This window comes from uncultured Dechloromonas sp. (assembly GCF_945957265.1).
GTDB lineage: Bacteria > Pseudomonadota > Gammaproteobacteria > Burkholderiales > Rhodocyclaceae > Azonexus.
The window spans coordinates 1-105,287 of the sequence record NZ_CAMFKO010000012.1 but is presented as its reverse complement, the minus strand read 5'-3'; the positions used below and the strand labels follow the sequence as shown (position 1 = coordinate 105,287).

Below are 105,287 nucleotides of genomic sequence, written 5' to 3'. Positions count from 1 at the left end.
GCCCGAGAAATACGACCTTGATGCCCAAGGCCAGTGCGATGTTCTGCCAGAGCACGGCGTGTGTCTGACGGGACAAACGGATCGTTTCTGGTATGCGCCGCAGGTCGTCGTTCATGATCACTACGTCGGCCGCTTCCATGGCTGTGTCCGTCCCGGCCGCGCCCATGGCGACGCCGATGTCGGCCCGGGCCAAGGCGGGCGCGTCGTTGATGCCGTCGCCGGTCATCGCGGTCGGTCCAAAGCGGCCTTGTAGTTCTTCAATAGCTGTCAATTTGTCCTCAGGCAGCAGGTTGCCTCGGGCATCGTCGATTCCTGCCTGTCGGGCGATACTGACGGCAGTTGCTGCATTGTCGCCGGTGAGCATGACCGACGTGACACCAAGACGATGCAGATCGGTAATCGCTTCACGCGAGCTTTCCTTGATGGTGTCGGCCACAGCGAAGATGGCCAGGACCCGATCCTCGGTAGCCAGCAGGGTCGCAGTTCGCCCCTGATTTTCATGAACGCTGAGATGTGCCTCGATCTCGGGGCTGCACAATCCGCGATCCTCAATCAACCGATGGTTGCCTAGTATCAAGGTATGTCCATCCAGGCGCGCTTCGATGCCGCGCCCCGGAAGCGCGGTGAAGTCGGTGAGAACGTTTTCCGGGAGATTCAGTCCCTTGGCAATTGCTTTCGAAACGGGGTGGTCTGAATGGCCGGCCAGGCTGGCGGCCCAGGAAAGAACCTTTGCTTCTGAATCGGAGGGGGACAGCACCTCTGTGGCTACCAGTCGAGGCTTGCCTTCCGTGATGGTGCCGGTCTTGTCGAGAGCAATAGCACGTAGTTTTCGAGCTTCCTCAAGATAAACCCCGCCCTTGATCAGGATACCGCGGCGGGCGGCCGCGCCCAGCCCGCTGACCACCGTGACCGGCGTGGCGATGACCAACGCGCAGGGACAGGCGATCACCAGGAGAACCAGCGCCTTGTAGAGTGCCTGTGTCCACGTCCAGTCGAACAGCCAGGGACCACCGACAGCCACTATCACGGCAATCGCAAAAACTGCCGGCGTGTAGATGGCTGCAAAGCGGTCTACGAAACGCTGCGTGGGCGCTCGCGTGCCTTGGGCTGCCTCCACGGCATGAATGATGCGGGCCAGGGTCGTATTGTTGGCGGCAGCCGTCACCTCGAATTCCAGCGTGCCGGTCTCGTTGATGGTGCCGGCGAAAACAGGATCGCCGGTCATCTTGTCGACCGGAATGCTCTCACCGGTGACTGGCGCTTGATTGACCGCGCTGCTGCCCGATACCACCCGCCCATCCAAAGGGATGCGAGCACCGGGTTTGACCCGAGCCAGTGCACCGATGGCAACCTTGTCGGCCGGTGTCTCCAGCCAGGTGCCATCGCTCTGACGAATCTCTGCGGTTTCCGGGGTCAAGGCAAGCAGCCCCTTGATGGCGTTGCGTGCCCGGTCGACGGACCGGGCTTCGATCAGTTCGGCAATGGCGTAGAGCGCCATGACCATGGCAGCCTCCGGCCATTGACCGATCAGGAAAGCCCCGGTTACGGCGACGCCCATCAGGGCATTCATGTTCAACTGGCCGCGCCGCAATGCTGCGAGTCCCTTGCGATAGGTGGAGAATCCGGAGAAAGCGATGGCAGCCGCTGCCAACGCCATGCCCAGCCCCTTGAACGGCAGGGTATCGGGCGCGAAGAAATCCAGTGCTTCGGCCCCAATGGCCAATGCCAGGGCGATCAATGCCTTACTGATCTCGCTGAGACCTGATGGGGTTTCGGTTTTCTCATGCTCGATGGGCCGCACTTCGAAACCGAGCTGGCGGACGGCCTGTAGCGCGCTTTCCTGGGCAGACTGCTCGCCGTCGATGGTCAGGGTCCGGGACGCCAGTTCGAAGCGTAGTGACCGAATCCCCTCGATGCCAGCGAGCACCTTGCGAATATCGTTTTCTTCGCTCGGGCAGTCCATGGCGGGAATCCGGAAAACGTTCGAATTCCCTGGGGAGCCAGGTACGGCGACACGCGGCGCATCCTGAATGGAGGTATCAGTCGCGCAGCCACCTGAACACGCGCAACGCTCAGGCTCATTGGATCGGTGCTTCTCGGCAAGGGGGGGCATGGCAATCTCCTGTTCGTTGATGCCATTAAAAACCCTTGAGTCGCTACAAGGTCAAGCGGCTACAATGAAAATATTCAAGGAGAAAAGCATGTTGGAGTTCCTGAAGATATTGGGTCTCTTCATCGTCACCGCGCTGGCCGAAATCATCGGTTGCTATTTGCCCTGGCTGGTGCTGACGCAGGGTCGCCCGCGCTGGCTACTGATCCCGGCTGCCGTGTCACTGGCACTGTTTGCCTGGCTGCTTACGTTGCATCCGGGCGCCGCCGGTCGTATCTACGCTGCTTATGGCGGTGTCTATGTTGCGATCGCTTTGTTGTGGCTATGGCAGGTAGATGGAATTCCCCTGACCCGTTGGGATTTGCTGGGCAGTGCCGTATGTCTCGGTGGCATGGCCATCATCGCGTTGCAGCCTGGACGGACGTGATGAGCGAACCAGGGAGACAGAAATGAAAATCGGCGAACTGGCGCGTTTGGCGGGAAGTAATGTGGAAACGATCCGCTACTACGAGCGGGAAGGACTGTTGCCGAAACCTGGGCGGAGCGAGGGAAATTACCGCATCTATGGGCCAATGCACCTGGAGCGACTGACCTTCATTCGGCACTGTCGTAGCTTGGACATGACACTCGACGAGATTCGGACGCTATTGCGCTTCAAGGAATCGCCGGAGGAAAACTGCGGGGAGGTCAACCGCTTGCTGGATGAACACATCGGGCATGTCGTCCGTCGCATCGGTGAACTCCAAGCGCTGGAGAAACAACTTCTTGAGTTGCGCGGTCGTTGTCCTGATGACCGTCGAGCCTCGACTTGCGGGATTCTTGAAGGCTTGTCGCAGTCGGGCATCAACGACAAGCCGATGGAAAATCACATCCCAGGCGTGCACGGCAGCGCATTAAAATCCCCCAAAGAACCAGAATGAGCCAGGTCGATCTCTACCTCGATGCGGCCGAACGGGCCAACACCCGACGCAGCTATGCGTCAGCCATCCAGCACTTCGAGATCGAGTGGGGAGGCTTGTTGCCGGCAACCATCGATTCAATTGCCCGCTACCTGGCTGCCTACGCCGAATCCTTGTCGCTGAACACCCTCAAGCACCGCCTCGCCGCGCTGTCGCGCTGGCACCAGGATCATGGTTTTCCGGACCCGACGAAAGCCCCGAAGATTCGGCAATTGTTGAAAGGTATCCGAACCCTGCATCCGGCCCAGGAGAAACGGGCCAAGCCGCTGGAACTGGAAATCCTGCGCGGTGTTGCCGACTGGCTCACGTCGGCCACGGTAGCAGCGGTTAGCCGGGGGGATTCGGCCAGCGCCCTGCGACATACCCGTGATCGAGCCCTTGTGCTCCTCGGTTTCTGGCGCGGGTTCCGTTCCGACGAACTGGCTAACCTACGCATCGAATTCATCGAGATCAAGCCCGGCGAGGGGCTGACCTGTTTCTTGCCCCGCAGCAAGGGGGATCGCAACCTGGAAGGCCGCAGCTACGCCTGCCCGGCGCTGTCCCGGCTGTGCCCGGTCGAGGCAGTCGAAGACTGGTTGGCCTTGTCCAAACTGAAGGCGGGACCGCTATTCCGCAAGATTGACCGTTGGGGGCATCTGTCCGAGGCCGAACTGACCCCGAGCAGCATCATTCCCATGCTACGAAAGTTGCTGAGCCAGGCCGGCGTGACCGATGCCGAAGCCTTCAGCAGCCACTCGCTACGCCGGGGTTTTGCTCAGTGGGCAGGCATGAGCGGCTGGGATATCCGGGAGTTGATGAGTTACGTGGGCTGGCGTGATGTGAAGGCTGCCATGCGCTATCTGGATGGGGTCAGCACCGACCAGAAGGCGCGTTTCGAGCAGGGACTGGATCGGGCGCTGCCAGAAACAGCAACAGCCTCGACCCCACAGTTGCCCAGTCTGCCCGAGGTCCCACTCGCAATGATCGAGGTTTCCATCGATTTGTCTGCCTTCAATGGCGGCCGACGCGGTGTCGCCAATGCCTTGCGGGACATGACGAACACTTGCCTTGCCCAGTTCCAGGCACAACCGTTGGATCAGGATGGCCGTCGATATCAAATTTCCGTCCCGACGCCTTCAACCGACACCCTGGACGAGCACCTCTACACCTTGCTCGACGAACTCCATCGTATTGCCGATGCCCGTGAGTGCTTCCTGGAGGCGGTCTGCCGTGACCCGGCCACCGGCAGGCATTGGGATTGATCCCGCATGACCCAGCTTCACGAGACCGCGTATCCCCGCCTGAAAGCGGACCCATCGGCACAGGATCTCGACGAGATTTATACCCTGACGCCTGATGAAATCAGATTCATCGATAAGACTGTAAAGCGTCCCATTGCTCGCTCGGCTGCATTCATCTACCTGAAGCTGTTTCAGCGCCTTGGCTACTTCGTCCATATCAGGGATGTGCCAGCGGTGATCCGTCAGCACATTGTGGCCCAAACTGGGTACCGACAGGCAAGGCTTGAAGAACTCCGGCAGTTCGACCGGACAACGACGCGCACAACCTTGATTGCTGCGCTACGACGCTACCTGAATGTTCGTCCGCTGGACGATCAAGGTCGGGCCTGGTTGCAGCACGTGGCTGAAACGGCAGCGGATAGCCGTCATGTCGTGGCCGACATCATCAACGTGATGCTTGAAGAACTGGTGCATCATCGCTACGAGTTACCCGGTTTCTCCACGCTCGACCGGTTGGCCATTCAGGCCCGGGAAAAAATCCATGATGTCCATTTTGCAAGTATTGCCGATCAACTCGATGTCAAGGTGAAAGCGCTGATTGACAACCTGTTCAAGGTCAAATCGGGCGAGACCGGCAGCACCTGGAATCTGCTCAAGCGCGAACCGAAGAAACCGACCAACAAGGAAACCCGTTCCTATCTTCAGCATATCCGTCGGCTCCAGTTGCTGGTCGACCAACTGCCCAAACCTGATATTCCTGTTCCGAAACTCAAGCAGTACCGCTATATCGCCCGGTCATTGGATGCGAGCGAGATGGCGGAAATGAAGCCCCAGAAGCGCTATGCGCTGGCAGTCATCTACATCCGCTCGCAATTCGCCCAGACGCTCGACGATGCGGCCGACCTTTTTGTACGCATGCTCCAGAACCTGGACAATCAAGCGCGCAACAAATTAGGCGAGTACCAACAGGAACACCTCCAGCGGACCGATCGTCTGATCGGCCAGTTGAAAGAGATGTTACTGGCCTATCGGATCGACGGCACGGATCACCAACGGGTCGAGGCCATCGGTGGCAGCCTGATTGCTGATGTCGATGACCTAGTGGCCATTTGCGACGAGCACATGGCCTACGCCGGGCGCAATCACTTGCCGTTCCTCATCCAGCCCTATAAGGTCGTCCGTGCCCAGTTGCTGAACTGCATCGAAATCATCAATCCGCAGAGTAGCAGCGAGGACGATACCTTGACCCGGATGATGAAAGCGCTGCAGGCGCTACGTGGCACTCGGCATGAAGTCGTTCCGCTATCGTGGGTCGGGCTGGATGCCGAAGAGGATTTTCTGTGGCTGCCCACGGCCTGGAGAAAACTAGTCGTCTCCGAACGTGCCGACGGCCAAGTCATTGCCATTAACCGCCGTTACTTCGAGTTGGCAGTCCTATATGCAATCCGCGATGAACTGAAATCGGGCGATCTGTTCATCCAGCACGGTGAGCGTTACGACGACTACCGGGAGCAACTGGTTGATGACGACACCCTGAATCGGGAATTGGCGCAGTATGGCGAGGTTACCGGTGTCGAAACGGATTCCAGGGCATTTACCGAGTCCTTGAAGGCTGCTTTACTGGAGACGGCTGAGGCGGTTGATGCCGAATTTCCCGAAAATGCCTATGCCGAAATCGTCGATGGAAGGCTGATCCTGAAGAAACCGCCAGCCAGCGAACCGCCGCCCGGCATCAGGGCAATCGACCAGTTGATCACCGAGCACATGGAGAACATCAGTATCGTCGACGTACTGATCGATACGGAGCGCTGGTTGCAATTGCACAAGTTGTTTCGGCCTTTGATGGGAACCGAAAGCCGGATCGAGGAATTGCGGCCACGAGTGATCAGCACCTTGTTCTGTTATGGCTGCAACCTCGGGCCGACCCAGACGGCGCGCTCAATTCGGGGCATGAGCCGCAAGCAGATCGCCTGGCTCAACATCAAGTACGTGACGGAAGATGTGCTGGAAAAAGCCATCGTCAAGGTCATCAATGCCTACAACAAATTCGAATTGCCTGGCTACTGGGGATCAGGCAAGCATGCCTCGGCCGACGGCACGAAATGGAACCTCTACGAGCAGAATCTGATTTCCGAACATCACATCCGCTACGGCGGCTATGGCGGGATCGGCTACTACCATGTTTCCGACAAGTTCATCGCGCTGTTCAGCCACTTCATTTCCTGCGGCACCTACGAGGGCACCCACATCCTCGACGGGCTGATGACCAACACCTCGGATATCCGGCCGGACACCATCCATGGCGACACCCAGGCCCAGAGCTACACGGTGTTTGCGCTTTCCCACCTCTTGGGCATCAAACTGATGCCGCGCATCCGTGGCATCAAGGATCTGGTGTTCCATCGGCCCGACAGCAACAAGAAATTTGCGCATATCGACCGGCTTTTCAGCGACGACATCAACTGGCAGATGATCGAGACTCATCTGCCGGACATGCTGCGCGTGGCAGTTTCCATCAAGCTCGGGAAAATTTCAGCATCGGCTATCCTGCGCCGCTTGGGTACTTACAGCCGAAAGAACAAGCTGTATTTCGCCTTCAAGGAACTCGGCAAAGTAGTCCGAACCATGTTCTTGCTGAAATACGTTGGCGACGTCGAACTGCGCCGGCTCATTCACGCCGAGACCAACAAGTCGGAACAATTCAATGGCTTTGCGAAAAAGCTCTTTTTCGGCGGGGAAGGCGAGATCGCCGAAAACCTACGCCACGAGCAACGCAAGGTCATCAAATACAACCATCTCATCGCCAACATGGTCATCTTGCACAACGTGGTAGGGATGAGCCGAGTTCTAAAGCAACTCCAGGCCGAGGGGGCTGTAATCAACCAGGAAGTCCTGGCTGGGCTGGCGCCATATCGGCTGGAACACATCAATCGATTCGGCGATTACGTACTGGATTTCCGACGCAAGGTCGAGGCGCTGGATGAGGGGTTCCGGATTTTGGAGGCCAAATCAACAGGCCAAGGCCAATGACTATTGAATTTCCCTGGGGAAATCCCAATATCATGGATTGCCATGCGCGTGCGTGGTCACTTTAGGGAGATGTACATGAGCAAGACACTGACCGGCAATGGCTCCATCACGATGAAAAATCTGAATGGAACCTCTGACAAGAATTGCAGTTGTGGCTCCTGGCTGGGCCATTGGAAGAAGTTTGCAAAAACTTCCACGACACCGAAATGCCATGTGCAGGGATGTGAATCCCAAGCCGAGGTAGGGGCGCACGTCATTTTGCCGAACATGAAGAACGAATCGCTACGGAAACTCAACTACATTGCGCCGATGTGCAAGTCACACAACGGCCAGCCAGACACCGAGTTCAAATCCAAGCCTGACAGCTTTTTTGTCAGCGCAAACAAGGCGCTGACCTGCGGAGCCTAGCCTCAATTGAGGAGGGCAGGCCGGTGAAAACCGGCCCTTGCTTCATTTTTTCTTTCAGAACAATCAGCTAAGTTATTTTTCCGAGGTTTTCGCACGATTCCCGGCCGACCCTCAGCTTGACGTCCTTCTCCGACAACCTGGCGGAAGACAAGCCCTGCAACAGCGTCTGATGCGCGCTGGAGGCCTCGACATAGGCAATGCGCTTGCCGGCCAGCGCACCGACCTGCGCCCCGCCGCGTGCCACGATCGCCGTCGGCGACTGCTTGACCAGGCCGACGATCAGGACATTGCCGGAAGCGGCGGCCAGCAAGGTCGGCATGTCGCCCAGCAAGGCGGCATCGAGGCGGCCTTCGGCCAGCGCCGGCAACATGTCCGCCCCGCGCTGGAAAGGATAGGCCAGCAGGGGATTGCCCATGCCCTTGAGCTTCTCGAGCAGAATCCGGTCGCGCTGCATGATCGAACTGAGGACGCCGGAAGGCACGCCAAGCGGCTGCACCCCCATCTCGATGGCCGGCGAATTCCGGTTCAGGCCATATTTATCGACATAGGACTCGACGGCCTGCGCGCATGGTGAAAACAGCACAATCACCATGATCGCGACCAAGCACCGACCACCGCCAAAAACGCTCATGCCCGCCCCCTCTGGAATTTTCAGCAGACTACAAGCATGCAAGGCATTGAACAAGCGATAACAACAAGCGAATGGCATATACACGCCTCGACCCAGCCGGCAAAGCGCCGTCTCGCCCGGGCGGAATGCCGAAAAGGCACGCCGAAAAGCAAAAAGCCCAACCAAATTGGCTGGGCTTTTCGCTTGAATCTTTGGCTCCTCGACCTGGGCTCGAACCAGGGACCTACGGATTAACAGTCCGGCGCTCTACCGACTGAGCTATCGAGGAATCGGTACAGTCGGCAATTGCTGCCGACAGGGCGCGCATTATATACAAAACTTTCGAGATGTAGCAATGGCAAGCATCTTCAAATTCGATTCAGGCGAAATTCACTCCGCTTCAGGCTCCACCGGGGCGGGGTTGGCCAGCGACTCGGCGCGCCGGGCGCGCAAGGCCGGGGTTTCCAGGCTGATGCGGCCCAAGGCGCCGCTGCGATAGTCGGTGAGCAGGATGCCCGAAGCCTTTTCCAGATCGAGCTCGCCGCCCCGCCCCTTGATGATGCAGCCGCGCTTCTTGGCCACGCCTTCCAGCACGGCCACGGCGTCCATGTCCTCGATGGCAAACCCGTAGCGCGCCTTGAGCAGGGCGGGATACTGTTCGAGCAGGTAGCCGGCCAGCCAGGTCGCGACATCCTCGCCGATGTAGGCGTTGACGCCCACGGCATGGCTGGCGGCCATCATCAGGCCGTCGATGGGGTGGTCGATCTTCGGCCACAGCATGCCCGGGGTGTCGTACAGGGTCAGCCGGTTGCTGATGTCGATGCGCTGCTGGCTCTTGGTCACCGCCGGCTGGTCGCCGACGGCGGCCACCTTCTTCTTGACCAGGGCGTTCATCAGCGTCGATTTGCCGACGTTGGGGATGCCCATGATCATCAGGCGCAGCGGCTTGACGGCGTCGTTGCGGTGCGGCGCCAGCTTCTGGGCGAGCGACGGAATCTTCGCGACGTCGCCTGCCTTCTTGCACGAGATGGCGACCGCCTTGACGTTGGGCTGGGCGTCGAAATAGGCCAGCCAGGCCTTGGTCGCTTCCGGGTCGGCCAGATCGGCCTTGTTGAGCAGCTTGAGGCAGGGTCGCTGACGGAAGTTGCGCAGCTCGTGGATCATCGGGTTGCTGCTCGCCTGCGGCAGGCGGGCGTCGAGCACCTCGACCACGACATCGGCCACGGCCAGCGTTTCGCCGGCCTTTTTGCGGGCCGAGGTCATGTGCCCCGGATACCATTGGATGGACATGCGGAATTCCTTGGTTAACCGCCGGTGACCGGCGGGAAGAAAGCGATTTCGTCGCCGTCCTGGATGGCTGCATCGAGTTTGGCCATGTCCTGATTGACGGCGCAGCGCAGGTTCCTGGCGCTGCCCAGGGCGGCGCGCCCCTGCCCGACCAGCCAGTCGCGCAAGGCGCCGACGGTAGTCACGCCGGCCGGCAGCTCGATGCTCTCGGCCGACAAGCCGAGCTTTTCCTTGAGGCCGGCGAAATAGAGAATCTTCACGCTCATGCCAGCAACTCCGCGAAGGAAACGAAGCGCACGCTGTCGCCCGCCGCGATGGCATTGCCCGGCGGATTGAGCACGAGGCCGTCGCTGGCGCACAGCGAGGTGACCACGCCCGACCCCTGGTTGCGATACAGGTCGACGGCGCCGGCATCGTTGATGCGGGCGCGCAGGAACTCCAGGCGCGCACCGTCGGCCTTGCCCCACGCCGAAGCGCACGGCAGGTTCAGGATGCGCGGCGCAACGTGGGCAACGCCTTGCAGACGCAGCACGAAGGGCCGTACCATCGTCAGGCAGGTGACGAAGGCGGCCACCGGATTCCCCGGCAGGCCGAGGAACCAGGCGTGCCCGCCCTCTTTCCGAACCTTGCCGAAGGCCAGCGGCTTGCCGGGCTTGATGGCGATCTTCCACATGTCGAGCTCGCCTTCGGCTTCGACGGCCGGCTTGACATGGTCTTCCTCGCCGACGGAAACGCCGCCGCTGGTGATCACCAGGTCGTTGTCGGCGGCCGCCCGGCGCAGCGCGTCGCGGGTGGCGGCCAGCGTATCCTCGACGGCGCCCAGGTCGCGCACTTCGCAGCCCATGCCTTCGAGCAGGGTGCGCAGCGCATAGCGGTTGGAGTTGTAGATGGCGCCCGGCGGCAGCGGCTCGCCCGGCTGCACCAGCTCGTCGCCGGTGAAGAACATGCCGACCCGCAAGCGGCGATACACCGGCAGTTCCGGCAGCCCCGCCGAAGCGCCCAGGGCGATGTCCTGCGGACGCAGCTTGAGGCCGGCGGCCAGGATTTCGGCACCGACGGCAATATCCTCGCCGGCCCGGCGGATGTTCTCGCCGGATGCCGGCACATGGTTGACGACCACCCCGCCCTCGCCCGGCGCGCAGCGCTCCTGCATGACCACGGCGTCGGCCCCGGCCGGAATCGGCGCGCCGGTGAAGATGCGGGCCGCCGTTCCCGGCTGCAGCGCGACGCCGACCGTACCGGCCGGGATGCGCTGGCTGACCGGCAGGCAGACGCCGGCGGCCGTCACGTCGGCGGCGCGCACGGCATAGCCGTCCATCGCCGAGTTGTCGAGCGGCGGCACGGCAACGGTCGAATGCTGGGCGACAGCCAGCACGCGGCCGGCGGCGGCGAGCAGCGGCACGCGGCGCACCTCCTCGACGGGCCGGGCGGCGGCCAGGAGTTTTTCCAGGGCTTGTTCGTAGGTCAGCATGGGCGTTCCTGCAGTTGCATGATGTTCATGACGAAATCGGCGATGGCCGCATAGTCGCTCAGGGGCAGTGTCGGCAGGTCGGTGGCGAGATCGGCATCGGTCGCGATGGCGACGATATCCGTGCGCTCGGAAAAGAGCGGCGGCTTGCCGTTTTCCGGCCGATAGACCTCGAGCTTGGGCACCGGTTCCTGCTTGAAGCCTTCGATCAGCACCAGGTCGCAGGGCGACAGGTGGCCGAGCAGTTCGTTGAGCGTCGGCTCCGGCTCCTCGCGCCGCTCGTGCATCAGCGCCCAGCGGTCGCCGCAGGAGAGCAGCACCTCGCTGGCGCCGGCTTCGCGGTGGCGATAGGAGTCCTTGCCCGGCCGGTCGATGTCGAAGCCGTGGTGGGCGTGCTTGATCACCGACACCTTGAGGCCGCGGGCGGTGAGCTGGGGAATGAGTTTTTCCAGCAAGGTCGTCTTGCCGGAGCCGGAATAACCGGCGATGCCAAAAACTTTCATGGCGGGATTTTACTCGTTCAAACGGTAAAGACCGGGGCGAATCCGCCGCCCGGCGTCCGAAAATTGGTGGTTTGCCCCTGGTACAGGCGGGCGGCGACCAGCTGGATACGGCCGTTGTAGACGTAGCAGCGGATGTCGGCCTTCATCGTCGCCTCGCCGACAGCATGCTCGGAGGGCGGCGCGATTTCCTGCGCGATGTAGCCGCCGTGCAGGACTTCCTCGAACACGCGGCGGGTCAGCTTGTCGCCGCGATAAGCGGCGCGGCTGCCAAAGCCGGCCGGCGGCTTGAAGAACCAGCGCTTGCGCCCGGACCAGAAGGCTTCTCCCTGCTCCGGCGTCACCGCCACGGTTTGCGGAATGCCGGCCAGCAGGGTCTGGCGGGTGGGTGCATCGACGCCGAGCGCAAGCAGGGCCGCCTCGTCCGACAACTGCATCAGGTTGCGCTTGTCGGCGTACAAGGCATGGTGGCGCGGGTTCGGGGTCACCACGACCTTGCCCTGCTCGAAAGCCGTGCGGATGACGGCATTTTCCGTCGCATCGAAAGCGAAATCGGTCAGGCGGTTGTAGATCAGGTCGACCGCCTGGCCGTCGTGACGGAGCACTTCGCCGTCGAAAGCCAGTTCGGCCGGGTCGCAGACCACGGCGGCAATGCCGTGCGCTTCGAACAACTCCTTGAACAGTGTGAATTCCGGCGCCAGGAACTGCCCGGCCGGGTTTTCATCGACGATGGCGATGCGGCACAGCGGTACGTCGCCGCGCTCCAGGCGCCACTCCTCGCGGAACATGGCAACGTATTCGTCGCGCACCCGCGCGCCCTCCTCCGCCTTGCCGTGCTCGGCCAGCAGGTAGGCATTGAGCAGGCCGCCGCCGGCATTGGTGTTGATCTCGATCAGCCTGGGGCCGGCCTCGGTGAGATGCACGTCGTAACCCATGAAGGCGCCGCGCGTCCGGGTCGGCAGGCGGGCGATGGCCGGCGCCTGGGCCAGCGCGTGCGCCTGGTAGGCGGGCAATGCGATGACCGATTCGATGGCCGCGACGAGGTCGGCCATCGCCTGCAAGGTCGCGGCGGGAAGGGCGATGGCCGCGCCGGAGAAGAATTGCGGCTGGCGCTCGCGCAGCTGGTCGAAAGTGGTTTTCATGGCCTCAGCGATGGGCGAAGAAATCGAGCACGACCTGCAGTTCGCGGGTGCGCTTCATCGGCGGCAGACTTTGCCAGACCTTGCGGCCATAGGGCTTTGATATGAGTCGGGGATCGCAGATCATCAGCACGCCCTTGTCGTTCTCGTCGCGGATCAGCCGGCCGGCGCCCTGCTTGACGTTGATGACGGCGCGCGGCAGCTGGTACTCGATGAAGGCGTTGCGGCCTTCGCGCTTCATCTGCTCGATGCGCGCCGAGAGCACCGGGTCGTCGGGCGGGGCGAAGGGAATCTTGTCGATGACGACCAGCGACAGCGCCTCGCCGCGCACGTCCACGCCCTCCCAGAAGCTCTGGCTGCCGACCAGTATGGACGCGCCGTGGTTGCGGAAGCGTTGCAGCAGGTCGTTCTTGCTGCCCTCGCCCTGCACCAGCAGCGGGATGTCCAGCCCCTCGTCCTCGATTTTCGCCTTGAGCAGCTCGTGCGTGCGGCGCATGGCGCGCAGGCTGGTGCACAGGAAGAAGGCGCCGCCCTTGGCCGCCTTGACCGCCGGCCAGGCCGCCTCGACCACGGTGTCGGTGTAGTTCCAGGCGTTCGGGTCGGGCATGCCGAGCGGCACGTAGAGCACGGCCTGCTCGCCGTAGTCGAAGGGGCTGTGCCAGCAGGCGGAATCGGGGTCGCCAAGGCCGAGCTCGGCGCAGTAATGGTGGAACTTGCCCTGCACGGCGAGGGTCGCCGAGGTGAAGATCCAGGCGCGGGGATGGCCGCCCATCTGCTTGCGGAAGATGTCGGCGACCTTGAGCGGCGTCGAGTTCAGCTGCAGCGATTGCGTGAAGGCCTCGCCCCAGCGCACATAGCCGAGGTCGGCCAGGTTCTGCCACTGCGCCAGGCGCTGCTGCAGCTCGACCGCGCGCTGCCAGCATTTCTCGATGCCCTCGGCGCGCTGCGCCTGGGTTTCGAGGATGGCGGCGAACTTGGCGACTTCCTCGTCGAGCAGCTTCAGCGCGGGGGCGAATTCCGGCCGCTCCTGCAACTGGTCGTAGGAAAAGCGCCCGGCATCGACGCCGACCGACAGGCGCAGGTCGCGCGCCGCCTTCTCGATGGCCTTGGCGCCGCTCTGGATGTCGAGGCAATCGCGGGCGCTGGTCAGGCCCTCGGCCTTGGCGTCGCGCGCCAGGTCGACGACCTGCGCGGTCGACACGCTGTCGCCGAAGAACAGGGTCGCCACTTCCGGCAACTGGTGCGCCTCGTCGAAGATCACCGTGTTGCAGGCCGGGAGCAGTTCGGCCATGCCTTCGTCGCGGAGCATCACGTCGGCGAAGAACAGGTGGTGGTTGACCACCACCAGGTCGGCCGCCATCGCCTCCTTGCGCGCCTGCATGACGAAGCATTCCTTGTAGTCCGGGCAATCCTGGCCCAGGCAGTTGTCGCGCGTCGAGGTGGCGCTGTTCCACACCGGGGAGTTTTCGTTGACCTCGATGCACTCGGCCTTGTCGCCGGTCTGCGTGGTCTTGGCGAAGACCGAGATGCGGCGGGCGTCGGCGGCGTCCTCGCGGGTCAGGAAACGGCCGTCGGCCAGCGAACGCTGCAGGTGGTAGGGGCAGACGTAATTGGCCCGCCCCTTGAGCAAGGCGATCTTGACCGGCGCCTTGAGGATGTCGCGGACCATCGGCAGGTCCTTGTTGAACAGCTGGTCCTGCAGGGTCTTGGTGCCGGTGGACACGATGACCTTGCCGTTCGACTGCAGGGCCGGCACCAGGTAGGCGAAGGTCTTGCCCGTGCCGGTGCCCGCCTCGGCGATGAAGACCGAGTTGCCATGGATGGCGGCGGCGATGCGCTCGGCCATGTCGACCTGCTGCTGGCGGATGCGATAGCCGCCGATGGCGCGGGCGAACGGCCCGTCGGGCGAGAAGATTTCGGGAACGGAGGACAAGGAAAAAGACCGGAAAAATCAGGCGCAATTCTAGCAGATGCCCCCCGGCCGGCATGGCGTTTCCCCCGCCCCGTCGATTCACCGACGAAATATCGCCGGTGATTCCCCGTATGCCGACACGGCGCGCATTTGCTACCCTGCCGTTTTGCCTCGCCTGCCCCTTCGTGGATTCAATCGCCCTGCTCCTCGTCGTCACCGGCGCCTTGTGCCACGCCGCCTGGAACCTGCTCGCCAAGAAGGCGGCCGGCGGCCTGCCCTTCGTCTGGCTGTTCGGGCTGGTCAGCAGCGCGGCGGCCCTGCCCTTCGCCGCCTGGGCCTGGCACGCCAACCCGGCGCCGCTGACGGCGCTCGCCTGGGCGGCCATCGCCGGCAGCGCACTGATGCATGCGGTCTATTCGCTGGTACTGCAGCAGGGGTATCGGAAGAGCGATTTCTCGGTGGTCTATCCGCTGGCGCGCGGCACCGGCCCGCTCTTCTCGGTCACGGCGGCCATCGTCCTGCTCGGCGAAATGCCCAACCGGGCCGGCTGGATCGGCATCCTGGCGCTGCTGGCGGGCATTTTCCTGGTATCCGGCGCCCACCGCATCCACCGGGCCGCCACGGCCCGCGCCCGCGCCGGCCTGCTCTGGGGCTCGCTGACCGGCCTGTGCATCGCCGCCTACACGGTGCTCGACGGCTGGGCGATCAAGGTGCTCGGCCTGTCACCCCTCCTTTTCTACGTGCTGTGCCTCGGCCTGCGCACGCTGATCCTGACGCCGCAGGCGCTGCGCGACATGCCTGCGGTGCGCGCCGAATGGGGACGCAACCGGCCGGCCATCGTCGCCGTCGGCATCCTGTCGCCGCTCGCCTACCTGCTGGTGCTGTTCGCCATCCAGCGGGCGCCGCTCAGCTATGTCGCGCCGCTGCGCGAATTGTCGATGCTCATCGGCGTCTATCTCGGCGCCCGGGTGCTGCGCGAAACCCTGGTTCCGTCGCGACTGATCGGCACCGTCTTCATGATCGCCGGGGTCGTCGCGCTGGCGCTGTTCAGCCAGCCATCGCCCTAGCTCAGTTCCGGAAAGAGCACGTCGGTAAAGCCGAAACGCGAGAAATCGCGCACGCGCATCGGGTAGAGAATGCCGTGGAGGTGGTCGCATTCGTGCTGCACGACGCGGGCGTGAAAGCCTTCCACCTCGCGCTCGATGCGATTCCCCCGCGGGTCGTAGCCGCTGTAGCGGATGCGCTCGGGCCGGGCGACTTCGCCGCGCAGGCCGGGCACCGACAGACAGCCTTCCCAGGCCGCGACTTCCTCGCTGCCGAGCGGTTCGATGCGCGGGTTGATCAGCACGGTCAGCGGCACGGCCGGGGCATCCGGGTAGCGCACGCTGCGCTCGAAACCGAAAATCACCACCTGCCGGCCGACGCCGATCTGCGGGGCGGCCAGGCCGACACCGCCGGCGACCGCCATCGTCTCCATCATGTCGGCGATCAGGGCATGCAATTCCGGGGTATCGAAGGCGGCGACCGGTTCGGCCGGTATCAGCAGGCGCGGATCGCCCATGCGCAGGATGTCGCGAACAGCCATTGGTCCTTCCTCGTCAGCGGATTCAAGCGCCGATTGTAGCGACGAGCGGCCCGTTCCGCCTACGTCGCCTTGGCCAGGCGCCGCACCGTCGCCGACATGGCGATCGTCCCCTGCCCGGCGAAGGCCTCGAGGTTGGTCTCGATTTCTTCCGGACTGTACAGGTAATTGACCATCAGGCCGAAGGATTGCCGGAAGCCCTTGGCGGAACTGTCGCCCAGGTAATTCAGGCGTTCGATGCGGGCGCCGTTGCCGAGGTGGAAGCGCGACACCGGGTCGAGCGGCGGCCCGCTTTCGGCGCCGCCCTGCTTGGCGGCCGCCAGATAGCGCGCGCCGAGCCGGCCGAGCGGATCGCGCAGGCTGCGCACCTGCTTCTTGTCCTGCGCCCAGGCGCCGTTCGACAACTCGTCGAGCGAGCGTTCGATCCCGACGTCGGCCAGCACCTGAGGGTTCCGGCGCACCCAGGCCGCCAGGCCGGGCATCGGCGACAGCGTGGCGAAGTGGGCCAGCTTGGGGAAATCGCGCTTGAGGTCGTCGATCACCCGCTTGAGCAGGAAATTGCCGAAGGACACGCCGCGCAGCCCGATCTGGGTATTGGAAATCGAATAGAAGATCGCCGTATCGGCCTTGCGGTTGTCGAAGACCGGCGCGTTCTCGTCGAGCAGCGCCTGGACGTTGTCGGCCAGGTGGTCGGTCAGCGCCACCTCGACGAAGATCAGCGGCTCGGCCGGCATGCGCGGGTGGAAGAAGGCGTACAGGCGGCGGTCGGAATCGAGGCGGTTCTTCAGGTCGGTCCAGGAGCGAATCTCGTGCACCGCTTCGTACTCGATCAGCTTTTCCAGCAAGGCGGCCGGCGAGTTCCAGGTGATGCGCTGCAATTCGAGGAAGCCGACGTCGAACCAGGCCGACAGGCGCGACTCCAGCTCGCGGTCGAGCACCGCCAGCTCCTTGTCGTTTTCCAGGTAGCGCAGCAGATCGGCGCGCAGGTCGACGAGGAACTTGACGCCCTGCGGCATGGCGTTGAACTGGGTCAGGATGCGGATGCGCGACGAGCGCATGGCGCCGCGCAGGGCAGCCTCGGCCTTCCATTGCTCGGGCGTGCCGACCGCCTTCTGGTAATCCTTGTGGGCGTTCGCCACCTTGGCCGGATCGGGGCCGAATTCGAGGGCGATCAGTTTCAGGAAGCGCTGCCGCCCCTCGTCGTTGAGGCGCAGGTAGGTTTCCGCCAGGCGCGCCGCCCGGCTCCGCGCCGACACCTCGCCGCCCAGGCTTTCGGCGCATTCGCGCAACTGCGCGCGCAATTGCTCGACGCCCCGCGCGGTCAGGGCGATGCGTTCGGCGCCGCCGCCCATCAGCGAGCGCAGCTTGTCGACCAGGTTTCCAGCCACCATGATTCACCTCCTTGCGGCCATTCTGCCCGAAGCGACGCGGAAAATCAGCGCCGGACAAGGATCAGCGCGCAGCCCTCAGGAAATCCAGGCCGCCGGCCGGCGCCGCATCGTGCCAGCGCCAGTCGCCCGATGCCAGTTCGTAATCGGCGAGACAAGCGAGCCGCCCGCCGATTTCGGCCGGCGCATAAGCCATCAGCGACAACCGCGCCACCGGGAAAACCAGGCTGTCGCGCCGCTCGCCGAGCAGACGCTCCCGGACCTCGGAAAAGACGAGGGATCGGGCATACAGGCCGATCGTCACATGCGGCACATAATCCCCGAGCAAGCGGTGCGCGCCGTCGATCGCCAGGCATCGGCGCAGCGCGGCGATGCCGCCTTGCGTATCCCGCACTCTCAGGTAGGGTGCCGAGAGGAAGCTGTCCGCCGCGCCGATCGCTATCGCAAACGGCCCCGGCCTGGCCAGGCGCAAGGCGGCCAGCTGGCGGGCCAGCAGTTCGGGGCCGAACTCGTCGCCATCGGCCGGCCGGGGGGACGGAAAGCCGCACACGTCGAGCGTGACATGCGGCTGGCGGCGGTAGCCTTCGAGCAGGCCGTCCGCCAGCAGGCGGGCATGGCGGGCCACGCTGTCGGCGACGGCCGGCGTATCGACATCGAGCGCCCAGAACACGTAGGGCTGCCGCCCGCGATGCCATTCGACGAAGTCACGGCGGATGCTCGGCTGCGTCCGCGCCTCGGGCATCAGGATTCTTTCCGCCCGGCGTTCGAGCGCTCGAAGAGCAGCGGCATGATGTTGTCGGCCAGCAGCAGCCCCACGGCCAGCACGGCGCCGGTGACGACCATCTCGGTGATCAGGCCGATGCCGGCGACGCTGTCCTGCTGCATCAGCGCGTGCAAGCCGCGAAAGCCCATGCTGCCGGGGACCAGCGTGATCAGGCCCGGTATCTGGACGAGCGCCGCCGGCCGCTGGCCGAGGTGTTCGTAGACGTGCCCGGCACAGGCCACGACCAGGGCGGCGGCGAAGGCGGCGACCACGCTGCCCAGGCGGGCGTCGAGCAAGGAAAAGACGGCCCAGGCCAGCAGGCAGCTGCCGACCGAAACCAGCACCGCCGAGGCCGGCGCCTGCAGCACGCCGAGCAGCGACACCCCGAGCGTGGCGATGGCCAGCCAGACCACCCATGGCGCGACCGGCAAGGGCGCCCCCTGCGCCTGCCCAGGCAGGCAGGCCAGCGCCACCTGGGTGCCGATGGCCAGTCCGGCGCCGAGCAGGAAGAGCAGCACGAAAGCGCCGGTCAGCCGGCCTGTGCCGGCCAGGTAGTTCTGGGTCGCCAGCTCCGACATGGCCACGGTCAGCATGAACCCCGGGAGCAGGAAGACTATGCCGGCCACCGCCGACACGAAGGGCACCTGCTGCGGGAAAGCCAGGGCCAGCGCCTGCGCCAGGAAGGCCGCCAGGGCGCTGAGGATGACCGGCACGGCGGGCGCCAGGCGCGGGTAGCGCGAGAAGCCGATGTAGCCGCCGACGAACAGCACGCCGATGAAGCCGCCGCACAGCATCTCCACCCAGCCGCCGCGCAGCAGCAGGGCGACTGCCCCGGAGAGCAGGAAGCCCATCGCCGCCATGGCCCAGCCCGACCAGGGCGACGGCTGGCGCATGATGTCGGCGAGGCGGGCCGTGTAGTCGTCGATCGCTTCCGCCGATGCGATGTCGCGGCTCAGGGACTGCAAGGCGATCAGGCGCGCCATGTTGAAGTCGTAGGGCGGCAAGCGGAGCATCTCGACCCGTCGCGTGCCGTCGCCGGCGACCACGGTCAGCGCCAGGAAGGTGAGCACGGCGAAGCCCTCGACCCGCATGCCGAGACGTGCGCCCGTCGTGTTCAGGCTGCGTTCCAGATCATGTGCCGGCGCGCCGCTGACATGCAGCGCCAGCCCCAGGTCGCGGAGAAAAGCGGACAGCCGGGCAAGGGATTGATCGTCGAACGAAGGCATGGTCGGGCATGAAGGGGGGCGGATCGGGGCCACACTCTAACCGATTCCCCGTCGTCGGCACGACGGGGGATACCCAGCCGGCCTCCGGACGTGTTAAAACGTGCGTCCGCACCAACCATGGAGTCGCCCATGCCCCGCCCATTTCGCCAGTCTTGCCGCTACGGCTGGCTCCTCGCCGCCGCCCTCGCGCTGCCGCTGCACGCGGCCCCGCCGGCCGGCCACCCGACGCCGGCCCAGGCCAGCGACCTGCTCGTGCCGGAAAAACCGCCGCGTGCCGCCGACCTGCCGAACGAAGGCAAGGTACTCGAGGTGATCCACGCCAACGAATTCAGCTATCTCGAAATCGCCCGCAAGGGCAGCAAGGAGAAGCAGTGGGTCGCCATCCAGAAGACCGAAATCAAGGTCGGCAGCACCGTGCGCTATGAAGACGGCGCAAGCATGAGCAATTTCTACAGCAAGCTGCTGAAACGGACATTTCCGAGCGTGATGTTCGTCGATCATCTTGCCGTCACCGCCAAACCCTGACCCTGTCGCAAAGGAACCCCATGAAACCGACCCTGAATACCCTGGCCATCGGCAGCCTGATCGCCCTCTCCGCCTGTTCCGCCCTCGCCGGCTCCGCCGAGCGCACGCCCAGCGGCCTGGTGTACGAGTCGCTGAAGGACGGCGCCGGTGCCCAACCGACCGCCCAGTCCAACGTCCAGGTCCACTACCGCGGCACGCTGGCCGATGGCCGCGAGTTCGACAGCTCCTACAAGCGCGGCGAACCAGCGACCTTCCCGCTCAACCGGGTGATTCCGTGCTGGACCGAAGGCGTCGCCAAGATGCGCGAAGGCGGCAAGGCCAAGCTCACCTGCCCGCCGGAAATCGCCTACGGCAGCCGCGGCGCCGGTTCGGCCGTGCCGCCGAACGCAACGCTGACCTTCGAGGTCGAATTGCTGAAGGTCGTGCGCTGATCGCATTGCCGGACGAAGACAAGCCAGGCCCCCGATGAAGACCCTGCTCATCGTTTACCACACGCATACCGGCGGCACGCTGCAGATGGCCCGTGCCGCCGCCGATGCCGCCGGCGCGGAAGCCGGCGTCGCCGTGCGCCTGCTCAAGGCGGCGGAAGCGGGGGCGGACGATGTGCTGGCGGCCGACGGATTCATCTTCGCGACGCCGGAAAACCTGGCCAGCATGGCCGGCATGCTCAAGGATTTCTTCGACCGGACCTACTACGCGGCGCTCGACCGCGTGAACGGCCGCCCCTACGCCACGCTGATCTGCGCCGGCAGCGACGGGGCCGGCGCCGCCCGGCAGATCGAGCGCATCGCCACCGGCTGGCGCCTCAAGCCGGTGGCGCCGCCGCTCATCGTGTGCACCCACGCCCAGACGCCGCAGGCCATCCTCGCCCCCAAGACCATCGCCGTCGACGAGCTGGCGCGTTGCGCCGAACTCGGCGGCGCCATCGCCGCCGGCCTGGCGCTGGGGGTTTTCTAGCCCCCGACGCCCGCCTCGAGCGCGGACTGGCGATTTCCCGCATAGGCAGGACAAGACGAATCGGCTAAGCTCGCGCGGTCATTTTTCCGCCCGGGAACAGCCATGCCCGTCATCGAACTGCAGCACCCCCTCGTCAAACACAAGATCGGCCTGATGCGCGAAGGCGACATCAGCACCAAGAAATTCCGCGAACTGACCGCCGAAGTCGCCCGCCTGCTCAGCTACGAAGCCTGCGCCGACTTCGAGCTGGAAAAGACCACCATCGCCGGCTGGGCCGGCCCGGTGGAGATCGACCAGATCAAGGGCAAGAAAGTCACCGTCGTGCCCATCCTGCGCGCCGGCCTCGGCATGCTCGACGGCGTGCTCGACCTGATCCCGAATGCCAAGGTGAGCGTCGTCGGCATCGCCCGCAACCACGACACGCTGATGCCCGAGCCGTATTTCGAGCGCTTCGTCGGCCAGCTCGACGAGCGCCTGGCGATGATCATCGACCCGATGCTGGCCACAGGCGGCTCGCTGATCGCCACCATCGACATGCTCAAGCGCAACGGCTGCCGGCACATCAAGGCGCTGGTCCTGGTCGCCGCGCCGGAGGGCATCAAGGCGCTCGAGGCCGCCCACCCCGACGTGCAGCTGTACACCGCCGCCATCGACAGCTATCTCAACGACGTCGGCTACATCATCCCCGGCCTCGGCGACGCCGGCGACAAGATCTTCGGCACCAAGGAAGCCTGATGAACGCCTACGCCACCGAGCCGACCTGGCGCACCGCGCTGTCCGGCGCCCAGATCCTGTTCGTCGCCTTCGGCGCCACCGTGCTGGTGCCGCTGCTCACCGGCCTCAACCCCAGCCTGGCGCTGCTCGGCGCCGGCGTCGGCACGCTGATCTTCCAGCTGTGCACCAAACGCCAGGTGCCGATCTACCTCGGTTCCAGCTTCGCCTTCATCGCGCCGGTGATCTACTCGGTGCAGACCTGGGGCATGCCGGCGACGATCGGTGCGCTGGCCGCCGCCAGCTTTTTCTACTACGTCGCCGCCGGGCTGGTGAAATGGCGCGGCGTCGACTTCATCCACCGCCTGCTGCCGCCGGTGGTCATCGGCCCGGTGGTCATGGTCATCGGCCTCGGCCTGGCCCAGGTGGCGATCGGCATGGCGACCGGCAAGGCGGGCGAGGCGCAGGTCGTGCCCTACGAAACGGCGCTCGCCATTGCCGCGATATCGCTGCTCGCCACCATGCTCACCGCCATCCGTGCCAAAGGCCTGCTCAAGCTGGTGCCGATCCTGGTCGGCGTCGCCGTCGGCTACGCCGTCTCGCTGTTCGCCGGCATCGTCGATTTCGGCAAGGTCGCCGCCGCGGCCTGGATCGCCGTGCCCGAATTCGGCAAGCCGGAATTCAACCTGGCCGCCATCCTGTTCATGATCCCGGTCGCCATCGCGCCCATCGTCGAGCACGTCGGCGGCATCCTCGCCATCGGCTCGGTGTCGGGCAAGGACTACACCGAGAGCCCCGGCCTGCACCGCACGCTGCTCGGAGACGGCCTGGCGGTCAATATCGTCGGCCTGTTCGGCGGCCCGCCGGTGACCACCTACGGCGAAGTCACCGGCGCCGTGATGCTGACCAAGAACTACAACCCGGCGATCATGACCTGGGCCGCCGGCTTCGCCATCCTGATGGCCTTCGTCGGCAAGTTCGGCGCGCTGCTGCAGACCATCCCGCTGCCGGTGATGGGTGGCATCATGGTCCTGCTCTTCGGTTCCATCGCCGGCATCGGCCTGAAGACGCTGATGGACGCCAAGGTCGACCTGGCCAGCCCGCGCAACCTGTGCATCGTCTCGGTGACGCTGGTCACCGGCATCGGCGGGCTGGGCGTGCATATCGGCAGCTTCGCGCTGCAGGGCATCAGCCTGTGCGGCGTGCTGGCGGTGGCGTTGAACTTCCTGCTGCCCAGGCCGTCTGATGCGCACTGACTTTTTGCCACCCCGCTCTTGAACACCCAACCTGTCCGCCATGCAGTCTTCCGATTTTGAGCGCCGCGGCTTCGCGGCCGGCGTGCGCGAAGGCTTCGTCGCCTTCCTGCCGGTCTCGGTCGGGCTGATTCCATGGGCGCTGGTGGTCGGCATGGCGATGACCAGCGCCGGCTTCACCCCCCTCGAGGCGATGGGCATGAACATCATCGTCTTCGCCGGCACCGCCCAGCTCGGCACCCTGCCGCTGATCGCCGATCACGCCCCGCTGTGGCTGATCCTCGCCACCGGGCTGGCGCTCAACCTGCGCTTCCTGATCTTCAGCGCCGGCATCGCCCCCGGGTTTCGCGGCATCGGCACGGGCTGGCGCTGGCTGTGCGGGCACTTGCTGACCGACGGCAGCTTCGCCGTCTGCTACGACAAGCTGATGCAGGTCGACGACCCGCGCTGGCGCCTCGGCTTCTATCTGGTTACCGGCGTCTGGTCCTGGCTGTTGTGGCAGAGCTTCGCGCTGGCCGGCATCTTCGCCGCCGGCGTCATCCCGAAAAGCTGGTCGCTGGAATTCATGGCGACCATCGCGCTGATCGTGCTGCTGGTGCCGATGGCGAAGTCGCGCCCGATGCTCGTTGCCGCCCTGGTCGGCGGCGGCAGCGCCGTGCTGCTGCGCGGCATGCCGCTGCGTCTGGGCGTCGTCACCGCGATCTGCCTCGGCATCGCCGCCGGCTTTGCCGCCGAACACTGGCAGGAGAAAAAGAACGCATGAACGACCCCACGCTGTGGCTGATCTTCGTCCTGCTCGGGCTGGCCACCACCCTGCCCCGCGCCAGCTTCATCGTCCTCGGCAACCGCTTCAGCCTGCCGCCGACGCTGCAACGCGCGCTGCGCTACGCCCCGGCCGCGGCGCTGGCCGCCATCGTCGTGCCCGACGTGCTGACGGTCGGCGGCCACATCGCGCCGCTCAATCCCAAGCTCGCCGCCGCCGGCGCCGCCATCCTGGTCGCCGCCCGCTGGCGCAACCCCTGGCTGCCGTTCATTGCCGGCATGTCGGTGCTGCTCGGGCTGAAGGCGCTGCTGCCCGGTTGAGGATGCCTAGCGGCGCTGCTTCTTCTTGCCGCTATTATTGACCTGCGCCGGCGGCGCCACCTGATCCTGGCTGGCAAAGAAATGAGCCACGGCATCAAGATCTTCCAAGCTTTGCCCCTTGAACGCGTCGTCCTGCAAAAAACCAAATTTGCGTTTCCCGCCCACAAAAAGCCTGATTTGCTTCAACAAGTGCTGCAGGTCCTGGCCTGCCATGAGCGGCGCATCCTTGTCGGCCTCCCGGCCGTTGTCGCCGTGGCAATCGTTGCAGCGATTGCGAAACACGATCTCGCCCCGCGCCACTTTCTCCGGGTCCGCCTCCTGGATCGGACGCGTTGCCTTGATGGCTTGGTAGTAATGAGCGATGGCTGCCAGCTCGCTTTCCGGAAGCGACTCCGGTACGTGATTCGCCACCTCGGTCGGTAACCGCCCCTTCTGCAATTTCTTCATCGAAGCGAGCAGGTAACTGTCGAGTTGGCCGTTGAGATGGGGCATCGCCGGCTGTTTTGCGATGCCGTCCAGCCCGTGACAACGTGCACAATTGTTTTGTACGGTGGCCGGAACATCCTGAGCCAGTAGATTTCCGGAAAGGCAATACGCCAGACAGGCCAGCAAGCAACGAGCGCTTTTCATACACTCCCCCTTTTTAGGTGATCATTGATGGGCTATGCGAATAATAGCGATAATGCGAAAAATGCACAGCTAACGAGGTATTCGACAATGCTCCTTCGTAAAATATTCGCCCGATCGCTCATCGTGTCGGCCCTGCTAGCCTTCTCGGCGAGTCTCTGGGCAGAAGTTTCCCGCTACGAAGAGCCGATCCGCTACCGACGCGCCGTGATGACCATGGTCAAGCGACACTATGAGCAGGTATCCGCGATGGCCAAGGGAAAGATCCCGATGAATCGCGACGAACTGAATCGCCACGCGAATTATCTGGAGATGTTGTCGCGGGCCAGCATCGATGGCTTCGTCGCCGGATCGCACGAAGGCGACACCAAGGCAAAACCGGAAATCTGGCAGGATTGGCCGCATTTTCGGTCACAGGTGGAGAAATTCCAGGCCGACGCGACGCGCTTGAAGGAAGTGGCCCGCAGCGGCAACCCGGATAGCCTGAAAGGCGCCCTGGCCGACATGACGCGAACCTGCAAGAACTGCCACGACGATTTCAAGGCATCGTCGCTGGAGCGCTGACTTGGCTTGATACCCGTTGGCGGACTCGGGCCGAGATTTGCCCCCCCCAGCATGCCCGGCGACATGCACGTTTGTCGAATTTTCTTACACTCGACGCTCGCCAAAAAAATTTGCAAAAAACAATCCATTAAATTCAACAAATTACGAACATGGTGGAATATTTGCTTGTTTTTACTCACCTGCAACCAAGAAATTATTTGAACGGTGAGTGCCATGAAAAACCTTCTGCATAAAACCATCGCGATGACTGCACTGGCGCTGGCCTCACAAGCAGCCTTCGCCATCAACCTGCCGACCGGCCCCTGCAATGGCCAGAACTGCCTGCAGTTCACCGACTTCCAGGTCTATTCCCTGACGCTGCTGAATGGCGGCTCCTCCAACTCCGGCCCTTACGCGGTTTCCGCGACACCGGGCAGCATCAAGGACTATGTTGTCGTTGGAGTCAATAACGGCGGGCAGGCCCAAACAAACATTGCAGGCGTCGACAATGCTTACAACACGCCGTCGGCCAACAACATCAACACCTTCACCAACATGACCACGGATACCACCAATGGCCCGACCAGCGGTGACGGGAACAGTTGGCAGGCCAGCATCAACACCCTGGCCTCGCAGTTTGTTGGGAGCAAATTCGTCGGCTTCTTCGCCTTCAACGAAACGGGCACGCAGGGCGGAAGCTCCGCGACCAACCTGCTGGACGGCGGCCCCGATCTGCTCGTCTGGGCCAAGATAACCCTGGTTGATATCCAGAACACCCTCAACAACAAGTCGTTCTATCTCCAGCCGACAGGGTCCACGCTCAGCAACGACCCGCTGGCCAATCCGCTGCCGCCGTCCACGGCGACCGGTTTTGGCGATACCGGCCCCTGGGCTTACGTTCATGGCTCGATCTGCATGAACGGGTCTGTCTTTACCGGCTTCCCGGACGCCAACGGGGTTTGCACGCTCGGCCAACCGAAGGCCCAGACCAACACCGGTCAGAACAACGCCGCATTCGCGATCTACAACCAGGAAATCGACGACGAGATTCACAACAAGAATACGATTTTCGATGTCCTGCAAATCGACTGGCAGATGGCTTACATCAACGGCGGCGGCGAAACCGCCTGGGTGCAGCCATTTGGCACGCGCAACGACAACAACGCCCCCGAACCTGGCACGTTGGCACTGCTCGCCCTGGCGCTCATTGGACTCGGCGCTCGCGACAATCGGAAGAGCTGAAGCGTCTCCAGTCCGAATGCAAAAAGGCCGGGAAACTTCCCGGCCTTTTTTACGCCCCGGTCAGCGACCGGGGTCAGCAACGCGATCCTCAGGCCTTCTTGTGGCCTGCCAGACGCGTCCAGGTGTCGACCACGGTATCCGGGTTCAGCGAGATGCTGCTGATACCCTGATCCATCAACCATTCGGCCAGATCCGGGTGGTCGGACGGGCCCTGGCCGCAGATGCCGATGTACTTGCCGGCCTTGTTGGCAGCCGAGATGGCCATGGCGAGCAGCATCTTGACTGCCGGATCGCGCTCATCGAAGAGGTTGGCGACCAGGCCGGAGTCGCGGTCGAGGCCGAGGGTGAGCTGGGTCAGGTCGTTGGAACCGATCGAGAAGCCGTCGAAGACTTCCAGGAACTGCTCGGCGAGCAGCGCGTTGGACGGGATTTCGCACATCATGATCAGCTTCAGGTCGTTTTCGCCCTGCTTCAGGCCGTGGTCGGCCAGCAGCTCGACGACGGCCTTGCCTTCGCCGACGGTACGCACGAAGGGCACCATCAGTTGCACGTTGGTCAGGCCCATTTCTTCACGGACGCGCTTCATGGCGCGGCATTCCATTTCGAAGCAGTCTTCGAAGGTGTGCGCGATGTAGCGGGAAGCGCCGCGGAAGCCGAGCATCGGGTTTTCTTCTTCCGGCTCGTACAGCTCGCCGCCGAGCAGCTTGCGGTATTCGTTGGACTTGAAGTCGGAGAGGCGGACGATGACCGGGTTCGGCCAGAAGGCGGCGGCGATGGTGGACACGCCTTCGACCAGCTTCTCGACGAAGAAGTCCTTCGGCGAAGCGTAGCCGCGGGCACGGCGCTTGATTTCCTCGCGCTTCGAAGCCGGCAGGCGCTCGACGTCGAGGATGGCCTTCGGGTGGATGCCGATGACGTTGTTGATGATGAACTCGACGCGGGCCAGACCGACGCCGGCGTTCGGCAGCTGGGCGAATTCGAAGGCCAGTTCCGGGTTACCGACGTTCATCATGACCTTGACCGGGACGTCCGGCATGGCCGAGATGTCGCGGGTGGTGACTTCGAAATCGAGGCTGCCACGATAGACGTGGCCGGTATCGCCTTCGGTACAGCTAACCGTCACGACTTCGCCTTCGGTCAGGGTTTCGGTGGCGTCGCCGCAACCGACGATGGCCGGGATGCCCAGTTCGCGGGCGATGATCGCGGCGTGGCAGGTACGGCCGCCACGGTTGGTGACGATGGCGGAAGCGCGCTTCATCACCGGTTCCCAGTTCGGGTCGGTCATGTCGGCGACGAGCACGTCACCCGGCTTGACCTGGTCCATTTCCTTCGGGTCCTTGACGACGCGGACCGGGCCGACGCCGATCTTCTGGCCGATGGCGCGGCCGGAGGCGAGCACCTTGGAGAAGGACTTCAGCTTGAATTTTTCCTGCTTGCCGGCGGCGGCTTGCGACTGCACGGTTTCCGGACGGGCCTGGAGGATGTACAGCTTGCCGTCGACGCCGTCCTTGCCCCACTCGATGTCCATCGGGCGGCCGTAGTGCTTTTCGATGATCTGGGCGTAGCGGGCCAGTTCCATGACTTCCTCGTCATTGATCGAGAACTGGTGACGCAGGCTTTCCTCGACATCCTCGGTGATCGTGGACTTGCCGGCGACCTTCTCGGCGGCGAAGGTCATCTTGATCATCTTGGAACCGAGGTTGCGGCGCACGACGGCCTTCTTGCCGGCGTCGAGCATCGGCTTGTGCACGTAGAACTCGTCCGGGTTCACCGCGCCCTGGACGACGGTTTCGCCCAGGCCGTAGGAGGAAGTGACGAACACGGCATCGCGGAAGCCGGATTCGGTATCGAGCGTGAACATCACGCCGGCCGCGCCCTTGTCGGAGCGGACCATGCGCTGGATACCGGCGGACAGGGCGACGTCGGCGTGCAGGAAGCCCTTGTGCACGCGGTAGGAAATGGCGCGGTCGTTGTACAGGGAAGCGAAGACTTCCTTGATCGCGTGCATGATGTTTTCCAGGCCGACGATGTTCAGGAAGGTTTCCTGCTGGCCGGCGAAGGAAGCGTCCGGCAGGTCTTCGGCGGTGGCGGAAGAGCGCACGGCGAAGGACATGTCGGCGTTGGACTCGGCGACCAGGCGCTGGTACTGCTCGGTGATGGCGATGGTCAGGTCCATCGGGAACGGCGTGTCGATCACCCACTGGCGGATCTCGGCGCCGGTCTTGACCAGGGCGTTGACGTCCTCGACATCCAGCGCGTCGAGCGCGGCATTGATCTTGGCATCGAGGCCGGACTGGGCCAGGAACACGCGGTAGGCGTGGGCCGTGGTGGCAAAGCCGCCCGGCACGCGCACGCCGGTATCGGCCAGTTGCGAGATCATTTCGCCAAGCGACGAATTCTTGCCGCCGACTTGCTCGACGTCATTCATGCGCAGTTTTTCAAAGGGGATGACAAGCTGTTCCATGCAGAGGTCCTTTCGGGGTCGAATCTAGAAAATGAAAATCAGGAAGGGGTGAATTCGGTATTCAGGCGGCGCTCGGCCGTCTCGCGGCGGGCGACGGAACGCAGGGTCTGGGCCAGCGTCTCGCGCACGAAGTCGATGTGCGTCTCGGCGGCGGAACGTGCGGCCTGCGGCCGGTTCTCGCGAATGCCCTTGTAGATCGCCTCATGCTGGCTCATCAGCAGGCGGTTGGCGGCCGGCACGCTCTTCAGTTCGCCGAGGTTGAGGCGGATGTTGTCGTGCATCAGGCTGAGCAAGGCACCGGACAGATGGCCGATCAGCACATTGTGGGCGGCATCGCCGATAGCCTGGTGGAAGGCAATGTCGGCCTCCGAACGCTTCTGCGCATCATCGGACTCGAAAGCGCCCATCAGGGTGTTGAAAGTCTGGTCGAGGCGCTGCAGGTCGGCCTCGGTGGCCCGCTCGGCAGCCCATTCGGCAGCCTGGCCTTCGAGCATGCGACGGAATTCGAGCATGTCCTCGCGCAGGTTCGGGTGCTTGCCCATCATGTCCTGCCACGGGTCGGAAAAACTCGACTCCAGCACATCGGTTACATAGGTCCCGCCACCCTGGCGACTGGTCACCATGCCCTTCGAGGCCAGCTTCTGGATCGCTTCGCGCAGACTCGGCCGCGACACCCCCAGGTCGACCGCCAGTTCACGCTCCGGCGGCAGGCGGTCGCCGGGCTTCAGCGAGCCTTCGAGGATGCGCCGCTCCAGCGTGGAAGCGATGGCATCGGAAATGCGTGGAACCTGCAGCTTGCTCGGCATTGGTAAGACCACATTGATTGGTAAGACCAGCACATTCTAATCATCGATACGACAAAGTGCAAGCCTAGGGATTTCCCTATTCAGGATTGACTAAGTGCCGGTATTCACGCAAAATTTCGCCAAGACCAACAACTGGTCTTACCATTTGACCGGTAAAAAATTAACGGAGACAAGATGCATAGCCGATCTGCATATCCCACTGACGTCTATTTTTTCGCGACCTGCGTCGTAGACCAGTTCTTTCCCGGTGCCGGCATGGATGCAATCACCCTGCTCGAGCGCCAGGGCATCCGCGTGCATTTTCCGGAAGAGCAAACCTGCTGCGGCCAGCCGGCCTACACCAGCGGCTTCCCCGACGAAGCGCGCAAGGTGGCGGCGCTGCAGCTCACCCTGTTCCCCAACGACTGGCCGGTCGTCGTTCCCTCCGGCTCCTGCGCCGGCATGATGAAGCACCATTACCCCACGCTGTTCGCCGCCGACCCGGCGCGCAAGGCGGCGGCCGAGCACCTTTCGGCCCGCGTTTACGAACTGACCCAGTTCCTGGTCGAGGTGCTCAATTTCAAGCCAGAGGACTGCGGCGGCGACTGCACCGTCGTGCTGCACACCTCCTGTTCGGCACGCCGGGAAATGGGCGTTCACATCACCGGCAAAAAGCTGCTCGGCGATCTGGCCAAGGTCACCGTGGCGCAACAGGATCACGAATCCGAGTGCTGCGGCTTCGGCGGCACCTTCTCGGTCAAGCAGCCGGAAATCTCGGCCGCCATGGTCGAGGACAAGGTCAAGTCGCTCAAGGCGACCGGCGCCGAGCGCGTGGTCAGCGCCGACTGCGGCTGCCTGATGAACATTCTCGGCCACGCCGCCTGGAAGGACCAGCAGGCAGGCCTCTCGAAGCCCAGCCTGCCCGGCGAGCACATCGCCACCTTCCTGTTACGCCGCACCGCGAAGGAGTCCGCACAATGAGCGCCCGCGACCGTATCCTGGCCAAGCTGAAGGCCACCGCCCCGGCAACGGCCGGCGACCTGCCCGACGTGGCGGGCTGGTATGCCACGCACCGCGGCGAGGAAAGCACCGCCGACAAGGCCCGGCGCTTCCGCCACTTCATCGAACTGGCCCACGCCGAGGTCTATGCCGTGTCGCGCGGCGGCTGGTTGCAGAAGCTGTATGAAGTGCTCAGCGCCAAACAGATCGACAAGCTGCTGGTCGCCCCGGGCACGCCGCACGGCGCCCGCGCCCAGGGCGAACTGCCGGCGCTCGGCATCGCCTGCCCGAGTTACGACAAGCCCATCGAAAGCTGGAAAGCGGCGATGTTCAACGAAACGCCGGCCAGCTTCACCGCCGCCCGCGGCGCCATCGCCGAAACCGGCACGCTGATCCTGTGGCCGACACCCGACGAGCCGCGCCTGATGTCGCTGGTGCCGCCGGTCCACATCGTGCTGCTCGACGCCGCAAGCATCCACAACACCTTTTACGAAGCGATGCAGGCGGAAGGCTGGAAAGACGGCCTGCCGACCAACTCCCTGCTCATTTCCGGCCCCTCGAAAACCGCCGACATCCAGCAGACGCTGGCCTACGGCGCGCACGGCCCGAAGGAACTGATCGTGCTGATGATCGGAGACGAACAATGAACGCCCCGCAAACCCCGCACGCCCTGCACTTCATGCCTTCCGAGGGCTTCCGCGCCCGGGCCAAGGATGTCGTCGAGAACCCCTTCCTGCGCCAGAGCTTCCGCGGCGCCATGGATTTCCTGATGAGCAAGCGCGCCGCCCAGTTCCCCGACCCGGAGGAACTGGAAAGCCTGCGCCGCCTGGGCGAGCGCATCCGCCAGTACAACCTGGCCAAGCTGCCCGAACTGCTGGAAAAGCTCGAAGCCAACCTGACCCGCAACGGCATCAACGTGCACTGGGCCGAAACGCCGGAGGAGGCCAACGCCATCATCCTCGGCATCTGCCAGAAGCACTCGGCCAAGCTGATGGTCAAGGGCAAATCCATGGTCAGCGAGGAAATCGAACTGAACCATGCCGCCGAAGCGGCCGGCATCGGCGCGCTGGAGTCCGACATGGGCGAGTACATCGTCCAGCTGGCGCATGAAAAGCCGTCGCACATCATCATGCCGGCCATCCACAAGACCAAGGAGCAGATCGCCAAGCTGTTCCACGAGAACGTGCCGGGCGTCGAATACACCGACAACGTCGATGCGCTGATCCAGATCGGCCGCCAGGTCCTGCGCGAGAAATTCGAGATCGCCGACATCGGCCTGTCCGGCGTCAATTTCGCCGTCGCCGAGACCGGCACCCTGTGCCTGGTCGAGAACGAAGGCAACGGCCGCATGTGCACCACGGCGCCGCCGGTGCATATCGCCATCACCGGCATCGAGAAGATCGTCGAGAAGCTCGAACACGTGCCGCCGCTGCTCTCGCTGCTGACCCGCTCGGCCACCGGCCAGAACATCTCGACCTATTTCAACATGATCTCCAGCCCGCGCAAGCCGGGCGAGAAGGACGGCCCGGGCGAAGTGCACCTGGTGCTGCTCGACAACGGCCGCAGCCAGGCCTACGCCGACGAACAACTGCGCAAGACGCTGCAATGCATCCGCTGCGGCGCCTGCATGAACCACTGCCCGGTCTACACCCGCATCGGCGGCCACGCCTACGGCACCACCTATCCCGGCCCGATCGGCAAGATCATCTCGCCGCACATGCTGGGGCTGGAAGCGACGGCGACGATGGCCACCGCCTCGTCGCTGTGCGGCGCCTGCGGCGAAGTCTGCCCGGTGAAAATCCCCATTCCCGAACTGCTCATCCGCCTGCGCGAGGAATCCTTCACCGCCCCGCACGCCAACCCGGCGATGCGCGGCCAGGGCGCCGGCTACAGCGCGCGGATCTCGGCCGTCTGGCGCGCCTGGGGGGCTATCTACGGATCGCCCGCGCTGTACCGTGCCGCCTCCTGGCTGGCCAGCCGTTTCCGCTGGCTGACGCCGCGCAAGCAGGCCGGCTGGACGTCGGTCCGCACGCCCTTGCAGCCGGCACCCAAGCGCCTGCGCGACCTGATCAAGGAACGAAAACCCTAATCCCTCTTACCCGGAGCGCCGGTACCACCGGTCTCCGGGATTTTTTTGCCCGCTTTCGATGCCGCTCGCCACCGCAACTCCTCTATAAGACAGAAGAGAAATGAATGCTCTGATCCAAGCCCTTCAAGCCGCCCTGCCCGACCGCCAGGTGGTGACCGACGATCTCCGCCGTCTCGCCTACGGCACCGACGCCAGCTTCTACCGCCTGATCCCGCAGGTCGTCGCCATCATCGAGAACGAGGACGAGGCGCGCAGCGTGCTCGCCGCCGCCCGCCGGCACAACACGCCGGTGACCTTCCGCGCGGCCGGCACCAGCCTGTCCGGGCAGGCCCTGTCGGACGGCGTGCTGGCCCTCATCGGCGAAGGCTTCGCCACCTTCGCGCTGTCCGACGATGCCAGCCAGGTGCGCGTCGGCCCGGGCATGGTCGGCGGCGAGGTCAATCGCCGGCTGGCGCCGCTCGGCAAGAAGATCGGCCCCGACCCGGCCTCCATCGGCGCCGCCAAGATCGGCGGCATCGCCGCCAACAACGCCTCCGGCATGTGCTGCGGCACGGCGCAGAACAGCTACAAGACGCTGGCCGGCCTGCGCGTCATGCTCGCCGACGGCACCCTGCTCGATAGCGAAGACCCATCCAGCGTCGCCGCCTTCAAGCAGTCGCACGCCGCCCTGCTCGGCGAACTCGACATGATCGGCAAGGAGACGCGGGCCAACCCGACGCTGGCCAACCGCATCCGCCACAAGTTCAAGATCAAGAACACGACCGGCTACAGCCTCAACGCCCTGGTCGATTTCGAAGACCCGATCGACATCCTGGCCCACCTGATGATCGGCTCCGAGGGCACGCTCGGCTTCATGACGCGCATCACCTACCAGACCGTCGTCGAAGACCCGTGCAAGGCCTCGGCCCTGGTTTTCTTCCCGGACATCCGCTCGGCCTGCGAAGCGGTGATCCGCCTCAAGCCGCAGCCGGTCGCCGCCGTCGAACTGCTCGACCGCCCGGCCATCCATTCCGTCGAGAACAAGCCCGGCCTGCCGGCCATCATGCGCGAGCTGGGCGAAGAAGCCGCCGCGCTGCTCATCGAAGTCCGCTCGCCGAACCCGGCCGGCCTGCAGGAAAAGATCGCCGCCGTGCTCGCCGCCATGGACGGCATCGCCACCGTCGAGCCGGTGCAGTTCTCGACCGACCCGGCCACCTGCGACATGTACTGGAAGGTACGCAAGGGCACCTTCCCGGCTGTCGGCGCCATGCGCCGCACCGGCACCACGGTGCTGATCGAGGACGTCGCCTTCCCCATCGAATCGCTGGCCGACGCCACGCTCGACCTGCAGGCCCTGCTCCGCCACCACGGCTACCACGAAGGCATCATTTTCGGCCACGCGCTGGAAGGCAACCTGCACTTCGTGATCACCCAGGACTTCGGCGACAAGGCCGAAATCGACCGCTACGCCCGCTTCATGGACGACCTGTGCAAGCTGGTGGTCGACAAGTACGACGGCTCGCTGAAGGCCGAACACGGCACCGGCCGCAACATGGCGCCCTTCGTCGAGATGGAATGGGGCAAGGAAGCGACCGACCTGATGCGCCGCATCAAGGCCCTGTTCGACCCGCAAGGCCGCCTCAACCCGGGCGTCATCATCAACGACAACCCGCATGCCCACCTCGAGAACCTGAAGCCGATGCCGGCCGCCGAGGACATCGTGGACCGCTGCATCGAGTGCGGCTTCTGCGAACCGCTGTGCCCGTCGCACCGCCTGACGCTGTCGCCCCGCCAGCGCATCACCAGCGTCCGCGAACTGTCGCGCCGCGCCGCGGCCGGCGAGCACGCCGGAGAAGTCGGCGCCGCCTACGCCTACATGGGCCTCGACACCTGCGCCGGCTGCGGCATGTGCTCGACGGCCTGCCCGGTCGGCATCGACACCGGCGACCTGACCCGCCGCCTGCGCGGCCGCCAGCTGGGCGACACCGCCCGCAGCCTGCACCAATGGAGCGGCGAGCACTTCGGCACCTTTGCCGGCCTCACCCGGGCCGGCCTGGCAATCGGCCATGCCGTCTCCGGCGTGCTCGGCGACAAGCTGGTCAGCCGCGCCACCGGCGGCGCCTGGCGCAAGGACATGCCGCCGGCCGCCAAGGCGCCCACGCCGCGCACCGCCAAGGGCGACCCGGTGGTCTACTTCCCGACTTGCGGCGGCCGCATCTTCGGGCCGGCCGACAGCGCCGACAAGCAACTCGGCGACGTCGTCCAGGAAGTGCTGGTCCGCGCCGGCTACGCGCCCATCCTGCCGGAAGGCTTCGACAAGCTGTGCTGCGGCCAGATGCTGGCCAGCAAGGGCATGCTCGAGGAAGCAGAGGACATGTCGAACGTCCTGGAAGCCGCGCTGCTGAAGGCTTCCGACAACGGCCGCATCCCGGTCATCATGGATGCCAGCGCCTGCTCGACGCGCATGCAGAAGCACCTGGCCGGCCGCATCAAGCTCTACGACTTCCACGAATTCGCCCACGACGCCCTGCTGCCGCGCCTGATGATCACCAAGCAGCCCGGCCCGGTCGCCCTGCACGTCAATTGCAGCGTCAAGCGCACCGGCGCCGACGGCAAGCTGCGCGCCCTGCTCAAGGCCTGCGTCGAGGAAATCGTCGAACCATCCAGCACCACCTGCTGCGGCTTCGGCGGCGACCGCGGCTTCGCCGTGCCGGAACTGAACCGGCACGCCCTGCGCCACATTCACGACGAACTGCCGGCCAGCTGCGCCTGCGGCGTTTCCACCAACCGCACCTGCGAAATCGGCCTGACGGCCGAAACCGGCCGGACCTATCGTTCGGTGGCCTACCTGCTCGAAGCGTGCTCGCGCAAGGAGGACGCCATGGCCTGTTGAGGAGGGGGCAGCAAAAGAAATCCGGCCCCGAGCTGCGAACTCGGGGCCGGAAGAAGATGTGACAACTCTCGGTCGCCGCCAGGGATCGGCAAATCTTGCTGACGGCAACCTGACCATTTTTGTTATGAGGTGTATTGTATGACTTGGCAAATGAATGTCGACCCGCTCGGCAATATCGGCCTGTCCGCGCTGGTCGCGGCCATTCCCATCCTTTTCCTGTTCTGGGCGCTGGCCATCAAGCACATGAAGGGCCACTTCGCTGCCCTCGGCGGTACCGGCCTGGCCCTGCTGATCGCCGTTTTCGTCTATGGCATGCCGATGGAGCTGGCCGGCCTGGCCACCCTGTACGGTGGCGCCTTCGGCCTCTTCCCGGTGTGCTGGATCGTCATCACCGCCCTGTTCATCTACAACATGTCGGTGAAGACCGGCCAGTTCGAGGTCATCAAGAACTCGCTGGCCTCGATCTCCGATGACCGCCGCCTGCAGGCGCTGCTGATCGCCTTCTCCTTCGGCGCCTTCATCGAAGGCGCGGCCGGTTTCGGCACCCCGGTGGCGATTACCTCGGCGATGCTCGCCGGCCTCGGCTTCAACCCGCTGTACGCCGCCTCGCTCTGCCTGCTGGCCAATACCGCGCCGGTCGCCTGGGGCGCCATCGGCATCCCCATCGTCGTCGGCGGCCAGGTTGCCGGCATCCCCGACCTGGCACTGAGCCAGATGGTCGGCCGCACGCTGCCCATCCTGTCGGTTTTCGTGCCGCTCTACCTGGTCGTCCTGATGGCCGGCTGGAAGAAGGGCCTGGAAGTCTGGCCGGCCTGCCTGGTTTCCGGCGGCTCCTTCGCCATCGCCCAGTACTTCTCCGCCAACTCGCCGCTCACCGCCCCGCTGCTGCCGGACCTGATCGCCTCCATCGCTTCCATCGTCTGTACAGTCCTCTTCCTGAAGATCTGGCATCCGAAGGAAAGCTGGCACTTCGAGCACGAGCCGAAGCGTGAAGGCAAGGCCAAGCTGATGTACACCGGCGGCCAGGTCTTCCGCGCCTGGGCACCGTTCATCATCCTGTCGCTGTTCGTCTGCGCCTGGGGCATCAAGCCGGTCAACCAGGCCCTGGACCAGATCACCAAGACCGTCTTCGACTTCACCTTCCCGATCGCCGGCCTCGACAAGATGGTCATCGACCAGGTCGGCAAGGCCAAGCCGGCCGCCTACAAGTTCAACGTGCTGTCCGCTGCCGGCACCGCCATCCTGTTCGCCTGGTTCTTCTCCATCATCGTCATGGGCGCTTCGCTGAAGACCGCCGGCGGCGTTGCCCGCGACACCCTGAAGACCCTGAAGTGGCCGATCGTCACCATCGCCACCATCCTCGGCTTCGCCTACATCATGAACTTCTCCGGCATGGCGATCACGCTGGGTTACGCCGTCGCCACCACCGGCGTCGCCTTCCCCTTCTTTGCCGCGCTGCTCGGCTGGCTGGGCGTGTTCATGACCGGTTCCGACACCTCGACCAACGCGCTGTTCGGCAAGCTGCAGGCAGTCACCGCCGAAAAGCTGGGCATCGACCCGGTCATCGCGATGTCCGCCAACACCTGCGGCGGCGTGTGCGGCAAGATGATCTCGCCGCAGTCGATCTCGGTCGCCACCGGCTCGACCGGCATGGTCGGCCGTGAGTCGGAAATCTTCCGCTTCACCTTCAAGCACTCGATCGCCATGGCCTGTATCGTCGGCGTGCTGCACCTGCTGTGGGCCTACGTCTTCCCGGGCATCGTGCCGGCCTACGTCAAGCCGGTCGCCGCCGCTGCCGCTGCAGTCGCCGCCGGCGCCAAGGCCGCGATCAATCCGGACGGCCTGATGTGGCTGGGCATCTTCGTCGCCATCATCACCTGCGTCACGCTGCTGGCGCGCCGTCTCGGCGCCGATCTCGAAGCGCCGGTCGAAGGGCACGACGAAGTGCATTTCCACTAAGCGGAAAATATCGGTTCGGGGCCCGCCGGCCTCGAACCGATCCGCCGACCTGAGGATTTCCCTAACTGCGCCCAAGAGTCCGTCTTGGTACCTTTAGCCTGTTAAACATCTTTCCTAGGAGTATCGCCATGTACAAGAACATTATGGTCGCCATTGACGATAGCGAAACCTCGCGTTGCGCGCTGGCCGAAGCCAAGCACATTGCCAAGACCAGCCAGGCCAAGCTTTATATTGTCCATGTGGTCGATGAAGTCCTCCTCAGCATGCACGGCCACGCGATGATCGACATGGGCGAAGCCGACTCGGCCATCTCCAACCTGCGCCGCGCCGGGCAGTCGCTGCTCGACAGCGCCATGAAGGACGCCGGCGACATCAACGCCGAGGCGCTCCTGCTCGAAGCGCAAAAACGCCGCATCTCCGAAACCCTGGCCGACAAAGGCAAGGAACTGAACATCGACCTGATCGTCATCGGCCGCCACGGCCAGCGCGGCCTGGCCACGCTGATTCTCGGCTCGGTTGCCGAACAACTGGCTAAAATCTCGGATGCCTCCGTACTCCTCGTCAGGAAACACTAATGCCCCAGAACACGCTCGACACCAATAAGGACGAACCCCTTCGCCAAGATATCCGCCTGCTCGGCCGCATCCTCGGCGATACGGTACGCGAACAGGAAGGCGAAACAGTTTTTGACATTGTCGAGCGTGTCCGCCAGACGGCGGTGCGCTTCGCCCGCGACAACGATCCGGCCGCCCGCGCCGAACTCGCCGCCCTGCTCGACCCGCTGCCGCGCGACACCACGCAATCCGTCGTCCGCGCCTTTTCCTACTTCCTGCAACTGGCCAACATCGCCGAGGACGAGCACCACATCCGCCGGCGTCGCGCCCACGACCTGGCCGGCTCGCCACCGCGCGAAGGCAGCCTGGTCCACGCCCTCGACGCGCTGGCCGGCGCCAACGTGTCGCCGGACACCATCGCCGATTTCTTCGCCCACGCCCTGGTCGCCCCGGTGCTCACCGCGCACCCGACCGAAGTCCAGCGCCAGAGCCTGATCCGCAACCATCGCGACGTCGCCCGCCTGCTCGACCAGCGCGAGCGCCTGCAGATGACGCCGGACGAGGAAGCCGACAACGACCTCGCCCTGGCCAACGCCATCCTCACCCTGTGGCAGTCGCGCATGCTGCGCCCGGTCCGCCTCAAGGTCATCGACGAGGTGAAGAACGGCATCACCTACTTCAAGGAAACCTTCTTCACCGAGCTGCCGCGCCTCTACATCCAGGCCACGCAGCAGTTGCAGAAGCGCTATCCGGAAAAAACCTGGGCGCTGCCGCCCTTCTTCCGCGTCGGCTCCTGGATCGGCGGCGACCGCGACGGCAACCCCTTCGTGACCGCCGGCATCCTGCGCGAAGCCTTGCGCCTGCAATCGGCCGCCACGCTGAACCACTACCTCGAGGAAGTACATGAACTGGGCGGCGAACTGCCGCTCTCCGACCTGCTGGTCAAGGTCACGCCGGAACTGCTGGCCCTGGCCGAGCACTCGACCGATCATTCGCCGCAGCGTTCGGACGAACCCTACCGTCGCGCCCTGTCCGGCATCTACGCCCGCCTGGCCGCCACCGCCCGCTTCCTCGACGGCGTCGAGCCGGTCCGCCACGAAATCGGCAGCGCCGAACCCTACGTCACGCCGGATGCGCTGCGCGCCGATCTCAAGGTGCTCAACATCTCGCTCAAGCTGAACGGCAGCACCTCGCTGGCCGGCGGCCGCCTGCGCCGCCTGCTGCGCGCCGTGCAGGTCTTCGGCTTCCACCTGGCGCCGATCGACCTGCGCCAGAACTCCGACGTGCATGCCCGCTCGGTCGCCGAGCTGCTGGCCAAGGCCGGCCGTTGCGCCGACTACGAGGCGCTGCCCGAAGAGCGGCGCATCGCGCTGCTGATCGAGGAAATCGCCACCCCGCGCCCGCTCTATTCGCCGTACATCGCCTACAGCGAGGAAACCCGCGGCGAACTCGACATCTTCTTCGCCGCCCACGAACTGCGCGGCAAGTACGGCGCCGCCGCGCTGCCCAACTGCATCATCTCGAAGACCGACGGCGTCTCCGACCTGCTCGAACTCGCCCTGCTGCTCAAGGAATCGGGCCTCCTGCTGCCGGGCAGAAACCCCCGCCTCGACGTCAATATCATCCCGCTCTTCGAAACCATCGAGGACTTGCAGAAGAGCGCCGCCACCATGGACGGCATCTTCCAGCTGCCGGCCTACCGCGAACTGATCGCCGGGCGCGGCAACGAGCACGAAGTCATGCTCGGCTATTCCGACTCCAACAAGGACGGCGGCTTCCTGACCTCGGGCTGGGAACTGTACAAGGCCGAGATCGAGCTGACCCGCGTCTTCCAGCAGCACGGCGTCCGCCTGCGCCTGTTCCACGGCCGCGGCGGCTCGGTCGGTCGCGGCGGCGGCCCGACCTACCATGCCATCCTCGCCCAGCCGGCCGGTGCCGTGTCCGGACAGATCCGCCTGACCGAACAGGGCGAGGTGATCTCGACCAAGTACGGCAACCCGGACACCGGCCGCCGCAACCTCGAAGTGCTGCTCGCCGCCACGCTGGAAGCCAGCCTGACCGACCACGAGAACCAGATCGAGCCGGCCCAGCCCTTCCATGCCGTGATGGACGAACTGTCGTCGCGCGCCTTCAACGCCTATCGCGGCCTGGTCTATGAAACCCCCGGCTTCACCACCTACTTCCGCCAGTCGACCGTCGTTTCCGAGATCGCCTCGCTGAACATCGGCAGCCGCCCGGCCTCGCGCAAGGCCTCCGACCGCATCGAGGACCTGCGCGCCATCCCCTGGGTCTTCAGCTGGGCGCAGTGCCGCCTGATGCTGCCCGGCTGGTTCGGCTTCGGCTCGGCCGTCGACGGCTACCTGCAGGCCAATCCAGACGGCCTGGCGACCCTGCGCCGGATGCTCAAGTCGTGGCCCTTCTTCCGCACCCTGCTGTCGAACATGGACATGGTGCTGGCCAAGACCGACCTCGCCATCGCCTCGCGCTATGCCGAGCTGGTGGCCGATGCCGAATTGCGCGAGCGCATCTTCAGCCGCATCAAGGCGGAATGGGAGCTGACCTGCAGGCACCTGCTGGCCATCGAGGAGCAGGACGAACTGCTCGCCGACAACCCGATGCTGCGCAACTCGCTCAAGCTGCGCGCCCCGTACATGGACCCGCTGAACCACCTGCAGGTCGAGTTGCTCAAGCGCTACCGCGCCGGCGAAACCGACGAGCGCGTGGCCCGCGGCATCCACCTCGCCATCAACGGCATCGCCTCCGGGTTGCGCAACAGCGGTTAAAATCCCAGACCATGCCTACCCCCATCAAACGCACCGTATTTTTCGTCTCGGACGGCACCGGCCTGACCGTCGAAGCCCTGGGCCACAGCCTGATGACGCAGTTCGAGGATGTCGAATTCAAGCAGATTCGCATCCCCTTTCTCGACAACGTCGAAAAGGCGCAGGAAGCCGTGTCCCGGATCAACGCCCAGGGCGAAGCCGACGGCATGCGCCCGATCGTGTTCACGACGCTGGTCAATCCCGACCTGTCCGGCATCGTGCACCAGGCCGACGCCTTCTGCCTGTCCTACTTCGACTCCTTCCTGGCGCCGCTGGAGGCCGAACTGGGCCGGCAGTCGAACCACACCGTCGGCCGCTCGCACGGCTCGGCGGAAAGCTCCGAGTACAAGCAGCGCATCGAGTCGATCAACTACACGCTGGCCCACGACGACGGCATCACCGACCGCGACCTGGAAGAGGCCGATGTCATCCTGGTCGCCGTTTCGCGCTGCGGCAAGACGCCGACCTCGCTGTACCTGGCCATGCAGTTCGGCCTGAAGGCGGCCAATTTCCCGCTGATCCCGGAGGATTTCGACCGCGGCCGCCTGCCCGGCACGCTGGAAAAGCACCGCAGCAAGCTGTTCGGCCTGACCATCCAGCCGGAACGCCTGACCCAGATCCGCGAGGAACGGCGCGCCGGCAGCAAGTACGCCTCGCTGGCCAACTGCCGCTTCGAGGTCGCCGAAGCCGAGAAGATGATGCGCCGCGAAGGCATCCGCTGGCTCGACTCCTCCACCAAGTCGATCGAGGAAATCGCGACGACCATCCTGCAGGAACTGAAGCTGCGCTGAGCGAGCCAAGGCTGGCTGGCAGCAGGCCAAACGGCGCCATCACCGGCGCCGTTTTTTCGTGCGCGAAACCGTGGCGAGGCGATCAGAACAGCGTCGTCACGCGTACCCAGGCATCGGGCAGCATGGCCAGTACCCGGGCTTCCAGCCATTTGTCGGCGCCGCTCAGGATAGCCACGCCGGTGGCCAGGATCAACAGCCCGAAGGCCTTCTTGATGCCGTCGATCCGCTTCAGCACCCAGCCCCTCGCCGCATTGAACCCCTGCCGCGAGGCGTAGGCGACGGCAACCAGCGGGATGGCCGCCCCAATCCCGAACAGCCCGAGCACGATGCCGCCGCGCGCCGCGCCGCCTTCGCTGGCAACCAGCGTCAGCGCCGAAGCCAGGAGCGGCCCGGAACAAGGGCTCCAGACCAGGCCGAGAGCCGCGCCAAGCAGCAGCGCGCTACCCGGCGAGCCGCCGTCCAGCCTGGCCGAGACGCCGTGGGCACGCGAGGCGATGGGCGCCAGCCACTGCGTGAAGCGTTCATTGAGAACGGGAACGAGCATCGCCAGGCCGAAAACGATCAACATCCAGGCTCCGGCCAGGCGCACGCTCTCCGCATCGATATCGAGCGCCGGTCCCAGCGCGCCAAGGAAAATACCGATCAGGGCGAACGAGACGGCCATGCCCAGGCCCATGGCCAGCGGCGCCAGACGGTTGTTCTGCACCGCCCCGCCGACCACCAGCGGCAACAACGGAAAGATGCAGGGCGACAAGGTGGTCAGGCTGCCAGCCAGCACGCTGAGTCCCAGATGGCCGAAGGAAATATCCATGGCCCGCTACCGGGCGCTGCCGAGCGCGCCGGCCAGCGCCCTGGGATCGGTATCGCCGGCCAGTCGCGCCGTTTCGGCCTTGCCCTTGAAGACGATCAGGGTGGACTGGCTGCGCACGCCCAGGCGCTTCCTCAACTCGCGCTCGTTGTCGTAATTGACGACCAGCAAGGTGCCGGGCACCGCCGGATCGCCTTTCCAGCCATTGAAGACCTTTTCCTGCGCACGGCAGGTAGGACACCAGTCGGCGTGGAAATGCAGGGCCACCGCTTGGCCTGCCTCCTGCAGGTCGGCCAGGGCCAGCGCCGAATAGGGTTTTATTTCCAGGGCCGCGGCCAGATTGGCCGATGCCAGCAGCGCGACCGCCAGCAGGGATTTGAAGAGGGTCATCAGGATTCTCCGCAAGAAAAGACACAGCGTCGACCATCAGTCGCTGGCGGCGCGGATTTCTTACAGTCGCGTCGGGTCGGGCTTGCTCAGGCCCGGCGGCCGGCGCCTTCCTCGTCCGGCGTCCGGGACAGCGCCCGGGAAAGGGCCGACGAACTGGCGTACCCGGATTCCCGGGCGGCCCTCTTCAAGCCGTGCCCGGCGGCCACGGCGGATCGCGCGATGGCCAGGCGCAACATCCCGAGATACTTGCCGGGCGTCTGATTCATGGCATCCCGAAATGCGTTGGCAAAGGCCGTGCGGGACATGCCGGCCTCGGCCGCCATCCGCTCCAGCGTCCACGCCTCCTGCGGCACGCTGTGCAGGGCCACCAGCGATCGCGCAATGCGCGGGTCGGCCAGTCCGTTGAACAGGCCGCGGCCGGTGGCGGGATGGGCGACGAGGTGGCGCAGAAGGCCGATGAACAGAATGTCGCCGGCCCGGTTGAGCAGCGCCGGCTGACCGCAACGCGGCATCGCCAGTTCGGACGAAATCAGCGCGACGGCCTGGCTCAGGGCCGTGTCGGTCTGCGCCAGGGAGAGGACGACCGCTTCGGCGAATTCGTTGAAGAGCAGCACGCCGGCCGGGCCTTCGACAAACACCTTGGCACGCACCAGGTGCCCAAGCCCCTCTTCGCCGACAGCGGACAGGTGATGCGCGAGGTCCGAACGGCAAACGACGAGCGACGGGGCAGCAATGCGGCGCGCGGCGTTCGGCCCGGTCAACACGGCGTCGCCCCGGGTCAGCAGGTAGAGCTCCAGGCAGCGCGTCGCCGAGGCGGTGGGCTCCGGGCATTCGGCCCGGATCAGTTCAACCCGTGGCGCCAGGGCTTCAAGCAAGGCGGACAGGCGGTCAAGGCGGGAGGAAACAGACATGTTTGTACGATCTGCAAATAATTCTGAACAAAATACAACCAGTAGTCCATCACACTGCACCATGAAGGTCAAGAAGCCGGATTGCTCATCGCCTCGCGACCCCTTCATTCACCGCCACCACCCCAAGGAAATCCGATGAACGCACAAGCCCTCATGCCCCGCACGCCCGTTCCGGCCCTCAACGTCCCGCTCACCACCGGGGGACGTTTCGTCCTCGGCGCCAAGCCCGGGGAACGCTTCGACCTGATCGTGTTTTATCGCGGCCTGCATTGCCCGATCTGCGCCAAATACCTGCTGGAGCTGGAAAGGCTGACCCCGGAATTCAACAAGCGCGGGGTCCAGGTCCTCGCCGTCAGCAGCGACAACCAGGAGCGCGCCGTGGCGATGGCGGAAAAGGTCCATGCCACGGCCCTGGCGTTCGGATATGGCCTGACGCTGCACAGCGCCCGCCAGTGGGGGCTCTATATCAGCGCATCGCGCGGAAAGACCTCGATCGGGCTGGAGGAGCCCGCCTTGTTCAGCGAACCCGGGGTCTTCCTTGTCCGGCCGGACGGGACGCTGTACTACGGCGCGGTGCAGACCATGCCCTTCGCCCGCCCGCAATTCGCGGACCTTCTCGGCGCCATCGATTTCGTCGTCGCCAACGATTATCCGGCGCGCGGCGAGTACGCCAACAGCCTGTGATTCCGGGCGGCAGCGCCGGCCCGACAGCAATTCAGGCCAGGCGTCGGCGCACCGCCTCGAACAGGCAGACCGCTGCGGCGGCGGCGACGTTGAGCGACTCCACGGCACCCGGCATCGGTATCCGAATGCGCAAGCGGGCGGCTTCGATCAAGGGCTGGCTGACCCCCTGCCCCTCGGCGCCGAACACCCAGGCGACAGGCCCGGACCAGGCAGCCGCGTAGAGCGAGGTGGCGCCATCGAGGCAGGTGACCGCGGTGGTTCCGGCATAGCCGGCCATCGTCGCCAGGAGATCGACATCCTCGTGGATGTCCAGCGCGAAGTGGGCGCCCTGCCCGGCGCGCAGCACCTTGGGCGCCCAGGCCGAGGCACAGCCAGGGGAGAGCACGGCCTGTCGGATGCCGGCGGCAGCGGCCGTGCGCAGCAAGGTACCGAGATTGCCCGGGTCCTGCACGCCGTCGAGCAGGATGGCGTCGCGATCCGGGCGAAAACCTTCCCTGGCGGCCGGTATCGGCGCCATCGCCAGCAGGCCGCTCGGCGTATCGACCAGGCCCAGGTCGCGCATCAGGGCATCCGCCAGCACGACAACTTCCCGGCCGGCGGCATAGTCGGCCACCTCGCCGCTGGCCGCCGATTCGGCGACGATCAGGGTGTCCAGGCGACCGAAGGCATCCTCGTAGGCCTGGACGAGATGCACGCCATCGAGCAGCGTCAGGCCCGCCTTGCGCCGCTCGCGCCCGGATTCAGCCAGCTTCCTGAGCTGCTTGAACAAGGCGTTGTCGCGCGACTGTATGAATTTCACAGCAGGGAAAGTTGCCGCGCCACCGGCCCGAAGCTCGTGCGATGCACCGGCGACGCGCCATGCGCCTCCAGCGCGGCAACGTGCGCGGCCGTGGGATAGCCCATGTGGCGGTCGAAACCGTATTGCGGATAGGTCGCATGCAAGGCCAGCATGCCGGCATCGCGAACGGTCTTGGCCAGGATGGAGGCGGCGGCGATCGACGCAATCTTGCCGTCGCCCTTGACCACGGCTTCGGCCGGGATATCGAGACGGGGACAACGATTGCCGTCGACCAGCGCGCGCTCAGCCTTGGGCGCCAGGCCGGCCACCGCGCGCTGCATGGCCAGCATCGTCGCATGCAGGATGTTGAGGCGGTCGATCTCCTCGACCGTCGCCTCGGCAACGCACCAGGCCAGCGCGTTTTCGCGGATCAGCACGGCCAGCGCGTCGCGCCTTTTTTCGCTCAGCTTCTTGGAGTCGTTCAGGCCGGCGATGGGGCGGGCCGGATCGAGAATGACGGCGGCGGCCACCACGGGGCCGGCCAGCGGCCCCCGCCCGGCTTCGTCAATGCCGCAGACGAGTCCCTCGGGAACGATCAGTTCAGGCATGCGACAACCGCCCGCGCAGCCTTGTCGGCCGTGTTCTGGCGCAGTTGCAGATGGATGTCGGTAAACGCCTCTTCGACGGCTTCGGCGTTTTCCTTGTCGCCATACAGCTTGACCAGCGCTTCGGCGAGATTCTCCGGCGTCGCCTCGTCCTGAATGATTTCGGGCACGACAAAACGCCCGGCCAGCACGTTGGGCAGGCCGACATACGGCAGGTAGGCCATCCGCTTCATCAGCCAGTACGAGAACCGGGCGATCTTGTAGGTGATGACCATCGGGCGCTTGATCAGCGCCGCCTCCAGCGTCGCAGTGCCGCTGGCGACCAGCGACACGTCGGCCGCGCCGAGAGCATCCTGGGCATGGCCGAAAAGCAGGCGGAACGGCACGTCGCCAGCCTGTTGCCGATAGATGGCGGCCTCGAACTGCAGCCGCGTCTCGCGGGTGGCCAGCGGCACGACGAAGATGGCGTGCGGCAGATGGCGCTCGCGGATGATCCTGGCCGTCTGCACGAAGGTGTCGGCCATCATCTCCAGTTCGCCGCGACGGCTGCCCGGCAGCATGCCAAAGACCGGGTAGTCCCTGGGCAGCGAGAGCTTTTCGCGGACGGCGACCTTGCTCGTTTCCAGCGGAATGATGTCGGCCAGCGGATGCCCGACGTAAGTCACCGGAATCCGCTCCTTCTCGTAGAGCGGCGGTTCCATCGGGAACAGCGCCAGCACGCGGTTGACGGCACGGGCGATTTTCTTGATGCGCCCGCCGCGCCACGCCCAGATCGACGGGCTGACGTAGTGGATGGTGGGCACGCCGGCCGCCTTGAGGTCGGTTTCCAGCCCCAGGTTGAAATCCGGCGCATCGACGCCGATGAACACGTCCGGGCGCAGTTCGAGCAGACGCTTCTTCAGCTGGCGGCGAATACCGGCGATTTCCCGGTAATGCTTCAGGGCATCCCAGTAACCCATGACCGACAGCTTGTCCATCGGCCACCAGGCATCGAACCCTTGCGCCTGCATCTTGGGCCCGCCGATGCCGTAGAAGACGGCATCCGGCAAATGCTGTTTCAGGGCCGCGATCAGGTGGCTGGCCAGGAGATCCCCGGAGGCCTCCCCGGCCACCACGGCAATTCTGACTGCTTTACCCATGTCAACGAATGATGCCGCGCTTGGAGACCTCGAGGAAATCGACGAAACGCTGAACATCCGGCTGGGTCTTGGCGTCTTCGACCAGCTTGGCCTTGGCCTCTTCGAGCAGCAGCCCCGATTTGTAGAGGGTCCGGTAGGCGCGCTTGAGCGAGGTGATCGCGTCGGCGTTGAAACCGCGTCGCTTCAGGCCCTCGACGTTGATGCCGTAGGGCTGGGCCGTATTGCCGGCCGCCATCAGATAGGGCGGGACGTCCTGGAGAATGACGGTGCTGACCGCCGTCATGACGTGCGCGCCGATGCGGCAGAACTGGTGAACGCCGGTAAAACCGCCGAGAATCGCCCAGTCGTCGACCACGACATGCCCCGCCAGCGAGGCGTTGTTGGCAAAGGTGACCTTGTTGCCGACCTGGCAATCGTGGGCGATATGCACATAGGCCATGATCCAGTTGTCGTCGCCGATCGAGGTCACGCCCCGATCCTGAACGGTGCCCAGATTGAAGGTGCAGAATTCGCGGATGGTGTTGCGGTCGCCGATTTCCAGGCGGGTCGGTTCGCCGGCGTATTTCTTGTCCTGCGGCACCTCGCCGAGCGAACAGAACTGGAAGATGCGATTGTCGCGACCGATCCGCGTATGGCCGCGAATCACGCAATGCGGGCCGATGACGGTGTTGTCGCCGATCTCGACATGGGGACCGACGATCGTATAGGGGCCGATCTCGACGTTGGCACCGATCCTGGCGCCCGGATCGACAATGGCAGTGGGATGGATCATGTCACAGGTCCCGCTTGGCGCACATCAGGCGGGCCTCGGCCGCCAGTTGGCCATCGACCCGGGCTTCGCCCTTGAACTTCCAGATGCCGCGCATCTGGCGCTCGATCTCGACATGCAGATGCAGCTGGTCGCCCGGCATCACAGGCCGCTTGAAGCGGGCATCGTCGATACCGGCAAAGTAGAAGACATCGCTTTCGGTCGGCTTCTTGCCTTCGGTCTTGAACGACAGGATGCCGGCCGCCTGGGCCAGCGCTTCCATGATCAGCACGCCCGGCATGACCGGGTGATGCGGGAAATGGCCGACAAAGAAGGGCTCGTTGATGGTCACGTTCTTGTAGGCGTGAATCGACTTGCCGGGAACAACTTCCACCACGCGGTCGATCAGCAGGAACGGGTAGCGATGCGGCAAATGATCAAGAATCTCATGGATATCCATTTATCAACCCTCTATGTCTTTTTGTTTAAGTTGCTTCTCGAGATCGGCAATGCGATCCGCGAGCTTTGACAGGCGGCGAAGATGCGACGCATTGCGCAACCAGTCCTCGTGCGTATCGATCGGGAAAACGCTGGTATAGACACCGGGCTTGGCGATGCTCTTCATCAGCGTCGACCCACCCGAAATCGTCGTTCCCGATGCAATGTTCAGATGCCCGGAAATCATCCCGGCACCGCCGACGATGCAATGCTCGCCGAACACCGTGCTGCCGGCAACACCCACGCAGCCGGCCAGTACCGAGTTCCGCCCGATGACGCAGTTGTGTCCGAGATGGACCAGATTATCGAGCTTGCAGCCGTCATCGATCACCGTATCGTCGATGGCGCCGCGGTCGATGGTGGTATTGGCGCCGATCTCGACATCGTTGCCGATCCGCACGCGACCGATCTGGGGAATCTTCACCCAGTCCTGGCCGTCGGGAGCAAAGCCGAAGCCATCGGAGCCGATCACCGCACCGGAATGAACGATGCAGCGTGCGCCGACCTGGCAACCGTAATAGACAGTCACCCGGGGATGGAACACGGTTCCGTCGCCAATGCTCGCCCCGTCGCCGACGACACATCCCGCGCCGAGCACGACGTTCTCGCCCAAGGTCACGCCCTTGCCGATCACGACATTCGGACCCAGCGAGGCGCTCGGGGGAACGGGCGATTCGGCAAACGCCGAGGGATGGATGCCCGAAAAACCCGCCTGGCAGGGATTCAGCAGGGTCGCCACCCGCGCGTAGTAGGCGTAGGGATTGGCGGTCACGATGCGCGCACCGTCGAAATCGTCGACCGCATCGGCGCGCAGGATGACGGCCGACGCCCGGCAGGCGGCCAACTGGCTCCTGAACTTCGGATTGGCCAGGAAGGTGATATCGCCTGTCGCGGCATTACCGACCGAAGCGACCTGGCTGATGCGTGTTTGCGCATCTCCAAGCACATCGCCGCCCAAACGGGCGGCGATCTCGGCAAGCGTGAACGAAGCTCCGTTCACGCTCATTACTTGGCTTCCGACAGTGCCTTGATAACGCGCTCGGTAATGTCCAGACGCGGGCTGACCCAGACCACGTCCTGCAGGATCAGGTCGAACTTGTCGGCTTCGGCAATCTGCTTGATGGCCTTGTTGGCCTTTTCGATGACCGCAGCGTTTTCTTCGTTCTGGCGCAGGTTCAGGTCTTCGCGGAATTCACGCTGGCGACGCTGGAATTCGCGGGAAAGCTCGCCGAACTCCTTTTCCTTGGAACGACGCTCGCTCTCGGCCATGGTCACCGAATTCTTTTCCAGATTTTCCTGCAGGCCCTGCAGCTGCTTGGCCATGCGCTGCAAATCCTGATCGCGCTTGGCAAATTCACCTTCCAGCTTCTTGGCGGCCTTCTGGGCAGCCGGCGCGTCGCGGAAGATACGCTGCGTGTTCACATAACCCACTTTCAGTTCGGCGGCGTAGGCGCCCGTCACGAACAATGCGGACATCAGCGAGGCGAGGACAACGGATTTGACTTTCAACTTGATACTCCTGAATTAAAACGTAGTGCCCATCTGGAACTGGAAGACTTCGGTCTTGTCGGTATCCTTCTTGTTCAACGGCCTGCCGATACTGAACTTGAGCGGGCCAATCGGCGAAATCCAGGCCGCGGACAAACCGGTCGAATAGCGCAAATCGGCAAAGTCGACCTTCTCATCGCTGCCATATACCTGGCCGCCGTCAACAAACCATCCCATTCTGAACGACTTGTCCATGCCGGGCAAACTCCACAGCAACTCGGCATTGCCGACGACACGGCGATTGCCGCCGAGACGGTATTGCGTCGTCGTCGACGGATCGGTATAGATCGGGCCGAGGGAGGAGGCCTTGTAGCCGCGCACCGAGGTCACGCCGCCCGCATAGTAGTTCTTGAAGAAGGGCAGGCCGGAGGCGCCGTAGCCATTGGCCATGCCGTATTCGCCATTGACCATCAGGGTGAACTTCGAGTTGAGCGGCACGAAATGCTGGAGCTGGTAACTGGCACGGTAGTACGTCAGGTCGCCGCCCGGCAGCGCAACCTCGAGCGAGGCGCGCTGGAAGGTGCCCTTGGTCGGGAAGAAATAGCTGTCCTTGCCGTCGCTGGCCCAGCTCAGCGTGAGCGGTACTGACAGGTTGGTTTCGCCGAACTTGGTGACGTAATCCTTGTAGTACTGCGGCGTTTGCGTATAGGTCTTGATGCTGGTCGAGTCGAGACCGAGGCCGACACCGATCGATTCCTTCTCGCCGATCGGGAAACCGAAACGGATCGCCCCCCCCGTGGACGACGACGAATAATAGGCCAGCGTCGTCGAGGTTGTATTGAAGGTGCGGTGGTAAACGTCGAAGCCCTGGCTGACCCCATCCTGCGTGAAGTAAGGATTGGTGTAGGAGAAGACGTAAGTGCGGTAGGTCTTGGCCGAATTGACCTGGATCGCGACGTTGTTGCCGCTGCCCATGAAGTTGTTCTGGGCAATCGAGCCGGAGAGGATGACCTTGTCGGTGCTGGACGTACCCAGGCCCAGCATCAGGTTCCCGGTCGGCTTTTCGGTCACGTTGAGATTGACGTCGAGCTGGTCCGAGGTACCACTGACGGCAGGCGTTTCCACGGCCACTTCGGAGAAGAAACCCAGCTTGTCCACGCGCTGCTTGGATGCCGTCACCTTGTCCGCATCGTACCAACCGCCTTCCATCTGGCGTACTTCGCGGCGGATCACCTCGTCGCGCGTCTTGGTGTTGCCGGTCACATTGACGCGACGCACATAAACCCGCTTGCCCGGATCGACAAAAATCGTGAAGGCAACCTTGTTCTTTTCCTTGTCGATCTCCGGCGCCGCGTTGACGTTGGCAAAGGCATAGCCTTCCTTGCCCAGCCGGTCGCTGATGGCCTTGGTGGATTCGTTCAACTTTTCGCGCGAGAAGACGTCACCCGTCTTGATCTTGAGCAGCTTTTTCAGCTCATCCTCGGACAGCGAGAAATCGCCGGCGACCTTGACCGATGAAACCTGATAGCGCTCGCCTTCGACAATGTTCGCGGTGATGTAGACATCCTGCTTGTCGGGAGAGATCGACACCTGGGTCGATTCGACGGCGAACTCCAGGTAGCCCTGGTTCATGTAGAAGGACTTGAGCTTCTCGAGATCTGCCGAAAGCTTCTGCCGCGAATACTGGTCGTTCTTGGTGTACCACGTCAGCAAGCCCGGCGTGGTCAATTCGAACTGGCCAAGCAGTTCCTTCTCGCGGAAGGCCTTGGCGCCGATGATGTTGATCTGCTTGATCTTGGCCGCGGAACCTTCTTCGACATTGAAGTTGATGCCGACGCGGTTGCGTTCCAGCGGCGTAACGGTGGTCGTTATGTTTGCCGCGTACTTGCCGCGCGTCAGATACTGCCGCTTCAATTCCTGCTCGGCCTTCTCGAGCAATGCCCGGTCGAAGATCCGCCCTTCGGCGATACCGGTTTCCTTGAGGGCCTTGATAATGACATCCTTGTCGAATTCCTTCAGACCGACAAAGTTGATGGTCGCGACAGCCGGTCGTTCCTGGACGACGACGACCATGACATCCTTTTCGACCTCGACCCTGACGTCCTTGAAAAAACCGGTGGCGAACAAGGCCTTGATCGACTGCGCCGCCTTTTCGTCGCTCAGCGTCTCGCCGACCTTGACGGGCAGGTAGCCGAAGACGGTACCCGCTTCGGTGCGCTGGATGCCCTCAACCCGGATGTCCTTGACCGTAAAGGGTTCGAATGCCAGCACCGGCGAGGCAAATACGCTGGCAATCATGACGGACAACAGGGTTTTCTTCATTATTCAGCCGTTGAGCAGGCGAGAGATATCGTTAAAAAAGGCGAAAGCCATCAGGGCGAAGAGAATGGACATGCCAATCTGCTGGCCGATTTCCATTGCACGCTCGGAGAGCGGCCTGCGCCTGACGACTTCTAGCATATGATACAACAAATGCCCACCGTCCAGAACCGGGATGGGCAGCAGATTCAGGACGCCCAGGCTGATGCTCACCAGCGCCATGAACTTGAGATAGTAATCGAGTCCCAGGCGTGCCGATTGCCCCGCATAGTCGGCAATCGTGACCGGTCCCGAGAGGTTCTTCCAGGACACCTCCCCGGTGAGCATCTTGCCCATCATGACCAGACTGAATACCGACTTGTCCCAGGTCTCGATCAGCGCAAGGCGGCCCGACTCTAAGAAATCATGACGAACAAAAGTTCGCAGTTCGCGCCGGCTTCCCGCATCCGTCCTGACCGCGACACCGACCTTGCCGACCGTCCGCCCCTTTTCGGCTACCGGATCGGGAATCAGGTCAACGACGAGCAGTTCATCGCCCCGCAGCACTTCCAGCTGAACGGACCGGCCGGCCGACTCGCGGACGACGGCGACAAAGTCGAGCCACAAGGCGATTTCGCGACCGTCGATGCGCAACACCCGGTCCGCGGACTTAAGTCCGGCACGCGCGGCCGGCCCGCCGGGCACGACCTCGCCGAATACCGGCGGCGTATCCGGGCGATAAAAACGGACGCCCAGCCTCTCCAGCGCATCGCCCTCCCAGCCCTGCTCGGCCACGGCCCGCAAGTCGAGGCGACGGTATGAAATCTCATCCCTGGCGTTGATCACCTCGAGATCGACGCTCGGCTGATCGGCTGCCTTTTGCAGCAGCAGCCAGCGGAAATCGTTCCAGGTGGCGACCGGCTGCCCATCGACCCGGCGAACCTGCTCTCCGTTATGGATGGCCGCGATTGCCGCCGGCGAGCCGTCGGGGGGCGAGCCCAGGACGGGCAACAATTCGTCGCTGCCGTGCATGAACACAGCCCAATAGAGCAGGATGGCCAACGCAAAATTGGCGAGCGGCCCGGCCGCCACGATCAGGCTGCGCTTGCCCACGCCCTGGCGATTGAACGCCCGATGCACCTCGTCGGCGGGTACGCTGCCCACCCTTTCGTCGAGCATCTTGACATAGCCGCCCAACGGAAAAATGCTCACCGCCCATTCCGTGCGATCCTTGCCCAGGCGCTTCTGCCACAGGATACGCCCGAAGCCGACCGAGAAACGCAGCACCTTGACGCCGCACCATCGGGCCACGAGGTAATGACCCAACTCGTGGACAACGATCAGCACACCCAGGACAACCGCAAACGCGGCCAAATAGAACGGAACGTCGTTCACGCGAAGCTGCGTTCCCGGATCAGGCGCACGGCGAGGCGGCGCGCCTCGGCATCGGCAGCGATCACGTCGGCCAGGCTCCCTTCCGGACCAGCCGGCAGAGACTGCAGCACCTGATCGTTCAGGCGGGCAATACCGCGGAAGGACAGCTTCCCCGCCAAAAACTCCGCCACCGCCACCTCGTTGGCCGCGTTCAGAATAGCCGGCGCCGTACCGCCTGCGTGCAACGCATCGTACGCCAGCTGCAGACAACGGAAGCGCTCGAAATCCGGCGCCTCGAAATCGAGACGGGCGATCCGGAATAGATCCAGCGGCTCGACGCCGGCGGTGATTCGCTCAGGCCACGCCATGGCGTAGGCAATCGGCGTCCGCATGTCCGGATTGCCCAACTGCGCCAACACCGATCCGTCCTCATACTGGACGGCAGAGTGGATGACGCTTTGCGGGTGCACGACGACCTGGATCATCTCCGGCGGCGCATCGAAGAGCCAGCGCGCCTCGATGACCTCCAGCCCCTTGTTCATCATGGTCGCCGAATCGACCGAAATCTTCCGCCCCATGACCCAGTTCGGATGGGCGCAGGCCTGCTCGGGCGTGACATGCTCGAGGTCGGCCAGGGCCACCTTCCTGAAGGGCCCTCCGGAAGCCGTCAGCAGGATCTTCTGGACGCCGCACGCCTTCAAGCCACGGGAAAAATCCGCCGGCAAGGACTGGAAGATGGCGTTGTGCTCGCTATCGACCGGCAGCAGGCGGGCGCCATGCTCGCGCACCGCGTGCATGAACAGCTCGCCAGCCATGACCAGGACTTCCTTGTTGGCCAGCATGACCCGCTTGCCGGCCCTGGCTGCGGCCAGCGTCGGCTCAAGGCCGGCGGCGCCGACAATGGCCGCCATGACCGAATCGACCTCGGGCAGCGCAGACAACTCGACCAGCGACTCCACGCCGTGACGAACCTCAGTCGGCACCCCGGCGGCACGGCAGCGCTCCGCCAGTTGCGCGGCCAGCGAGGCATCGCGCAAAACGGCAAAACGCGGGTGGAACTCGAGGCATTGCTCGAACAGCTTGTCGACCTGGCTATGCGCGCACAGGGCAAACGCCCGGTAGCGATCGGGATGCCGGCGTATGACGTCGAGCGTGCTGACACCGATCGATCCCGTCGAACCGAGGACGGTGATGTTCCGGACTGTCATGCCGAACGCTGGACCAGCAGCAGGAAGAGCGCGACGACCGGCAGCGTGGAGGTCAGGCTGTCGATACGATCCAGCACCCCGCCATGCCCCGGCAGGATATTGCTGCTGTCCTTGATGCCCGCCTTGCGCTTGAGCAGCGACTCGAACAGGTCACCGACGATGCTGACACCGGTAACGACAAAAAGGACGACCACCCAGAGCGGCAGCGACAGCAGCTGAATGTCGAAAACCTGCCGAATCACCAGGCCATAGACGACTACGCCGACGCCGGCACCGATGGCGCCCTCCCAGGTCTTTCCCGGGCTGATCGTGGGCGCCAGCTTGTGCTTGCCGAAGGCCCGCCCCGAAAAATAGGCGGCGATATCGGCCATCCAGACCACGGCAAAGATGCCGAGCAGGGCCGCGGCACCCAGCGCCCGCAATTGAACCATGGCCAGCCAGGTCGGAATCAGGACGACGGCGCCGACCAACAATCCGCTAGCACCGCCGATGGCCCACTTGCTCCTCAGCCAGAAGGGCATGAGGATGAGCCAGAAGGCCGCGGACAGTCCGTAGGCCGCGGCCGCCCAGGTCGATCCCAGGCGGAATTCCAGAGTGGCCGGATCGAGCAGGGAAAGCCCGGCGCAGAGCGCCCCGACCAGCACGCCGAGGGCGACCCGGGATTGGGACTTCCAGCCCAGCAATGCGCCCCACTCCCAGGCGGCAATACCAATGAAGACCGCCACCAGCAGAGCCCAGGCCGATTGCGACAGCCAGAACATGCTGGGCAACAGGAGCGACACCAAGACCAGCGCGGTGATGACGCGCGTCTTAAGCATTCGGCTTCACCAGTTGCTCGCTGGTCCTGCCAAAACGGCGTTCGCGCTGCTGGAAGGAAGCGATGGCCTTGGCGAATTCCTCGGTGTCGAAATCCGGCCACAACGTGGGGGTGAAATACAATTCGGTATAGGCCAGCTGCCAGAGCAGGAAGTTGCTGATCCGCTCCTCGCCGCCGGTCCTGATGAACAGATCGGGCTCGGGTGCGAAGTTCATCGACAGATAGGGGTCGAGGTCGGCTTCCTGCCAGCCTTCGCGCTGCTCGGGCCGGGCCGCCAGCATGCGGTTGACTGCCTGCATGATGTCCCAGCGGCCGCCGTAATTGGCGGCGATGGTCAGATCAAGGCGGGTATTGCCGGCCGTTTGCTCTTCGGCCTTGCGGATCAAACCCTGCAGGCGCGGCTCGAAGCGGGAAAGATCGCCGATCACGCGCAAACGGACGCCATTGCGGTCGAGCTTTTCGACTTCCTGCTCGAGCGCCTTGACGAAGAGCTGCATGAGCAGCGTCACTTCATCCTGCGGGCGCCGCCAGTTCTCGGAGGAAAAGGCGAACAGGGTCAAATACTGGATGCCCTGCTCGAGACAGGCGCGCACCATCTCGCGGACCAGCTCGACGCCCTTGACGTGCCCCGCCACGCGCGGCAGAAAGCGTTTTTTCGCCCAGCGGCCGTTGCCGTCCATGATGACGGCGACGTGCCGAGGCATCGCAGCCTCCTGCGGGACGTCTCGCGTCGAACTCGAAAAAAGGGCCATGCAGCCGGCTGTCTGGGCTGAAACCGCTTAAACCTGCATCAGCTCGGCCTCTTTCGTGGCGAGCATCTTGTCGACTTCGACGATGAACTTGTCGGTCAGCTTCTGGATATCGTCCTGCGCCTTGCGCTCGTCGTCTTCCGGAATCTCGCCCTTCTTCAGCGCATCCTTGAGATGGGTGTTGGCATCGCGGCGCAGGTTGCGGATGGCCACCTTGGCGCCCTCGCCTTCGTTCTTGACGACCTTGATCATTTCCTTGCGCCGCTCTTCGGTCAGCGCCGGCATCGGCACGCGGATCAGTTCGCCCTGCGAGGCCGGGTTCAGGCCGAGGTCGGAATCGCGAATGGCCTTCTCGACCTTTTGCAGCATGTTCTTTTCCCACGGCTGGACGCCGATGGTACGGGCATCGACCAGGGTAATGTTGGCGACCTGGTTAACCGGCACCATGGAACCGTAGTAGTCGACCTGGACGTGGTCGAGCAGGCCGGTATGGGCACGGCCGGTACGCACCTTCAGGAGGTCGTTCTTCAACGCCTCCAGGGTTCTCTGCATCTTGTGCTCTGCGTTTTTCTTGGTATCTGCAATCATCTGTCTCTCCTCAGCAATAGACCAGCGTACCCTCGTCCTCTCCGCAGACCACGCGCTTCAGCGCGCCGGCCTTGAAGATCGAGAACACGTTGATCGGCAATTTCTGATCGCGGCACAGCGCAAAGGCAGTCGCGTCCATGACCGCGAGATTCCTGGAGATCGCTTCGTTGAAGCTGATCTTGTCGTAGCGCGTCGCCAAAGGATCCTTCTTGGGATCTGCCGTGTAGATGCCGTCGACCTTGGTCGCCTTGAGCACGATTTCCGCGCCGATTTCCGAACCGCGCAGCGCTGCGGCGGTATCGGTGGTGAAGAAGGGGTTGCCGGTACCGGCACCGAAGATCACGATCTTGCCTTCTTCCAGATAGCGGATGGCCTTGCCGCGGATGTACGGCTCGATCACCTGCTCGATATTCAGGGCCGACTGCACACGGGCATTCAGGCCGCATTGACGCATTGCGTCGGACAGCGCCATGGCGTTCATCACCGTGGCCAGCATGCCCATGTAATCCGCCGTGGCGCGATCCATTCCGGTGGCCGTGCCGGCCATCCCGCGGAAGATGTTGCCACCGCCGATCACGACGCCGATTTCCACGCCCATGTCGGCGACCGCCTTGATCTCTCCGCAAATCCCCGCAATCACTTGCGGGTTGATGCCGTAGGCGTCGTTGCCCATCAGGGCCTCGCCGGAGAGTTTCAGGAGGATGCGCTTGTATTTGGGTGTGGTCATCGGCGTTCCTTTCAATTACTTCTTGGCAGCGGCGGCGGCAGCTTGAGCGGCAACTTCGGCAGCGAAGTCGTCGACCTTCTTCTCGATACCTTCGCCAACCATGTACAGCGTGAAGCCGGCGACGGATGCGCCCTTGGCCTTCAGCAACTGCTCGATGGTCTGCTTGCCGTCTTCGGCCTTGACGAAGACTTGCGCCAACAGGGTGACGTCCTTCAGGTACTTCTGGACGGTGCCTTCGGCGATCTTCTCCAGCATGGCTTCCGGCTTGTTGTCGGCCCGTGCCTTCTCGATGGCGACGCGACGCTCGGTATCGAGCAGTTCGGCGGAAACGCCCGAGGCATCCAGCGCCTTCGGCTTGGAAGCGGCGATGTGCATGGCCAGGTCCTTGCCCAGCTGCTCGTCGCCACCGATCACGTCGACCACGACGCCAACCTTGGCACCGCCGTGGATGTACGGAACCAGCTTGCCCTTGGCTTCGAAGCGGGTAAAGCGACGGATGGACATGTTCTCGCCGATCTTGCCGACCAGGGCGGAACGGGTCGATTCGACAGTACCCTCGCCCATCGGCAGCGCGGACAGCGCGGCGACGTCGGCCGGATTCTGGTTGGCAACCAGGGCGGCGGAGCCATTGGCCAGCGCGATGAATTCGTCGTTCTTGGCGACGAAGTCGGTTTCGGAGTTCACTTCGATGATCGCGCCGGTCTTGCCGTCGGCGGAGATGCTGACTGCGACGATACCTTCGGCAGCGATACGGGCCGCGGCCTTGGAGGCCTTGTTACCCAGCTTGACGCGAAGAATCTCTTCAGCCTTGGCCATGTCGCCGTCGGCTTCGGTCAGCGCCTTCTTGCATTCCATCATCGGTGCGTCGGTCTTGCCGCGCAGCTCTGCAACCATACCTGCGGTAATTGCCGCCATATTTCTTTCTCCTGAGCTTATAAAACTGGCGGAGCTTGAAGCTCCGCCGTTACATCTTTATTTATTCAGCCGCTTCTTCGACTTCGACGAATTCGTCGTCGCCGCCGGCCGCCACGATGTCGGCAACCACCTGGCTGCGACCTTCGAGGATGGAATCGGCCACGCCGCGGGCGTAGAGCTGGATGGCGCGGGAAGAGTCGTCGTTACCCGGGATGACGTAGGAAACGCCTTCCGGAGAGTGGTTGGTGTCGACCACGCCGATGACCGGGATGCCCAGCTTTTCGGCTTCGGTGATGGCAATCTTGTGGTAGCCGACGTCGACGACAAAGATGGCGTCCGGCAGGCCGGCCATGTCCTTGATGCCGCCGATGGACTTCTGCAGCTTTTCCAGTTCGCGACGGAAGGTCAGCGCTTCCTTCTTCGGCATGCGCTCGAGTTCGCCGGCCTCGACGGCCAGTTCCATGTCCTTCAGACGCTTGATGGAGGTCTTGACGGTCTTGAAGTTGGTCAGCATGCCGCCCAGCCAGCGCTGGTCAACGTACGGGGCGCCGGCGCGCAGCGCTTCTTCACCGATGATTTCGCGGGCTTGACGCTTGGTGCCAACGAACAGGATGGTGCCGCGGTTGGAGGCCAGCTTCTTCACGAAAGCCATGGCTTCGTTGTACTTAACCAGGGTCTTTTCGAGGTTGACGATGTGAATCTTGTTGCGGGCGCCGAAGATGTACGGGGCCATCTTGGGGGACCAGAAACGGGTCTGGTGGCCGAAGTGGACACCGGCTTCCAGCATTTCGCGCATGGTAACGGACATAGCAATTTCCTTTTAAGGGTTGAACCGCCACCCGCCGGAAACGCCCGTCATTATTGAGTTTTGACGGACACCCTTAATCGGCGGATGTGTGGATTTTGGTTGCCTGCACCATGCAGACAACCGTTTCTCTCAGTCGAAACGACCGAGAAAAACCTGCGGATTATAGCAGCAGAACAGCGAAGCCAAAAGCCTCAATAACCATTTTGCTTCAAGGCCAGCAACTGCAGCATGCGCTCCAGATAGGGCTGCCAGTCGGGCATCTGCAGCCCGAAGTCGCTTTCCAGGCGGCGACAGTCGAGCCGGGAATTCATCGGGCGACGGGCCGGTGTCGGATAGTCGACGGAGGGAATGGCCGCGATCGCCTCCGGCCTCAAGCGCAGGTCGAAGCCCGGCGCCTGGCCGGCCAGGCCGACGATGGTCCTGGCAAAGCCGCACCAGCTGACCGGCCGGGCCGCCGCCAGGTGGTACAGGCGACTCTCGCCCGGCTCGAGTGCCGCCCCGTGGCGCAGCATGGCCAGGCCGACGCCGGTGACCGTGGCGATCATCGCGGCGGGCGTCGGCGAACCGACCTGATCGTCGACCACGTTCAGGCTATCTTTTTCGCGCGCCAGGCGCAGGATGGTTTTGACGAAATTGTTGCCGCGCGCGCCGAACACCCAGCTGGTACGAAAAATCACCGACTTTCCACCCGCCGCGCGAACGGCCTCCTCGCCCTCCAGCTTGGTACGCCCATAGACACCGAGCGGGCCGGTCGGGTCGCCCTCGACATAAGGCCCTTCCTTCCCGCCATCGAAAACGTAGTCCGTCGAATAATGGATCAGCAAAGCCCCCGAGCGCGCCGCCTCCGCGGCCAGCACCTCCGGCGCCACGGCATTGATCCGGTGCGCCAGCACGGGCTCCGACTCGGCCTGGTCGACCGCCGTATACGCACCCGCATTGACGATGATGGCGGGGCGCACGTCGCGAACGATGGAACGAATACGATCCGGATCGGCCAAATCACACTGCGCACGCCCGCAAGCGACAACCTCGCCGTGCGGCGCCAGGGAACGCTGCAACTGCCAGCCGACCTGGCCATCCTTACCGAGCAGAAGAATCCTCACCATCACCCCGACGAGCCGAAAACCCGCACAGTATGCCATCTCCACGGGCTCGCGCTTTGCGAAACCAGCCCCATCATTTATCCTTCTTTATCCCTAACGCACCGAAAAAAGCTATGAGCATCACCATCAAGACCCCGGAAGAAATCGAAAAAATGCGCGTTGCCGGGCGTCTCGCCGGAGAGGTCCTCGATTACATCGAACCCTTCGTCAAGGCCGGCATCACCACCGACGAACTCGACAAGCTCTGTCACGACTACATGGTCGATGTCCAGGGCTGCATCCCCGCCCCGCTCAACTACGCCCCGTCGGGCTACGACCCCTACCCGAAGTCGATCTGCACCTCGGTCAACCAGCAGGTTTGCCACGGCGTCCCCGGCGAGCGCATCCTGAAGAACGGCGACATCATCAACCTCGACATCACGACGATCAAGGACGGTTACCACGGCGACACCAGCCGCATGTTCGTGGTCGGCGAAGGTTCGATCCAGGCCAACCGGCTGTGCGAGATCACCTTCGAGTGCATGTGGCTGGGCATTTCGGTGGTCAAGGCCGGCGCCTACCTCGGCGATATCGGCGCGATCATCCAGAAGCATGCCGAGAAGAACGGCTACTCCATCGTCCGCGAATTCTGCGGGCACGGCATCGGCAAGAAATTCCACGAAGACCCGCAAGTCCTGCACTACGGCAAGGCGGGGACCGGGCCGCGCCTGGAGCCGGGCATGATCTTCACCATCGAACCGATGGTCAATGCCGGCAAGGCGGCCATCCGCGAAATGGCCGACGGCTGGACCATCGTCACCAAGGACCGCAGCCTGTCGGCGCAGTGGGAACACACCATCCTGGTCACCGAGACCGGGTACGAGGTGCTGACGCTGTCGGCCGCTTGCCGCGCCAAGCCCGGCTGGATCGCCTGATGAGCTGCGACGTCGCGACCCTGCGCGCGGAAGTCAAGGCCAACCAGCAGCAGCTTCAGCAAGCTTACGAACTCACCCACGACGCACGCGCCCTGCTTCGCGACCGCTGCGCCCAGGTCGACGCCGTCCTCGAGAAGCTCTGGCACTCCTTCGACTTCCCCGCCTCGATGACCCTGGCTGCCGTCGGCGGCTACGGCCGGGGAGAGCTTTTCCCCGCCTCCGACATCGACTTGCTGATCCTCCTGCCCCAGGAAGTCAGCAAGGCCACCCAGGAAAAACTCGAACGACTGGTCGGACACTTCTGGGATATCGGGCTGGAAATCGGCCACAGCGTGCGCACCATCCAGGAATGCCTGGATGAAGCGGCGCGCGACATCACGGTCCAGACGGCCTTGCTCGAAGCCCGCCTGCTGACCGGCAACGCGAAGCTGTTCGCGACCTTCGAGAAGCGGCTGCGCGGCAACCTCGATCCGCTGGTGTTCTACGAAGCCAAGCGCCTCGAGCAGCAGGAGCGCTACCTGCGCTTCAACGAAACGCCGTACAGCCTGGAACCGAACTGCAAGGAATCCCCCGGCGGCCTGCGCGACATGCAGGTCATCTTCTGGATGGCGAAAGCGGCCGGACTTGGCTCCAGTTGGGCCGAGCTGCATCAAAACGGCGTCATCAGCGAAGAAGGCATGCGCCTGACCGAAGCCTGCGAAGACTACCTGCGGCATCTGCGCATTCGCCTGCATTTCATGCTCGGCCGTCGCGACGACCGCCTGCTGTTCGACTACCAGAACAACCTGGCCGAGAAATTCGGCTTTGTCACGAACGAAGCCAAGCGCGCATCGGAACAGCTGATGCAGGTGTATTACCGGCACGCCAAATCGGTCACCGTGCTCAATACGCTGATCGTGCAGAACATCGGCGCCGCGCTGACGCCGGAAATCGACCTCGTACCGCAGCCGCTCGACGACAATTTCCAGATGGTGGGGAATCTGCTCGACATCCGCGACGACAAGCTCTTCGAGCGCACCCCGTCGGCCATCCTGGACTGCTTTCTGGCCATGCAGGAGTGCCATGAACTGTCCGGCATGACGACGCGCACGCTCAGGGCCCTGTGGCGGTCGCGCGACCTGATCACGCCGGAGTTCCGCGCCGATCCGGAAAACCGGGCCAACTTCCTGAAGCTGCTGACCAGCGAACGCGGCATCGTGCACGAGTTCCGGCGCATGAACCAGCTCGACATCCTGGGCCACTACCTGCCGAACTTCGGCCGCATCGTCGGCCAGATGCAGCATGACCTTTTCCACGTCTACACCGTGGATCAGCACATCCTGCAGGTGATGCGCAACATCCGCCGGTTCACGATGAGCGAGTTCGCGCATGAATACCCGATGTGCTCCCGCATCGTCAGCGAGCTGGAACGCCCCTGGCTGCTCTACGTCGCCGCCCTCTTCCACGACATCGCCAAGGGACGCGGCGGAGACCATTCCGAACTGGGCACCGTCGACGCCCGCGAATTCTGCGTCGATCACGGCCTCAGCGAGGAAGATACCGAGCTGGTCGTCTGGCTGGTCAAGAACCACCTGGTCATGTCGCAGGTCGCCCAGAAGGAAGACCTCACCGACCCCGACGTGATCGCCCGTTTCGTCAAGCTGGTCGGCGACATGCGCCACCTGCAGGCGCTCTACCTGCTGACCCACGCCGACATCCGCGGCACCAGCCCGAAAGTCTGGAACCACTGGAAAGGCAAGCTGCTCGCCGATCTCTACTACCAGGCCCAACACCACATCACGCAGGGCAAGACCCCGGAAGCGCACGGCGTCATCGCCGACCGTCAGGCCGAAGCGATGCGCCTGCTGCGCTTCTTCGCGCTATCCGACACGGTGCATGAGCGTTTGTGGAAACAGCTCGATACCGTCTATTTCCTGCGCCATTCCGCCGAGGAAATCGCCTGGCACACCCGTTCGCTGCACTACCGGATCTTCAACAACCAGCCGGTCGTCCGCGCCCGCCCCTACCAGGAAGGCCAGGGCCTGCAGGTCATGGTCTACACGCAGGACCAGCCCGACCTGTTCGCCCGCATCGTCGGCTTTTTCGCCCGCGCCGGCTACAGCATCGTCGATGCCAAGATCCATACGACGGCACACGGCTACGCGCTGGACAGCTTCGTCGTGCTCGATGTCGAGAACCGGGAAAACGAACGCGAAATGGTTCCCTTCATCGAACACGAACTGGAGCAGCGCCTGCTGCACCAGTCCCCGCCCGACATTCCGTCCACCGGCCGCCTCTCGCGCCAGGTCAAGCACTTCCCGATCAAGCCGGACGTCAGCATCCGCAGCGACGAGAAGGGAACGCACTTCATCCTGTCGCTGATCGCCGCCGACCGCCCCGGCCTGCTTTACACGGTAGCCAACACCCTGGCCGAGCATGGTGCCAACCTGCAGACGGCCAAGATCACGACGCTCGGCGAACGCGCCGAGGACGTCTTCCTGATCAGCGGCGGCGACCTGCGGGACACCAACAACCGGATACGCCTGGAAACCGAGCTGATGGAGCGGCTGAAGATCAGTTAGTCATTAGTCGCTGGCAGTTAGTCGCCAGCAACCAATGACCAATAACCAGCGACTAAACGGACAGTCCGATCGGCGGGCAGCTTTCCTGGCAGCCGACCAGCCGTTCGATGATGGTCCGCACGCGTCCCATGGCCTCGTGCAGGACATGTTCGAGGCTTTCGAAATGGATGCCGTTCACGCTGTCGCCGCGGCCGGCTGCGTGATTGGCGACGACGTTGATCGCCGCATAAGGCAAGTCCAGCTCGCGGGCCAGCACGGCTTCCGGCATGCCGGTCATGCCCACCACATCGGCACCGTCACGCTCCAGGCGATCGATTTCGGCGGCCGTCTCGAGGCGCGGCCCCTGCGTCGCGGCATAGACGGCATCGAGCTTCATCTCGATGCTCAGGTCCCGCGCGGCCTCCAGAATCCGTCGCCGCAATTCGGCATCGTAGGGCTCGGTGAAATCGACGTGATGAACCGGCGTCCCGTTGCCATCGAAGAAAGTCGAGTTGCGGCCCCAGGTGTAGTCGATGATCTGGTGCGGCAGAACGATATCGCCGGGCTGCAGGTCACCGCGTATCCCGCCCACCGATGCCACCGAAATCACGCCGGACACCTTGTGATGATGCAAGGCCCACAGATTCGCCCGGTAATTGACCTTGTGCGGCGGAATCGTGTGGCCGTAGCCGTGGCGCGGCAGGAAAACGGCCGGCTGGCCGCAGATCTCTCCGAACACCAGGGCGCCAGAGGCTTCCCCGTACGGCGTGCGCACGACCTCGCGGTGCGAAACGTCAAGATTGGACAGCGTGGTCAGTCCGCTGCCGCCAATGATTGCCAACATGTTATTCCTTCCTTTCCGCCAGCAACGAAGCCAGCGTCGGCACCACGCTCTTCAGCGCGGGCTGCGGTTTGCGGAGAAGCGCCGCGCCGGCGGCGCCCTCCTCGATTTTTCGATACAGCGCCAGGCGCCGCTCCCCGGCGAACGGCAGTCCGCCCAGGGTTTTGTCATTGTGATAGCCGACCAGCGTATCGCGCCCGATATCCTTGGCCTGCCAGGCAATGGCCGTTCGATCGACGAAGTGCACATGGCGCACCGTCGGCAACCCGGCAGCCAGTTCGGCGACCAGGCGATGCATCCTCTCGCGATACGCCGCCACCGCCTGCTGCCCCGCCGCGCTCGGCGTCGCGCCGGTCACCTCGGCCGGCGCCCCCATCAGCCAGCAGACGACCGTATCGGGCTGGAAGCGGGCGATATCGCCCTTCTGCTCGTCGGACAGGGCCGACAGTTCGGCCTGCATCAAGGCCAGCCCGTTGCCCTGGACGCGCGCCCGCGTCGCCGACAGGCATTCGGGCAGGGAGTCCAGCGCCAGCACGGCAAGCCCCCGGGCAACCAGGGCGGCCGTCGAATAGCCGACCCCGCAGCCGACTTCCAGGACCCGCTTGCCAGGCAGCAGGCCGGCCATCCAGTCGTAGTCTCCACGCCGCACGTAGGCCTGGCCTTCGGCTTCCCAATAGGCCATGAATTCGACGACGGTATTGCCGCTCACGCCTCGTCCTTCATCGCGTAAACGGCCGGCAGGTTACGCCAGACGCCACCGGCATCCATGCCGAAACCGAACACGAAACGATCGGGAACGGTCAGGCCGACGAAATCGGCGCTGACCGGCTTTTTCTTGCCATTGGCCTTGTCGGCGAAAACGGCCGTCAGCACCTCCGCCGCCCCCATGCGGGTCAGGCTTTCCTTGACCGCGGCCAGGGTCACTCCCTCGTCGAGGATATCGTCGACGACGAGGACCGAGCGCCCCTTGACCGATGTCCACGGCGCCGTCCGCCAGGAAATCTTGCCGCCCTGGGTTTCCGGGCCGTAGCGCGTCGCATGCAGGTAGTCGAAATCCATCGGGAAACCCAGCCGGGTCATCAACTGGCCGCAGAACACGATGCCGCCGGTCATCACGCACAGGACGAGCGGATACTTGTCGGACAGACGGGCGCAGATCGCTGCCGCCACCTGGTCGACCGCGGCCTGCACCGTCGCTTCGTCGTGGATGACTTCGGCGTTCTCCAGCATCGTCCTGGCTTTTTGCAGGTCCATTCAGCGCTCCCGGTTCTTCAGATAGGCGTCGAAAGCCGGGCCGACCTCGGGATGGCGCTGGCCGAAGACCACCGTCGCCTGCAGGTATCCCAGCTTGGAACCGCAATCGTAGCGCGTTCCCTCATAGCGATAGGCCAGAACCTGCTCTTCGCTGAGCAGCGAGGCAATGCCGTCGGTCAGCTGGATCTCGCCCCCGGCGCCCGGCCTGAGGTTTTCCAGGTGGTGGAAGATGCGCGGCGTCAGGATGTAGCGGCCGACGACGGCCAGCGTCGACGGCGCCTCCTCGGGCTTCGGCTTCTCGACGATGGCGTTGATCTGCTCCACCCGCTCGGCGACCGGACGCGCATCGACGATGCCGTAACTCTTGGTGTCGCTGCGCGGCACATCCTGCACGCCGAGTACCGAACAGCGGTAGTAATCGTAGGTATCGGTCATCTGCTTCATGACCGGCGGCGTGCCGTCGAGCAGGTCGTCGGCGAGCAGGACGGCGAAGGGTTCGTCGCCGATCACCGGCTTGGCGCACAGCACGGCATGCCCCAGACCGAGCGCCTCGGCCTGGCGGATGTAGATGCAATTGATGTTCTTGGGGATCATGTTACGCACGAATTCGAGCATCTCGTGCTTGCCGCGCGCCTCCAGTTCGCTTTCCAGCTCATAGGCCTTGTCGAAATGATCCTCGATGGCCCGCTTCGAGCGCCCGGTCACGAAAACCATGTCGGTAATGCCGGCCGCGACCGCCTCTTCGACGGCGTACTGGATCAAGGGCTTGTCGACAATGGGCAGCATCTCCTTGGGGCTGGCCTTGGTGGCGGGCAGGAAACGGGTCCCCATGCCGGCGACCGGAAACACCGCTTTTCTGACTTTTTTCATGGTTCGACTCCCTTTTCGAGCATTGTTTTCAATTGCGCCTCGTCGATCACGGCAACGCCCAGTTCGACGGCTTTTTCCAGCTTCGAGCCGGCTTCCTCGCCGGCCACCACGTAATTCGTCTTCTTCGACACCGAGCCGGCAACCTTGCCGCCGGCCGCCTCGATCAGGTCCTTGGCCTCGTCGCGCTTCAGGGTCGGCAAGGTGCCGGTCAGCACGAAGGTCTTGCCGGCCAGCAGCGCCTCCGCAGCCCCGCCCGCCGGGGTCGCCGGCAAGGCGGCCAGCAACTCGTTGCGGCGCAGCGCCAGGGCCGCCAGCAGGCCGCGATTGCCCGGCCCCTTCAGCCAGCCGGCCAAGGCGTCGATGACCTCGCCGGAAATGCCGGCACTCGACAAGGCCGCCGTATCGATTCCCTGCGCCGCCAGCGTTTCCCCATCGACCACGGCCGCCAGCTGCCTGGCGCGCACCGGGGTCAGCCGGGGCACGCCGAGCGCGGCGTAAAGCTCGCGCCACGCCAGCTTCTCGGCCAGGCCGGGGTGCGGCGCATGCTCGTCGGCCGGCGCCACGCCGACGTCCGGACACAGCAGGTCGTCCACCGCGCGCACATTGCGTTCTTCGGCGAAAAAATCGGCGATGGCCGCCGCCACCGTCGCGCCGATGTCCGGCAATACGGCCAGCAGCGGCGCCGGCGCCCGGCGCACGCGCTCGACGCTGCCCAGCCAGTCGGCCAGGGTCTTGGCGGTCGACTCGCCGACATGGCGGATGCCGAGGGCGAAGAGCAGCCGGGCCAGGCTCGGCCGGCGGCTGGCGGCAATGCCCTCGAGCAGGTTCTCCGCCCAGCGCGTCGGCACCTGGCCGGCCTTCGCCGTTTCCGGCACCGTCCCGTCGCGCTCGTCGGCCCGGCGCTTCATTTCCAGCAGGTCGTCCAGCCTCAGCCGGTAGAGATCGGCAACCCCGTGAACGTAGTCGAACTCGACCAGGCGCTCGACATAGCGCTCGCCGAGACCGTCGATATCCATCATCCGCCGGCTGGCGAAGTGCAGGATGGCCTGGGTACGCTGGGCACGACAGGAAAATCCGCCGGAACAGCGGGTCACCGCCTCGCCCGGCTCGCGCACCACGTGGGCGCCGCACACCGGGCAGGCGTCGGGCATGGCGAAGGGGATGGCAGCAGCCGGTCGCCGCTCGGCAACGATGCCGAGCACCTCGGGAATCACGTCGCCGGCGCGGCGGACGATCACCGTGTCGCCGACACAGATGCCGCCCTTGCGCTCGACCTCGTCGGCATTGTGCAAGGTCGCGTTGGTCACCGTGACGCCGCCGACGAAAACCGGCGCCAGGCGGGCAACCGGCGTCAGCGCGCCGGTCCGGCCGACCTGGATGTCGATGGCCTCGACCACGGTCTGCGCCTCCTGCGGCGGGTACTTGTGGGCCACGGCCCAGCGCGGCTCGCGGGTGCGAAAGCCCAGGCGGCGCTGCAAGGCCAGGCTGTTGACCTTGTAGACGACGCCGTCGATATCGAATGGCAGGCCGTCGCGCAGGGTCGCGACGCGGTTATGGAAATCGGCCAAGGCCTCCGCCCCGCGCAGCACGGCGCGATGTTCGCACACCGGCAAGCCGAAGGCGGCCAGCGCGTCGAGCACGCCGGCATGGGTCTGCGGCATCTCCCAGCCGTCGACGGCGCCGACGCCGTAGGCGAAGAAGCGCAGCGGCCGGCTCGCGGCAATGGCGGGGTCGAGCTGGCGAATGCTGCCGGCCGCCGCATTGCGGGGATTGACCAGGGTTTTCTCGCCGCACGATTCGGCCTGGGCGTTGTAGCGGGCCAGGTCATCGCGCCGCATGTAGACCTCGCCGCGCACCTCGAGCACCGGCGGCGCCTTGCCGTCGAGGCGCAGCGGAATCTGGCGCAGGGTGCGCAGGTTCTGCGTCACGTCCTCGCCGGTCGAACCGTCGCCACGCGTCGCCCCGCGCACGAAAACGCCGTCTTCGTAACGCAGGCTGACGGCCAGGCCGTCGAATTTCAGTTCGGCCGCATACTCGACGGGCGGCGCCGATTCCGGCAACTCGAGTTCGCGCCGTACCCGGGCGTCGAAATGGCCGGCCCCGCTGGCCTGGGTATCGGTTTCCGTCTGGATCGACAGCATCGGCACGTCGTGGCGAACCGCAGCGAATTCCGGCAATGGCCTTCCGCCGACGCGCCGGGTTGGCGAATCAGCCGACAGCAAGTCCGGGTATTGCCCCTCGAGTTCCTGCAGTTCGCGGAACAGCGTGTCGTACTCGGCGTCGGCGATGGTCGGCGCATCGAGTACATAGTAGGCATGATTGTGCCGTTCCAGTTCGGCGCGCAGCCAGGCTGCACGCTCGGCTGCCGCAACCGGTGCCACCATCAGGAAAACAGCCGCAGTGCCTGGGGCGAACCGGCGGCCAGGCCAAAGCCAGCCATCGTGGCCTGCGGCTTGCCGATGAATTCGCGGCGAATATGATCGAGCTGCAAATCGGAAAGCGGCTGGCGGTTGTCATCGACCAGCGCCCCCTGCAGGGTATCGGCAAAGCGCTTGGCGACCTCGCCCATCTGCATGAAGACGCGTTCGCCGTGATCGACGCGCGGCACGTCGAGCAGGAAAGTCAGGCCGTGCGTGCTCATGTTGCGCAGCGCATCGGCGGAAAACGGCGTGCTCTCGAAGTTCTGCAGGCTGAACTGGGCACGCCCGACATCGTCGTAGCGCGTAAACAGGCCGTCTACGCCGAGCACCATGCCGGCGGCCTCGGACAAGGCGCGAATCTTCGTTCCCGGGAAGGCAGCCCCGCGGCTGACCAGGTTGAGACCGATCTCCAGATCGACGGCGGCGCAGAAGCGGTCGATCTCGGCCGCCTGGTCGAGCACGCGCGACGGCGGCATGTCGGCCACCGCCATCAGCTCGTCGGCCAGCGCCTGCATGGCGTTGGCGAAAACGACCATGTCGCCCTCGGAGACGGGGCCGAGGCGATTGACCAGCTGCAGGCCGACGCGCAGGCGGCGCACTTCCAGTTCGCTGTCCGGCGACAGGCGCTGCCATTCGCGGGTCTTCTCGTTGAAACCGACCCACAGCACCGGCTTGTTCAAACGCTGCAGGGCCGAACGCTGGGAATGCAGTATCTGCAGCGACGACACCGGCTCGACCAGCTCCATCGCCACGATGTATTCAAGACGGGAATCGAGCAGTTCGGCGGGAACGTCGCCGGCCTCGATTTCCTGGCCGGCATCGGCCGCTGCAGCCAGTTCCGCCGCGACGGGCGCCGGCGATGCGGCGGGCATTTCGGCCGGCGCTCCGATCACCGGGGGCTCGGGCATGGGGTCCGCCGCCGAGGCTTGCAGCATGTCGTCGCAAGGCTCCGTCGGCGTCGGATCGATGAACATCGGCTCGACCCGCGCCGCCATCTCCGGCGCCTCGATCCGGATTTCCGGCTCGCTGCGCGCCATCGGCCGGGATGCCGGCGACTCCGGCTCGGCCTTGGCTCCCCTGGCGAGCAGCACATCCTCGTGCTGCGGCTTCATCACCGCCTCGGCAATCTTGCGCTGCCGGAACTCCTGCCACTTGTTGTAGCCGAACACGCCAACCACCGCGGCAGCGCCCAGGCCAATCAAACCCATCTGCAATTCGGTCATCTCGATCTCTTCCCGGGAGCGCCATCGCGGCCTGCTTCGTAATTAACCGGACATGAAAGCTTGTCCCGCCAATTACGAAGCAAGCCACTAGGCAGCATCCCTCATCTTCAAGGCTTCTTCGATATCCACTTCCACCACGCGCGACACACCGGACTCCTGCATGGTGACGCCGACCAGCTGCTCGGCCATTTCCATCGCGATTTTATTATGGGAAATGAACAGGAACTGGGTTGCTCCCGACATTTTCTTGACCATGCCGCAGAAACGCTCGGTATTGGTATCGTCGAGCGGTGCATCGACCTCGTCGAGCAGGCAGAACGGCGCCGGATTGAGCTGGAACATCGAGAAGACCAGCGCAATGGCGGTCAGCGCCTTCTCGCCGCCCGACAGCAGGTGGATGGTCGAGTTCTTCTTGCCCGGCGGCTGGGCGATGACCTGGACGCCGGCATCGAGGATCTCGTCGCCGGTCATCACCAGTTCGGCGCGCCCGCCCCCGAACAGTTCCGGGAACAGCTGACCGAAGTGGCCATTGACCGTATCGAAGGTGTTCTGCAGCAGATCGCGGGTCTCGCGGTCGATGCGGCGGATGGCGTTTTCCAGCGTTTCCATCGCCTCGTTCAGGTCGGCCGCCTGCATGTCGAGGTAGCCCTTGCGCTCGGTCGCCGTTTCCAGTTCCTGCAAGGCAGCCATGTTGACCGCCCCCAGTTCGGCGATGGCGTTGGAAAGCCGGGTGATTTCGCCCTGCAGGGCGGGGGCCCGCGCGGTGCCGAGTTCCGCCTGCAGCGCGCCCTCGTCGGCCCCGGCTTCCAGAAGTTGCAGCGCGAACTGCTCGGTATTGAGCGCCGCCGCCTGTTCCTTCAACTTCAGGTCGCCGATGCGCACGCGCAGCGGCTCCAGGCCCTGCTCGATCTTCAGGCGCTGCTCGTCGAGCGCGCGCAAGGCATTGGTGGCGTTTTCGAGCGCATCCCGCTTGCCGGCGAGGACGAGTTCGGCCGCCTGCCGCGCCTCCAGGGCAGCCTGGAGCTGGCCTTCCATGACATCCGGCGGCGCCGCCTCGACCTGCTCGGCGCACAGTGCACGGTCCTTCTCGATGCGGGTCAGCTCACGCTGGGCCACGGCCTGCTGGGCAAAGACATCCTGCAGCTTGCCGTCGGCCTCGCGCAGCGAGAACTGGGCCTCGCGCAGGGCGCGGTCGAGATCGGCATTGCGCTCGCGCTCGGCGCGCACGGCGCGCTCGCATTCGTCGAGGCGCGACTGCGCGCCGGAGACCAGGACGCGAATCCGCGACAGGCCGTCGCGAATCTCCTCGATGCGCTCGTCGGCCGCCATTTCGCGCTCGCGCTCGCCCTCTTCCTCCTCGGCGAGCTCGGCCAGCTGCTCGCTGATCCTTTCCTTCTGCTCCTTGTAGCGCTCGATGGCCTGCGTCATCTTCAGCACATCCATCTGCACGACATGCACGCGCTGCTGGCGGTCCGTCACGTACTGGCGGATCTCGTCCATCTCTTCCTGCTTGTCGCCGACCTGCTCGTCGAACATCGCCAGTTGCTCGCGCAGCGACTCGGCCCGCTCCTCGGCCAGGGCGATGCCCTCGGCCAGCGTCTCGATCTCGCGCTGCCGTTCGAGCAGGCCGTGTTCGCCGGCATCGGGGGCAAAGAAGGTGACGCTGGTCGCCGTCACCAGATCGCCGCCCCGGGTCACGATCGCCGTCCCGGCAGCCAGCGCGGCACGCCCGGCCAAGGCATCGGCCAGCGTTTCGGCGGTACGCACCGGCGACAGCCAGTCCGCCAGCACGGCAGCCAGGCCCGCATCGTCGCAGCCTATGCGACCGGCGAGACAGCCGCCGGTCGGCTGCGGAATCCGCCCGGCATCCGGGCTCCCCGGCAGGGCCACGGCCAGCCGCGCGTCGGGGCGATCGTGCAGCCATTCGTCGAGTTTCGCCGGGTCGCTGCAGGCGATGGCCGACAGGCGCTCGCGCAGCACCGCCTCGACGGCATCCTCCCAGCCGGCCTCGACATGAATTTTCTGCCACAGCGGCGGCGCGCTCTCCAGGCCGTGGCGGCGCAGCCATTCCGGCAGCTTGCCGGCCGCCTGCGTCTTGACCTGCATCTGCTCCAGCGCGGCGCGACGGGCCTGGCCGGCCGCCAGCTCGCGTTCGATGCGCTGCAATTCGGCCTGCGCCTCGCGGCGGCGAGCCTCGAGCTGCGGCATTTCCTGCTGCAACTGCTGCAACTGGTCCTGGTCGCCGGCGAGTTCCTCGCGCAACAGCGACAGTTCCTCTTCCTTCTCGGCGAGCTCGAGCTCGTCCGGCGCCTCGCCGAAGGTTTCCTCGCGCAGGCGTTCGCGGCGCTGGGTAATGGCCTGCAGGGCACGCTGGGCATGCGACTTGTTCGTCAGCTCGACTTCCAGCTTCTGCTCGCTGTTCGTTGTCCGCGTCTTCAGCCGCTGCAGTTCTTCCTGGGCCTGGGCGTGGTCTTCTTCGACCTGCGGCGCCAGGTTCATTTGCTGGTGCAGACGCTCCTCTGCCTCGTCGACGCGCAGCTTGGCGATTTCCTGCTGTTCTTCCCAGCGCAGGCGGTCCTCGGCCAGCTTTTCGGCGGTCGCCGTCCAGTGCGCCAGTTCGCCTTCCAGCTGCACCAGACGCGCTTCGAGCTGGCTGCGCGACTCGCGGCGATGGCGGATTTCGGCCTCGATGCGCGCCACTTCGGCATTGGCCGCGTACATCTCGCTCTGCGCCGCATGCAGCGCATCGCCGGCGGCAAAGTGCGCCTCGCGAGTTTCCTCGGCCCGCGCCTCGGTTTCGCGCAACGCCGCGCTCTGCGCCTCGAGATCGGTCGTCGCCCGTTCGACCTCGAGCGCCAGGCGCTGGCGCTCGGCTTCCGCTTCGCGCTTCTTCAGCAGCCAGAGCAGTTGCTGGCGCCGGATCAGTTGCTCATTTAGCGCCTGGTAGCGGCGCGCCACTTCGGCCTGGGCTTCCAGGCGACCGATCTGGTGGCCGAGTTCCTCGCGGATGTCCTCGACGCGCAGCAGGTTCTCGCGCGTGTCTTCCAGCCGGCCCTGTGTTTCCTTGCGGCGTTCCTTGTAGCGGGTGACGCCGGCCGCCTCCTCGAGGAAGACCCGCAGGTCGTCCGGCTTGGCCTCGATGATGCGTGAGATCATGCCCTGGCCGATGATGGCGTAGGCACGCGGCCCGAGACCGGTGCCGAGGAACAGGTCGGTGATGTCCTTGCGGCGGACCTTCAGGTTGTTGATGAAGTAGTCCGACTGGCCGGTCCGCGTCAGTACCCGCTTGACCGACAGTTCGGCGTACTGCGACCACTGCCCCATGGCCCGGCCGAGCGTGTTGTCGAAGATCAGCTCGACCGACGCGCGCGACACCGGCTTGCGGTTGGTCGAGCCGTTGAAGATGACGTCCTGCATCGACTCGCCGCGCAATTCGGAGGCTTTGGATTCGCCCAGCACCCAGCGCACGGCATCCATGATGTTGGATTTGCCGCAGCCATTGGGGCCGACGACGCCGACCAGCTGCCCGGGCAGGGCAACGGATGTCGGATCGACGAAGGATTTGAAGCCGGCGAGTTTGAGTTTGGTCAGGCGCATGATTTATTCCACCCGGCGCACCATGCTGCAGCGCAGCGGGGGGCGTATGATAGCACCCATGGCACCGACGCCTTAACGCTTCATGGTCGCCAACCCGAGGGCAAGCGCATGAACTCCGACGATGTTTTCCTCACCCGCGCCATCGAACTGGCGCGACTCGGCAGCGAAGCCGGCGAAGGCGGCCCTTTCGGTGCCGTCATCGTCCGCGACGGCCGGATCGTCGCGGAAAGCTGGAACCGGGTCGTCGCCTGCCATGACCCGACCGCCCACGCCGAAATTTCCGCCATCCGCTCGGCTTGCGCGCAACAGGGCAACTTTCACCTGACCGGCTGTACCCTCTACGCCTCCAGCGAACCCTGTCCGATGTGCCTGGCGGCGGCGTACTGGGCGCGCATCGAGCGCGTCGTTTTCGCCAACAGCCGCAGCGAAGCCGCGGCCATCGGGTTTTGCGACGACGCCTTGTATGGCGAGTTGAACCGGCCTTTCGCCGAGCGCCGCATCGCCATGGAACACCGCCCGTTGCCGGGCGCCCTGGCGCCGTTGATCGCCTGGTCCGAAAACCCGACCCGCGTCGCCTACTGAACCGGCACGCCGATGCTGCCCGAAGCCATCCCCCACCGCGCCGAAACCCTGCAAGTCCTGCGCTTCATCGCCAGCGAACCGATCCTGATGCTGAGCGGCGACGACGAGGGATACGGGTCGCGGTGGACGCTGGGCGGGCAGCAGATCCAGCCGGCCATCGCCCGTTATCTCATGGAGTCCGGCTTCATCGCCGAAACCGGCCGCACCGAGTTCGGCGCGCGCAAGCTGACCCTCACCCCCAGCGGCGACCTGTTTCGCGAGAAAGGCCTGGTCTGGTGGTCCGGCCTGAGCCTGCTCCAGAAGATCCGCGTCACCCTGCTCGGCTAGCCGCGGCGCTCATCCCGATGCGCGCTGCACCGGGCATTCTTCGGCGAATGCCGCCTGCCGCAGGTTGATGCCGAGATTCCGGTCCTCTTCCTGGATGTGCCGCTCGAACCAGTAATCGACATAGCGGATCAGGCTGAAGACGTCGGCGTCCGGATTCTCCATGTCATCGATCATTTTCCGGATGCCGCGCAGCATGACCTGATGCTTGTCGCCATGCCGGCGAAAATCGAGCCCCGCCTCGCCAGCCAGCCGCTCCTCGGTCTGGCAATGCACGGTCAGCGTCGCGAAAAGCGCCTCGGCCTCTTCGGCCTGATAGGCGTTATGGTCGATGCAGGAGGCCTTGAACTCCTCGAGCTGCTCGAAAAGATGCGCGTGCTGCGCGTCGATTTCCGGAACATCGATCACCAGCGCGCTAGGCAAATACGACAAGGATGAACTGCGCATGCTTCCCCCTCAAACCGGCTATCCCACACGCCGCCCCATGCGCGGCCGAACACCTGCCAAATTTAGACGAATGTCACAGTTTTAACAATGTGTCTTTGGTGGTAGTCGGTAGTCTCAAAGCCGGCGTTCAATGCGAAACTCGAGGCGGTTGCCCTGTTGGTCCTCGGCATATCCCCGAAAAGCCCGGCACGAGATCGCGGTCCAATGCGCGGCCATGACGCGCCCGTCGCTGCAGCGCACCGTTCCGCCTCCCGTCTCGCCCTCGCAACTCCCCGCAGGCGCCGCGGATTGCGGCGGCGCCATCTCGCCATCGCAGCGCAGCCGCCCCTCCGCATCGGCCAGCGCAAAGCGCCCGCCGCCCTGGACATTGCCCGGAAACGCCTTGCCCCGCAGCTCGCCGGAAACGCCGCTGAGCGTGCCGCGGGCGTGATAGCCAAAGGCGCAGGCCGCCAGAAACAGCGGCAGGACGAACAAGGGCAGCACAACGCGTCGGTTCATGAGGCAGGCAAGTCGTTTTCGGCGATAATCGGCTTTTTACACCCATTCGACGTCCGACGTGAATCCGCACCTCGCCCAACTTCAGCCCTACCCCTTCGAAAAGCTGCGCGCCCTGTTTGCCGGCGTCACGCCGAACCCGCAATACAAGGAAATCAAGCTTTCCATCGGCGAACCCCAGCACGCCACCCCGGCCTTCATCATGGAAGCGCTGGCCGGCGGACTGAAAGGCCTTGCCAACTACCCGACGACGCAGGGCATGCCTGTCCTGCGCCAGGCCATCGCCGGCTGGTGCCAGCGCCGCTACGGACTCGAGCTGAACCCGGAAACCGAAATCCTGCCGGTCAACGGTTCCCGCGAAGCGCTGTTCTCCTTCGCCCAGACGGTCATCGATCCCAGCCGCGGGCATGTGCCGCTGATCGTCAGCCCGAATCCCTTCTACCAGATCTACGAAGGGGCCGCCTACCTGTCCGGCGCCGAACCGCGTTTCCTGAACAACTTGCCGGAAAACGGCTTTGCCTTCGACTACTCGGCCCTTTCCGAGGAAGAATGGTCGCGCGTCCAGCTGTTCTACGTCTGCTCGCCGGGCAACCCGACCGGCAAGGTGCTGTCGCTGGACGACTGGAAGCAGCTGTTTGCCCTCTCCGACAAGTACGGCTTCGTCATCGCCTCAGACGAATGCTATTCGGAAATCTATTTCGACGAGGCCAACCCGCCCATCGGCGGCCTCCAGGCGGCCAGGCTGCTCGGCCGCAGCAACGAACGCCTGGTGATGTTCTCCAGCCTGTCCAAGCGTTCCAACGTGCCGGGCATGCGCTCGGGCTTCGTCGCCGGCGACGCGGCGATCCTGAAGAAATACCTGCTGTTCCGCACCTACCAGGGCTGCGCCATGTCGCCGCCGGTGCAGACCGCTTCCGTCGCCGCCTGGAACGACGAGGCGCACGTTCTCGACAACCGCAACCAGTACCGCGAGAAATTCGCTGCCTGCACGCCGCTGGTTTCCGAGGTGCTCGGCACCGGCATGCCGGACGCCAGTTTCTACCTGTGGGCCAGGACGCCGATCGCCGATACCGAATTCGCCCGCGGCCTGCTCGAACACTATAATGTCGTGGTCCTGCCCGGCAGCTTCCTGGCCCGCGAGGCGCAAGGCGTGAATCCGGGCGCCAACTTCGTCCGCATCGCGCTGGTCGCCTCGCTCGCCGAGTGTCTCGAAGCCACGCAACGCATCCGTCAATTCGCACAACAACTGTAACCAAGAGAGAACACCCATGAGCCACCCCCTGCAAGCCACCATCGACGATCTCTGGGAACGTCGCACCGAACTGAACACCCAGTCCGCCGACGCCATCAAGGTGATCGAGTCGGTCATCAGCGACCTGGACAGCGGCAAGCTGCGCATCGCCGAGAAGATCAACGGCGAATGGATCGTCAACCAGTGGGCCAAGAAGGCCGTGCTGCTCTCCTTCCGCACCCGCGACAACCGCGTCCAGGAAGCCGGCGACGTCCGCTTCTACGACAAGGTCGACACCAAGTTCCAGGGATGGACCGAGGAGCAGTTCAAGGCCGGCGGCTTCCGCGTCGTGCCGGGCGCCTTTGCCCGCAAGGGTTCGTTCATCGCCAGGAACGCCGTGCTCATGCCGTCCTTCGTCAACATCGGCGCCTACGTCGATGAAGGCACCATGGTCGACGCCTGGGCCACGGTGGGCAGCTGCGCGCAGATCGGCAAGAACGTGCACCTCTCCGGCGGCGTCGGCATCGGCGGCGTGCTGGAGCCGATCCAGGCCGGCCCGGTCATCATCGAGGACAACTGCTTCATCGGCGCCCGCTCCGAAGTCGTCGAAGGCGTCGTCGTCGGCGAAAACTCGGTGATCTCGATGGGCGTCTACATCGGCCAGAGCACCCCGATCTACGACCGCGAAACCGGCGAAGTCACCTACGGCAAGATCCCGCCAGGCTCGGTCGTGATTTCCGGCTCGCTGCCCAAGGATGGCGGCAAGTACAACCTGTACGCGGCCATCATCGTCAAGAAGGTCGACGCCCAGACCCGCTCTAAGACCAGCATCAACGAGCTGCTGCGCGCCTAAGCCACGTCCCACCACGAAGGTCTTGCGATGATCCTCGACAAACTGTTCCAGCTGATGTCCGAGAAGCAGGCGTCGGATATTTTCATATCCGCCGGCGCGCCGATCCACATCAAGATCCAGGGCAACACGATCCCGGTCAACCAGCAGATCATGCTGCCGGACATGATCGAGAAGATCGCCTACGAACTGATGTCGCCGGATCAGATCAAGACCTTCGAGACGACCTGGGAGATGAACCTCTCCTTCGGCGTCCCCAACGTCGGCAACTTCCGCGTCAACATCTTCCGCCAGCGCGGCTCGACCGGCATCGTCGTCCGCTTCATCCTGGGCAACATCCCGGCGCTGGACGAACTGGGCCTGCCCAACATCCTCGGCGAGCTGATCATGGAAAAGCGCGGGCTGATCCTGATCGTCGGCGCCACCGGTTCCGGCAAGTCGACCACCCTGGCCTCGATGCTCGACCACCGCAACGCCAACCGCTCGGGACACATCCTGACGGTCGAGGACCCGATCGAGTTCCTGTTCAAGCACAAGAAATCCATCGTTAACCAGCGCGAAATCGGCATGGACACCGTGGATTGGCACTCGGCGCTGAAAAACGCCATGCGCCAGGCGCCGGACTGCATCCTGATCGGCGAAATCCGCGACAAGGACACCATGCAGGCCGCCATCGCCTACGCGCAGACCGGCCACCTTTGCCTCGCGACGCTGCACGCCAACAACAGCTACCACGCGCTGAACCGCATCATCAGCTTCTTCCCGGCCGAGAACCGCCCCGCGCTCTTCCTCGACCTGTCCGTCGCCCTGCGCGCCATCGTCTCGCAGCGCCTGGTGAAAAAGCCGGATGGCAAGCGCATCCCGACCTGCGAAATCATGCTCAACACCCGCCATATCAGCGAGCTGATCGAGCGCGGCGAGGTGCAGGGCATCAAGGACGCCATGGAGCAGACTCTGGCCCCGGGATCGCAGACCTTCGAGCAGGATCTGTTCAACCTGTACAGCGCCGGCACCATCACCATCGACGAAGCGCTGGCCAACGCCGATTCGCCGACCAACCTCTCCTGGCTGATCAACAACTCCGAATTCGGCAACAGCAACGGCAAGGACGACAAGAAGTCCGACATCGCGCTGGAATTCGACAGCACCAACGAAGGCGGCGCCTCCTTCAAGGAATTCACGCTCAGCCTCGCCGACCACGACGAAGAAACCCGCTAAATGTCCGACCCCACTTTTGAACTGGCGAAAGACCTCATCGCCTGTCACTCCGTCACGCCCGAAGACGGCGGCTGCATGGAAATCATCGGCGCCCGCCTGAAGCCGCTGGGCTTCACCCTCGAATACATCAACCGCAACGGCGTCACCAACCTGTGGGCACGCCGCGGCACGACCGCCCCGCTGTTCGTCTTTGCCGGCCACACCGACGTCGTGCCGACCGGCCCGCTCGACAAATGGACCTCACCGCCCTTCGCCCCGGAAATCCGCGACGGCATGCTCTACGGGCGCGGCACCGCCGACATGAAGTCCTCGCTGGCCGCCGCGGTGACCGCCGTCGAAGCCTTCGTCGCCGCTCACCCGGACTTTCCCGGCTCGCTCGGCTTCCTGCTCACCTCCGACGAGGAAGGCGATGCCACCGACGGCACGGTGATCGTCGTCGACGCCCTGAAGGCGCGTGGCGAAACCATCGACTTCTGCATCATCGGCGAACCGACCTCGGTCGATACGCTGGGCGACATGATCAAGAACGGCCGCCGCGGCTCGCTGTCCGGCGTGCTGACGGTCAAGGGCATCCAGTGCCACATCGCCTACCCGGAAAAGGGCCGCAATCCGATCCACGAAGCCGCTCCGGCCCTGGCCGAACTGGCCGCCACCGAGTGGGACAGCGGCAACGAGTACTACCAGCCGACCACCTGGCAGATTTCCAACATCCACGGCGGCACCGGCGCCACCAACGTCGTGCCGGGCAGCGTCGAGGTCAAGTTCAATTTCCGCTTCTCGACGGCGAGCACGCCGGAAGGCCTGCAGGCCCGCCTGCGCGCCATCCTCGACAAACACAGGCTGGACTACGAGATCAAATGGACGCTCGGCGCCCGCCCCTTCCTGACCGGCCGCGGCCCGCTGGCCGACGCAGCCTCGGCGGCCATCCGCGAGGTCTGCGGCATAGACACCGAGCTGTCGACCACCGGCGGCACCTCCGACGGCCGCTTCATCGCCGACATCTGCAAGCAGATGCTGGAAATCGGCCCGGTCAACGCGACCAGCCACAAGATCGACGAGTGCATCGCGGTCGATTCCTTCCCCAAGCTGTCGGCCATCTATGGCCGCATACTGCGGCAGTTGTTAGTTGCTGGTCGTTAGTGACCAGCAAAACCCTCCTGCTAACAACAATTACTAACGACTACCGACTAGCAATGACCGCCTCCTCCGAACTGATCACTGTCCGCGACTATCTCCGCTACGCGGTCAGCCGCTTCACCGCCGCCCGGCTGTTCTTCGGCCATGGCAGCGACAACGCCTGGGACGAAGCGGTATACCTCACCCTGCACACGCTGAACCTGCCGATCGACCGCCTCGAGCCCTTCCTCGATGCGCGCCTGTTGCCGCACGAACGCGAAGCGCTGCTCGACATCTACCATCGCCGCTGCCAGGACCGCCTGCCGGCCGCCTACCTGACCCACGAAGCCTGGCTGGGCGAACACCGTTTCTACGTTGACGACCGCGTCATCGTGCCGCGCTCGTTCATCGCCGAACTGCTCGACGAACAACTGGCGCCGTGGATCGACGATCCCTGGGCCGTCGAATCGGCGCTCGACCTGTGCACCGGTTCCGGCTGCCTGGCCATCCTGACCGCCCTCGCCTTCCCGAATGCCGAGGTGGCCGCGGTGGACCTGTCGCCCGAAGCCATCGCCGTGGCCGAGCGCAACGTGGCCGACTACAGCCTGTACGACCGCATCGAGCTGATCCGGTCCGACGCCTTTGCCAAGCTGGAAGGCCGCCGCTTCGACCTGATCGTATCCAACCCGCCCTACGTCAATGCCGAATCGGTCGCCGCGCTGCCGCCGGAATACCTGCACGAGCCCGAACTGGCGCTTGGTTCGGGCGAGGACGGCCTCGACTTCACGCGCATCATCCTGCGCGAAGCAAAGAAGCACCTGACCGACAACGGCATCCTGGTCGTCGAGATCGGCCACAACCGCGATGCCCTGGAAGCCGCCTACCCGACGCTGCCCTTCACCTGGCTGGACACAGCAGCCGGCGACGAATACGTCTTCCTGCTCCACGCCGCCGACCTGCCCGGGTAAGTCCGCCGCTTGACCCAGCTGTACGAACTGCCCAGCCCCTTCGACGTCGAAACGGGCACGGTGCTGCTGCACGAACCGGCGTGGGCGCGCGCCGGCGAACTGCGCGCCCAGCTGCTCGACGAAAGCTACCCCAAGCCTTTCGTCATCGACGACGGCAAGTCGCGCTTCCTGTATTTCAACGTCCGCCTGATGCAGAGCGAAATGTCGCTCAAGGCGCCGAACGACCTGGCCATCCGCTACACGCAGAAAATGATGGCCTTCCTGCTCTTCCAGCCGCGACCGAAGCGCATCGCGCTGATCGGCCTGGGCGGCGGCTCGCTGGTCAAGTTCTGCTACCACCGCATGCCCGGCACGCACATGACCGCCGTCGAGCTCGACGCCGGGGTGATCGCCTTTCGCGACACCTTCCTGGTGCCGCCGGACAACGAGCGCCTGCAGGTCATCCACGGCGACGGCGCCGAATTTCTCGAAACCACCGACAAGGGCCTCGACGTCCTGCTCGTCGACGCCTTCGACAAGACCGGCTTCGCGCCCGCCCTGGCCAACCGCGCATTCTTCGAGAACGCCCATGCCAAGCTGGCCGGCAACGGCGTGCTGGTCATCAACCTGGCCGGCGAGAAGGAAAGCTATGCCGGCCTGATCGGCGAGGCGATGCACGTGTTCGACGACCAGGTGATCGTCATCTCGGTGCCGGACGACGGCAACCACGTGCTCTACGCCTTCAAGGAAACCTACTTCGAGCCGCGCTGGCGCTGGCTGCACAACTACGCCAAGGAACTGCGCGCCAAGTTCGGCCTCGATTTCCCGGCCTTCGTGCAGAAAATGGAACGCTCCAGCAAGCTCGGCCTCGCCCGCCGCGAAGCGATCCGCCGGCGCTGAGCTCGCTGCTCAGCGCAATTCGGCCAGGATGGCCGTCAGCAGTTGCCAGCAGCGGGCCACCGACGCCACCTCGACCCGCTCTCCCGGGGCGTGGGCACCGCGTATGGTCGGCCCGAAGGACACAATGTCCAGGCCGGGATACTTGGCGCCGATGATGCCGCATTCCAGGCCGGCGTGAATCACCTGCACCGTCGAATCGGCGGCGAAATCGCGCCGATAGACGGCCTGGCAGGTTTTCAGGAGGGCAGACGCCGGGTTCGGCGCCCATCCGGGATAGTAGCCGTCCGTTGTCGCCGCCGTACCGCTCAGCGCCCACAGGCTGACGATCTCGTCCGCCAGCGCGGTGCTGCCGCTGTCGAGCAGCGAGCGCACCATGAAGTTGCACGAACCGCCAGCCGGCCGCAGATCGACCATGCCGAGATTGTTCGAGGTCTCGACCACGCCCGGCACCTGCCGGCTCATGCCGCGCACGCCATGCGGCGCCGCATGCAGGGTCGCCAGCCAGAGCGCCTGTTCAGCGGGCGCCAGCAAGGAATCCGTCGCACACGGCGAAACGGCCAGCATCAGTCCCTCGTCCACGCCCTGCAGTTCGCCGCGCAGCAACGCCTCGAGTTCCGCCACGGCAGCAACCAGCCCATCGCCCATGCCCCGGGGCAGCGCAAACGACGCTACCGCCTCGCGCGGCAAGGCATTGCGCGCCGTGCCGCCCTGCAATGCCGCCAGACGCAGGGGAAAATCCGCCTCCAGCCGGCGCAGCACGCGCACCAGCAGCTTGATCGCGTTGCCGCGCCCTTCGTGGATATCGACGCCCGAATGTCCGCCGCGCAGGCCGTGCAGCACGATCTGCCAGCCCTGATGATCGTCGGGCACTGCATCCGGCCGGCCCGGCCGCTCGACATTGACGTCCAGCCCGCCGGCGCAGCCGAGATAAAACTCGCCCCACGCCTCGGTATCCAGGTTCAGCATCAGCCTGCCTTGCAGCAACCCGGGCGCGAGGCCCCGCGCCCCGCCCATGCCGGCCTCCTCATCGACCGTCAGCAAGGCCTCGATCGGTCCGTGCGCGATGTCGTCGCTTGCCAGGACAGCCAAAATCAGCGCAACGCCGATCCCGTTATCGGCCCCCAGGGTCGTTTTCTCAGCCCGCAACCAGCCGTCGTCCAGCACCGGAACAATCGGATCGCGCAGGAAATCGTGATCGCTGTCGCCGTTCTTCTGGCACACCATATCGAGATGCGCCTGCAGCACCACGGCCGGCGCGCCCTCCCGTCCCGGCATCGCCGGCTTGCAGACGAGCAGGTTGCCGACCGCATCGACCTCGGCCGCCAGTCCGCGCCCCTCGGCCCAGGCCAGCAGGTCGTCGCGCAGCGCCGCCTCATGCTTGGAGGCCCGGGGAATGCGGCACAGCGTGGCAAAATGCGCCCAGACGGCTGCGGGTTGAAGGCCGGAAAACACGGGGTGTGCAGCACTGGACACAAGCATCGCCAAACTCCAAAGAGAAAACCCCCGAGAGTCTTTCGACTTTCGGGGGTTTAAATCTGGGGCGACATACCGGGATCGAACCGGTGACACCTGGAATCACAATCCAGTGCTCTACCGACTGAGCTAATGCCGCCGTCGAAGAAGGCCCGCATTCTACGACGCTCATTTGCTTCTGTCTACAGGCTTTTGCAGAAAATCGACATTTCTCCGAATTGGTGCGGGCATCACGGCATTTGAGCGACCGTGATATTATTATCGGCTTAATTTTTTTCTCGGCTCCGTAGTCACAAGGAATACTCATGGAAGCAACCACTGCACAAGCTAACGAACTCGAACGCCGCGTCGACCTCTCCATCGCCATCGCCGATGTCGAGAAGGAAATGGAACAACGCCTGAAGCGCATGGGCAAGAACATGAAGATGCCTGGCTTCCGCCCGGGCAAGGTGCCGTTCAACATCGTCAAGCAGCAGTACGGCGACCAGGCCCGCCACGAAGTGCTGTCCGAGGAACTCGACCGTGTCTTCGGCGAAACCGTCACCGCCCAGAAGACCCGCGTCGCCGGCTATCCGCGCATCGAGCCGAAGACCAGCGAAAGCACCACCCACCTCGAATTCACCGCCATTTTCGAGACCTACCCGGAATTCGTGCCGGGTGACCTGTCGGCCTCCGAAATCGAGCGCCCGACCCTCGAAGTCGGTGCCGGCGAAGTCGACAAGACCCTCGACATCCTGCTCAAGCAGCGCGTTTCCTACGTCGACGCCGACCGCGCCGCCGCCAAGGAAGACCGCGTCGTCATCGATTTCCTCGGCAAGAAGGACGGCGTGCCGTTCCAGGGCGGCCAGGCCAACGATTACCCGTTCGTCCTCGGCCAGGGCATGATGCTGCCCGACTTCGAGAACGCCGTCGAAGGCGCCAAGGCTGGCGAAGCCAAGACCTTCGACCTGACCTTCCCGGCCGACTACCACGCCAAGGATCTGGCCGGCCAGACGGTCCAGTTCGACATCACCGTCAAGCAGGTCCAGGCGCCGAAGCTGCCGGAAGTCGATGCCGACTTCGCCAAGGGCATGGGCATCGCCGACGGCGACGTCGCCAAGATGCGCGCCGAGATCGAAGCCAACCTGAAGCGCGAAGTGAAGCGCCGCATCGAAGGCAAGGTCAAAGACCAGGTCATGGAAGCCCTGCTCGCCGCCAACCCGATCACCGTGCCGGTCGCCCTGGTCGACATGGAAATCCAGCGCCTGATGCAGGCCGCCCGCCAGGACATGGAACAGCGTGGCATGAAGGTCAAGGATCTGCCGATCCAGCCGGAATGGTTCGCCGACCAGGCCAAGCGCCGCGTCACCCTTGGCCTGATCCTTGCTGAGGTCGTGAAGACGGAAAAGCTTCAGGCAAACCCGGAACAGGTTCGTGCGATGGTCGAGGAAACCGCCGCCTCCTACGAGCAGCCGGAAGAAGTCATCCGCTGGTACTACGCCCAGCCGCAGCGCCTGCAGGAAGTCGAAGGCGTGGCCATCGAGAACAACGTGGTCACGTGGGTGCTGAGCAAGGCCAAGGTTACCGACAAGGCTGCCGTTTTTGATGAACTGATGGGCCAAAAGCAGTAATCTCGACCTTGTCGCAAATGCGACAAACGTCCTGAACGTAACCAACAAGCAACACACAAGGGCTGACATGAATATCGACAACGCAAGCAACTGGGATCCGCAGGCTCTGGGCCTCGTCCCGATGGTGGTGGAACAGAGCGGACGCGGCGAACGCGCGTACGACATCTATTCGCGCCTGTTGAAAGAGCGGGTGATCTTTCTTGTCGGCCCTGTAAACGACGCCAGCGCCAACCTGGTCGTCGCCCAGTTGCTGTTCCTTGAAGCGGAAAACCCGGACAAGGACATCTATTTCTACATCAACTCGCCGGGCGGTTCGGTGACGGCCGGCATGTCGATCTACGACACCATGCAGTTCATCAAGCCCGACGTGTCGACGCTGTGCATCGGCCAGGCCGCCTCGATGGGCGCCTTCCTGCTCTGCGCCGGCGCCAAGGGCAAGCGTTTCGCGCTGCCCAACTCGCGCGTGATGATTCACCAGCCGCTGGGCGGCTTCCAGGGCCAGGCCTCGGACATCGCGATCCACGCCAAGGAAATCCTGTCCATCAAGGACAAGCTGAACCGCATCATGTCCGAGCACACCGGCCAGCCGCTGGAGCGCCTGGAAAACGACACCGACCGCGACAATTTCATGTCGGCGGACGAAGCGGCCGCCTACGGCCTGATCGACAAGGTGCTCACCCGCCGCGACGCGGCTTAACGGAGAACGACAGATGACCAAAGGCAGCCAGGAAAAACTGCTCTACTGCTCCTTCTGCGGCAAGAGCCAGCACGAGGTCAAGAAGCTGATCGCCGGCCCGTCGGTGTTCATCTGTGACGAGTGCATCGCACTGTGCAACGACATCATCCGCGACGAGTTGCCGGAAGAAGCCGCCAAGGCCGGTCGTTCCGACCTGCCGACGCCGCGCGAGATCAGCTCGATTCTCGACCAGTACGTGATCGGCCAGGAAGTCGCCAAGCGCATCCTGTCCGTCGCCGTGTATAACCATTACAAGCGCCTGCGCCACACCGCCAAGAATGCCGGCGATGTCGAGCTGTCGAAGAGCAACATCCTGCTCATCGGCCCGACCGGCTCGGGCAAGACCCTGCTCGCCCAGACCCTGGCCCGCCTGCTCAACGTTCCCTTCGTGATGGCCGACGCCACCACGCTGACCGAAGCCGGCTACGTCGGCGAGGACGTCGAGAACATCATCCAGAAGCTGCTGCAGAAGTGCGATTACGACGTTGAAAAGGCGCAGCAGGGCATCGTCTACATCGACGAAATCGACAAGATTTCGCGCAAGTCCGACAACCCGTCGATCACCCGCGACGTATCCGGCGAAGGCGTGCAGCAGGCCCTGCTCAAGCTGATCGAAGGCACCACCGCCTCGATCCCGCCGCAGGGCGGCCGCAAGCACCCGAACCAGGACTTCGTCCAGGTCGACACCACCAACATCCTGTTCATCTGCGGCGGCGCCTTCGCCGGCCTGGAAAAAGTCATCCAGAACCGCTCCGAACGCGGCGGCATCGGCTTCGGCGCCGAGGTGAAGAGCAAGGACGACGGCAAGGCCGTCGGCAAGATCATGCTCGACGCCGAACCGGAAGACCTGATCAAGTTCGGCCTGATCCCGGAACTGATCGGCCGCCTGCCGGTTGTCGCCACGCTGCAGGAACTCGAAGAATCCGCGCTCGTCCAGATCCTGACCGAGCCGAAGAACGCGCTGGTCAAGCAGTACCAGAAGCTGTTCGCGATGGAAGACGTCGAGCTGGAAATCCGCCCGCCCGCCCTCTCGGCCATCGCCAAGAAGGCGCTGGAGCGCAAGACCGGCGCCCGCGGCCTGCGGTCGATCATCGAACACGCCCTGCTCGACACGATGTACGAACTCCCCGGGATGGAGAATGTCGAAAAGGTCGTCATCGACGAAAACATGATCAACGGCGAGACGCCGCCCCTCCTCATTTACGCTGACCAGCCCAAGGTTTCCGGCTCGAACTGAGCCGGAGGCTCTTGAAAACCGGTTTCCCCGCCCCCATCATAGGGGGCACATACCTATTTCAAAGGCGTCGTAATGTCGAACCCCAACACCCTCCCGGAAACCGTCGAACTGCCGCTGCTGCCGCTGCGCGATGTCGTCGTGTTTCCGCACATGGTCATCCCGCTGTTCGTCGGCCGCCCGAAGTCGATCAAGGCCCTCGAAATGGCCATGGAATCGGGCAAGAACATCCTGCTGCTGGCCCAGAAATCCGCCGCCAAGGATGAGCCGGAACCCGACGACCTGTACCGTATCGGCTGCCTGGCCAACATCCTGCAGATGCTCAAGCTGCCCGACGGCACCGTCAAGGTGCTGGTCGAAGGCACGCAGCGCGCCCACGTCGAAGCCATCGACGTCCAGGCTGCCGTGTTCATGGCCACGGCCACCCCGCTGGTCCAGCCCGGCGTCGAGGATCACGAGATCGAGGCCATGCGCCGCGCCGTGGTCGCCCAGTTCGACCAGTTCGTCAAGCTGAACAAGAAGATCCCGCCGGAGGTCCTGTCCTCCATCGCCGGCATCGAGGACGCCGGCCGCCTGGCCGACACCATCGCCGCCCACCTGCCGCTCAAGCTCGAGCAGAAGCAGGAAGTGCTGGAGATGGAAAGCATCCGCGACCGCATCGACCGCCTGCTCTCCCAGCTCGAAGCCGAAATCGACATCCTCCAGGTCGAAAAGCGCATCCGCGGCCGCGTCAAGCGCCAGATGGAAAAGAGCCAGCGCGAGTATTACCTGAACGAACAGGTCAAGGCCATCCAGAAGGAACTCGGCGAAGGCGAGGAAGGTGCCGATCTCGAGGAGCTGGACAAGAAGATCAACGCCGCCGGCATGAGCAAGGAAGGCCTGGCCAAGGCGCAGGGCGAGCTGAAGAAGCTGCGCCTGATGTCGCCGATGTCGGCCGAGGCCACCGTCGTGCGCAATTTCATCGAAACGCTGATCGGCCTGCCGTGGCGCAAGAAGACGCGCATCAGCAAGGACCTGCGCGCCGCCGAGAAGATTCTCGACCAGGACCACTACGGCCTCGACAAGGTCAAGGAACGCATCGTCGAATACCTCGCCGTGCAACAGCGCGTCGACAAGGTCAAGGCGCCGATCCTGTGCCTGGTCGGCCCCCCGGGCGTCGGCAAGACCTCGCTCGGCCAGTCCATCGCCAAGGCGACGAACCGCAAGTTCGTGCGCATGGCCCTGGGCGGCGTCCGTGACGAAGCCGAAATCCGCGGCCACCGCCGCACCTACATCGGCTCCATGCCGGGCAAGATCCTGCAGAGCCTGACCAAGATCGGCGTGCGCAACCCGCTGTTCCTGCTCGACGAAGTGGACAAGCTCGGCCAGGACTTCCGCGGCGACCCGTCGTCGGCCCTGCTCGAAGTGCTCGACCCGGAGCAGAACAACACCTTCCAGGATCACTACGTCGAAGTCGATTTCGACCTTTCCGACGTGATGTTCGTGGCCACGGCCAATACGCTGAACATCCCGGCGCCGCTGCTCGACCGCATGGAAGTGATCCGCCTGTCCGGCTACACCGAGGACGAGAAGGTCAACATCGCCATGCGCTACCTGCTGCCCAAGCAGCTGAAGAACAACGGCGTCAAGAAAACCGAGGCGACGGTGGCCGAAAGCGCCATCCGCGACATCGTCCGCTACTACACCCGGGAAGCCGGCGTGCGCGCGCTCGAACGCGAAATCTCCAAGATCTGCCGCAAGATCGTCAAGACCCTGGTCCTCAAGAAGCGCGACTCGAAGATTGCCGTCAATGCCAAGAACCTGGACAAGTTCCTCGGCGTCCAACGCTACAGTTTCGGCATGGCCGAGAAGGAAAACCAGGTCGGCCAGGTCACCGGTCTGGCGTGGACCGAAGTCGGCGGCGAACTGCTGACCATCGAGTGCGCCAACATGCCGGGCAAGGGCAACATCATCCGCACCGGCTCGCTCGGTGACGTCATGAAGGAATCGGTCGAAGCCGCCCGCTCCGTGGTGCGCGCCCGCTCGCACCGCCTCGGCATCAAGGACGAGGCCTTCGAGAAGACCGACATCCACATCCACGTGCCGGAAGGCGCCACGCCGAAGGATGGTCCGTCGGCCGGCATCGCCATGACCACGGCGCTGGTGTCGTCCTACACCGGCATCCCGGTCCGCTGCGAGGTGTGCATGACCGGCGAGATCACGCTGCGCGGCGAAGTGCTGGCCATCGGCGGCCTCAAGGAAAAGCTGCTGGCCGCCGTGCGCGGCGGCTTGAAGACGGCGCTGATCCCGGAAGAGAACGTCAAGGACCTCACCGAGATCCCTGACAACATCAAGAACAAGATCGAGATCGTCCCGGTCAAGTGGATCGACCAGGTGCTGGAACGGGCGCTGGAACGCAAGCCGGAAGCCCTGCCGGCCGACACCGGCGCCGATTCCGGCGTTCAGGCCGCAACCGACGTAGCCGCGGCCTCGACCGTCGTTACTCATTGATTTTGAAGGGAAGGATGCCGGTGGCTTAGGCGCCGGCAGCTTTCCCTCCTTCCGCCTCCGGTGGAATGGCCGAGAATCCGCTTGACACAAGGATTTCGCCAGAGATATAAATCCGTCCTCGCAAAGTTTTACCACTCCAAATCCTACTTTTTAGGGGACTTCAATATGAACAAATCTGAACTGATCGACGCCATCGCCTCCCAAGCCGATATCTCCAAGGCTGCTGCCGGCCGCGCGCTGGATGCCGCTGTCGAGGCCATCTCCGGCGCTCTGAAGAACGGCGACTCGGTCAGCCTGATCGGTTTCGGCACCTTCTACGTCGGCGAGCGCGCAGCCCGCACCGGCCGCAACCCGCGCACCGGCAAGACCCTGGAAATCAAGGCCGCCAAGTCGCCGAAGTTCCGCGCCGGCAAGGGCCTGAAGGACGCCTGCAACTAATCGTCGCCGGCGCAGGACGCGAGGACGAGCCACGGGCACACCCCGGCAGCTCGATCTCTTCCAGCGCCGCCGGATGGCTGTCCGAGAACCGCGGACAGCACCAGGAAACCCCGCCCATGCGGGGTTTTTTGTTGCCTGCCCCCCCCTGTAGCCAGGCGAAATGCCGGTGTTTTTGACACTAGGCATGGCAATACCCCTTCCCATGCGACGGGAGCGCACCAAAGCCGGCCTTTCCTGCGGCATAATGACGTAATGTCGTCCTTCCACACATCCGACTCGACCGCCTCGCCGTTATCGACATGGGCCAAGGCATTGCTGGCAGCGATTGCGCTGCTGCCCGCGCTAGTCGGCGCCGAGCCCCTGCAACTCGCGGTCAGCGTCCCCGGGCCCAATGCGGCCTCCTACTACCCCGTCGAGCTGATCTCCAGGATCGGTGCCGACAAGGCCGAAGGCGCGGAAGTCCGGGTCGTCTTCGCGCCGGGAGGCCCGGCGGCCATCGACGACGTCATGCACAACAACGTGGATTTCGCGGTGGTAGGCCTGCCGGCCGCCATGTCGGTCCGTCTCAAGGACAAGCGCGTGGTGGCCCTGGCGGCGATCAACGACCTGCCGCTTTACGCCCTGCTGGTCCGCCAGGGGCTGAAGAACGAAGTCAGGAGCATTGCCGATCTCAAAGGCCGGACGATAGGCCTGCACAGCAATTCGACCGCCAACAAGAGCACCTCGCAGCAGGTGCTGGAACTGATGTTTCGCCGGGGCGGCGTCCCCCCGGGAAGCTATCGCATCGTCGGCATCGGACGACGCTGGGAGTCGGAATCCCTGATGTTGAAATCGGGCGCCGTCGATGCGGTCATCGGCGACGAGCCGCACGCCACCTACATGGTGACGAACAAGATCGCCTTCCCGCTGGTTCACCTCGGCGATGCCCAGATGGCGCGCCAGTACGCCGGCTCGGGCTTCCTGCGCGGGGCCCTGATCGGACGATCGGACAAGCTGGAAAAGGATACGGCCAAGGCCGAAACCATGGTTCGCATCATCAAGCGAACCTTGCAGTGGATTGCCACGCACACCCCGGAAGAGTTCGTCGGCGCCCTGGGCATCACCGATCCCGACGAACGCCAGAAGCTGATCGTGGTACTCAAGAAATTTCCCCGCCAGTACAGCAAGGACGGTGCCTTTTCGAACAAGCAGCTGCGCGAGACCGAGATTTTTTTCATCGACTCCCAGGCCGGCAACCCTGCCGCCGAGAACTTCCGTATCGACACCATGATCGACGCGCGCTGGGTGGGCACCAAGGACTGAGCGAACCGGGCCATGCTGCGTACACTGAACTCCCAACTGGCCTTTCGGCTGGCCAGTGTCCTGCTGCTGATCCTGCTCAGCCTGAGCATCCTGGGGATATGGACGAAAGAGCAGTTCAACGACAAGTTCCGGGCAACCCAGCTGGCGAATGCCCGGGAGCATTACGCCGCCGTCCTTGCCGACCTTGATCGCCGCTGGGGGCGCGAATCCTTCAATCTGAAGACCCGCCTCGAGGCGCAGGAAATCCTGGCGAACACCGAGCAGCGCAAGGAAAAGCTCATGGTGTACCTGATTTCCCAGGGCAACAGCATCGAGTTTCCATCCCTGAGAATTGAAACCACGCAAGGCGAGAAAATTGCCGCCTACGACTATGCCAGCCATATCGAGACCAGCGTCAAGTTTCTGCCCGGGCAGACCAACACCTGGGTTCAAAATCCCACAGATGGAACGCTGTACCTGGTCGTTCGCCAATTCATCTGGCTGGGCAAGGAAAACGGCTATCTGGTGCTGTTCAAGCCGATGGACCATGCCCTGCTGACCCAGATGACCTATCCGGGCACCCGGCTCAGCCTGTGGTGGAAGGGCAAGGCGGTCGCCTCGTCGGATGGCGAGGAAGGCCTGCGCAGCACCGCGGCGCGCTATCCCAGACCGGAGAGCGGCGACGCCAGCGCCTACCTGACGTGGTCCGGCCCGGAGAGCGAAGCCTCGCCGAAACTGCTCATCGAACCGCTGGGCAGCGACCTGATAAGCCTGGGAACCATCGCCCGCCCGGTGATGCTGACCTTTTTCATTCTGCTCATTGCCGTCACCATCGGCTTCTCGGGGCTTTGGCTGAGGGCTTCGCGGCAGATGGATGCCCTCCTGCAAGCCGAAATACGCCACAAGACCCTCGACAGCATCGACGAACAGGTCATCGACAGCCTGCGCACGGCGCAGACGGGGCCGATCAGGACGGCGCGGCTGCTCGCGCTGTCCATGGAGGAACGGATGCGCGGAAGCGCTCCGGCATCCGCCGAGCGCCTCGACACCGCGACCATCGACCCGACTCGCTGACTCGGCAGCCCCCTGCCCGGCCGACGCCGACCGCTCGGCCCGATTCCTGCTTTGATTTTCTGACATGCGCGGACCGCCGCCTACCGGCCTGGTGCGGATACCATCCCGACGAGCCAGGCGCCCGGCATGCCGAGGTTTCCATTCAGAACTCCAGACAGTGATCGCAGAACACACGATGCGCCTCTCCATATGCCGCCATAGCCTGAGGATGATTCTCGTTGCCCTGGCAATCTGCTCGGCTCCGGCATCCGCCGAGACCAATCAAAAACTGATCCTGGCCCAGCAAAAGGCCAGGCTGCTTGAGACGCTGATCAATGCGCCAGCGATCAGGGCGGCGCAGGACGGCCGGAATCCCGAGGTCGTCGCCCTGATTGCACAAAGCCGGCAATTGCTCGCCCGGGCCGGAACCGCAATCGGCCTTGCCCAGGCGGAAGAGGCCATCGAGCAACTGGATGAAGCCCTGCGCAACCTCTCCAAGGCCAGCAGCCAGCTCACCGGCGACAAGCCGGGCGCGGGCGGCGCGCTGAAGAAACAGTTCGACGAGCATGCCAGCCAGATCGAGAGCTATCGGCGAACGCTGCAGGACATGACCCAGACGCCGCAAACCGCCGCGGCGGCCCGCCAGCTGATTGTCCGCATCGACGCCATGGCGGCCGACGGCCGAAAGCTGTTCGACGCCGGCCAGCAGGTCGAAGCCACCAAGCGGATGGCGGCGACCTACAAGCTCGCCGTCGAGGAGATTTCACGCCTGCGCGACGGGCAGGAAGTGGTCATGCGCCTTCAGTTCGCTTCGCCTCGCGAGGAGTTCGACTACGAACAAAAGCGCTTCTACTCCAACGAGATCCTGGTCGGCATGATGATTCGCGAAGAGCGTGCCAGCGGCGACGCCAGGAAGCAGGTCGACGCCTACCTGCAGGGGGCCAACGCGATCAAGTCGGAAGCATCGGGGCGGGCCAACGCCGGGGACTACGGCGCGGCCGTGAAGGAAATGGAAAAGGCCAACCTGCAGCTGAACCGTGCCCTGCAAATGATGGGCGTTCCGGTTTTCTGAGCAGCCGGCGGGCAAGACATGCCCGCCGGCGCAAGTGCCGAATCGCTACTTCTGGGGAGCGCGAAGGTGGGCCACGCCGCCGAAGCTGCCCACCCACAGATCGCCCTTCGCCGACGAACCCATGGCGAAGACGTTGTTGGCGAACAGGCCGTCGGCCGTCGTCAAGGCCTTGGAGAACTTCCCGGTTTCGGGGACATAGGTGGTCAGGCCGTTATTGGTGCCGATCCATAGCTTGCCCGTGGCATCGGCATGCAGCATGAAGACGTGATTGCCGGGCAGCCCTTCGACGGTCGTGTAGTTGACCCAGCGCTTGCCATCGAAGCGCGACAGGCCGCCGCCCCAGGTGCCGGCCCACACCGTGCCCTGCTTATCCACTTCGAGCGACACGACGTAGTTCGGGTTATACGCCACATCGACGCCCTGCAGCCCCATTTCCTGCTTCTGCTTGGCATGGTGGGTAGACTGCTTGCCCGGGTCGTTCTTGAAGGCGATGGCATCCTTGACCTTGGCATACGGCGCGCCGAGGCCCTTGGCGTGATTCCAGTTCTCCCACTTGTTGTTGGCGAAGCGGGCCATGCCGCCTTCGGTCGCCAGCCAGATGTCGCCGTTCTTGCCTTCCGCCAGGCCGTAGATCCAGTCATTCGGGACGCCGCCCTTGGTATTCTCGACGGTATAGAGATCCCACTTGCTGCGATCATCCAGGTTGCCGCCGCGAATGCGATTGACCCCCGACCAGGTGGCGATCCAGATATCGCCATTCGACGCGGTGATCACGTCGTAGACGAAGGCGTCGCCGAGCCCATCCGGAATGTTGTAGTTCTTCCACTTGCCGGTTTTCTCGTCGAGCAGCGACAGCCCGCCGCCATAGGTGCCGACGGCTAGCATGCCCTTGACCCGGCCGACATAGAACATGCCGTTCGACAACAATCCGTTGCGCGCGTCGAAGAGCTTGAAACTGTCGTCCTTGGTGTCATAGCGCACCACGCCGCCGGAGGTGCCGACCCAGACCACGGAGCCATCCAGGTAGATCGACTTGACGTTCTTGTTGCCGACGCGGAAGTGGGTGAACTTGGCCGCCGGATCGACGGTCACCTTGCCTTCACGCTCCACCGGCTGCTGCGGGATGGCCGGATGGGCGGCGGCGCCGCTGATCGGCGGATGCACGGGCGCCGGCGTGTTGGGGCCGGCGGCCGCCATGCCCGCCTGGACGAGGATGGCGATGCCGGCAGCGATCGGGCCGAGCGTCTTCAATCGGGGAAACATGTTCATTCCTTGCCTTTCTGCTGCATGATCATTGCGGGGCCACGCGCACCACGCCGCGTTTCGTGCCGGCCCAGATGTCTCCGTTCGGCGCGACCGTCACGGCATAGACGTGCGTATCGAAAAGGCCGTCGGCCTTGCCCAGCGTTTTCCAGGTCTTGCCGTCGTACCGCGACAAACCCTTGTCGGTGCCGAACCAGAACACGCCCTTGTCGTCCTGCACCATGGAATACACGATATTGCCGGCCAGCCCGTCCTGGGTGGTCAGGTTGGTCCACCGCTTGCCGTCGTAGCGCGATACGCCGCCGCCCCAGGTACCGGCCCAGATCACGCCATCGGGCGCGGCATGGATGGAGAACACGTAGTTCGGGTTGTACGATGACAAACCTTCGACCTGGGTCGTCAGGTCATGCCGCGAACGCGTCCCGAGCCCCGTATTGGCGCTCGCCTGCAGGTTGTTCACGTTCTCGGAACCCAGCCCGTCCTTGTGCGTCCAGGAACGCCAGCGCTTGCCGTCGTACATGCTGACGCCGCCCTCGGTCCCGAACCAGACACGCCCGTCCTGGTCGACCGACAGGCCATAGACCCACTCGTTGATCAGCTCCTTGACGTAGGTTTTCATCTTGCCGGTTTTCACATTGAAGTGATTGACGCCGGCCCAGGTGCCGATCCACAAGTTGCCGGCCTTGTCGTTGGCGAAGGAGTAGATCCAGTAATCGGCCAGCCCGTGCATCGGGAAATAGGTTTTCCACTTGCCGTCCTTGTAGCGGGACGCCCCGCCGGCGTTGGTGCCGAACCACTTGTAGCCCTCGCTATCGATCCCGATGGCGAACACGTATTCGTTGGCCAGGCCGTGCTGGCGGGTGAAGGTATTGCGCGGCTTGCTCGACTTCAGATCGATCTCGTGCGCCCCGACGGAGGTGCCGACCCACAGGGTGTTGGCGGCCTTCTCGACGGTCAGCGCCCGGACGTAGACGTTGTCGCCGACCTCGAAGGAATCGACGACCCGCACGCCGGTCTTGTCTGCCGACTGCGCCGGCTGGAATGCCCCATGCACCAGAACCGCGGCGGCGCACAACCATAGTTTCAATTTCATCGTAGTGTTCTCACGTAAGCCAGCACGCTAAGAATCTGCGCGTCCTGCAGGATTCCAAAAAACGGTGGCATGGTCTTCTTGCCTGATTTGACGGACTGCATCAGGACCATGTCCGGCTGATCCAGCCGTTCGCCCATGCGAAACTTCGGCGCATCGGGCATGACCCCTTCGCCGCGCGCCCCATGGCACGCCGCACAATGCATCTGGTACAACTGCTGCCCCTGCACGATATTCGTTGCCGAGGCATTGCCGATGGCCGCTGTCGCCAGCATTGCAGCCAGCATTACCCGAACCGACTTTCCCATAACGCCCTCCTGAACGATAAGCGGCTGACTACAGCCGACGCTGTTTTTTCTTGCCCTTGCCGGGGTCCAGGCTGCGAATGCGGTTGGCCTGCGCCTGATAGCGCTCGGACAGGGCGCGATCGACCTGAACACCGAATGCGTTGCCGCTGCCATAAGCCGCCGCCAGGGCATCGATCGCCGGCAGGTAATCGTTATCCGCCGCCCGCTTTGCCCAGGTCAGCGCATCCGGCGTATTGCGCTCGGCTTCGGTAAAACCGAGCTCGCCCTTCAGGTAGGCCTGGGCGATGGCATTGATCGCCAGCACATGGCCCGCTTCCGCCGCCTTCAATATCCACGCGCGACCGGCCGGCAGATCCTTTTTCGTGCCTTCTCCCGAAACGATCATCACGCCCAGCCCGAACATGCCGTCCAGATCGCCCTGATCGGCCGACTTCCGGTAAAGGACGATGGCATCCTCGTCGAAATCGGTACGATCCAGAATCTCCGCCAGCAGGGCCTGCGCCTTGGCGTGCCCTTCCAGCGAAGCCTGCCGCAGGGGCGTCATGGCCCCCACGATGTCGCCATTGCGATAGCTCTTCAGTCCAGCCTGATAATCATCCTCGGCCGCGGCAAAAAGCGCCGTGGAAAAGAGGACAAGCCCCGACGCGAGACACAAGCACCGGGCAAACATCATTCGCAACTCCTGTTTCCGACCATCGCCTCATCCGACACTGTTTGCTTCCATTTCCTCCAGCTTGCGGTAGAGGCTGGAAAGTCCGATATCAAGTTTTTGAGCAGCAAGACGTCGATCCCCGCCCGCATCGCGCAAGGCGCGGGTGATGATCTCCGACTCCAGCCGACGCAATTGCTCGCGCAGGCCGACATTCGAAGCAATTTCGATGCCCGGAATTTCACGCTTCTGCACGGAGCGCGCGATGTCCGGCGGCAGGTCGGCCAGCGTGATCCGCTCGCCGTCGGCCAGGATGTGGGCGCGGTTGATCACGTTCTCCAGTTCGCGCACGTTGCCCGGCCAGGCGAACTCGACCAGTATCTCCTCGGCGATCGGGTCCAGCTCGAGCGCTTTCTTGCCATGGCCGGCCGCCAGGTTCTGCAGGACGAAATGGATCAGCCGGGCGATATCCTCCTTGCGGTCGCGCAGCGGCGGAATATGGATGTGGAACATCGCCAGCCGGAAATAGAGATCCTCGCGGAAGCGGCCTTCCTTGACCATTTCCGCCAGGTTCCGGTTGGTCGCCGCGACGATCCGCACATCCACCTTGCGCACCTGCTCGCCACCCAGGGGACGAACCTCCTTGTCCTCGATGACATGGAGCAGCTTGGTCTGCATGTGCAGGGGCAGCTCGCCGATTTCGTCGAGGAAAAGCGTGCCCCGGTCGGCCTGGGTGAACAAACCCTTGCGCGCCCGGTCGGCCCCGGTGAAAGCCCCCTTGGCATGCCCGAAAAACTCGCTCTCGAGCAGGTTTTCCGGAATGGCGCCGCAGTTCACCGGGATGAACGGGAACTCGCTGCGCGGACTCATTTCGTGAATGTTGCGGGCCGTCACCCCCTTGCCGGTCCCGCTCTCGCCGGTGACCAGCACGGTGCTGTCGGTCACCGCGACCTTGGATACCAGGCGTTCCATCTCGATCATCGAACGCGAGCCGAAATGGAATACCCCCCGTTCGCGGGCCACCATCTGGCGCAGCGCCTGGTTTTCCGCCTTCAGCCCCCGCATCGAACCGATCTGCTCGATGCGGTGCAACAACTCCTCGTTGCGGACCGGCTTGACCATGTAATCGGTCGCCCCCGCCCGCAGCGCCTCGACCGCGGTTTCCATGGAGGCGAAGGCGGTCACCATCACGAACTGCGTATCGATGCCGCTGCCCCGGAAGCTGCGCACCAGCTCCACGCCGTTCCCGTCGGGCATCATGATGTCGCACAGCGCGACATCGACATCGCCGCGCACCAGCTTGGCCGAGGCCTCCTTGACACCGGACGCCGTGTCGACCGAATGGCCGGCCTTGCCCAGAGCCGAAGCCAGGATCTGGCGGATCGCCGCCTCATCGTCAATTACCAGTACATGCATCGCTCAGCCTCTTTCTCTTTTTATCCTAACGACAATCCGCCCCAAGCAAGGGAACGGGCAGCCTGATTTCCACTTCGGTCCCGACGCCCTCCTCGGACCTCACATCGATCACTCCGCCGGCCTTGGCGATCAAGGAACGGCACACCGACAAGCCCAGGCCGCTCCCCCGCCCCGGCCCCTTGGTGGTGAACCGCTCCTCGAAAACGTGCGGCAGCACCTGCTTGGGAATACCCGAGCCGTTATCGACCACCTTCGCCGTCACCCACTCCGCGTCACAAGTGGTCGCCAGCCGGATCGTCGGCATGCGCCCTTCCAGGTTGGCCATGGCATCTGCCGCATTGATAAGCAAATTCATGGCCACCTGCACCATGTGATCGGCAACCAGCACGACGGCCGGCAGATTGCCATCGAGTTCGAGCGACACGTCGATCCGGCGGAAGCGCCGATCGAACTTGACGAAATTGGCCGTGCTCCGCAACAGGCTGTTGAGATCGGTCAGTTCCGCCTCCTGGGACTGCGGCACCGAGAACTCGCTGATCTGGCGGGTGATCTGCATGACCCGCGTCGCCTGCTCGAGGATCATGTTCGGATGGCATTCCTCGCCATAATGCGAGCAGCGGGTATCCTGGCACTCGTTGTTCATCGCCTGCGCCACGCCGACGATGGCCGACAGCGGGTTGTTGATCTCGTGGGCGACGGCGGCCGCCAGCGAACCCACGGCGGCCATCTTCTCCTTGTGGAAGTTCTGCTGCCGGGTCAGCTCCAGCTCGCTCTCCCGCCTGCTCAGCTCGTCCTGCATCGAGTTGACCGCCTCCATCAGCAAACCCAGCTCATCCTTGCGCGAATGCAGCAGTTTCGCGCTGGGTTCCCCGCGCAGCACCCGCGTCGCATGCCGCCGCACCCGTTCGATATCGACCGACAGGCCCCGGAAAAACACCTTGAAGACGAAGGCGACAAAGATCAGCGCAAACCCGCCAAACGCCAGCCACTCGGTGGTCAGTCGCTGGAAGGAGTTGTGATACTGCTCGGCGAATATCACTTTCTTGGCCGCCACATCGGCCGTCACCCGGTCCAGGGAAAGCACCAGCCGGTGCATGGCGGCGCGCAGGTCGGCGATGCTGGCACGCGACGGATCGTCCACCAGCTCCTTGACCATGCGCTCGAGCATGGTTCGAGATTCCGTCAGCTCGGGATACGCGGTCTGCAGCCGGGAAAGCCCCGGCAAAAGCGCCTCGACCTCAAGCGCCAGCATCTTTCCGGAGGCCTCGACGTCCGGCGCGAAATAGTTTTCGTTAACCGACACCACGGCCCGGGATACGGCGTAGTTCAGACCGACAAGATACTCCTCGCGCGCATTGATGCTCTGCAGCAGGTTGACCGACTCGAGCATGGTCTTGCGCTCGAAGGCGACAACCAGCGTAATGATCGAGAAATACACTGCCAGCAGAAAGGTGAACAGCCACCCCTTCCCGCGCAGGGAATTGAGCAGCGGCAGGCGTTGCCCCAGGGGCCCGCCATCACCAACCGGACTTTTTTCCGTCACTTTTCCAACCTTCCGCAAAATACGGCCTGATTCTTGCTCCAACCGCTCAACACCCTGATCGGACTGTTCCAGCCCCGCAAAGGCTCCTGACCGATCATCAACCAAACGACAGAAAATAAGCCATCGAATTGAATATGTGGGTACGCAATTTTATCTTCGCACTGTCTTTCACACTCTCGCACGCCGCGCTTGCCGACCCGCTCTCCGACGCAATCAAGGCCATCGATGCCGGACAGCCGAAACAGGCCGCCCAACTGCTGACGCCGCTTGCCGCCGCCGGCAACAGCACGGCCCAGTTCCGCCTCGGCATGCTCCACTATATGGGACAAGGTGTTCCCGAAGATGAGAGACAGGCTGTTTTCTACTGGAAAAAAGCCGCCAGCCAAGGTTCTGCCGATGCCATGTTTCATCTCGGTTCCGCCTATCTTTTTGGCAACCAAGCCGCAAGAACCGTACCCGACCCGGATCGCGAAGCCGCCACCTGGTACTTCCAGGCCGCCAGCGCCGGGCACGCCGATGCCCAATATCACCTCGGCCTGCTCTTCCTGGCCGGCAAGGGCGTGATCGACAGCCGGACCGAAGCCGCCCGCTGGATGCGCAAAGCCGCCGCACAAGGGCACCAGGAAGCCAAGAAGGCGCTCGGCATCATCGAATCCGGGCGCTGACCCTCAGCCGGCGAGCGTGCGATCGATCGTCGCACGAACATCGGCGGCATCCCAGTCCCTCTCGCCCACCCAGACGCTGCTCACCCGGGCGGCGCGATCGACCAGCAAGGTCGTCGGATAGGCCGGAACCCCCAGCCGCACGGCCAGCTTGCCGCCACTGTCGAGCAAGACAGGGAAGTCGAGCGGGCTCCGCCTGACATACTCCCGCACCATGTGGATATCCTCATCCACCGATACCGCGAAAATACCCAGGCCGCGCGCGGCGTAATCCCGGTGCAGGCGGTTCAGCGACGCCATTTCCGCGCGGCATGGCGGACACCAGGTCGCCCAGAAGTTGATCAGGCAGGGCAAGGCACCGGCGCCCAGGCGCATCGCCCCGCTGTCCAGAACGGGCAGGTCGACCGGCGAGAACGCCTCCCCCGCCCTGATTTCCCGCTCCGCGGCGTCGCGCCCGCAGGCTGCGGCCAATGCCGGCAGGCAGATGCTCAGGCGAAGAAAAAGACGACGCGAGTCGCGGACGACGTCAGAAGGATTTTTTGATCGAAACCGCACCGCGTACCTGTCCGATGCCGTACTCCACCGCCTTGTCATGCGGATACTCGGTCGCCAGCAGGGCTTTCACGCCCTCCGAATGCTGGCTGCCCGGTCCGTGGCACAGCAGGCAGGGCTGGCTTGTCGGCAAGGCTTTCATGTAGCGGAAAGCGCGGCCGGCCGGCTCATCGACCACTTCGGAGTATTCCAGGGCCTCGGCTTTCTCACCCTTGGCGACACGATTCTCGAAATCAAGAAGGACGCGCTGCTCCCAGATGTCCGGTTCGCCCAGCGCCCGGTTGCGCGGCCGCAGCGAAACCCGGGTGATGCGCATGCCGGTCTGCCGGGAAAGGTTGGAGGTGATTTCGGGCACGCTGTACTTGCAGACGATGATGGCGCGAACCGGCCCGGTCCGCTCCAGCTCCCGGGTCAGCTCGCCGCGAATCTGAGTCATCAGCTGGTTGGCCACGGCCCGGCTTTCGTCGAGCAATCCCTTCTGCCCGGTCTGCGCCACGGCAGCCGGCGCCCATGCCGCGCACAGCAGGGCAAGAACCATCGAACATCTTCCACGCATATCACCCACTCCGGAACCACCTGCAGGCTACGCACCGGACAACGAAAAACCAGATTTGGCGAGGCTACTGCACGATCGAATTGATGACGATTTTAACATTTCCCCCGCCGACCGAAACCGGCGAAGACAGCCCTTCGAGATCGCCGGGCCGCGCCAGCGCATCCCCGCTCTTTGAAATCCGGGCGCCGACGACGACCTGACCCACCGTGGACAGCTTGAACTGCGGCGCCATCGCCATGCTGTCGTCAAGCGTGAAGTTGATCGGCATGTCGTCTGCCTTGGCGCGCAGCATGGCAACCGGCATCTTCGGGCCATTGACCGCGCGCGCGAAGACGAACAGCGTGTCGCCGGGCTTCATCGCCGAGCGCAGCTTGGGGTCCAGTTCCACCGTGCCGCTGAGCTTGGCGGCGGCAGCCGGCGTGTCGCCCGCGGCCTTGCCGCTGTCGGTCGCCTGCTTGCCGGAAATGGCCATGCGGTTCTCGGCATCGCGGATACTCCCCTGGATGCCTGCCGCGGCGGCGGAATCCTCGGGAACCAGCGCCAGCACTTTCTGCCACTCGCGAATCGCCTGCCCGTAATCCTGGCGATCGAAAGCGATCGTACCCGACAGGGCGAGCGCCTTCACGTTGCGCGGATCGATCTCCAGGGCGCGCTGCACCAGCCGCTCGGGATCGCCGGCCAGGCGCTTGCCCTGCGACATGGCGATGATGTCGGCGAAGTCGGCGAAATTCTGGGCATCGGGCGGCAGCAGCGCGACGGCGCGGCCAAAGGCGGCGGTCGACTCGGGATAGCGCCCGAGCACCGCATACGAGCGGGCCAGCATCAGCCAGCCGGCGCCGTCGTTGGGGTTCTCCTGCAGGCGCAGCGACAGGCGTTCGACCATGGCGGTGATCTGCTCGGGCGACAGCGCATGCTGGCCGTCCTTGCCGGCGGCCGCCTGCTTGCCCGGCACCACCGACCCCGGCGCGCCGAGCGTCCAGTACAAGGCGCCGATGGCGACCGGGAAGGCGACGCCGAGGGCGATGGCCAGCTTGACCTTGCGGCTGCCGCTGCGCGCTTCGGCCGGCACGTCGGCGGTGTATTCGAGCACCCGCCGTTCGAGCTCCTCGCGGGACTGGCGCCCGCCCTCCTCGCCGATGCGGCCTTCCCTGATATCGCGTTCGACTTCGGCCAGCTGCTCGCGCAGCACGATCAGGTTGAGCTCGCGCTGCCCGGTCGTTTCCTCGCGTTGCGCCGGCTGGCGCTTGAGCAGGGGGTAAAGCAGAGCGACAAGAACGCCGACCAGCAGCAGGCCGCCAACTACCAGAAACACACTCATTTGATTCTCTCGATTCAGCCTTGGAGGAGGCGGGCAGCCGCCGTACGTTGTTGGTCGTCGAGCGGCGCTTCAGCCAGCTCCTTGCGCCGCCGGAGGAAATAGAACAAGCCGCCCATGCCGCCGCCGAGCAGCAGGAAAGGCCCGCCCCACAGCAACCAGGTCGTCGTCTTCAGCGGCGGACGATACAACACAAAGTCCCCGTAGCGCTCGACCATGTAATCGATGACTTCCTTTTCGCTCCTGCCCTGGCGCAGCATGTCGCGCACCTGGTTTTTCAGGTCGATGGCCAGGTCGGCGTGGGAGTCCGCCAGGTTCTGGTTCTGGCAGACCAGGCAACGCAGCACCTCGGCCAGCGATTGAACCTTGGCCTCGAGGACCGGATCTTCACTGACCCGTTGCGCTTCGCCGGCGACGGCAAAGGCACAGCCAAGGGTCAGCAGGGCTGCAGCTATCAATTTACGCACCGTTCAGCTCCTTCACCAACGGAATGATTTTCTGGCTGACCACTGTCTGGGTCAGCGGACCGACGTGTTTCATGCGAACCACGCCCGCCTTGTCGATCACAAAAGTTTCGGGAACGCCATAGACGCCGTAGTCGATACCGACCTTGCCGTCGCGGTCCCAGATGGAAAAGCGATAAGGATCGCCATGTTCGGCCAGCCAGGCCTTGGCCGGGTCGCGATCGTCCTTGTAGTCGAGGCCGATGATGGGCGCGACCTTGTGCCGGGACAACTCGACCAGGACCGGATGTTCCTGGCGGCACGAAACGCACCACGAAGCCCAGACGTTGAGCAGCCACACCTGCCCCCGCATGTCCTGCGGGGAAAACTGCGCATCGGCCTGGTGCAGCTGGCTGAGCGTGAAGGCGGGTGCCGGCTTGCCGATGAACGGCGACGGAACCTCGCGCGGATTCAGGCGCAGCCCGACCGCCAGGAAGCCGACGAGGACCACGAAAACGATCAGCGGGAGCAGGAATCTGCGCATCGCCACCTCACGCCTTGGCCGACGAGAACGCAGCCTCGCCCGCCCTTGCCCGAGCCGAGATGCGGTAGCGCCGGTCGGCCGCCGCCATGCCGCCGCCCAGCGCCATCAGCAGGCATCCCCACCAGATCCAGTCCACCAGCGGCTTGTGCTGGACGCGGACGATCCACGTATTCATATCGACCGGCTCGCCCAGCGAAACATACAGATCGCGGAACAGCCCGGTATCGATGGCCGCTTCGGTCATCGGCATGCGCTGCGCGGTGTAGATGCGTTTCTCGGGTTCCATCACCCGGTCGATGCGGCCGTCGCGGCTGACCTCGATGCGCGCCCGGGCGGCCATGTAGTTCGGCCCCTTGACCTCGTTGATGCCCCGGAAAGCGAAGACGTAGCCGCCGACGGTGGTCGTGTCGCCGACGCTCATCTTGACGTCGCTGTTGGTTTCATAGGCCTTGACGAAGGTCACGCCGAGGATGAAGACGCCGACGCCGATGTGCGCCATGACCATGCCCCACTGCGCCAGCGACATGCCGGCCAGGCGCGACAGCCCCGCCCCGTCCAGCGAACCGGCGCGCGCCAGCAGCACGAGCAGACTGGCAAGAATGGCCCAGCAGCCGAGGAAGACGCCCAGGCTGGCCAGGGCCGACCAACTGCCCATGACCATCGGCAAGGCAATCGCCGCGGCCAGCGCAGCGAACACGCCGACCCACAGCGTCAGCGGGAAATCGCTGCGCGACGCGGCTTTCCAGCGAGCGAACGGGGCCAGGCCCATGAGCAGCACCATCGGCGCCATCAGCGGCACGAAGATGCTTTCAAAGTAAGGCGCGCCGACCGAAATCTTGCCCAGGTCGAGCGCGTCGAGGAACAAGGGGTACAAGGTGCCGATCAGCACCGCCGCGCCGGCGACCGTGAGCAGCACGTTGTTGACCAGCAGCAGCGACTCGCGCGAGAACATCTGGAAGGAGCCGCCCAGGCCCACCTTCGGCGCCCGCCAGGCGAACAGCAGCAAGGAGGCGCCGACGACGATGGCGAGGAAGGCCAGCACGAAGATGCCGCGCTTCGGATCGGTGGCGAAGGCATGCACCGAGGTCAGCACGCCCGAACGGACCAGGAAGGTGCCGAGCAGCGACAGCGAAAAGGCCATGATCGCCAGCATTACCGTCCAGTTCTTGAAGCAGCCGCGCTTTTCGGTGACCGCCAGCGAGTGGATCAGCGCCGTGCCCACCAGCCAGGGCATGAAGGAGGCGTTCTCGACCGGGTCCCAGAACCACCAGCCGCC

General features: G+C 64.3%; 101 protein-coding genes and 2 tRNA genes. 43 read left to right on the top strand and 60 right to left on the bottom strand.

Annotated features, from left to right (window positions below; genetic code table 11):
• Positions 1-1,963: heavy metal translocating P-type ATPase (locus Q0P59_RS08705; RefSeq protein ID WP_295005647.1), on the bottom strand; the 1,963-nt coding region annotated here is incomplete at its 3' end.
• A 238-nt stretch (positions 1,964-2,201) separates the two neighbouring features.
• Between Q0P59_RS08705 and Q0P59_RS08700 the strand changes: the two genes are divergently transcribed.
• From Q0P59_RS08700 to Q0P59_RS08680, 5 genes are all read left to right on the top strand, one after another.
• The gene (locus tag Q0P59_RS08700; protein WP_274739116.1) at positions 2,202-2,537 is read left to right on the top strand and encodes a YnfA family protein; all 336 of its coding nucleotides are present in this window, start codon (positions 2,202-2,204) and stop codon (positions 2,535-2,537) included.
• A 22-nt stretch (positions 2,538-2,559) separates the two neighbouring features.
• Positions 2,560-3,030, top strand: coding sequence for a Cd(II)/Pb(II)-responsive transcriptional regulator (cadR, locus tag Q0P59_RS08695; RefSeq protein WP_274739118.1), 471 nt, complete (start codon positions 2,560-2,562; stop codon positions 3,028-3,030).
• Positions 3,027-4,310 (top strand): site-specific integrase, encoded by a 1,284-nt coding sequence (locus Q0P59_RS08690; RefSeq protein WP_295005644.1) that lies wholly within the window; start codon positions 3,027-3,029, stop codon positions 4,308-4,310. The genes cadR and Q0P59_RS08690 overlap by 4 nt, the downstream gene beginning before the upstream one ends.
• A 6-nt stretch (positions 4,311-4,316) precedes the next feature.
• Positions 4,317-7,319: a Tn3 family transposase gene (locus tag Q0P59_RS08685; protein WP_295005642.1), complete on the top strand. Its 3,003-nt coding sequence runs from the start codon at positions 4,317-4,319 to the stop codon at positions 7,317-7,319.
• A gap of 75 nt (positions 7,320-7,394) precedes the next feature.
• Entirely contained in the window at positions 7,395-7,727 is a 333-nt protein-coding gene (locus Q0P59_RS08680) for a hypothetical protein (RefSeq protein ID WP_274739122.1), read from the top strand.
• A 67-nt stretch (positions 7,728-7,794) separates the two neighbouring features.
• Here Q0P59_RS08680 and Q0P59_RS08675 read toward each other — a convergent pair whose 3' ends face one another.
• The 8 genes from Q0P59_RS08675 to Q0P59_RS08640 all read right to left on the bottom strand — a co-directional run bounded on the left by Q0P59_RS08675 (position 7,795) and on the right by Q0P59_RS08640 (position 14,664).
• Positions 7,795-8,319: a hypothetical protein gene (locus Q0P59_RS08675; RefSeq protein ID WP_295005638.1), complete on the bottom strand. Its 525-nt coding sequence runs from the start codon at positions 8,317-8,319 to the stop codon at positions 7,795-7,797.
• A gap of 231 nt (positions 8,320-8,550) precedes the next feature.
• Positions 8,551-8,626 (bottom strand) — tRNA-Asn (locus tag Q0P59_RS08670).
• A 101-nt stretch (positions 8,627-8,727) separates the two neighbouring features.
• Entirely contained in the window at positions 8,728-9,627 is a 900-nt protein-coding gene (gene ylqF / locus Q0P59_RS08665; RefSeq protein ID WP_295005636.1) for a ribosome biogenesis GTPase YlqF, read from the bottom strand.
• A 14-nt stretch (positions 9,628-9,641) separates the two neighbouring features.
• Positions 9,642-9,890 carry a molybdopterin converting factor subunit 1 gene (gene moaD, locus Q0P59_RS08660; protein WP_295005634.1) on the bottom strand — a complete coding sequence of 83 codons (249 nt, stop codon included), beginning with the start codon at positions 9,888-9,890 and terminating at the stop codon, positions 9,642-9,644.
• Positions 9,887-11,095: a gephyrin-like molybdotransferase Glp gene (glp, locus tag Q0P59_RS08655; protein ID WP_295005632.1), complete on the bottom strand. Its 1,209-nt coding sequence runs from the start codon at positions 11,093-11,095 to the stop codon at positions 9,887-9,889. The genes moaD and glp overlap by 4 nt, the downstream gene beginning before the upstream one ends.
• Complete coding sequence (mobB, locus tag Q0P59_RS08650; protein WP_295005630.1) at positions 11,089-11,595, bottom strand: molybdopterin-guanine dinucleotide biosynthesis protein B; 507 nt, start codon at positions 11,593-11,595, stop codon at positions 11,089-11,091. The genes glp and mobB overlap by 7 nt, the downstream gene beginning before the upstream one ends.
• Before the next feature lie 17 nt (positions 11,596-11,612).
• Positions 11,613-12,734 (bottom strand): hypothetical protein, encoded by a 1,122-nt coding sequence (locus Q0P59_RS08645; RefSeq protein ID WP_295005628.1) that lies wholly within the window; start codon positions 12,732-12,734, stop codon positions 11,613-11,615.
• A 4-nt stretch (positions 12,735-12,738) separates the two neighbouring features.
• Entirely contained in the window at positions 12,739-14,664 is a 1,926-nt protein-coding gene (locus tag Q0P59_RS08640) for an ATP-dependent DNA helicase (RefSeq protein WP_295005625.1), read from the bottom strand.
• A 164-nt stretch (positions 14,665-14,828) separates the two neighbouring features.
• Here Q0P59_RS08640 and Q0P59_RS08635 point away from each other — a divergent pair, with 164 nt between their 5' ends.
• Complete coding sequence (locus Q0P59_RS08635; RefSeq protein ID WP_295005623.1) at positions 14,829-15,710, top strand: DMT family transporter; 882 nt, start codon at positions 14,829-14,831, stop codon at positions 15,708-15,710.
• Here Q0P59_RS08635 and def read toward each other — a convergent pair.
• The 4 genes from def to Q0P59_RS08615 form a co-directional block, all read right to left on the bottom strand.
• Positions 15,707-16,228: a peptide deformylase gene (def, locus tag Q0P59_RS08630; RefSeq protein WP_295005622.1), complete on the bottom strand. Its 522-nt coding sequence runs from the start codon at positions 16,226-16,228 to the stop codon at positions 15,707-15,709. The two genes, Q0P59_RS08635 and def, sit on opposite strands and share 4 nt — an antisense overlap.
• A gap of 59 nt (positions 16,229-16,287) precedes the next feature.
• Positions 16,288-17,577: a malonyl-CoA decarboxylase gene (locus Q0P59_RS08625; RefSeq protein WP_295005653.1), complete on the bottom strand. Its 1,290-nt coding sequence runs from the start codon at positions 17,575-17,577 to the stop codon at positions 16,288-16,290.
• A gap of 100 nt (positions 17,578-17,677) precedes the next feature.
• The gene (locus tag Q0P59_RS08620; protein WP_295005620.1) at positions 17,678-18,355 is read right to left on the bottom strand and encodes a 2'-5' RNA ligase family protein; all 678 of its coding nucleotides are present in this window, start codon (positions 18,353-18,355) and stop codon (positions 17,678-17,680) included.
• Entirely contained in the window at positions 18,355-19,602 is a 1,248-nt protein-coding gene (locus tag Q0P59_RS08615) for a threonine/serine exporter family protein (RefSeq protein ID WP_295005618.1), read from the bottom strand. The genes Q0P59_RS08620 and Q0P59_RS08615 overlap by 1 nt, the downstream gene beginning before the upstream one ends.
• 129 nt (positions 19,603-19,731) lie before the next feature.
• Between Q0P59_RS08615 and Q0P59_RS08610 the strand changes: the two genes are divergently transcribed.
• The 7 genes from Q0P59_RS08610 (at position 19,732) to Q0P59_RS08580 (ending at position 24,131) form a co-directional block, all read left to right on the top strand.
• On the top strand, positions 19,732-20,127 hold the full coding sequence (locus Q0P59_RS08610; protein WP_295005616.1) for a hypothetical protein: 396 nt from the start codon (positions 19,732-19,734) through the stop codon (positions 20,125-20,127).
• Positions 20,128-20,147: 20 nt separating this feature from the next.
• The gene (locus Q0P59_RS08605; protein ID WP_295005614.1) at positions 20,148-20,558 is read left to right on the top strand and encodes an FKBP-type peptidyl-prolyl cis-trans isomerase; all 411 of its coding nucleotides are present in this window, start codon (positions 20,148-20,150) and stop codon (positions 20,556-20,558) included.
• Positions 20,559-20,592: 34 nt separating this feature from the next.
• Positions 20,593-21,084, top strand: a complete 492-nt coding sequence (locus Q0P59_RS08600; RefSeq protein WP_295005612.1) for an NAD(P)H-dependent oxidoreductase — start codon at positions 20,593-20,595, stop codon at positions 21,082-21,084.
• Positions 21,085-21,186: 102 nt separating this feature from the next.
• Entirely contained in the window at positions 21,187-21,819 is a 633-nt protein-coding gene (upp, locus tag Q0P59_RS08595; protein ID WP_295005610.1) for a uracil phosphoribosyltransferase, read from the top strand.
• The gene (locus tag Q0P59_RS08590) at positions 21,819-23,051 is read left to right on the top strand and encodes a uracil-xanthine permease family protein (protein WP_295005608.1); all 1,233 of its coding nucleotides are present in this window, start codon (positions 21,819-21,821) and stop codon (positions 23,049-23,051) included. The genes upp and Q0P59_RS08590 overlap by 1 nt, the downstream gene beginning before the upstream one ends.
• Positions 23,052-23,091: 40 nt before the next feature.
• Positions 23,092-23,811 (top strand): AzlC family ABC transporter permease, encoded by a 720-nt coding sequence (locus Q0P59_RS08585; protein WP_295005606.1) that lies wholly within the window; start codon positions 23,092-23,094, stop codon positions 23,809-23,811.
• Positions 23,808-24,131 carry an AzlD domain-containing protein gene (locus Q0P59_RS08580; protein ID WP_295005604.1) on the top strand — a complete coding sequence of 108 codons (324 nt, stop codon included), beginning with the start codon at positions 23,808-23,810 and terminating at the stop codon, positions 24,129-24,131. Before Q0P59_RS08585 ends, Q0P59_RS08580 begins: the two co-directional genes overlap by 4 nt.
• 6 nt (positions 24,132-24,137) lie before the next feature.
• Here the strand turns inward: Q0P59_RS08580 and Q0P59_RS08575 are convergent, their stop codons facing one another.
• Positions 24,138-24,761 carry a c-type cytochrome gene (locus Q0P59_RS08575; protein WP_295005602.1) on the bottom strand — a complete coding sequence of 208 codons (624 nt, stop codon included), beginning with the start codon at positions 24,759-24,761 and terminating at the stop codon, positions 24,138-24,140.
• A gap of 123 nt (positions 24,762-24,884) precedes the next feature.
• On the opposite strand from Q0P59_RS08575, the gene Q0P59_RS08570 reads away from it, so the two are divergent.
• Positions 24,885-25,322, top strand: coding sequence for a cytochrome c (locus tag Q0P59_RS08570; protein WP_295005600.1), 438 nt, complete (start codon positions 24,885-24,887; stop codon positions 25,320-25,322).
• A 213-nt stretch (positions 25,323-25,535) separates the two neighbouring features.
• Positions 25,536-26,543, top strand: coding sequence for a PEP-CTERM sorting domain-containing protein (locus Q0P59_RS08565; RefSeq protein WP_295005598.1), 1,008 nt, complete (start codon positions 25,536-25,538; stop codon positions 26,541-26,543).
• 88 nt (positions 26,544-26,631) lie between these two features.
• On the opposite strand, the gene ppsA is transcribed toward Q0P59_RS08565, so the two are convergent.
• Positions 26,632-29,007: a phosphoenolpyruvate synthase gene (ppsA, locus tag Q0P59_RS08560; protein WP_295005596.1), complete on the bottom strand. Its 2,376-nt coding sequence runs from the start codon at positions 29,005-29,007 to the stop codon at positions 26,632-26,634.
• A 38-nt stretch (positions 29,008-29,045) separates the two neighbouring features.
• Positions 29,046-29,813 carry an FCD domain-containing protein gene (locus Q0P59_RS08555; RefSeq protein WP_295005594.1) on the bottom strand — a complete coding sequence of 256 codons (768 nt, stop codon included), beginning with the start codon at positions 29,811-29,813 and terminating at the stop codon, positions 29,046-29,048.
• A gap of 174 nt (positions 29,814-29,987) precedes the next feature.
• Here Q0P59_RS08555 and Q0P59_RS08550 point away from each other — a divergent pair, with 174 nt between their 5' ends.
• The 8 genes from Q0P59_RS08550 (at position 29,988) to Q0P59_RS08515 (ending at position 41,878) form a co-directional block, all read left to right on the top strand.
• Positions 29,988-30,773 carry a (Fe-S)-binding protein gene (locus Q0P59_RS08550; protein WP_295005592.1) on the top strand — a complete coding sequence of 262 codons (786 nt, stop codon included), beginning with the start codon at positions 29,988-29,990 and terminating at the stop codon, positions 30,771-30,773.
• A complete protein-coding gene (locus Q0P59_RS08545) occupies positions 30,770-31,438 on the top strand; it encodes a lactate utilization protein C (RefSeq protein WP_295005590.1) in 669 nt (222 codons plus the stop codon). Before Q0P59_RS08550 ends, Q0P59_RS08545 begins: the two co-directional genes overlap by 4 nt.
• Entirely contained in the window at positions 31,435-32,880 is a 1,446-nt protein-coding gene (locus Q0P59_RS08540; RefSeq protein ID WP_295005587.1) for a LutB/LldF family L-lactate oxidation iron-sulfur protein, read from the top strand. The genes Q0P59_RS08545 and Q0P59_RS08540 overlap by 4 nt, the downstream gene beginning before the upstream one ends.
• A 100-nt stretch (positions 32,881-32,980) precedes the next feature.
• Positions 32,981-35,752, top strand: coding sequence for an FAD-binding and (Fe-S)-binding domain-containing protein (locus tag Q0P59_RS08535; protein ID WP_295005585.1), 2,772 nt, complete (start codon positions 32,981-32,983; stop codon positions 35,750-35,752).
• Between the two features lie 138 nt (positions 35,753-35,890).
• Positions 35,891-37,711 (top strand): lactate permease LctP family transporter, encoded by a 1,821-nt coding sequence (locus Q0P59_RS08530; RefSeq protein ID WP_295005583.1) that lies wholly within the window; start codon positions 35,891-35,893, stop codon positions 37,709-37,711.
• Between the two features lie 128 nt (positions 37,712-37,839).
• The gene (locus Q0P59_RS08525) at positions 37,840-38,286 is read left to right on the top strand and encodes a universal stress protein (RefSeq protein ID WP_295005581.1); all 447 of its coding nucleotides are present in this window, start codon (positions 37,840-37,842) and stop codon (positions 38,284-38,286) included.
• On the top strand, positions 38,286-41,048 hold the full coding sequence (gene ppc, locus Q0P59_RS08520; RefSeq protein ID WP_295005579.1) for a phosphoenolpyruvate carboxylase: 2,763 nt from the start codon (positions 38,286-38,288) through the stop codon (positions 41,046-41,048). Before Q0P59_RS08525 ends, ppc begins: the two co-directional genes overlap by 1 nt.
• A gap of 11 nt (positions 41,049-41,059) precedes the next feature.
• On the top strand, positions 41,060-41,878 hold the full coding sequence (locus Q0P59_RS08515) for a pyruvate, water dikinase regulatory protein (protein WP_295005577.1): 819 nt from the start codon (positions 41,060-41,062) through the stop codon (positions 41,876-41,878).
• Positions 41,879-41,960: 82 nt separating this feature from the next.
• Here Q0P59_RS08515 and Q0P59_RS08510 read toward each other — a convergent pair whose 3' ends face one another.
• The 3 genes from Q0P59_RS08510 to Q0P59_RS08500 all read right to left on the bottom strand — a co-directional run bounded on the left by Q0P59_RS08510 (position 41,961) and on the right by Q0P59_RS08500 (position 43,987).
• Positions 41,961-42,689: a cytochrome c biogenesis CcdA family protein gene (locus Q0P59_RS08510; protein ID WP_295005575.1), complete on the bottom strand. Its 729-nt coding sequence runs from the start codon at positions 42,687-42,689 to the stop codon at positions 41,961-41,963.
• 6 nt (positions 42,690-42,695) lie between these two features.
• Positions 42,696-43,076 carry a thioredoxin family protein gene (locus tag Q0P59_RS08505; protein ID WP_295005573.1) on the bottom strand — a complete coding sequence of 127 codons (381 nt, stop codon included), beginning with the start codon at positions 43,074-43,076 and terminating at the stop codon, positions 42,696-42,698.
• 86 nt (positions 43,077-43,162) lie between these two features.
• Positions 43,163-43,987 carry a cupin domain-containing protein gene (locus Q0P59_RS08500; protein ID WP_295005571.1) on the bottom strand — a complete coding sequence of 275 codons (825 nt, stop codon included), beginning with the start codon at positions 43,985-43,987 and terminating at the stop codon, positions 43,163-43,165.
• Between the two features lie 135 nt (positions 43,988-44,122).
• On the opposite strand from Q0P59_RS08500, the gene Q0P59_RS08495 reads away from it, so the two are divergent.
• Positions 44,123-44,671 (top strand): peroxiredoxin-like family protein, encoded by a 549-nt coding sequence (locus Q0P59_RS08495; RefSeq protein WP_295005569.1) that lies wholly within the window; start codon positions 44,123-44,125, stop codon positions 44,669-44,671.
• A 31-nt stretch (positions 44,672-44,702) separates the two neighbouring features.
• Here Q0P59_RS08495 and Q0P59_RS08490 read toward each other — a convergent pair whose 3' ends face one another.
• The 17 genes from Q0P59_RS08490 to rfbD all read right to left on the bottom strand — a co-directional run bounded on the left by Q0P59_RS08490 (position 44,703) and on the right by rfbD (position 60,514).
• Positions 44,703-45,470, bottom strand: a complete 768-nt coding sequence (locus Q0P59_RS08490; RefSeq protein ID WP_295005566.1) for an RNA methyltransferase — start codon at positions 45,468-45,470, stop codon at positions 44,703-44,705.
• Positions 45,467-46,057: a ribonuclease HII gene (gene rnhB / locus Q0P59_RS08485; protein WP_295005564.1), complete on the bottom strand. Its 591-nt coding sequence runs from the start codon at positions 46,055-46,057 to the stop codon at positions 45,467-45,469. The genes Q0P59_RS08490 and rnhB overlap by 4 nt, the downstream gene beginning before the upstream one ends.
• The gene (gene lpxB, locus Q0P59_RS08480; protein ID WP_295005562.1) at positions 46,045-47,193 is read right to left on the bottom strand and encodes a lipid-A-disaccharide synthase; all 1,149 of its coding nucleotides are present in this window, start codon (positions 47,191-47,193) and stop codon (positions 46,045-46,047) included. Before lpxB ends, rnhB begins: the two co-directional genes overlap by 13 nt.
• Before the next feature lies 1 nt (position 47,194).
• A complete protein-coding gene (gene lpxA, locus Q0P59_RS08475; RefSeq protein ID WP_295005560.1) occupies positions 47,195-47,965 on the bottom strand; it encodes an acyl-ACP--UDP-N-acetylglucosamine O-acyltransferase in 771 nt (256 codons plus the stop codon).
• A gap of 1 nt (position 47,966) precedes the next feature.
• Positions 47,967-48,401 carry a 3-hydroxyacyl-ACP dehydratase FabZ gene (gene fabZ / locus Q0P59_RS08470; RefSeq protein ID WP_295005558.1) on the bottom strand — a complete coding sequence of 145 codons (435 nt, stop codon included), beginning with the start codon at positions 48,399-48,401 and terminating at the stop codon, positions 47,967-47,969.
• A 3-nt stretch (positions 48,402-48,404) separates the two neighbouring features.
• Positions 48,405-49,445, bottom strand: coding sequence for a UDP-3-O-(3-hydroxymyristoyl)glucosamine N-acyltransferase (gene lpxD / locus Q0P59_RS08465; protein ID WP_295005556.1), 1,041 nt, complete (start codon positions 49,443-49,445; stop codon positions 48,405-48,407).
• A complete protein-coding gene (locus tag Q0P59_RS08460; protein ID WP_295005651.1) occupies positions 49,445-49,954 on the bottom strand; it encodes an OmpH family outer membrane protein in 510 nt (169 codons plus the stop codon). Before Q0P59_RS08460 ends, lpxD begins: the two co-directional genes overlap by 1 nt.
• A gap of 9 nt (positions 49,955-49,963) precedes the next feature.
• On the bottom strand, positions 49,964-52,249 hold the full coding sequence (gene bamA / locus Q0P59_RS08455; protein WP_295005554.1) for an outer membrane protein assembly factor BamA: 2,286 nt from the start codon (positions 52,247-52,249) through the stop codon (positions 49,964-49,966).
• 3 nt (positions 52,250-52,252) lie between these two features.
• Positions 52,253-53,620 (bottom strand): RIP metalloprotease RseP, encoded by a 1,368-nt coding sequence (gene rseP / locus Q0P59_RS08450; protein WP_295005552.1) that lies wholly within the window; start codon positions 53,618-53,620, stop codon positions 52,253-52,255.
• On the bottom strand, positions 53,617-54,807 hold the full coding sequence (ispC, locus tag Q0P59_RS08445; RefSeq protein ID WP_295005550.1) for a 1-deoxy-D-xylulose-5-phosphate reductoisomerase: 1,191 nt from the start codon (positions 54,805-54,807) through the stop codon (positions 53,617-53,619). The genes rseP and ispC overlap by 4 nt, the downstream gene beginning before the upstream one ends.
• Positions 54,804-55,625: a phosphatidate cytidylyltransferase gene (locus tag Q0P59_RS08440; protein WP_295005548.1), complete on the bottom strand. Its 822-nt coding sequence runs from the start codon at positions 55,623-55,625 to the stop codon at positions 54,804-54,806. Before Q0P59_RS08440 ends, ispC begins: the two co-directional genes overlap by 4 nt.
• On the bottom strand, positions 55,618-56,376 hold the full coding sequence (gene uppS / locus Q0P59_RS08435; protein ID WP_295005546.1) for a polyprenyl diphosphate synthase: 759 nt from the start codon (positions 56,374-56,376) through the stop codon (positions 55,618-55,620). The genes Q0P59_RS08440 and uppS overlap by 8 nt, the downstream gene beginning before the upstream one ends.
• 27 nt (positions 56,377-56,403) lie before the next feature.
• Positions 56,404-56,961, bottom strand: coding sequence for a ribosome recycling factor (gene frr, locus Q0P59_RS08430; protein WP_295005544.1), 558 nt, complete (start codon positions 56,959-56,961; stop codon positions 56,404-56,406).
• A 10-nt stretch (positions 56,962-56,971) separates the two neighbouring features.
• Positions 56,972-57,688, bottom strand: a complete 717-nt coding sequence (pyrH, locus tag Q0P59_RS08425) for a UMP kinase (RefSeq protein ID WP_295005542.1) — start codon at positions 57,686-57,688, stop codon at positions 56,972-56,974.
• A gap of 15 nt (positions 57,689-57,703) precedes the next feature.
• Positions 57,704-58,603 (bottom strand): translation elongation factor Ts, encoded by a 900-nt coding sequence (gene tsf / locus Q0P59_RS08420; RefSeq protein ID WP_295005540.1) that lies wholly within the window; start codon positions 58,601-58,603, stop codon positions 57,704-57,706.
• A gap of 61 nt (positions 58,604-58,664) precedes the next feature.
• Complete coding sequence (gene rpsB, locus Q0P59_RS08415; RefSeq protein WP_295005538.1) at positions 58,665-59,411, bottom strand: 30S ribosomal protein S2; 747 nt, start codon at positions 59,409-59,411, stop codon at positions 58,665-58,667.
• A gap of 191 nt (positions 59,412-59,602) precedes the next feature.
• On the bottom strand, positions 59,603-60,514 hold the full coding sequence (rfbD, locus tag Q0P59_RS08410) for a dTDP-4-dehydrorhamnose reductase (RefSeq protein WP_295005649.1): 912 nt from the start codon (positions 60,512-60,514) through the stop codon (positions 59,603-59,605).
• A gap of 113 nt (positions 60,515-60,627) precedes the next feature.
• Here rfbD and map point away from each other — a divergent pair, with 113 nt between their 5' ends.
• Complete coding sequence (map, locus tag Q0P59_RS08405; RefSeq protein ID WP_295005536.1) at positions 60,628-61,428, top strand: type I methionyl aminopeptidase; 801 nt, start codon at positions 60,628-60,630, stop codon at positions 61,426-61,428.
• Positions 61,428-63,989, top strand: a complete 2,562-nt coding sequence (locus Q0P59_RS08400; protein WP_295005534.1) for a [protein-PII] uridylyltransferase — start codon at positions 61,428-61,430, stop codon at positions 63,987-63,989. Before map ends, Q0P59_RS08400 begins: the two co-directional genes overlap by 1 nt.
• A 52-nt stretch (positions 63,990-64,041) precedes the next feature.
• Here the strand turns inward: Q0P59_RS08400 and Q0P59_RS08395 are convergent, their stop codons facing one another.
• The 7 genes from Q0P59_RS08395 to smc form a co-directional block, all read right to left on the bottom strand.
• A complete protein-coding gene (locus tag Q0P59_RS08395) occupies positions 64,042-64,812 on the bottom strand; it encodes an S-methyl-5'-thioinosine phosphorylase (protein WP_295005532.1) in 771 nt (256 codons plus the stop codon).
• Position 64,813: 1 nt separating this feature from the next.
• Complete coding sequence (locus Q0P59_RS08390) at positions 64,814-65,518, bottom strand: methyltransferase domain-containing protein (RefSeq protein WP_295005530.1); 705 nt, start codon at positions 65,516-65,518, stop codon at positions 64,814-64,816.
• A complete protein-coding gene (locus Q0P59_RS08385) occupies positions 65,515-66,063 on the bottom strand; it encodes a hypoxanthine-guanine phosphoribosyltransferase (RefSeq protein ID WP_295005528.1) in 549 nt (182 codons plus the stop codon). Before Q0P59_RS08385 ends, Q0P59_RS08390 begins: the two co-directional genes overlap by 4 nt.
• Complete coding sequence (galU, locus tag Q0P59_RS08380; RefSeq protein WP_295005526.1) at positions 66,064-66,933, bottom strand: UTP--glucose-1-phosphate uridylyltransferase GalU; 870 nt, start codon at positions 66,931-66,933, stop codon at positions 66,064-66,066.
• Positions 66,930-69,317: an NAD-dependent DNA ligase LigA gene (gene ligA, locus Q0P59_RS08375; protein WP_295005524.1), complete on the bottom strand. Its 2,388-nt coding sequence runs from the start codon at positions 69,315-69,317 to the stop codon at positions 66,930-66,932. Before ligA ends, galU begins: the two co-directional genes overlap by 4 nt.
• Complete coding sequence (locus Q0P59_RS08370) at positions 69,317-70,576, bottom strand: cell division protein ZipA C-terminal FtsZ-binding domain-containing protein (protein ID WP_295005522.1); 1,260 nt, start codon at positions 70,574-70,576, stop codon at positions 69,317-69,319. The genes ligA and Q0P59_RS08370 overlap by 1 nt, the downstream gene beginning before the upstream one ends.
• Before the next feature lie 87 nt (positions 70,577-70,663).
• Positions 70,664-74,173, bottom strand: a complete 3,510-nt coding sequence (smc, locus tag Q0P59_RS08365) for a chromosome segregation protein SMC (RefSeq protein WP_295005520.1) — start codon at positions 74,171-74,173, stop codon at positions 70,664-70,666.
• Between the two features lie 108 nt (positions 74,174-74,281).
• Between smc and Q0P59_RS08360 the strand changes: the two genes are divergently transcribed.
• Positions 74,282-74,755 (top strand): nucleoside deaminase, encoded by a 474-nt coding sequence (locus Q0P59_RS08360; RefSeq protein ID WP_295005518.1) that lies wholly within the window; start codon positions 74,282-74,284, stop codon positions 74,753-74,755.
• Positions 74,756-74,767: 12 nt separating this feature from the next.
• Positions 74,768-75,082 carry a hypothetical protein gene (locus Q0P59_RS08355; RefSeq protein WP_295005516.1) on the top strand — a complete coding sequence of 105 codons (315 nt, stop codon included), beginning with the start codon at positions 74,768-74,770 and terminating at the stop codon, positions 75,080-75,082.
• A 9-nt stretch (positions 75,083-75,091) separates the two neighbouring features.
• Here Q0P59_RS08355 and Q0P59_RS08350 read toward each other — a convergent pair whose 3' ends face one another.
• Complete coding sequence (locus tag Q0P59_RS08350; RefSeq protein ID WP_295005514.1) at positions 75,092-75,526, bottom strand: hemerythrin family protein; 435 nt, start codon at positions 75,524-75,526, stop codon at positions 75,092-75,094.
• 114 nt (positions 75,527-75,640) lie between these two features.
• A complete protein-coding gene (locus Q0P59_RS08345; RefSeq protein ID WP_295005512.1) occupies positions 75,641-76,024 on the bottom strand; it encodes a hypothetical protein in 384 nt (127 codons plus the stop codon).
• A gap of 58 nt (positions 76,025-76,082) precedes the next feature.
• On the opposite strand from Q0P59_RS08345, the gene dapC reads away from it, so the two are divergent.
• Genes dapC through Q0P59_RS08315 form a run of 6 tightly spaced genes read left to right on the top strand, consistent with a single transcriptional unit; the run spans position 76,083 to position 82,283 of the window.
• Positions 76,083-77,273: a succinyldiaminopimelate transaminase gene (gene dapC / locus Q0P59_RS08340; RefSeq protein ID WP_295005509.1), complete on the top strand. Its 1,191-nt coding sequence runs from the start codon at positions 76,083-76,085 to the stop codon at positions 77,271-77,273.
• A gap of 16 nt (positions 77,274-77,289) precedes the next feature.
• Positions 77,290-78,105, top strand: a complete 816-nt coding sequence (dapD, locus tag Q0P59_RS08335; protein ID WP_295005507.1) for a 2,3,4,5-tetrahydropyridine-2,6-dicarboxylate N-succinyltransferase — start codon at positions 77,290-77,292, stop codon at positions 78,103-78,105.
• 27 nt (positions 78,106-78,132) lie between these two features.
• Positions 78,133-79,320 carry a PilT/PilU family type 4a pilus ATPase gene (locus tag Q0P59_RS08330; protein ID WP_295005505.1) on the top strand — a complete coding sequence of 396 codons (1,188 nt, stop codon included), beginning with the start codon at positions 78,133-78,135 and terminating at the stop codon, positions 79,318-79,320.
• Positions 79,321-80,460 (top strand): succinyl-diaminopimelate desuccinylase, encoded by a 1,140-nt coding sequence (dapE, locus tag Q0P59_RS08325; protein WP_295005503.1) that lies wholly within the window; start codon positions 79,321-79,323, stop codon positions 80,458-80,460.
• Between the two features lie 53 nt (positions 80,461-80,513).
• Positions 80,514-81,404 (top strand): 50S ribosomal protein L3 N(5)-glutamine methyltransferase, encoded by an 891-nt coding sequence (gene prmB / locus Q0P59_RS08320; RefSeq protein ID WP_295005501.1) that lies wholly within the window; start codon positions 80,514-80,516, stop codon positions 81,402-81,404.
• A gap of 9 nt (positions 81,405-81,413) precedes the next feature.
• Positions 81,414-82,283, top strand: a complete 870-nt coding sequence (locus tag Q0P59_RS08315; protein ID WP_295005499.1) for a spermidine synthase-like protein — start codon at positions 81,414-81,416, stop codon at positions 82,281-82,283.
• Between the two features lie 9 nt (positions 82,284-82,292).
• On the opposite strand, the gene Q0P59_RS08310 is transcribed toward Q0P59_RS08315, so the two are convergent.
• Together Q0P59_RS08310 and Q0P59_RS08305 are read right to left on the bottom strand one after the other, a co-directional pair.
• The gene (locus Q0P59_RS08310) at positions 82,293-83,756 is read right to left on the bottom strand and encodes an aminoacyl-histidine dipeptidase (protein WP_295005497.1); all 1,464 of its coding nucleotides are present in this window, start codon (positions 83,754-83,756) and stop codon (positions 82,293-82,295) included.
• A 63-nt stretch (positions 83,757-83,819) separates the two neighbouring features.
• Positions 83,820-83,895, bottom strand: a tRNA-His gene (locus Q0P59_RS08305).
• A gap of 166 nt (positions 83,896-84,061) precedes the next feature.
• On the opposite strand from Q0P59_RS08305, the gene tig reads away from it, so the two are divergent.
• The 8 genes from tig (at position 84,062) to Q0P59_RS08265 (ending at position 93,670) form a co-directional block, all read left to right on the top strand.
• Entirely contained in the window at positions 84,062-85,366 is a 1,305-nt protein-coding gene (gene tig, locus Q0P59_RS08300; protein ID WP_295005495.1) for a trigger factor, read from the top strand.
• A gap of 67 nt (positions 85,367-85,433) precedes the next feature.
• The gene (clpP, locus tag Q0P59_RS08295; RefSeq protein WP_295005493.1) at positions 85,434-86,063 is read left to right on the top strand and encodes an ATP-dependent Clp endopeptidase proteolytic subunit ClpP; all 630 of its coding nucleotides are present in this window, start codon (positions 85,434-85,436) and stop codon (positions 86,061-86,063) included.
• 13 nt (positions 86,064-86,076) lie between these two features.
• Complete coding sequence (clpX, locus tag Q0P59_RS08290) at positions 86,077-87,339, top strand: ATP-dependent Clp protease ATP-binding subunit ClpX (RefSeq protein ID WP_295005491.1); 1,263 nt, start codon at positions 86,077-86,079, stop codon at positions 87,337-87,339.
• 72 nt (positions 87,340-87,411) lie between these two features.
• The gene (gene lon / locus Q0P59_RS08285) at positions 87,412-89,826 is read left to right on the top strand and encodes an endopeptidase La (protein WP_295005489.1); all 2,415 of its coding nucleotides are present in this window, start codon (positions 87,412-87,414) and stop codon (positions 89,824-89,826) included.
• Positions 89,827-89,991: 165 nt separating this feature from the next.
• Positions 89,992-90,264, top strand: a complete 273-nt coding sequence (locus Q0P59_RS08280) for an HU family DNA-binding protein (protein ID WP_295005487.1) — start codon at positions 89,992-89,994, stop codon at positions 90,262-90,264.
• 252 nt (positions 90,265-90,516) lie between these two features.
• Entirely contained in the window at positions 90,517-91,566 is a 1,050-nt protein-coding gene (locus tag Q0P59_RS08275) for an ABC transporter substrate-binding protein (protein WP_295005485.1), read from the top strand.
• A 12-nt stretch (positions 91,567-91,578) separates the two neighbouring features.
• The gene (locus tag Q0P59_RS08270; protein WP_295005483.1) at positions 91,579-92,619 is read left to right on the top strand and encodes a hypothetical protein; all 1,041 of its coding nucleotides are present in this window, start codon (positions 91,579-91,581) and stop codon (positions 92,617-92,619) included.
• A gap of 175 nt (positions 92,620-92,794) precedes the next feature.
• Positions 92,795-93,670 carry a hypothetical protein gene (locus Q0P59_RS08265; RefSeq protein ID WP_295005481.1) on the top strand — a complete coding sequence of 292 codons (876 nt, stop codon included), beginning with the start codon at positions 92,795-92,797 and terminating at the stop codon, positions 93,668-93,670.
• 45 nt (positions 93,671-93,715) lie between these two features.
• Here Q0P59_RS08265 and Q0P59_RS08260 read toward each other — a convergent pair whose 3' ends face one another.
• From Q0P59_RS08260 to Q0P59_RS08230, 7 genes are read right to left on the bottom strand one after another with little or no spacing between them, the layout of a single operon-like run.
• A complete protein-coding gene (locus Q0P59_RS08260) occupies positions 93,716-94,933 on the bottom strand; it encodes a two-component regulator propeller domain-containing protein (protein WP_295005479.1) in 1,218 nt (405 codons plus the stop codon).
• Between the two features lie 28 nt (positions 94,934-94,961).
• Entirely contained in the window at positions 94,962-96,026 is a 1,065-nt protein-coding gene (locus tag Q0P59_RS08255; protein ID WP_295005477.1) for a two-component regulator propeller domain-containing protein, read from the bottom strand.
• Entirely contained in the window at positions 96,023-96,331 is a 309-nt protein-coding gene (locus tag Q0P59_RS08250) for a cytochrome c (RefSeq protein WP_295005474.1), read from the bottom strand. Before Q0P59_RS08250 ends, Q0P59_RS08255 begins: the two co-directional genes overlap by 4 nt.
• 28 nt (positions 96,332-96,359) lie before the next feature.
• Positions 96,360-97,004, bottom strand: coding sequence for a tetratricopeptide repeat protein (locus Q0P59_RS08245; RefSeq protein WP_295005472.1), 645 nt, complete (start codon positions 97,002-97,004; stop codon positions 96,360-96,362).
• A 27-nt stretch (positions 97,005-97,031) separates the two neighbouring features.
• The gene (locus tag Q0P59_RS08240) at positions 97,032-98,396 is read right to left on the bottom strand and encodes a sigma-54 dependent transcriptional regulator (RefSeq protein WP_295005470.1); all 1,365 of its coding nucleotides are present in this window, start codon (positions 98,394-98,396) and stop codon (positions 97,032-97,034) included.
• A 25-nt stretch (positions 98,397-98,421) separates the two neighbouring features.
• Positions 98,422-99,939 (bottom strand): ATP-binding protein, encoded by a 1,518-nt coding sequence (locus Q0P59_RS08235; protein WP_295005468.1) that lies wholly within the window; start codon positions 99,937-99,939, stop codon positions 98,422-98,424.
• Entirely contained in the window at positions 99,936-100,349 is a 414-nt protein-coding gene (locus Q0P59_RS08230; RefSeq protein WP_295005466.1) for a hypothetical protein, read from the bottom strand. Before Q0P59_RS08230 ends, Q0P59_RS08235 begins: the two co-directional genes overlap by 4 nt.
• Between Q0P59_RS08230 and Q0P59_RS08225 the strand changes: the two genes are divergently transcribed.
• On the top strand, positions 100,248-100,604 hold the full coding sequence (locus Q0P59_RS08225; RefSeq protein ID WP_366090494.1) for a tetratricopeptide repeat protein: 357 nt from the start codon (positions 100,248-100,250) through the stop codon (positions 100,602-100,604). The genes Q0P59_RS08230 and Q0P59_RS08225 overlap by 102 nt on opposite strands.
• A 3-nt stretch (positions 100,605-100,607) precedes the next feature.
• Here Q0P59_RS08225 and Q0P59_RS08220 read toward each other — a convergent pair whose 3' ends face one another.
• The 6 genes from Q0P59_RS08220 to Q0P59_RS08195 all read right to left on the bottom strand — a co-directional run.
• Positions 100,608-101,156 (bottom strand): TlpA disulfide reductase family protein, encoded by a 549-nt coding sequence (locus Q0P59_RS08220; protein WP_295005462.1) that lies wholly within the window; start codon positions 101,154-101,156, stop codon positions 100,608-100,610.
• Complete coding sequence (locus Q0P59_RS08215; protein WP_295005461.1) at positions 101,128-101,691, bottom strand: DUF3365 domain-containing protein; 564 nt, start codon at positions 101,689-101,691, stop codon at positions 101,128-101,130. Before Q0P59_RS08215 ends, Q0P59_RS08220 begins: the two co-directional genes overlap by 29 nt.
• A gap of 82 nt (positions 101,692-101,773) precedes the next feature.
• Positions 101,774-103,027, bottom strand: coding sequence for a c-type cytochrome biogenesis protein CcmI (gene ccmI / locus Q0P59_RS08210; RefSeq protein ID WP_295005459.1), 1,254 nt, complete (start codon positions 103,025-103,027; stop codon positions 101,774-101,776).
• A 14-nt stretch (positions 103,028-103,041) separates the two neighbouring features.
• Positions 103,042-103,491: a cytochrome c-type biogenesis protein gene (locus Q0P59_RS08205; RefSeq protein ID WP_295005457.1), complete on the bottom strand. Its 450-nt coding sequence runs from the start codon at positions 103,489-103,491 to the stop codon at positions 103,042-103,044.
• Complete coding sequence (locus Q0P59_RS08200; RefSeq protein ID WP_295005455.1) at positions 103,484-104,011, bottom strand: DsbE family thiol:disulfide interchange protein; 528 nt, start codon at positions 104,009-104,011, stop codon at positions 103,484-103,486. Before Q0P59_RS08200 ends, Q0P59_RS08205 begins: the two co-directional genes overlap by 8 nt.
• Positions 104,012-104,018: 7 nt before the next feature.
• A partial coding sequence (locus tag Q0P59_RS08195; protein ID WP_295005453.1) for a cytochrome c-type biogenesis CcmF C-terminal domain-containing protein occupies positions 104,019-105,287 on the bottom strand: 1,269 nt, incomplete at its 5' end.

Coding starts and splice junctions, on each gene's coding strand:
- Q0P59_RS08700 (WP_274739116.1), top strand. CDS start 2,202: ATGTTGGAGTTCCTGAAGATATTGGGTCTCTTCATCGTCACCGCGCTG.
- cadR (WP_274739118.1), top strand. CDS start 2,560: ATGAAAATCGGCGAACTGGCGCGTTTGGCGGGAAGTAATGTGGAAACG.
- Q0P59_RS08690 (WP_295005644.1), top strand. CDS start 3,027: ATGAGCCAGGTCGATCTCTACCTCGATGCGGCCGAACGGGCCAACACC.
- Q0P59_RS08685 (WP_295005642.1), top strand. CDS start 4,317: ATGACCCAGCTTCACGAGACCGCGTATCCCCGCCTGAAAGCGGACCCA.
- Q0P59_RS08680 (WP_274739122.1), top strand. CDS start 7,395: ATGAGCAAGACACTGACCGGCAATGGCTCCATCACGATGAAAAATCTG.
- Q0P59_RS08675 (WP_295005638.1), bottom strand. CDS start 8,319: ATGGTGATTGTGCTGTTTTCACCATGCGCGCAGGCCGTCGAGTCCTAT.
- ylqF (WP_295005636.1), bottom strand. CDS start 9,627: ATGTCCATCCAATGGTATCCGGGGCACATGACCTCGGCCCGCAAAAAG.
- moaD (WP_295005634.1), bottom strand. CDS start 9,890: ATGAGCGTGAAGATTCTCTATTTCGCCGGCCTCAAGGAAAAGCTCGGC.
- glp (WP_295005632.1), bottom strand. CDS start 11,095: ATGCTGACCTACGAACAAGCCCTGGAAAAACTCCTGGCCGCCGCCCGG.
- mobB (WP_295005630.1), bottom strand. CDS start 11,595: ATGAAAGTTTTTGGCATCGCCGGTTATTCCGGCTCCGGCAAGACGACC.
- Q0P59_RS08645 (WP_295005628.1), bottom strand. CDS start 12,734: ATGAAAACCACTTTCGACCAGCTGCGCGAGCGCCAGCCGCAATTCTTC.
- def (WP_295005622.1), bottom strand. CDS start 16,228: ATGGCTGTTCGCGACATCCTGCGCATGGGCGATCCGCGCCTGCTGATA.
- Q0P59_RS08625 (WP_295005653.1), bottom strand. CDS start 17,577: ATGGGCGGCGGCGCCGAACGCATCGCCCTGACCGCGCGGGGCGTCGAG.
- Q0P59_RS08620 (WP_295005620.1), bottom strand. CDS start 18,355: ATGCCCGAGGCGCGGACGCAGCCGAGCATCCGCCGTGACTTCGTCGAA.
- Q0P59_RS08615 (WP_295005618.1), bottom strand. CDS start 19,602: ATGCCTTCGTTCGACGATCAATCCCTTGCCCGGCTGTCCGCTTTTCTC.
- Q0P59_RS08610 (WP_295005616.1), top strand. CDS start 19,732: ATGCCCCGCCCATTTCGCCAGTCTTGCCGCTACGGCTGGCTCCTCGCC.
- Q0P59_RS08605 (WP_295005614.1), top strand. CDS start 20,148: ATGAAACCGACCCTGAATACCCTGGCCATCGGCAGCCTGATCGCCCTC.
- Q0P59_RS08600 (WP_295005612.1), top strand. CDS start 20,593: ATGAAGACCCTGCTCATCGTTTACCACACGCATACCGGCGGCACGCTG.
- upp (WP_295005610.1), top strand. CDS start 21,187: ATGCCCGTCATCGAACTGCAGCACCCCCTCGTCAAACACAAGATCGGC.
- Q0P59_RS08590 (WP_295005608.1), top strand. CDS start 21,819: ATGAACGCCTACGCCACCGAGCCGACCTGGCGCACCGCGCTGTCCGGC.
- Q0P59_RS08585 (WP_295005606.1), top strand. CDS start 23,092: ATGCAGTCTTCCGATTTTGAGCGCCGCGGCTTCGCGGCCGGCGTGCGC.
- Q0P59_RS08580 (WP_295005604.1), top strand. CDS start 23,808: ATGAACGACCCCACGCTGTGGCTGATCTTCGTCCTGCTCGGGCTGGCC.
- Q0P59_RS08575 (WP_295005602.1), bottom strand. CDS start 24,761: ATGAAAAGCGCTCGTTGCTTGCTGGCCTGTCTGGCGTATTGCCTTTCC.
- Q0P59_RS08565 (WP_295005598.1), top strand. CDS start 25,536: ATGAAAAACCTTCTGCATAAAACCATCGCGATGACTGCACTGGCGCTG.
- ppsA (WP_295005596.1), bottom strand. CDS start 29,007: ATGGAACAGCTTGTCATCCCCTTTGAAAAACTGCGCATGAATGACGTC.
- Q0P59_RS08555 (WP_295005594.1), bottom strand. CDS start 29,813: ATGCCGAGCAAGCTGCAGGTTCCACGCATTTCCGATGCCATCGCTTCC.
- Q0P59_RS08550 (WP_295005592.1), top strand. CDS start 29,988: ATGCATAGCCGATCTGCATATCCCACTGACGTCTATTTTTTCGCGACC.
- Q0P59_RS08545 (WP_295005590.1), top strand. CDS start 30,770: ATGAGCGCCCGCGACCGTATCCTGGCCAAGCTGAAGGCCACCGCCCCG.
- Q0P59_RS08540 (WP_295005587.1), top strand. CDS start 31,435: ATGAACGCCCCGCAAACCCCGCACGCCCTGCACTTCATGCCTTCCGAG.
- Q0P59_RS08535 (WP_295005585.1), top strand. CDS start 32,981: ATGAATGCTCTGATCCAAGCCCTTCAAGCCGCCCTGCCCGACCGCCAG.
- Q0P59_RS08530 (WP_295005583.1), top strand. CDS start 35,891: ATGACTTGGCAAATGAATGTCGACCCGCTCGGCAATATCGGCCTGTCC.
- Q0P59_RS08525 (WP_295005581.1), top strand. CDS start 37,840: ATGTACAAGAACATTATGGTCGCCATTGACGATAGCGAAACCTCGCGT.
- ppc (WP_295005579.1), top strand. CDS start 38,286: ATGCCCCAGAACACGCTCGACACCAATAAGGACGAACCCCTTCGCCAA.
- Q0P59_RS08515 (WP_295005577.1), top strand. CDS start 41,060: ATGCCTACCCCCATCAAACGCACCGTATTTTTCGTCTCGGACGGCACC.
- Q0P59_RS08510 (WP_295005575.1), bottom strand. CDS start 42,689: ATGGATATTTCCTTCGGCCATCTGGGACTCAGCGTGCTGGCTGGCAGC.
- Q0P59_RS08505 (WP_295005573.1), bottom strand. CDS start 43,076: ATGACCCTCTTCAAATCCCTGCTGGCGGTCGCGCTGCTGGCATCGGCC.
- Q0P59_RS08500 (WP_295005571.1), bottom strand. CDS start 43,987: ATGTCTGTTTCCTCCCGCCTTGACCGCCTGTCCGCCTTGCTTGAAGCC.
- Q0P59_RS08495 (WP_295005569.1), top strand. CDS start 44,123: ATGAACGCACAAGCCCTCATGCCCCGCACGCCCGTTCCGGCCCTCAAC.
- rnhB (WP_295005564.1), bottom strand. CDS start 46,057: ATGCCTGAACTGATCGTTCCCGAGGGACTCGTCTGCGGCATTGACGAA.
- lpxB (WP_295005562.1), bottom strand. CDS start 47,193: ATGGGTAAAGCAGTCAGAATTGCCGTGGTGGCCGGGGAGGCCTCCGGG.
- lpxA (WP_295005560.1), bottom strand. CDS start 47,965: ATGATCCATCCCACTGCCATTGTCGATCCGGGCGCCAGGATCGGTGCC.
- fabZ (WP_295005558.1), bottom strand. CDS start 48,401: ATGGATATCCATGAGATTCTTGATCATTTGCCGCATCGCTACCCGTTC.
- lpxD (WP_295005556.1), bottom strand. CDS start 49,445: ATGAGCGTGAACGGAGCTTCGTTCACGCTTGCCGAGATCGCCGCCCGT.
- bamA (WP_295005554.1), bottom strand. CDS start 52,249: ATGAAGAAAACCCTGTTGTCCGTCATGATTGCCAGCGTATTTGCCTCG.
- ispC (WP_295005550.1), bottom strand. CDS start 54,807: ATGACAGTCCGGAACATCACCGTCCTCGGTTCGACGGGATCGATCGGT.
- Q0P59_RS08440 (WP_295005548.1), bottom strand. CDS start 55,625: ATGCTTAAGACGCGCGTCATCACCGCGCTGGTCTTGGTGTCGCTCCTG.
- uppS (WP_295005546.1), bottom strand. CDS start 56,376: ATGGCCCTTTTTTCGAGTTCGACGCGAGACGTCCCGCAGGAGGCTGCG.
- frr (WP_295005544.1), bottom strand. CDS start 56,961: ATGATTGCAGATACCAAGAAAAACGCAGAGCACAAGATGCAGAGAACC.
- pyrH (WP_295005542.1), bottom strand. CDS start 57,688: ATGACCACACCCAAATACAAGCGCATCCTCCTGAAACTCTCCGGCGAG.
- tsf (WP_295005540.1), bottom strand. CDS start 58,603: ATGGCGGCAATTACCGCAGGTATGGTTGCAGAGCTGCGCGGCAAGACC.
- rpsB (WP_295005538.1), bottom strand. CDS start 59,411: ATGTCCGTTACCATGCGCGAAATGCTGGAAGCCGGTGTCCACTTCGGC.
- map (WP_295005536.1), top strand. CDS start 60,628: ATGAGCATCACCATCAAGACCCCGGAAGAAATCGAAAAAATGCGCGTT.
- Q0P59_RS08400 (WP_295005534.1), top strand. CDS start 61,428: ATGAGCTGCGACGTCGCGACCCTGCGCGCGGAAGTCAAGGCCAACCAG.
- Q0P59_RS08395 (WP_295005532.1), bottom strand. CDS start 64,812: ATGTTGGCAATCATTGGCGGCAGCGGACTGACCACGCTGTCCAATCTT.
- Q0P59_RS08385 (WP_295005528.1), bottom strand. CDS start 66,063: ATGGACCTGCAAAAAGCCAGGACGATGCTGGAGAACGCCGAAGTCATC.
- galU (WP_295005526.1), bottom strand. CDS start 66,933: ATGAAAAAAGTCAGAAAAGCGGTGTTTCCGGTCGCCGGCATGGGGACC.
- ligA (WP_295005524.1), bottom strand. CDS start 69,317: ATGGTGGCACCGGTTGCGGCAGCCGAGCGTGCAGCCTGGCTGCGCGCC.
- Q0P59_RS08370 (WP_295005522.1), bottom strand. CDS start 70,576: ATGACCGAATTGCAGATGGGTTTGATTGGCCTGGGCGCTGCCGCGGTG.
- smc (WP_295005520.1), bottom strand. CDS start 74,173: ATGCGCCTGACCAAACTCAAACTCGCCGGCTTCAAATCCTTCGTCGAT.
- Q0P59_RS08360 (WP_295005518.1), top strand. CDS start 74,282: ATGAACTCCGACGATGTTTTCCTCACCCGCGCCATCGAACTGGCGCGA.
- Q0P59_RS08355 (WP_295005516.1), top strand. CDS start 74,768: ATGCTGCCCGAAGCCATCCCCCACCGCGCCGAAACCCTGCAAGTCCTG.
- Q0P59_RS08350 (WP_295005514.1), bottom strand. CDS start 75,526: ATGCGCAGTTCATCCTTGTCGTATTTGCCTAGCGCGCTGGTGATCGAT.
- Q0P59_RS08345 (WP_295005512.1), bottom strand. CDS start 76,024: ATGAACCGACGCGTTGTGCTGCCCTTGTTCGTCCTGCCGCTGTTTCTG.
- dapD (WP_295005507.1), top strand. CDS start 77,290: ATGAGCCACCCCCTGCAAGCCACCATCGACGATCTCTGGGAACGTCGC.
- Q0P59_RS08330 (WP_295005505.1), top strand. CDS start 78,133: ATGATCCTCGACAAACTGTTCCAGCTGATGTCCGAGAAGCAGGCGTCG.
- dapE (WP_295005503.1), top strand. CDS start 79,321: ATGTCCGACCCCACTTTTGAACTGGCGAAAGACCTCATCGCCTGTCAC.
- prmB (WP_295005501.1), top strand. CDS start 80,514: ATGACCGCCTCCTCCGAACTGATCACTGTCCGCGACTATCTCCGCTAC.
- tig (WP_295005495.1), top strand. CDS start 84,062: ATGGAAGCAACCACTGCACAAGCTAACGAACTCGAACGCCGCGTCGAC.
- clpP (WP_295005493.1), top strand. CDS start 85,434: ATGAATATCGACAACGCAAGCAACTGGGATCCGCAGGCTCTGGGCCTC.
- clpX (WP_295005491.1), top strand. CDS start 86,077: ATGACCAAAGGCAGCCAGGAAAAACTGCTCTACTGCTCCTTCTGCGGC.
- lon (WP_295005489.1), top strand. CDS start 87,412: ATGTCGAACCCCAACACCCTCCCGGAAACCGTCGAACTGCCGCTGCTG.
- Q0P59_RS08280 (WP_295005487.1), top strand. CDS start 89,992: ATGAACAAATCTGAACTGATCGACGCCATCGCCTCCCAAGCCGATATC.
- Q0P59_RS08275 (WP_295005485.1), top strand. CDS start 90,517: ATGTCGTCCTTCCACACATCCGACTCGACCGCCTCGCCGTTATCGACA.
- Q0P59_RS08270 (WP_295005483.1), top strand. CDS start 91,579: ATGCTGCGTACACTGAACTCCCAACTGGCCTTTCGGCTGGCCAGTGTC.
- Q0P59_RS08265 (WP_295005481.1), top strand. CDS start 92,795: ATGCGCCTCTCCATATGCCGCCATAGCCTGAGGATGATTCTCGTTGCC.
- Q0P59_RS08260 (WP_295005479.1), bottom strand. CDS start 94,933: ATGTTTCCCCGATTGAAGACGCTCGGCCCGATCGCTGCCGGCATCGCC.
- Q0P59_RS08255 (WP_295005477.1), bottom strand. CDS start 96,026: ATGAAATTGAAACTATGGTTGTGCGCCGCCGCGGTTCTGGTGCATGGG.
- Q0P59_RS08250 (WP_295005474.1), bottom strand. CDS start 96,331: ATGGGAAAGTCGGTTCGGGTAATGCTGGCTGCAATGCTGGCGACAGCG.
- Q0P59_RS08245 (WP_295005472.1), bottom strand. CDS start 97,004: ATGATGTTTGCCCGGTGCTTGTGTCTCGCGTCGGGGCTTGTCCTCTTT.
- Q0P59_RS08240 (WP_295005470.1), bottom strand. CDS start 98,396: ATGCATGTACTGGTAATTGACGATGAGGCGGCGATCCGCCAGATCCTG.
- Q0P59_RS08225 (WP_366090494.1), top strand. CDS start 100,248: ATGCTCCACTATATGGGACAAGGTGTTCCCGAAGATGAGAGACAGGCT.
- Q0P59_RS08230 (WP_295005466.1), bottom strand. CDS start 100,349: ATGAAACATGGCATCGGCAGAACCTTGGCTGGCGGCTTTTTTCCAGTA.
- Q0P59_RS08215 (WP_295005461.1), bottom strand. CDS start 101,691: ATGGTTCTTGCCCTGCTGTGCGCGGCATGGGCGCCGGCTGCCGTGGCG.
- ccmI (WP_295005459.1), bottom strand. CDS start 103,027: ATGAGTGTGTTTCTGGTAGTTGGCGGCCTGCTGCTGGTCGGCGTTCTT.
- Q0P59_RS08200 (WP_295005455.1), bottom strand. CDS start 104,011: ATGCGCAGATTCCTGCTCCCGCTGATCGTTTTCGTGGTCCTCGTCGGC.